We start from the raw sequence: 115,343 nt of genomic DNA, 5'->3' as shown, positions 1-115,343 counted from the left end.
CGTCGGGCCTCGCCGCGGGGAAAGGCGTCATCATTTGCGCGACGACCGACGAAGCCCAGCGCGCGGCCACCGCGATGATGAGCGACAACATCTTTGGCGACGCGGGTAATACCGTACTCATCGAAGAATTCATGGAAGGCGAAGAGCTTTCCATGTTCTTCATCACGGATGGCGAATTCACGGTCGCGCTCCCGCCGGCGCAGGACCACAAGCGACTGCTCGACGGCGACCGAGGCCCCAACACCGGCGGCATGGGCGCATACTCGCCGGTGTCGATGGTCCCGCAGAACGCAGCGCTGTTTTCCGACGTGCGGTCGCGTGTCGTCCAACCGACACTTCGAGCAATGCAAAGCCGTGGAACGCCCTTCACCGGTTTGTTGTACGTCGGACTGATGTTGACGGCGGACGGCCCCAGGGTTGTGGAATTCAACTGCCGCTTCGGCGACCCCGAGACACAAGTCGTCATGCCCGTGATTGCGGGTTCAGTCGGCGCGTTGATGCAGCGCGTTGCATGCGGTGAATCACTCGGGGCCGACAGCGTACTGGCGTGGCGCGGCGCCGCTGTGACGACGGTGCTCGCCGCGAGCGGATATCCCGAGAAGCCGCGGACGGGCGATGCGATCGAGATTCCTGACGCGCCGACCAACGTGCTCGTGTTCCACGCCGGCACAAAGCGCGGTCGCGACGGCCGTCTCGTTACGGCGGGCGGACGCGTCCTTGCCGTCACGGGGCTGGGCGACACGATCGAGGAAGCGCAGACCAGAAGTCAGCGCTTCGCGGATACCGTGCGCTTCGACGGCAAGCAGCATCGCAGCGACATCGCGTGGCGGGAACTGGCGCGCACGAGCAGCGCGATGAAGGGTGCCGGAGCTACCTGAGACCGAGACCATCGCGCGCGATCTCGATCGCGAGATCGCGGGGCGCCGCGTCAACACCGTCATCGTGACGCGCGGCGACGTCCTGCGCGAAGTCGGGCCGCTCGCATTTCAGCGTCGCGTGAGTGGAACGACGATTACGCGCGCGTGGCGGCGAGCCAAGCTCGTGATTCTGGATCTCTCGACGGGTGAGCGCATCGTGGTGCAGCCGCGCTTCACCGGCGCGTTGCTCATCGACGCCGGCGCCCTTCCTGATCAGGAGCGCCGCTATTCCACGCTCGAGCTCGTTCTCGACGACGGCCGCTCTCTCCACTACCGCGACATCCGACGACTCGGCACCGTCGCGCTGATGTCCCCGACACGATTCGCCGCCTACACCGCGCCGCTTGGCGTCGAGCCACTTGACCCCGCCTTTTCCGCAGAGCATCTATCGGTACTTCTTCGGGGCAGCCGGCAAGCCGTGAAGAAGGTGCTGATGGACCAGCGCGTCGTGGCCGGGATCGGCAACATCTACGCGAACGAATCACTCTGGCGGGCGGGGATCGACCCTTCGCGCGCCGCCAATCGCATCACTTCAACCGAAGCGCACGCCCTTCGCGACGCAATCGTCGGCGTGCTCGAGGAATCCATCGCGCTGCGCGGCACGAGCTTTCGCGACTATCGCGACGCCACCGGCCAACGCGGCGGATTCGTCGAAAAGCTCTCGGCGTACGGCCATGCGGACGACCCCTGCCCGCGCTGTGGACACCGACTCATCGGGACTCAAGCCATCGACGGACGAATGACCGTGTTATGCGCGCATTGTCAAAGGTAGCGCTGCTGCGTCCGCCGACGTCGGACGAGCAGCTCGCCGCCATGCGCACGCACGTGAAGTCGACGGCCGCGGACAAGCCGGGCGTCTACCGCATGATCGCCGCAGACGGCGAGATCGTGTACGTCGGCAAATCGAAACGCCTCCGCTCGCGACTGCTCAGCTACTTCCGCTGCGCGTTCCCCGAAGAGAAAGGCGCCCGCATTCTCCGCGACGCCGATCGCATCGAGTGGGAGTACACGCCGAGCGAGTTCGCCGCGCTGCTTGGCGAGTTGCGGCTGATCAAGAGGTACCGTCCGCGCTTCAACGTGGCGATGAAGCGCGATGGGCGGAACTACTGCTTCATCAAGCTCACGAAGGGGCCGGCGCCGAAGTTCGTCGTCGTACGCGGCCCGGGACACGATGACACGGCGATTTATTACGGGCCATTCCTGGGCGCGATGGGTGTGAACGAATCCGTCCGCGAGCTCAACGACGTGCTCGGCCTGCGCGATTGCGCCATCGACCAGCGCATGAACTTCGCCGATCAACCCGAGCTCTTCGACATCACGCCTCGCACGCCCGGCTGCATTCGCTTCGAGGTGAAAAAATGTCTGGGCCCGTGCGTCGGCGGTTGCACCGTGCAACAGTACGACGAACGCCTTGCGCTGGCGCGCGCCTTCCTCGACGGATCCAACGATGGTCCGATGGAGCATCTGCGCCGCGAGATGGAAGCAGCCAGCGACCGTCTCGAGTTCGAGCGCGCCGCGGCATTGCGCGACAAGTTGAAGCGTCTCGAGGCGCTCAAGCAGCAGTTCGGCCGTCTTCGCTTCGCGGTGGAAACGCTGTCGTTCGCGTACACCGTTCCCGGCGCCGAAGGCGACGATCGCGTCTATCTCATTCGCCGCGGCCGGGTGCGCGCCGAGGCGCCGCGTCCGACGACGCCTGACGATGCCGCGCGGCTGATGCAGATGATCGAGGATGTGTTCACACCCGTCGAGCGCGACACGGGCCAGATTCCAACGCACGAGATTGACGAGCTGCTGCTGTTGTCGTCGTGGTTCCGGCGTTTTCCGAACGAGCTCGAACGGACGAGCGCGGCTCGCGCTGTATCGCCGCTCGCCGTGGCATCTTGATGGCTCTGGCCGCCGCCGTTGGCGCGCCTCCTGCGATAGTGTCCAAATGCGCGGCGGGCGCGCGATGTTCCGGGGACACGTGGGGACGACAATGGCGACGACTTCCTGGCAGGCGACAACTCTGTTGAAATGCGTGAGCACGAAACCCTGGCTCGTCTATCCAGGATGCGACGAGCCCGGCGGCTGCCATGATCTCACGCTCGGTAAGATCTACGAATCGCTCGGGATCGAGGGCAGCGGGTCGTTCTACCGGATCATCGATGACTCGGGCGAGGATTATCTCTACCCGGTGTCGCATTTCAAGGAAGTGTAGTTGTCATCCTGAGGCGCAGCGACGGACAGGGGCCCTTCGCTTCGCTCAGGATGACACGCGGCCTTCGCTCAGGATGACAGCTCGATCAACGAGATAGACACCTCGCCTTGCACGATCGTCATCCGCGCCACACTCGGCAGCAAATTGAACCTCCGCGCGCCCGCGGCGCCCGGATTCACCACCCACCGCCCGCCTTCGTTCGTCACCAGCTGCTTGTGCGTGTGACCGTAGACGATCACATCGGCATCATAGCGCTCTAACAACTTCGCCGGCGTCGGACTTCCGACTTCGTGCCCATGACTCACGTGGACGCGCAGGCCGCCGATCTCCAGGTCGATCGCGGTCTCGAGGCGCGGTTGTCCCGGCGGATCCGTGTTGCCGTACACCGCGCGCACCGGCGCGATTGTCTCGAGCTCGTCGAGAATGTCGTCCCCGCCAACGTCGCCCGCGTGCAGAATCAGCTCGACCCCGGCGAGCGCCGCGTGCACATCCGGCCGCAACAGACCGTGCGTGTCGGAAATGAGCCCGATGACGTGCGTATGGGCGTCACTCACTCCAGCTCGGCCTCACCGCCCCAGCGCCGAGCAAGCTGGTTGGGCACGCCCAGGTGATCCATGACTCTGGCAACCATAAAGTTGACTAAGTCAACTATTTCTGCCGGGCGATGATAGAACCCGGGCGCCGCCGGCATCACGATGGCCCCCGCGCGCGTGACCGCGAGCATGTTCTCGAGATGTATCGCGCTCAGCGGCGTCTCGCGCGGCACCAGCACCAGCGGACGACGTTCCTTCAGCATGACGTCCGCGGCGCGCTCGATGAGCGATCGCGACGATCCCTGCGCGATCGCGGATAGCGTGCCCATCGAGCATGGACAGATCACCATGCCGGCGTTGAGCGCGGAACCGGACGCCGGCGCGGCGCCGCGATCGTCGTCCGAGAAGAGCCGCACATGCCGATCCCAGGCCGCCGCACCCACGCGCTCGCGCAATGCGTCGATCGAATCGATATCGGTTTCCGTGCGCAGCAGGCGGAATCCGTGACCGGATATGATGAGCTGCACCGACCGCTTCGCCTGGAGCAGGCCTTCGAGCAGGCGCACCGCGTATGGCGCGCCCGAGGCGCCCGTGATCGCGACGACGATCGGCCGGTCGCCCGCGCCGCGGTCACTCATCGAGCGAGGAGGTGCCCGGCGTAGAGCGCGGGCGTCGCGTTCACCAACCGCTCGACGAGCACGCACGCGAAGAAGACGATGCTGATCACGCCATTCATCGTGAAAAACGCCGCGTCGAGGCGCGAGAAGTCGTCGTGCTTCACGAGTGAGTGTTCGTAAACGAGCAGCGCCGCCGTGACGCCGACGCCGATCGCGTAATACGATCCGCCGGACGCCGACGCGAACGTCGCCGCGCCGACGAGTGCCAGGCACGTCACGGTGAGCAGATGCAGCGCGCGCGCGAACAGGAGCGCGCGCCGCTCGCCAAGAGTCGAGGGCAGCGAATAGAGGCCTTGCCCGCGATCGAATTCCACGTCCTGCAATGCGTACAGCACGTCGAAGCCGCCACCCCACGTCGCCACCGCGAGCGCCAGCGCGACGAGCATCCACCATGGCGTGCTCCACGCGCCAGTGATCGCCAGATAGCCGCCCACCGGCGCGATCGACATGCCGACGCCGAGCACGAGATGGCACCAGCGCGTGAAGCGCTTGGTGTAGCTGTAGAACATCACCCAGGCCAGCGCGAGCGGAGAGAGCATCGCGCAGAGCGGATTGAGACGCCACGCCGCGTAGACGAAGAGCAGCGACGCGACACTGACCGCCGCGATCGCCTCCGTGACGCGCAGCGCGCCACTCGGCAGCTCACGTTGGCGCGTGCGCGGATTGCGCGCGTCGATCTCGCGATCGACGATGCGGTTGAAGCCCATCGCGGCGAAGCGGGCGCACGTGAACGCGAGGACGATCCAGCCGATGCCGCTCCATGTCACCGGGGCGTGATAGGACGCGAGCACGACACCGACGAGCGCGAACGGCAGCGCGAACAGCGTGTGCGGCAGCTTCACGAAGTTGACGTACGTGACGAGTCGGGAGCCGCGGTGCGCGAAGGTCTGGCCTTCGCGCGATGGGCGGTGGGCGATGGGCGATGGGCGGTTAGTCATGGGATACCCAACGTGCTCCACATCGCGTCAACGCGTGCCTTCGTCTCCGCATCCATCTCGATCACGCCCGGCCACTCGCGCGTAAAGCCCTCTTCGGGAAGCTTCTTCGTCGCGTCCAATCCCATCTTCGAGCCATACGTGAACGCGCGGCTCGAATGATCGAGCACGTCCATCGGGCCCATCGTGAATCGCGCGTCGCGCTCGGGATCGATGTTGTTGAGCGCCACCCACCACGCTTCCTGCGGGTCGCGCACGTTCACCCACGCGTCGACGATGACGAGCACCTTGGCGAGCGACATCAACCCCTGCCCCCAGAGCGCGTTCATCACCTTGTACGCCTGACCCGGATACTCCTTTTTGATGGAGACGAATACGAGATTGTGAAAGATGCCTTCCGCCGGCATGTGATAGTCCACGATCTCGGGAATCGTGAGCTTGAGCAGCGGCAGGAAGATACGCTCAGTGGCGTGGCCGAGATAGAAGTCTTCCATCGGCGGCCGGCCGACGATCGTCGCGGGCATGATGGGATTTCGCCGCATCGTGATCGCCGTGACGTGCACCTGCGGATACAGATCCGCGAGCGAATAGAATCCCGTGTGATCGCCGAACGGTCCTTCGGTGACGAGCGCCTCCGCGGGATCGATATAACCCTCGAGCACGAAATCCGCCTCGGCAGGCACCTCGAGATCGCACGTGATCGCTTTCGTCAACGAAACCGGCTTGTTGCGTAGGAAGCCCGCGAATAGAAACTCATCGACTGTGGGCGGCAGCGGCGCGCTCGCCGTGTACATCGACGGCGGATCGGCGCCAAGCGCGATGCACACCGGCATCTTCTCACCACGCTCGGCCATCTCGCGCCAATGCGCGGCGCCCACCTTGTGGCGCTGCCAGTGCATCGCGAGCGTGGTCTTGCCCGTCTGCATGATGCGATACATGCCGACGTTTCGAATGCCGCGCTTGGGATCGCGCGTGATCACCATCGGGAAGGTGATGTACGCGCCGCCGTCCTCGGGCCAACACTTGATGAGCGGCAGCTTGTCGAGATTCACCTCGTCGCCGCGCCACACCACCTCCTGGCAGGGCGCATCGCCGCGCCGCATCCGCGGAGGAAACTTTCCCACCTCGAGCAGACGCGGCAGCATGGACAACTTCCCGATCAGCCCTTCGGGCACCTTCATCTCGAGCAGCTCGGTGATGCGCGCGCCGATGTCGTCCAGGTTGTCGACGCCCATCGACATGCTCATGCGGCGCATCGATCCGAACGTGTTGATGGCGACGGGAAACGCGGACCGTTCGCCGTTCATGAGCGTGACGTTCTCGAAGAGCAGCGCTTTGCCGCCGCTGGGTGACTTCATCACGCGGTCGGAGATCTCGCACAGCTCGAGCTCCGCGGACACGGGCCGAGTGATGCGGACGAGCTCACCGGCGGAGTCCAGCTGGTGGATGAACTCAGAAAGTGTGTCGGTCACGACGGGTGGCGAATAAAATCAAAAAATTCGCTCATTACAGAGTGGTCTCGCGTCGCTTGACGCCAACATGGATGGCCGCAATTCCAAAGGTCAGCCGCGACCATGTGACGTCCACGAATCCCGCATCCCGCATCCGACCCGCCAACTCTTCCTCGATGGGGAAATTCGCCACCGACCGCGGCAGATACTTGTACGCGGTTCCGTGACCGCTGATCAATCCGCCGATGAACGGCAGCACGTGATGGAAATACGCGTGATAGCCGGCGCGCACGACCGCCGATCGCGGCGTCGTGAATTCAAGAATCACGAAGCGTGAACCAGGTGCCAGCACGCGATGCACCTCGCGCAATCCCCGATCGAGCTCGGCGACGTTCCGAATTCCGAAGGCGACGATCGCGCCGGCTGCCGTATTATCGGGCAGCGGCAGATCGAGCGCGTCGGCAACGACCGGCGACACCACTGCCGGCGACGTCTTGCCCGCGCCCGCGCGCAACATCGGTTCGGCGAAGTCCGCACCGACAATCCGCCCGGCGAATCCCGGCTGCCCGGCCAACGCCGCCGAAACATCCAGCGTGCCGGCGCACAGGTCGACGTACGTCCCGCGCGGCGCCCGCTCCCAGCCCAGCGCCGCGATCGCCCGCCGACGCCAGCGCTTGTCGATGTTGAAGCTGAGCAGGTGATTGAGAAGGTCGTACCGGGGGGCGATCTCGGTGAAGATGCGCCGCACGTAGACGCGCTTCGCCTCGCCCCCGGCCGACGCTGCCTGCGCCGCTTCGGCCGCTTCGGCCGCTTCCGCTCTGTCCAACGCTCGTACTTCGCTGACGGGCATCGCCGAAAGTTGCCCGTGGCGTGACGGCCAAGCAAGGCAACGCGGCTGGTTTGTCACACCAGCGCCAAGTAGCTTGTGATCAACCGGCGATGCCTCCAGCCCTCGACCTCCTCAATCTTCCGGATGCCGACGTCGTCGCGCTGGCGCAGCAAGGCCGCGACGCCGCGTTTCGTGAGCTGATCCGCCGATACGAGCGGCCGGTTTTTTCGCTCATCTACCGCATGGTGCGCGATCGCGAGCTCGCCGAAGATCTCGCGCAGGACACGTTCATCAAGGTCCTGAACCACATCGATCGCTACCGGCCGGAGTTCAAGCTCTCGAGCTGGCTCTTCAAGATCGCCAACAACGTGGCGATCGATCACCTGCGGCGGCGGACGCTCGACACCGTGAGCATCGACGGGTCGCCGCACGCGCAAACAGCCGACGCGATCGAGGCGACGTCCATCGACGTCGTCGGCGACCGCGAGTCCGCGCTCGACGAGCTCGAGGCGCGCGAGATGGGTGCCTCCATCGAGCGCGCCATCGCCAGCCTTCGGCCCGAGTATCGATCGTGCATCATGCTGCGGCACGTCGAGGGGCGGTCGTACGAGGAAATCGCCGCGACCCTCGACCTGCCCCTCGGCACGGTCAAGACGTACATCCACCGCGCCCGGCACGAGCTCCGCCGGGCGCTCGAACATTTGCGAGCCGATTCAGGCTAAGCCGGAATTCCGAGCGAAGGTGCGAAGCGCCGAAGTGAGGAACCACCTACTAGTGCGACAGATCACACCGTTAAGAAAATCTCCCGTTTGTACTGAAACGAATTTGCTACTTGCTCCGTAAGCCATTCCGGAGACTCCATGAATCACAGGCACCTGCTTCCAGACGAGATCGACCTCCTCCTCGATGACGAGGTGGGCTTCGGGGTAAACCCCCTGAAAGCCCATATTCGCGATTGTGCCGAATGCCGCGCGAAGGTCGATGAAGCCCGCTTCGTCGTGGATGCGCTCGAAGATCTCCCCCATTTCGCGCCGGCGCACGACTTCTCCAACCGGGTCATGCTCCAGGTCCCGGTGTTCGTGCCCTGGCACGTCACCGCCCGCGACACGGTCGCCCAATACATCCCACGGTCCCGCTCGGCACGAATCGCCGTCGGGGCCTTGGCCGCGTCGTTCATGTCGGTCGTCACGCTGGCGATTCTCTGGATCGCCACCCAGACGGACGCGCTCGTGGTGGCGTCCAGCGCCGCCGGCGATCAGGTCAAGGGCGTCGTGTTCGACGCAGGCCAGGCGATTCTGACCACCGTGTTCGGTGATCAAATGTTTACGGTCATCCAGCGCACGGGCACCATCGGCATTTTCGTCGCCGTTCTCGGCCTCGTGGCCGCGACCGGCGCGTCGATCGCCGGACTCAGCGCTCTCGCGACCGCATCCAGCCGCCGCCGGGCGTAACCATGCGCGCCCTGCTCGCCTTCGCCGCACTGGCGCTCGGTAGTCTTCGGGCTCCGGCGCAGGCTCCTGCTCCAGCGCAGGCCACTCCCCCTGCTGCCCCGGCCGACACGGCCGCGTTGTCGAACGAGATCGCCAGGCAGCGCGCCGCCGGCGACACGCATCTTCCCGACGCCGATCACTTCACGTTTGGCGATCGCGTCATCAAGGCAGGCACCAGCGTCGACGGACCAATCGCCGTTGCCCGCGGAAACCTCGACGTCTATGGCACGGTCAACGGCGACGTCGCCGTACTGGACGGCGACATCCACGTGCATCGCGGCGCCCGCGTCATCGGCGATGCGTGGGCGGCTGATGGCCGAGTGATCATCGACGGCGGCGTGATCGACGGTCAGAAGCGCGCGATCAACGCCACGCCCGCGCTGCCGGCGCCAGCGAGTCCACCGCTCGGCACCTTGGGTTCGGTGAAACTGACCATCGGCTGGTTCGCGGTGCTGATCATCATCGGACTCGGCGTGATGATCTTCGCCGAAGCGAACCTCGACGGCGTGGTGATCGCACTCGAACGTGGATTCGGACGCGCCTTCTGGATTGGCGTCCTGGGGCAGCTCCTCGCGCTTCCGGGATTGCTCGTGCTGGTCGTCGCTCTGGCGATCACGGTGATCGGCGGTCTGTTGATTCCGTTCGCGATCGTGGCATACGTGATCGCCGCCGCGGGGCTCGTGACGCTCGGATTTCTCGCCGTCGCTCGACTCACGGGCGGAGCGTTTGCGTCGGATCGCGGAACGACCTCACCACGCGGCGTGCATCTTCGCGCGTTGTTCATCGGTCTCGTCGCATACTGCGCCGTGTGGCTGATTGCCGCGGCGTTTGCGTGGAATCCGGTGGTGTCGGGGATTCTTCGCCCAATCGCGATCGCGGTCACGTGGGTCGCGGCGACCGTTGGTCTCGGCGCCACGATCACCTCGCGCGGCGGCACCGTCCGCCCCGGCGCGGGATCGGCGAAGTCGTCGACCGACGAGTTTGCCTGGCAGACGCCGACGCCGGTCACTGGTGTCGCGGCGTCGACGCGGCGGGTCGCCAGCAGCAGATAGTCAGTCCGCGGCACATAGCGAGACGGCAAGGGACCGCACGGCGGAATATCCCTTGCCCGTCCCGTTGCCTATGACGCTCTGGGGATATCGCCTTGGCCCGTTGCTGAAGAAAACGGCGCGCGAAGTCGGCGACGACAACGTCACGACGCTCGCCGCGTCAGCCGCATACAACTTTTTCTTCTCGCTCTTCCCGCTGCTGCTCTTCCTGGCGCCGCTTCTGAGCCTCGCCGGGAACAAGCAGCAGATGGTCGGCTGGCTGATGGGTGAGCTCGTCTCGGTGCTTCCGCCCGACCAGATCGACGCGGTGCGCAAGATTCTCGAGCGCGTGGTCTTCGCGTCGAATGCGCCCGGCTTGATGTCGGTCGGCTTGCTGCTGGCGGCGTGGTCGGGCTCGAACATCTTCGGCACGCTCATGGGCGCGTTGAACACGGCGTACGACGTGCGCGAAACACGTTCGTGGATTCGCCAGCAGCTCATACGGCTCGCGGCCTTCGTGGCTGGTGGTGTGATCGTCGCCATTTCGACCGTCGTCTTTCTCGACGGCGAATCCGTCGCGAACTGGATTGGCGGCGCCATGCGACTCGGCCCGGTATTTCTGTGGACGTGGAAGGTGCTCCAATTCCCGCTCGCGTTCGTCGGCGTCACGGGCCTGGCGTTCATGACGTACTACTTATTGCCGAACGTGCGCCAGCACACGGGACAGCTGCTCGTGGCGGCGATTACGACGACCGTGTTGTGGGTGGTGGCGACGCTGCTCTTTCGGTTGTACGTGAATCACTTCCCGCCGAACGCGGCGTACGGATTGATCGGCGGCGTGATCATTCTGTTGACGTGGATGTACTACACGATGTTCGTGGTGCTGCTGGGCGGCGAGCTCGCGTCCGAGCTCCACCACGGAACCGGGGCGATCGATCCGGACAAGGGAGCTGTGTATCTCGGGCGGATTGTCACGTAACAGCATACCACGGACGAACGTCGGACCACTGCCGACAGGCACGGAGACGGCGTGAACTGCGGTTAACTGCCGTTGAAAGGCTCTCTTAGGAATTCCCTCAGGATGCTTGCATTCGTGAAGCTTAATGATGGTTTTCTAAAGAAGTTTTTTTTCAACGGCAAACGCCGTTCATCCGCTGTCTCCGTGCCTGTCCGTGGACGTCGGATGGTTGTCCGTGGTCAAAATGACCTTCGTCCCTCGTACAATGCCAAGCGATTCGGCAGCGCTTCCATCCCGAACAGCGACTTCGATGAACCCGGTGGATCCAACGACCGCGACCGGTTGACCTGGCGCCACCTCAGCGTATGTGTGGCGAACGGGAATCGCACGTCCATTCACGGTCACCATCCCACCCTTCAACGTGATCAGATTCGTGATCCCGTTCCCAAACCGGTCCACCACGATCACCTGCCCTTCGATCGCGCCATCCGCGATTCGGCGCGGTTCGGGCGTGCGATGAATGATGGGATCATCGACCACCCGTCCAAACTCGTCGATGGACTCGCCGAGCGCGATCGCGGCCGCCGCGGGAGCGAAGACGTCCCGCCCGTGGAACGTGAAGGAGGCCGACGGCGGCACGGGCAGCTCGATCACGCGTGCTCCGTGAACGACGAGCGCCGGCGACAACACGCCGTTGTCCGGCCCTATTAGAAAATGCTCATCGCTGGCGATCGCCAGCCCGCGTCGCGCCGAACCGACGCCCGGATCGACGACGACGATGTGGATCGTCCCCGCCGGGAAACGCCGCCAGACGCGCGCCAGCGTGAGCCGCGCGCGCTCCACGTCCTGCGGCGGAACGTCGTGCGTGATGTCCACGATCTCGATGTCTGCACCGCTCGACAGGAGAATGCCCTTCATCTCGCCGACGTAGCCGTCGACGGTTCCAAAGTCGGTGAGCAGTGTGATGACGCGACTCATATTTAGTAATCTGCGGAATTCCGAGCGAAGGTGACCAGCGCCGCAGCGAGGAACAATCTCACAACGCTTTGCGCTTCCAGCGTCCAATGCGCCAGAGCGACGCCATCGCCACGCCGCGGCCGACGGCCGTCAGCGAGATCACCCACCAGATTCCCGCGCTGCCCCATCGCGTCGCGGCCCAACCCGCGAGCGGAATGCGCGACGCGGTCAGCGCCGTCGACGCGAACATCGGCGGCACCGTCTCGCCGGCGCCGCCGAGCGCGCCCTCCAACACGATCTCCGAACACACCGCCAGCTGGGAGATCGACGCAATCCGCAGATACTTGACCGCTTCGGCGATGGTCGCGGGATCGCTCGTGAACAACGACGCGAACTGCCGTGGAATCGTCAGCTCGAGCACGAACGTGACGACGCCGAGCAGCGTGCAGAACCCGGTCGCCATCCATCCGGCGCGCGCGGCGCGATCAGGCCGATGCGCGCCGAGATTCTGGCCGACGATCGCCGCCGTCGCCGCGCCGAACCCGACGCCGATCATGAACAGCCAACTCTCGACGCGGTGGCCAATGCCGAGCGCGGCGAGTGCCGGTGTGCCGAACCGCGTCGTCGTTCGCGTCAGAAATACATAGATCAAACTGAAGGTCATCCCGGTGATCGCCGTCGGCAGCCCGACGCGACATACCGGCCAGATGCGACTCCAGTGCAGCCGGCCGACGCGCAGCACGCCGCGCCGTGTCGCGATGGCGGTGCCCATGACGAACGCCGCGCCGCGCGTGCTCAGCGTGGCGATCGCGGCGCCGGAGATGCCCAGCCGCGGAAACGGTCCCCAGCCGAGAATGAGCGCGGGATCGAGCACCAACGTCACCGCGACGGACGCGAGCAGCAACACGAACGGCGTCTTGGTATCTCCGGCCGCGCGGAAGCTCGCGTCGACGGCGAAGAATCCGTAGATGAGCGGCGTACCGATGAGATACGTGTGCAGATATGCGCGCCCGAGCGCGGTGACGTTGGGGGGCGTGTTCATCATCGCGAACAAGGAATTGAGCGCGAAGCTCCCGGCGACGCTCACCGCGGCGCCGAGGATGACCGCGAACACCATGGTGTCGCCGGCGAGCCGAGCTGCTTCGTCGCCGCGTCGTTCGCCGTACCGCCTCGCCGCCACCGCCGTGAGGCCGACACCGATCATCTCGGCCAGCGAGACGATCATCCAGATCCAGAACAACGACGTCGACACCGCGGCCAATCCCGACGGCCCGAGTCGCGTGCCGACCCAGAATGCGTCGACCGACGCGAACAACGTCATCAGGAGCGATGATGCGACGGCCGGTAGGGCGACACGCAGAATGGTGCCGCGCAGCGAATCGGTGACGAGATGCGCCGCCTCGCGATCGTCGCTGACCGCGACGGGCGCCAAGCCTTCGTGCGGCTCGACCGGAAGCGCGAGGGCCTTCGTCGGATCGAGCACGTGGGCGACTACCGGCTGGCGGCCGCTCCGAAGTGCTCCACCACGCGCCGCGCGATCGACGTCAGCGCTTTGGCCGCCGACGAATCGCGGTCCGATTCCACGATCGGCGTACCTGTATCACCGCCATGCATCACGCGCGGATATAGTGGAATCTGCCCCAGCAGTGGCAGCTTCAACTCGGTGGCCAGTCGCTCGCCGCCGCCCGATCCGAAGATCGGTGTCGGCTTGCCGCAGTGCGGGCACTCGAACCAGCTCATGTTCTCGACGACGCCGATCACGGGCACGTTCACGCGCTCGAACATTTTCGCGCCGCGCAACGCGTCGCCGACCGAGACTTCCTGCGGCGTGGTGACGATGATCGCGCCGTTCACCATCGTCGCTTGCACGAGCGTGAGCTGCGCGTCGCCCGTGCCGGGCGGCAGGTCGACGATGAAGTAGTCGAGCTGGCCCCAGGCGACATCGCGCAGAAACTGCGTGATGATCTTCATGATGATCGGCCCGCGCCAGATCGCCGGCTGATCCTTGTCGATCAGGAAGCCCAGGCTGATGAGCTTCACCCCGTGCGCCTCGAGCGGAACGATCTTCTCGTTGATCACCATCGGCGGCTCGTTCACACCCATCATCAGCGGAACGTTCGGCCCGTAAATGTCCGCATCCATGAGGCCGACGCGCGCGCCCGACTGGGCGAGCGCCACCGCGAGATTGACCGACACCGTCGACTTGCCGACGCCGCCCTTGCCGCTCGACACGGCGATGACGCGCCCGAGGTTGGGATACGCGACCGGCGTCGGCGCGGGCACGCGCGCCTGCTGCGCCGGGCGGTCGTCCATCACCGGCAGCGCGCGGCTCGCCGCCTTCCGGTTCGGCGCGAAGGCCGCGGCGTCGCCGACGTCGACCGTCACGTCCGTCACGCCTTCAACGTTCTCTAACGCCTGGCGGACGGCGCGCGCGAGTACCGGGTCGTCGCCGGGCTCCAGCAGCAGCGTCAATCGCACCTTTCCCGACGTCGTCGTGGCGACGTCGCGCACCGCGTCGCTTTCCAGCACATTCCGCCCGGTGCGCGGGTGTCGAACGCGCGCCAGGGCGTCCTGGACGCGGCCCTGCAATGGAGTAGCCATCTCAAGCCATCTCAATTCGTCTGTGAAAGAAACTGCCGCGCGGCCTGGACCACGCGCGTCCGTACGTCGTCGAGCGAGCCGGCGATGAGCGCGCCCGACGCCTTGGCGTGTCCGCCGCCGCCGAACTGCCGGGCAAATGCATTGACGTCGATAGATCCCGTGCTGCGAAACGAGATTTTGACCTTGCCGTAGCCGAGATCGCGAAAGAACAGCGCCATGCGCGTTCCCGCAATGGACCGTGCGTGCTCCACGATCCCGTCCAGGTCTTCCTGCCGGACATTATACTTCTCTAATGCCCCGGCGTTCATCGACAGCCACGTGAGACCCACCGAGTCGTCCACACCGAGCGAATCGAGTACCTCGCCGAGCAGGCGCACGCGGCCCGCCGGCGCCGAGGCGTAGATCCGGACGTAACTCTCCTCGGGATCGACGCCGGTCGCCAGCAAGTCGGCGGCGATGGCGTGGCAGCGCGGCGACGTATTGCTGAAGCGGAAGCTGCCGGTATCCGTCAGAATTGCCGCGTACAGCGACTGCGCGATCGCCGGCGTGAAATCGAAGCCCAGCACGCAGCCGAAGTCGTACACGAGCTCGCCCGTGGCGCACGCGGTGACGTCGGTGAGGATGATGTTGCCCGCCGGATCATCGGACGCGATGTGATGGTCGATCACCAGCTTCGGCACGTCGAGCTTGCGAACGGAATCGGCAAGATGGCCCAGGCGCTTCACGTCGCTGATGTCGAGCACGATCAACATGTCGATGCCGCGCAGCGCGTCCGTTCCCTTCGCCGTCATGTCCTTCACATCGTCGCCGAGCAGGTAGTCGAACAGCGTCGGCCACGGCGTGGGGTTGACGATGCGAACGTCGAGCCCGCGCTGTGCGAGCATGCGCGCGAGCGCCGTCTCGGAGCCGCAGCCGTCGCCGTCGGCGTTCATGTGCGTCGACAACGCGACGCGCCGCCCGGGCACCAGCTCCCGATCGAGCTGATGAATGGCGGCGCGGCGTGCTTCGGGGATCGTGAGGTATTCGCGGGCGATATGCGTCATGATGGAATTGAAAACGGCGTCCGGGAGAACCCCCGGACGCCGTCTCAAACATAACGCCCTGCGAACCGGCGCAGTCGGTGATCGCCGGGATCAGTCGGCGGCCACCGGCGTTGCGCCCGTGTACTCCGTACCGATGTGCGAATGTGTACGCCCGTACGTGAAGTAAATCACCAGGCCGATCACGAGCCACACGATGAGCCGCGCCCAGTTCGTCCATCCAAGGCCGTAGATCATCGCGCCGCACACCACGACGCCCAGCGTGGAGACCACCGGCACAGCCGGCGTCTTGAACGCGCGAGGCAAATCCGGCCGTTTGACGCGCATGATCCACACGCCGATGCAGACGAGGATGAACGCGAACAACGTTCCGATCGACGTCATCTCGCCGACGATGTCGCCGGGAATGAAGCCCGCGAAAATCGACGTGAGCACGAAGAAGAGCATGTTCGATTTCCACGGCGTGCGGAACTTCGGATGCACGTCCGAAAACACCTTCGGCACCAGGCCGTCGTGGCTCATCGTGTAGAACACACGCGACTGGCCAAGGAGCATGACCAGGATGACGGACGAGAACCCGGCGAGAATGGCGACCGTGACGGACTTGGCCAGCCAGCCGTAGCCGATCATGTATTTGGCGATCGCGAACGTCACCGACGCTTCCTTGCCCTGCGTGCGGAAGTCGTTCACCGTCGCGACGCCGCTCAGCACGTACGAGAAGAGCACGTAGAGCACCGTGCAGATGACGAGCGAGCCGAGAATGCCGATGGGCATGTCGCGTTTGGGATTCTTCGCTTCCTGCGCCGCGGTCGACACCGCGTCGAATCCGATGAACGCGAAGAACACCACCCCGGCGGCGCCCAGAATGCCCATCATGCCGCCGTACTTGAGCGTGATCCCTTCAGGCGTCGTATACGTCGTCGGCGCCGGAATGAACGGGGTGTGGTTGGCCGGATTGATGAATCCCCAGCCGATCACGATGACCGTGATGACGATCGCGACCTTCGTGATGACGATGATGTTGTTCACCCACGCCGATTCCTGCGTGCCGCGCACGAGCAACAGCGACAAGACGAGCAGAATGCCGATCGCGGGAATGTTCACGATTCCGTGAACGCCGGCCGCTCCTCCGACCGCCGCCGCCGACTCGAAGGGCGAGTGATACCACTGATACGGTACGTGAAGTCCGAAGTATTCCAGAACTTTGTTGAAATACTCGCTCCATGCGATGGCGACGGTGGCCGCGCCGACCGCGTACTCGAGCACGAGATCCCAGCCGATGATCCACGCGACCAACTCGCCCATCGTGACGTACGAATACGTGTACGCCGACCCCGCGATTGGAATCATCGACGCGAACTCGGCGTAGCACAGGCCGGCGAAGGCGCAGCCGATGCCCGCGACGACGAACGAGATCGTAACCGACGATCCCGCGCGTTCGGCGATTGCGGCCGCGGTTCGCACGAACAGCCCGGCGCCGATGATCGCGCCGATACCCAGGGCGATCAGTGCGCCCGGGCCGAGCGTTCGCTTGAGGCCCCTGCCGCTCTCACCTTCGGCGGCACTGTCGGCGATGAGCCGATCGATGGATTTGGTCCGAAAAAGTCCCTCAGCCACGCCCTTCCTCCTTGGGTAGTCGATAAGCCGGCAGGCGATTTGTATGCAATTTTGCGCGCGCGATGTCTCGTGTCAATGCGAGACTCCCGTTCAACGAAAAGCTTACGCGGAAACCGAACCCGGCGTTAGAGAGCGTTTAGAGCGCTCGGGAAGCGTTAGAGACTGTAGTTCGGTGCTTCTCGCGTGATCTGGACGTCGTGCGGGTGTGACTCGCGAAGACCCGCCGCGGTGATGCGAACGAATTCGGTCTCGGTTCGCAGCGCGTCGATCGTCGCGCACCCAACGTAGCCCATGCCGCTGCGAAGTCCACCGACCATCTGGAACAACACGTCGGACACCGGACCACGGTACGGCACCCTGCCCTCGATGCCTTCCGGTACCAGCTTCTTGGGGGACAGCTCGCCTTCCTGGAAGTACCGGTCGGCACTTCCGTCCTGCATGGCGGAGAGACTGCCCATGCCGCGCACCATTTTGAATCGCCGGCCTTCGAGGAGGAAGGTCTCGCCAGGGCTTTCTTCCGTCCCGGCGAGCATGGAGCCCATCATCACGCTCATCGCGCCCGCGGCGAGCGCCTTGACCGCGTCACCGGAGTATTTGATACCGCCGTCGGCGATGACGGGCACATCGCCCGCGCCTTCGACGGCGTCGAATACCGCGGTGAGCTGCGGAACGCCGACGCCAGTGACGACACGCGTCGTGCAGATCGAGCCTGGTCCGACGCCCACCTTCACCGCATCGACGCCGCGCTCGACGAGCGCTTCGGCCGCCGCGCGCGTCGCGATGTTGCCGACGACGAGCTGAATGTCGGGGTACGCGTTGCGCACCTGGGCGGTGGCGTTGAGCACGCCGTCGCTGTGACCGTGCGCGGTGTCGATGATGATCGCGTCGACGCCGGCATCGATCAGTGCGCGCGCGCGATTCATGTAATCGCCGGCCGCGCCGATCGCCGCCGCGACACGCAGCCGACCGAAACGATCCTTGTTCGCGTCCGGATACTGCCGGCGCTTGTGGATGTCCTTGATGGTGATGAGGCCTTTCAGCACGCCGCTCGAGTCGACGACGGGCAGCTTCTCGATGCGATGCTTCGCGAGAATCTGCTCCGCCTCGTCGAGCGTGGTGCCTTCGCGCGCGGTCACGAGGTTGGAGCTCGTCATCGCCTCGCGAAGCGGCCGGTCGAGATTCCGCTCGAACTGGAGGTCGCGGTTGGTGATGATGCCGACCAGGCGCTCATCCTCATCCACGATCGGCACGCCCGAGATGCGAAAACGGTGCATGAGCGCAGTGGCTTCACGCACCGTATCGGTGGGTCTCAGCGTGATCGGCTTGAGGATCATGCCGCTTTCGGATCGCTTCACGCGATCGACTTCGGCCGCCTGCCGATCGATCGACATGTTCTTGTGGAGCACGCCGATGCCGCCGGCGCGGGCCATCGCGATCGCCATCTCGGATTCGGTGACGGTGTCCATCGCCGCCGAAATGAGAGGAATACGAAGCTCGATGCCACGGGAGAATTTCGAGACGACGGAGACGTCGCGCGGGTGCGGCAGCGAATGTCGGGGAACGAGCAGGACGTCATCGAACGTCAGGGCGAGATCTTCGCGCACTCGCGAGGCGCCGCCGGTTCGGTCCTGAAGACGCGAAGGCCCGCTCGCCTGGACGGAGGCTGCGGGCCGAGATGGATGGTGAGTTCTGGTCGCCATGGCGAAAGGTAGGCGCGCGACCCGGGCAAGTCTAGGTGACGCCCACGAGGCTCACCGCCCGATCATCTTGAGGCGCCGGCGAATGCGCTTGGGCAAGAAGAACGCGGCCGCCGCGAGCACGCCGCGGAGATTCAGGTCGGCCAGATCCGACGCTTCGCCGGTCCAGTGATCCAACAGCACGGGTCGTCCGGCGTTCGCGATCAGGCGCTGCAGCGCGAGCACGAGAATGTACACGTCGTCGATCTCGCCGAAGAACGGAATGAAATCGGGAATGAGGTCGATCGGCATCACGATGTACGCGATCGCGCCAAGCACGATCATCTTGTCGACCATCGACACACGCGGATCGCGCGCGAGGCCCGCCAACAAGCGCACATACTGCGGGAGCTGCCGGATGTAATACATCACCGTGCGCTTGGCGCCCGTGCGCGGCGTGCCGACCGCCGGACTCTCGGCCGAACCGCGGCGAGCGCCGGATGCGCGTGTGCCAGCGCGTGCGGTGCCAGCGCGTGCGCGAGTGGCCATCAGAGCTTCTCTCCCGATCCGCCTGGATCCTTGGTTTCGTGTGCTGGCGATGACGCATTGTCCGGCGTCGAGGGCGGCGGTCCTGAGAACCGCTGCTCCGCCGTCGTACGCGCGGTGTTCACCAGATCGTTCGCCATGTTCTTGCCGGTTTCCACGGCGCTATTGAGCGCGGTGGCGGCGCGATTCAAAAATCCAACGGTCTCGGCGATCGCGCTGGCCGAGACTTTTCCGGCGCGCAGACGATCTTCGATCGTCTCGGTGAATCGCGTGAACGCGCTGGCGTTCGGCGCCGGGCGCTCGGCGTAGCGCGACTCGAGGAACTCCACGTAGTCGAGCACCTGGTATCCGCGCTCGTCCGACAATGTCTCCAGCTTTCTGAGAATGCGGTCGCGCAGATGGTCGTTCATTCGGTCAGTCGCCCGTTAATTGTTCCTCGCTTCGGCGCTTCGCACCTACGCTCGGAATGCCGCCGCGAAAATCATCCCGTCCAACGCGATCGCTTCCCGCGTGCATCGATGTGCACGTACGGCGTACGGTAGTGCCGGCTCGTGTACAACCCAAGCCCACCCACGAGATCGGGATGCTCGCGCTCCACCTGCTCGACGGCGCGCGCCACCAACACTTCGTCACGCAATGTCACGCGTCCATCACCATCGGCGTCGATCGCGACGTCAGCAGCATCGCCATACTGATGCCGGCTGTCGCGCGCCGCACGCCATACGCCGTGATTATGCGCGGGCGTACGGAAACCGCTGTGCACGTCAAATGCCACATCGTTCGGCAATGGGCCTTGGTCGTCGGGCGCGTCTGCCTCATCGACCGCCGTCATGGCGGCACGGCCACCCACCTTCGCCAGGACGAGCTCCAGCTTATCAAGCAGGCGCGGGCTCAGCGCGACGTACTTGGGCCACACGTTCGCCTGGTTGTCGTGCGTGACGAAGTCGCCAAGCCGCAAATGCGTGCTGACGCGGAGACTCAGATCCGACGGATTCACCTCGAGGAATCCCGCCGGATGCTCGTCGCGATGACCGAACCGCTCGGCCAGATACGTCCCGATGTGATAGCCGTTCAACACGCCGCCGACCTTTTCGCGAAACGGAACCATCACCGCGAGCGTGGGCTGCGAGATGATCTGCCGCTCGAGTCCGCGAACGATCGCCAGGCGATAGTACCCGGGCTGTGACGGCGTGACGAATGTCGAGCCGTTCACCGGCTGCGGAATGGTGGCGGTGGTCGTATCGCGGACTGGAACCCACTCGTACGTCAATGACGCCGGGTCGCCGCTCACCTCGAGCGGAAACTCGACGCTGGCGTCCGGCATCGCGAAACGAAAGCGCACGGCGCGGCTCGTTCCGAACGCATTGCCTGAAGGACCGGCGCTCAGTCGCGAGACCTCGTTCGCGACCGCCGCGAACGGTGCGGTCGGCGCTGCCTGACCAGGGCGAACGAACGGGCCAATGCCCAGCACCGCCGCGACCGCCGCCAGCAACGTCGTCCACGCCATGCGCTCCAGGCGGCTCATGAGGCGAGCACCGCGGTGTGCTCGGGCGAATGGCCGTTGAGTTGGCGGAGGGAGATGAACATCGCGGAAATGTGGGCGGCGGAGAGTAATTCAGAGTAATTCGGCGGGACGCGCGAGTGCACCAGTCATGTGCCTGCACATTTATTCGCGCGTGTGCTTGCGGTGTGCTTGCGAGACGACCCGTAAATCCAGTTCGCAACGGAATTTACGACCGGCCTGCCGAGGCTGCCACGGTTCGCCAGGCTCGGCTGCGACGGATGATGCACTCGAGGGCTGCCGAACATGTACATTTCCGCCTCCGGCGTGCGCAGCGATGTATCGCGGATCACGCCGGAATCGCGCTGCACCACCGACGTTGCCGCTCTCGACCAGCACATCACCACCATACCACCGACACGCCGCCCCGACACGTGCCCCAAAGTCCCGTAGTTCTGATCGTGCTGGATGGTTGGGGTTACCGCGCGGAACGCGACGGGAATGCGATCGCGCTGGCGAACACGCCGACATGGGACGCGCTCGTCGCGAATCATCCGCGGACGTTGCTCGAGGCATCGGGGCTCGCCGTCGGACTGCCCGCCGGACAGATGGGCAACAGCGAAGTCGGACACCTCAACCTCGGCGCCGGTCGCGTGGTGAGGCAGGACCTCGTACGGATCGGCGAGTCGATCAAGAACGGTGGATTCTTCGACAATCCGGTGTTCGTCAACGCGTGCGCGCATGCCACGAAGCACAACGGCACCGTGCACATCATGGGGCTCATCGGCTCGGGTGGCGTGCACGCGCTCGACCGGCATCTCTTCGCGCTCATCGATCTCTGCGCGAACCACGGCGTGCATCGCATCGCGATCCACGCGCTCATGGACGGCCGCGACACGATGCCGCGCTCCGGTCTCGGCTACATGCGCGAACTGCTCGCGTACGCCGAGAATCGCGCGGTCGTCGCGAGCCTTGGTGGGCGGTATTTCGGCATGGATCGCGACAAGCGGTGGGATCGCACCGAAAAGTGGTATCGCGCCGCGGTCGATGGCGTCGGGCCCGAAAGCACGGATCCGCTGGACGTGATCAGAGCGGCATACGAGCGCAACGAGACCGACGAGTTCATCACGCCAACCGTGATCGTGCGCGACGGAAAGCCGGTCGCGCCGATGCGCGACGGCGATTCGCTCATCTGCTTCAACTATCGCGCGGATCGCATGCGGCAGATCGTGCGGGCGCTCACGCAGCCGGACTTCGACGGCTTCGACGTGAGCAGCCGGCCGACGCTCGATGTGGTTACGATGACCACCTACGATCGGACGTTCGATCTGCCCGTCGCGTTTCCGCCGCAGTCGATGGTGAACATCGTCGGCGAGGTCGTGTCGAAGGCGGGCATGCGAAATCTGCGCACGGCGGAGACGGAGAAGTACGCGCACGTCACGTACTTCTTCAACGGAGGCATCGAGACGCCGTTCCCCTGCGAGGATCGCGAGCTGGTGCCGAGCCAGAAGGTCGCGACGTACGACCTGAAGCCGGAGATGAGCGCCGCGGGCATTACGGACGTCTTGTGCGGCGCCATCGAAAAGCGCGAGCACGACTTCATTCTGTGCAACTACGCCAACGCCGACATGGTCGGACACACGGGTGTGATGCCCGCCGTGATCACTGCCGTCGAGACGGTGGACCAATGTCTGGCGCGCGTGATGAAGTCCGCCGAACGAGTCGGCGCTCGTCTGCTCGTGACGGCGGACCACGGCAACTGCGAGATGATGATCGACCCGGAAACGGGTGGGCCGCACACCGCTCACACCAGCAATCCGGTGCCGTTCATCCTGATAGATTCGACGGAGTCGTCTGCACGGCCCCTTCGCTCGGGCGGTGCACTCTGCGACGTCGGCCCCACCATTCTGTCGATGCTCGGCCTCGAGCAACCTGCGGAGATGACCGGGGTAGACTTGCGAAACCTGGGACGGGGAGCACGCGCGTGAACAGACGCCTGGCGTCGATGGTCGTTGGACTCGTTGTCGGTGGATTCACGAACGCCGCCGCGCAGACAGGCGGTGGCCAGGTCGGCTATCCGCCGACGCGAAGCCCGTACGTGGACCTGGAGCAATCGCAGGAGCTCACGATCTTCGGCGGGCAGTATCACGCGCACCGTGATCCAGTCGGGGTCGGGCCGCAGAGTGGCCCGATCTTCGGCGTGCATTACGAGTGGCGCGCGGGTGGGCCGGCGCATCTGGTGGCCGAGGTGGCGCGGATCAACTCCGATCGCGACATGATCAATCCGTTCGCGCCGCCGGCCACACGATTCGTCGGCACGGCCAGCCGTCCCCTCTACAGCGCGGACTTCGATCTCGGACTGAGCCTCACGGGCAGCAAGAGCTGGCACAGCTTCGTTCCCGAGATCGCGAGCGGGATCGGTTTCATCAGCGACTTGCGGACAGCGTCGGATTCTGGCGGGTTCAGGTTCGGCACCCGCTTTGCATTCAACATGGCTGCCGGGCTCCGGTATGTGCCGGGCGGTGGACGACGCTGGCAGATTCGCGGCGACATCAAGGATCGGCTGTACACGCTCGCGTATCCGCAGACGTTTTTCACGGCGCCGGCGGGTGGCACGGCCGTGTTGACGACGGCGCAGGCGAAGTCGTTCTGGACGAACAATCCGACTTTCACACTCGGCTTGTCCTACTTGTTCTAGCTGCGCGGCGTAGCGCGAGCGGCGAGTCGGCGCGCCGGGTCAACCACGGGTGACTCATGGCACGCGACTTTGAGAACATCGACGACATCGACGATCTGAGCGACGACGAGCTGCGCGGGCTGGTCCGCGAGCGGCTCGCCGAGAACAACATGGTCGACATCGACGAGATCGTCGTCTCGGTGACGGACGGCGTCGTGTGTCTGGACGGGCGCGTCGGAACAGACGGTGAGCGGCTCGTCGCCGAGCACATCCTGACCGACCTGATTGGCGTGCGCGAGTTCGAGAACAATCTGTTCGTCGATCCGATCCGCCGCGCGCTGAGCCCTGAAGCGATCGATGAACACCTGGTCGACGACGATCGCCGCGAAGGGTTGCTCCTGGGCGACCGTCCGGTACCGATCAATCCCGAAGCCGAATCGCGCCAGGATGATCTCGATCACGAGCTCTACGGCACGACGGACGTCGGCCATGCGATTTCGGACGGAACGGCGTGGATTCCGCCGGAGAGTCCGACGCAGGAAGGGATCATGAACGATCGGGCCGAGACGGGGGAAGACCACTAGCGATGGGCGCTGGGAGTTGGGCGATGGGCGAAACGGCAAAAGGCGACGGAAACTCCCGTCGCCTTTTAGTTTTTACGCCCAACACCATCGCCCACCGCCCATCGCAAATGCCTTCATTGCTCACCCGCCGCATCACGTTCGCCGCTGCGCATCGGTATCGCCGGCCTGATTGGTCGGACCAGCAGAACGAACAGACCTTTGGTCTGTGCGCGCGCGAAAGTTTTCACGGACACAGCTATACGTGCGACGTCACGGTGAGCGGTCCGGTCGATCACAAAACTGGTATGATCGTCGATCTCGGGCTGCTCGACCGCGTGCTCGCGACCGAAGTGCGCGCGCGCTTCGATCATCGCAACATCAATCTCGACGTACCCGAGTTCGCCGACGGGAAACTCATTCCGACGGGCGAGGAGCTCGCGCGTTTCATTTTCGACCGTATACAAACGGCGCTGGGGAATGCGGCGCGCGTCGAAGAGGTCATTGTGGCCGAAGATGCGACATTGAGCGCATCGTACCGACGTGAATGAGCAACATCTGACCAACATCACAACGGAGTCGTGACCTCGACGGGGTTTCGTTCTTCCTTGCGGGAGAGGAGCCTGTCGTGTCGCCGCATACCACCACCCGTCGTCCCACCGCCGCAAGCAAGACGCTGGCGGAACAGTTTCAACCGATCGTCACGCTGCACACGTCGCTTCGTGCGCGCGGTGCGTCGCATCTCGACGTCGACGCCGCACGCGCGCGCATTCGCGCCGGCCGCGCGGCGTTCGACAGCGGCGACGTGTTGCGCGACGCGGGAGATCTGACTCGCGCGTTTCAACGCACGGCGAGCGCGCTCGAACACATCGGCGTCGCGTCGACGCCGCAAGCGAACGCGCTGCAAAAAGCGTCGGTCGATCCGACCGCGCACGTGCTGAGTTGGGCGAACGGCGACTCGATGCCCCGCTCTTCGCATCTCAAGCTCGCGAGACAAGTCGCGGCGATCGTCGGCAATGCGGTCCTCGCGCGCGCGTCCGACCAGATCGTCGACGGATTCTCCCTGGCGAACTGGAAGCGGGCGCAGTGTCCGTGCTGCGGTGCGTCGCCCGATCTCGCGCTGTCGACCGATCGCCGTCGTACGCTCGTCTGCTGGCGCTGCGACACGATGTGGCGCACCGACCGGCGCGGCTGCTTGAGCTGCGGCGCCGACAGCGCACCGACGCTTGCTCGCGTGCCGTCGCCGCAACTCGGCTACGAGCTCGCGATCTGTAACTCGTGCGGCCGCTATCTCAAGGAACGCCGCGGCGCTCCGGCGAACGCGCTGCTCGTGGAGCGCGCGCTCACCGCCGGCCTGGACGAAGCCGCGCAACAGCGAGGACTGCGCGCCTGATCGGCGCGATCGTCGCTGGTGGGGCAAACAGCCGCTTCGGCGGCGAACCGAAAGGACTGCGGACCGTCGGCGGCGTGCGCATCATCGATCGCGTCGCCGCAGCGCTCCATGCGGTAACCCCGTCGATCATCCTCAGCGCGAACGCGCCACACGCGGAGTCGTGGCTTCCCGGCGTGCGTGTGATTCGTGACAACGCCTCGGAGCGCGGCAGCCTCATCGGCATTCACAGTGCGCTTGCCGCGACGCACGACGACGTCCTCATCGTTGCGTGGGACATGCCGTTCGTCGACCCGGCATTGATGAAGTTGATCGTCGAGCGCTCCGAGGGCGCGACCGCCGTCGTACCAATGGGCCCGCGCGGTCCCGAGCCGATGTGCGCATGGTACGCTCGCGAGACTCGCTCCCTCGCGGCGGACGCACTTCAGCGCGGCGAGTATCGGCTCGGTGCGCTCCTCGAGCGATTGCCCCGCCTGGTGACGATCCCGCTGGCAGTCGTCGCGAAATACGGCGATCCCGCCCGCCTCTTCTTCAACGTCAATACGGCGGACGATCTCGCGGCCGCCGAGCGGATGGCTCGCGGCGAGTAAGGGCTTCGGCTTATCCTTCTCCGCGCACGATCACCGGAGAACGGATGTCCCGCGTACGCTCGTCTCGCTGGTTTCGCTCGTTCACGACACTGCTCGTCACGCTCGCCGCGGGCGTCGCGGGCGCCTGCACGCATGCGGCGGCGGCCCCGAGCCCGCGCATCAGCGCCGGCAGCCATGAAGCGCTTCGCGCGTTCATCGATTCCATGGCCGACGGGCCGGATTTCGCAAACGCTCATTTAGGAATACTCATCGTCGACCCAGAGCGCGGCGACACGCTGTACGCGCGCAACGCCGGCAAGCTGTTCATGCCGGCGTCGAACATGAAACTGCTGACGACGTCCACGATCCTCACGCAGCTCGGGCCCGACTATCGGTATCGCACCAGCTTCGCCGCGCGCGGCCCCGTCAACGGCGGCACGCTCGACGGGGATCTCCTCGTCGTTGGCCGCGGCGACCCCAGCGTCAGCGACCACATGATGGGCGACGCGATGAAACCACTGCGCCTCATCGCCGATTCACTCGCGGCGCGAGGTATCCGTCGCATCGCCGGCCACGTGCTCCCGTACGGCGACGCCTTTCCCGGCGAAGTCTTCGGGTACGGCTGGACCTACGACGATTTCGAGGATTCCTACTCGGCGCCGATCGACGAGCTGCTGTTCAACGAAGGCTTCAGCGAGATCCACGTCCGCGGCGCCGACCATGAGGGTGATCCGGCGCACGTCGAGATGCGTCCCGCGCGCAGTGTTCCGGCTTTGCGCGCGGATGTCCACACGGCCGCCGCGCCGGTTCGCGACAGCGCCCGGGCGCGCAGTCGCATGCTGTCGGCCCGCAAGGACAGCACGACCTGGGATGAGGTTCTCACAGGACAGATCCCCGCGCGAGACACCGCTGTTCTCGAGGTCACGCATCACGATCCCGGCCGGGCATACGTCGCGGCCTTCCGCGAAGCGCTGCGCGATCGAGGCATCACGATCGACGACGGCGCGACCGATACGCTCGCGCGCATCGAGACGCTCGCAACCCTCTCATCGCCGCCGTTGAGCGAGATTCTCGAGGCGTGCCTCAAACCGTCCCAGAATCAGATCGCCGAGATGCTGTTCCGGACGATCGCGCTCGAGCGGTTCGGCGCGGGGCGCACCGACAGCGCGGCCGCGGCCGTTCGTGCGCAGATCGGCGCGTGGGGCGCACCGGCATCGGAAGCGATCGTGCGCGACGGCAGCGGCCTCTCTCGTTACGACTACGTGACGCCGCGAACGCTCGTCCGCATCCTCGACGCGATGCGCCGCGCGCCGACGTTCAAAGTGTTCTATGATGCACTGCCGATCGCCGGCGTCGACGGCACCATCCGCAGCCGTATGAAAGGCACGCCCGCGGAAAACAATGTGCATGCGAAGACCGGCACCGTCGCCCAGTCGCGGTCACTCAGCGGATACGTCACGACGGCGGATGGGCATTTGCTCATCTTCAGCTTTCTCTCGAACAACTTCACCGTGCCGAACCGCACCATCGAACGCGTGCAGGATCTCGTCGCCGAACGTCTCGCCGGCATGCGTCTGCGCTAGTGGCGTACAGCGTCGAGGAAGCCAGCGCGCGAATTCTCGCGCCCATTCGGCCACTCGGCGCCGAACGCGTGCCGTTGCGCCAATCGCACCGTCGCGTGCTCGCCGAAGACGTGATCTCGCCGATCGAGCATCCGCCCTGGAACAATTCGTCGATGGACGGCTACGCGGTGCGCGCCGAAGACGTCGCGTCGGCCACGGGTTCGTCGCCGGTTCGGATGGAAGTGGTCGAGACGGTGCGCGCCGGCCAGCGACCAACGCGTTCCGTCGAACCGCGCACCGCAATTCGTGTGATGACGGGCGCGCCGGTTCCCGACGGAGCCGACACGGTCATACGTGTCGAAGACACAGATGGCGGCGACACATATGTCGAGATTCGCGACACGCGCGACTCGGGCCGCAACGTGCGTCCGCGCGGCGAGGATTTGCGCCCCGGCGTCGTCGCGGTGCCGAAGGGCACCATGATCGGCGCGGCGCAACTTGGCGTGCTGGCGTCGGTCGGGTGTGCGGCGCCGCTCGTGCATCGTGTCCCGCGCGTCGCGGTGCTCGCGTCGGGGGACGAGCTCGTGGACGTCGACGGATTCGGTGCCGTCCGCCGCGGAGAACGAATCGTCTCCTCGAACAGCTACACCATCTCGGCGGCCGTGCTCGAGGCCGGCGGCGAGGTCGTCGACCTCGGCATCGTGCCGGATGATCCTGAGGCGTACGTCGAACGCGTCACCGCCGCGCGCGGTTGCGATTTGCTCGTCACGACCGGCGGCGTGTCCGTCGGTGCATTTGACTTTACTAAAGACGTGCTCGCGTCGCTCGGCGCCGAGCTGCATTTGTGGCGCATTCGCATGCGGCCTGGCGCGCCCCTCGGGTTCGGGATGCTGCACGGCATGCCATGGCTCGGGCTGCCCGGCAATCCGGTCTCGTCGATGGTCACGTTCGAGCTGTTCGGTAATCCACTCGTTCGGAAGCAGCGCGGCGAAACGCTGATCTTCCGCCGGCCGATCGACGTCCGCGCCCGTGAAGACATCACCATCGCCGCGGCGCTCACGCACTTCATGCGGGGCATCGTGACGTGGGAGCCGGATGGCGCGTGGGCTTCGCTGACGGGACCGCAGGGCTCGGGCTTATTGACGTCGATGGCGCGTGCGAATGCGTTGCTCGTGGTGCCGCACGACCGGCCAATCGTACGCGCCGGTGAGACGCTCCACGCGCTGTCGCTCGCCGAGGCAGGATCGTCGGCTACGTTCGACATCTGAGTAGAGTGAGCGAGCGCCGCGCGCGCGCCGACGCCGAGCTCGAGGCGCTGGACGATTCGTTGCGTCGGCGATTTCGTGCCGTGCAGACGGCTGTCGACGTCGGTACGCGGACGTTGTCGATCCTGCATCCGGCCAGCGCGGAGGATCTGATCGATGAACGCGACTTCGAGCGGGACGAGCGTTTGCCGTATTGGGCGGAGCTGTGGCCGTCGGCGCGAATCCTGGCGGCGCTCGTGCTCGAGATGAGCGGCGACGGCCGATCGCTGCTCGAGCTGGGATGCGGCTCGGGGCTCGTCGCCACGTCGGCCGCATTAGCCGGATTCAACGTCGTCGCGTCGGACTACTACGAGGATGCGGCGCGCTTCGCCCGCGTGAATGCGTGGCGCAACGGCGGGCCATCCATACGCGGAATGATGCTCGACTGGCGCGCGCTGCCGCCGGATTTGCCGACGTTCGACGTGGTGATCGCGTCCGACGTGTTGTACGAGCGGCCGTACGGCGGATTGGTGGCGGCCGTCATCGCGAAGGCGCTCGCGCCGAACGGGATGGCGGTGCTGGCGGATCCGGGTCGCGTGGGACGCGAGGCGTTTCTAGACGCGTTGCCAACGAACGGACTCGTGTTGCGATCGCGGCGGACGGTGCCGTTCGTCGAGGGCACGATCCGGCAGCAGATCGTCGTGTTCGAGATCGTGCACCAATAGGGCTTGTCATCCTGAACGAAGGCGCGCAGCGCCGGGGTCGAAGGACCCCCTTCCGGACGGAGGAGTCACACACACCTCTGCTGAGACGGGGATCCCTCGACTCGCTCACGCTCGCTCGGGATGACTACCTTAGTTGCCCCGCCACCACCTCGGCAATATCGAGCACCGGCACGTCCGACTGCACCGCCTTCACGCCGTCGTTGATCATCGTCATGCAGAACGGACACGCCACGGCGATGGTGTCGGCGCCCGTCGCGAGCAGTTCCTCGGTGCGCTCGATGTTGATCCGCTTGCCCTGACGCTCTTCCATGAACATGCGCCCACCGCCCGCGCCGCAGCACAGGCCGCGATCCTTCGTCCGCTTCGGCTCGACGAGATTCACCACGGGCAGCGCGCGTTTGAGCGTCTCGCGCGGCGCATCGTACACGTCGTTGTAACGGCCGAGGTAGCAGGAATCGTGGTACGCCACGGTGAGGCGCTTCCCTTCGTCGCTCTCGAGCGGCACGCGCTGCTCCTGCAACAGGCGCTCGATGAACGTCGAGTGGTGAATGACCTCGTAGTTGCCGCCGAGCTGTGGGAACTCGTTGCCTATCTGATGGAAGCAGTGTGGACAGCTCGTGACGATCGTCTTCACCTCGTAACGGTCGAGCGTGCCGATGGTGTCCTTGGCGAGCATCTGATAGAGATACTCGTTGCCCATGCGTCGCGCGGGATCGCCGTGACAGTGTTCTTCCTGCCCGAGAATCGCGAAGTTGATGTTGCACGCCTTGAGGATGCGCGCGAAGGCCACGGTGATCTTCTTCGCGCGATCGTCGAACGATCCCATGCACCCGACCCAGAACAGAATGTCGGGCCGCTCGCCGCGCTCCACGACTTCGGCCATCGTCGGAATGTCCATTCCCTCGGCCCACTTGGCGCGGTCCGAAGGACTGAACGCCCACGGCGAGCCGTTCCGCTCGAGCGACTCGAATGCCGGCTGGACCTCTTCAGGGAAACGCGACTCCGACAACACCAGATAGCGGCGCATCTGGTTGATGATGTCGAGCTGATCGATCGACACTGGACATTCCTGTACGCACGCTCGGCAGCTGGTGCACTGCCACAGCTCCGTGTCGCTGATGTAGGTGTCGAGCAGGCGGTGCTCCGCGACCTGCTCGATAGTGACCGCGCCCGCATCGCCGCCTTCGCCGTGCAGGAGCGCCGGATGCAAGAATTCCATGCGATCGCCGGTGACGACCGGCGCCTTCTCCATCAACCGTTGCCGCGTGTTGATGACGATCTTTCGCGGACTCAGCTCCTTGCCGGTGATGTTCGCCGGACACGCGGCGGTGCAGCGGCCGCATTCGGTGCACGAATAGCCGTCGAGAAGATTCTTCCAGCTCAGGTGCTCGACATCCGATGCGCCGAACTGCTCCACTTCGGCCTCGAGGTCCATCGGGCGCATCACGCCCTTCTGACCCGGCCCGCTCGTATTCGACAGGTAGACGTTGATGAGCGACGTCACCACGTGCAGATGCTTCGAGTACGGGAGGTAGTTGAGGAAGATGAGAATCAGCAGCGCGTGCGCCCAGAAGAAGAGCTGGGCGATGGACGTTGGATGTTGGGCGATCGGCGTGACGGCATACGCGAGGGCACGAGAGACAAACTTCTCGGGGCCGACGGTCGCGGGATCGACGTGGTACTGGAACGCGTTCATCAGCAGCAGCGTCACCATCAAGCCGCCGATCATTCCGAGAATGATCAGGGCGTCGGTGTGCTCCAGCTTGTCCCCCTCCAGCCGGCGCGGGTGCACCACGAGGCGGCGATAATACGCGAAGCCGATGGCGCCGAGCACCAGCAGCGCGAACCCGTCCTGCGACAGCGCGTACAACTGATACAGCGGGTGCCACAGAAACAGATCATATGAGAACTGGGGGAATACTCCTTGAATGAGTATTTCTACGGTGCCGGCCGTCAGCACCATGAATCCCCAGAAGATCGTGGCGTGCATGGCGCCGGCGACGGGATCGCGAAAGATCTTCGTCTGCGCGATGCCGATCGACAGCACGTTTTTCGCCCGCACGAGCGGCGCGTTCGTCCGATCTTCGGCGAAGCCCAGCCGCATGTAGCGAATGAGCCGCTGCACGTTCAGCGCGAAGAAGCCCGCGCCGATCGTCAACACGAAGGCGAACACCGCGTTCGACGCGTGAACCGCTCCCATCAGTGGCTCGCCTTCGCCTCTTTCACCGCCTGCGTCAGCGCGGGCACCACCTCGAGCACGTCACCCACGATGCCGTAGTCCGCCACCTTGAAGATCGGCGCTTCCTTGTCCTTGTTGATCGCGACGATCGTCTTCGACGTGCGCATGCCGGCCAGATGCTGAATCGCGCCCGAGATGCCCACCGCGACGTAGAGCTGCGGGCTCACCTGACGGCCCGTCTGACCGATCTGATCGCTGTGCGGGCGCCAGCCGTCGTCAGTGACGGCGCGCGTCGCACCGACCGCGGCGTTTCCGAACGCCGCCGCGAGTTCCTCGACGAGCTTGAAGTTCTCCGCCGCCTTGAGCCCGCGGCCGCCGGAGATGATCACCGGCGCTTCGCCGAGGTCGATCTTCCCCTTCCCGCCTTCGACCATCTCTTTGACGACGATGCGCGACGACGCGGGGTCGGACGCCGGTTGCATCGTCTCCGTCTTCGCCGTCCGTGCCGCCGGCTGCGCGGTGATCGCGCTCGGGCGAATCGAAACGACCGCGAGCGGCGCGTTGACCTCCAAGGTCACAATAACCTTATTGGCGTACGCGGGGTGCTTGACGGTGAGCGCGTCGCCGTTCACTCCGATGCTCGTCACGTCGGAGACGATCGGTGCATCGAGCTTCGCGGCGACGCGCGGGCCGACGTCGCGTCCTTGCGCCGAGAAGCCAAGGAGGACGGCGCGATAGCTCCCCGCCTTCGCCCGGGCGGCGATCGTCGCCGCGACCGCCTCGCGGTCAAAGTTGGTGAAGCCTGCATGCTCGACGACCACGACGACATCGGCGCCGAATTGTCCCAGCTGCTCGGCGGCGCTGCCAACGCCCGGCGTTCCGGCAACGAGGGCGTGCACTTCGCCGCCGCCGGTCGCGTCAGCCAGCGCGCGCGCGGCCGTCACCGCCTCGAGCGCGAGCTTGCGGACGGCGTTGGCGCGAGTTTCAGCAAAAACGAGAATGTTTGACATTCGAGAGATCCTTCGCCTTCGCGTCGCTACGGCTCAGGATGACAGGTAAAAGTTAGAGAACCTTGGCTTCCGTCTGCAGCAAACGAATCAACTCGGGAACGGCGGCGACGCCTTCGCCGATGATGCGGCCCGGCGGCCGGTCGGGAGGCAGCTCCATCCCGGTGACCGTCACGCGGACGTCGCCGAGCTGCGCCGGCTTCGTCTCGAGCGGCTTTTTCTTCGCCGCCATGATGTTCTTGAGCGAGGGATAGCGCGGCCGCGCGATGCCCTCATCGATCGTCACCGCGGCCGGCAGCGGGAACTCGACCATTTCGGCCGCGCCTTCGAGCTCACGACGCGCCAGCCCGCGGCCATTCGAGATTTCTAATTTCGTCGCCGCGGTCACGCACGGCATGCCGAGCAGTTCCGCGGTCGCCGTGCCGACGACGCCGGCGCTCGTGTCGAACGCATGCTTGCCGAACAGCACGAGATCGTAGCCCCCGTCCTTCAACTCGGCGGCCAGCGCCTTGGCGACCGCCAATCCGTCGGACGGGATCTTGTCCGCCTTGAGCTGAATCGCGCGGTCGGCGCCCATGCTCATCGCCTTGCGCAGCGTCTCCTGCACGACGTCAGGCCCGACGGCGACGATGACCGTCTCGCCCGGGCCCTGTTTTTCGTTGAGCTGCAGCGCGACTTCGACGGCGTAGCTCGCGAAGTCGTCGATGTCGAATTTCAGCCCCGTTTCATCGATCGACGTCGACGACGGGGCGATTTTGAAGCGCGACTCCGAATCCGGCGTGCGCTTGATACAGACGGCGATTTTCACCGTCGAACCTCGCTCGGGTTGAATGCAGGCGGAAGTTAGCCGAGCGAGGTGACGGATGTCAGCCGCAACAGCCGTAACAGCCGTAACAGCGGATGACGATTACGGCTTCTTCGAGACGTCCGCGCACGTCGGCTCGCCTTCGGCCGCGTGCGTTTCGACGGAAACTTTCGGCTGGTACTTCTCGGGCAGATTGATGTAGATCCCGCAGACCACGTTCGGCAGCAGCGTGCTGCGTGCTTCCGCCGCCCACGCATTGTTCTGCGTCGCGGTGAGCGACACCGAGACGTTCGCGGTCGATTGGAACTTGAGCCCCTCCATTTGCGCGGCGTAGGCGCTGTGGTCGGCGAAGAACGCCTCCTGCGCAACGACGAGATTGCGGAGATCGGATTTCATCTGAATGAGCGCGGTACGAACGCTGTCCTGCTCCGCGGCCTGCGCACGCAGCACGGTCGGAGCGACGAGAAGCGCGGCGAAGGCGAGAGTTCTGGCGAGGCGCATAGCTGTCTCACTGTATCGGGTGACTAGTACAGTATCAGTCTACTCGATTCTCGGCAAGAGTGCGCATCCACTTGAGCCGGCGAGGCCCGTTGGAGCGGCCCGCGCCAGCCGACTCGAGTCTACTCGAGCCTACTTGAACGCGTTGAGCCCCGTGAGCGCCTGGCCGAGCACGAGCGAATGGACGTCGTGCGTGCCTTCGTAGGTATAGACGCTTTCCAGATTCGCCATGTGGCGCATGGACGCGTATTCGGCCAGGATGCCATTCGCGCCAAGCAGCCGGCGGGCCTCGCGGGCGATGTCAGTGGCCATGCTGACGTTGTTGCGCTTGGCCAGCGACACCTGCTGCGGTGACATCGTGCCGGCGTCCTTCAGGCGGCCGAGGTGGAGCGATACGAGCTGCGCCTTCACGATCTCGGTGAGCATGTCGGCAAGTCGCGTCTGTTGAATCTGGAATCCACCGATCGGCCGGTCGAACATCACGCGATTCTTCGAGTATTCGAGCGCTTCCTCGAAGCACGCCATCGCGGCGCCGATCGCGCCCCACGAGATGCCGTAGCGCGCTTGCGTCAGACACATCAACGGACTCTTGAGGCCGCCCGATTTCGGCAGTAATGCTTCCGGCGGCAATTCCACATCTTGAAAGACGAGCTCACTCGTGTCGCTGGCGCGGAGCGAGAGCTTTCCCTTCTGGTCCTTCGCCTGGAAGCCCTTGGCTGAAGTCGGCACGATGAACCCGCGAATCGACGTGTCGCTCGCGTCGCCGTTCGTCTTCGCCCACACCACCGCGATCTGCGCCGTCGAGCCGTTGGTGATCCACATCTTCGCGCCGTTGAGCAGCCACGTGCCGTCCTTCTGCTCGCGCGCCATGGTGATCATGCCCGACGGATTCGATCCGTAATCCGGCTCGGTCAACCCGAAGCAGCCGATCACTTCGCCGGCCGCCATGCGCGGCAGATAATTCTTCTTCTGATCTTCGCTGCCGAACGCGAAGATCGGATACATCGCGAGGGCGCCCTGCACCGACGCGAACGAGCGAATGCCGGAATCGCCGCGCTCGAGCTCCTGCATGATCAGTCCGTACGCGACGTTGTTCAGGCCCGCGCAGCCGTATTCCTCTGGCAGATTCGCGCCGAACACGCCGAGCGACGCCATCTCGGGCACGAGCTCTTTGGGCATGCGCCCGTCGACGTAGCATTTGCCGATGATCGGCAGGACGCGGTCGTCGACGAATCGGCGCACGCTGTCGCGCACGGCGCGCTCTTCTTCGGAGAGCTGTGAATCGATGTTATAGAAGTCGAGCATGAGTCGGCGTCAGGAAACCAGGAAACGGTGACGTTGAATCTAGTCGACTCCGCGAACGCTTCTCGTAACGCCGCGTTTTGCGGCCGGCGCGATGCCCACTTCACGTGCCTTGGCGCGAAACTTCGGACCGTGATCCAGCGGCAGGCCGGTTTCGTCCTGCCACTGATGCACCATCTCGTGCAGCAGCGTGGCGAGCGCCTCGTCCCATCCGTGCCGCCGCAGATGCCGGTAGCTGATCGCGATCTCGGCGCACGCGCTCGGCGTGGCCGCGGTGTAGTGGCCGAGCCGGCTCTTCATCCGGCGAGAGACGCGAACGGGCACGACCTTGAGCACGCCCGCGAAGTGGTCGGCGTTGTAGCGAGCGTGCCATTCGGCGAGTCTCGCCGCGAACGGCTCGTCTTCCGGCCGCGTGCGCTCACGGCGCGCCGGGCCGCGAGCGTCGGCAGGTGTCGCGATCTTGTGCGATACGATCGCGTTCTGCGCCGCGCGACGTTCGTCGCGTGTGCGCCCCTCGATGAATGCAACGATCGCCTGATGAATCTCGACCGGCGCGTCGAGATAGCCGACGTGGACGCGCAGCTGCGGACCGCGAAAGCTCACCATCACGTTGCGGTTGCGCGTCAGGCGGCAGTGCGTGATGCGTCTCAGACCGAGGGCACGCAAGCGCGCGAGCAGCTCGTCGCCGTCGCGCGGTGCGGGTGGCGGCGGCTCGAGCTCGAGCGAGAGCTGCGGCGACGGCACGCGGCCGCGCCCGAACCAAGCGGCCGCGCCCTTGAGACCTTTCGGAACCTGCAGTCCCTTCAGCGAGCGAAACATTTCGTTGGACCCGCCACGAAGTCACGCGCCTCGTCCGACCACACCAGCGTCGACACCTCGATGTCCGTCTCGGTGATGCGAATGCTGTTCACCGATCCCGGGCGTCCACCCCGCGACCGATTGCTGATCGTTCCCGAGGTGGAGATGATCGTGCCGCGCCGCGTGTGCTCGATGTAGTGTACCGCCTCCTGATGATCGTGCCCGCAGAGCACCAGGTCAACACCCATTTCGGCGAACGCGCCCAGCGTGCGTTGAGTATTCTTTAATCCGTGGCGCTGGGAAAGCTCGCCTTTCACCGGATTGTGGTGCATGACGATGATCCGCGCGTCACCCGTCCGCGAATGCTCGAACTCCGCCCGGGCCCGCTCGATCTGGGCGCGCGTCAGATGCCCGATGATGGAGATGTCGCGCACGTTCCACGTCAGCGTCTGGCGAATTACGCCCTGCGAGGTATTCAAGCCGACGAAGGTCGCGCCCGCGACGCGCAGCACCGGCTCAAGATCCTTGCTGATGTACGCGCGATATTTGGCGTACATCTTGTCCGCATCGCCGAAGCCCAGCGGGGCGTACCACCACGCCACGTCATGATTGCCGGGGACGATGATCGTGTGGCTGACCTTGTCCGCCTGCCGGATGAACTCGCGCGCGCGTTGGAACTCGCCCGCGCGCGCGCGCTGCGACACGTCGCCCGAGATGGCCACGACGTCGTAGTGTCGCGTCTGGATCAGCGCTTCGATCGCCTCGTACTGCTCGGGCACCGCGGGGTGGCCGAAGTGCAGATCGGAGCAGTGAAACAGCGTCGTCTGCGTCACGGTCTCGGCGCGTTCACAGCTTGGCGACGATCGCGTTCGTGAATTCGTCGGTCGACGCCGTGCCGCCGAGATCCCGCGTCACCGTCTTGCCGTCGCGGATGGTCGTCTCGAGCGCGGTGCGAATGCGCTTCGCGCGCTCCGACTGGCCGATGTGGTCGAGCATCATGCACGCGGCAAGAATGACGGCGCCCGGGTTGGCAATGCCTTTCCCCGCGATGTCCGGTGCCGTGCCGTGGACGGCCTCGAAGATCGCGCCGTTCGCGCCGATGTTCGCGCCCGGCGCCAGGCCGAGTCCGCCGACGAGCCCCGAGATCTGATCCGACAGGATGTCGCCGAACAGATTCGTCGTGACGATGACGTCGAAGCGCTCCGGATGCAGCACGAGGTTCATCGACATCGCGTCGACGATGCGCTCCTCGAACTCGATCGTGCCCTGATAATCGCGCGCGACCATGCGGCCCGTGTCCAGGAACAGGCCCTGTGAGTATTTGAGAATGTTCGCCTTGTGGACGAGCGTCACTTTTTTGCGATGGTGTTTCACCGCGTACTCGAACGCGTAGCGCACGATCCGCTCGGATCCCTGCCGCGTGATGATCGCGATGGACTCCGCCGCCGCGCGCGGGTCGTCTCCGACGCGGATGTAGTGCTCCACGCCGACGTACAAGCCTTCGGTGTTCTCGCGAATCATCACGAGATCGAGATCGGTGTATCGCCCGCCGGGGATGATGCTGTAGGCAGGCCGCACGTTGGCATAGAGATCGAACGTCTTCCGCAGCGCCACGTTGATCGAGCGGTAGCCTTCGCCCACCGGTGTCTCGAGCGGTCCCTTGAGCGCGAGCTTCGTCCGCTTGATCGAATCGAGGGTCGCGTCGGGAATCGGGTCGCCGTAGCGCGCGACGCCGGCCATGCCCGCGACCTGTGTGTCCCACTCGATGTCGGCGCCGGCCGCGTCGAGAATCCGCACGGTGGCGTTGCTGATCGACGGACCGATACCGTCGCCGGGAATCAGAGTGACTTGAGTTGCCATTGTTATGAGAGTGTTCCTCGCTGCGGCGCGTCGCACCTTCGCTCGGAATTTCGCATTTCTGGTTTTATTGAGGAGCGACGACGCCGGCGAGGCGCGCCGCGATGCTCGCGGTGACGGCGGGTCCAAACGTTGAGACCGTATCGCTCACCACGTCGCCATACCAGCGCACGTTCGACAGGCGCGCGTCGATGAGCACCAGGCGCAGGACGCCGCGTCCGCCGTTCCCCGCTTTCTCGAGGCGAAGCTCGACCGGCGCCAGCACGAGGCGAACATCCTGCTCGAACGCGACGAGCGTGCGCACCTGCGACGCGAGCGGTTCCGGGAGCCGCATGTCGACGGCAAGCCCGGGTGAGCGCAGAGGCTCTTCGGCAAACGCGTGCGGGTCGGTGGCGTAGGTCGTGTTGTGCTCGTAGCTCCGCTCGAGCTGCGCCGGAAAGACCCATGCTTTGCGCAGGCCGCGCTCGTCCATGGCCGCGAGAATGTCCGCGTCGAGCTGCATCAGGAGCTCCGGCGGCCGCGGGATGGACATGTTCCAGTCCGGCATGAGTCGCACGGTGTACGCGGGAAGCACCGCCACGTGCTGCGCGGCAATGCCCGCCAGCGAATGCTCGGCCGGTTGCGGGCCACCTGTGGCGCCGGGCCCGCCCCCGCCCTGGCAGGCGGCGGCGAAGACGGACAGAACGACGATCGTCGCGAGGCGCGGCATCGGAGGAAAATAATAGGGCGGCGCGCCTTAGGCGCGGCCCTTTCGCCCTCGCGCTCCACACTGCACTTTCTCCCCACCCGCCTCAACAACGGAGCGCACTACCCATGTCGAAGGTGTTCCGCGCTGGAATCTTCGTGCTGCTCGCGCTGCTCGGCGCCGCCGCGTTCGCGCGCATCGCGACGTCGCGCGGCGAGACGATCAACGCCGCCTGGTTGCTCACCGCCGCCGTCTGCACCTACGCGGTGGCATACCGGTTCTATAGCAAATTCATCGCGGCGAAAGTGTTCGCCCTGGACCCCAAGCGAACCACGCCCGCGACTCGGCTCAACGACGGCCGCGACTTCGTGCCGACGAATCGCTGGGTGCTGTTCGGCCATCACTTCGCCGCGATCGCTGGTCCCGGTCCGCTCGTCGGACCGACGCTCGCCGCGCAGTTCGGTTATCTCCCCGGTGTGATCTGGATCGTCGTCGGCGTTGCCCTCGGCGGCGCGGTACAGGACTTCGTGATTCTCTGCGCATCCGTGCGGCGCAACGGCAAATCGCTCGGCCAGATGGCGCGCGAGGAGATCGGTCCCGTCGCCGGATTTACGGCACTCGTCGCCGTGCTCGGCATCATGATCGTGCTGCTCGCCGTCCTGGCGCTCGTCGTGGTCAACGCGCTCAAGTCGAGTCCGTGGGGTCTCGTGACGATCGGGCTCACGATTCCGATCGCGATGTTCATGGGCGCATACATGCGCTGGATTCGCCCCGCGCGCGTGCTCGAGGCGAGCGCGATCGGCATCGTGCTGATCATCGCCGCGCTGTTCGCTGGACGCTGGGTCGCGGATCAGCCGGGACTCGCGTCGACGTTCGCGTTGAGCGGTACCGCGCTCGCATTCGTCATCATGGCCTACAGCTTCGCGGCGTCGGTCATGCCGGTGTGGCTGCTGCTCGCGCCGCGCGACTATCTCTCCGCGTTCGTGAAGCTCGGCGTCGTGCTGGCGCTCGCCGCCGGGATTCTCATCGCGCTGCCGCCGCTTCATATGCCCGCGCTGACGCAGTTCACCGACGGCACGGGGCCGGTGTTCGCCGGGAAAGTATTCCCCTTCGCGTTCATCACTATTGCGTGCGGAGCGATCTCCGGCTTCCACGCGCTCGTCTCATCCGGCACGACGCCGAAGATGCTCGAGAACGAGGCGGACGCGCGCATGATCGGCTACGGCAGCATGATCATGGAGTCCTTCGTCGCGGTGATGGCACTCATCGCCGCCTGCGCGCTCACACCGGGCGTCTACTTCGCGATCAACGCTCCGGCCAGCGCGATCGGCACGACGGCTGCCTCGGCCGCCGAGGCCGTCCGGCACTGGGGGTTCACGCTGAATCCCGCGGAGATGCAATCGCTCGCCGCGCAGGTCGGTGAGAAGACGCTGCTCTCGCGCACGGGCGGGGCGCCGAGTCTGGCGGTGGGAATGGCGCAGTTGTTCGCGAGCGCGTTCAGCAGTTCAGCGGCGCTCGCGATCTGGTATCACTTCGCGATCATGTTCGAGGCGCTCTTCATTCTGACGACACTCGACGCCGGCACGCGCGTCGGCCGGTTCATGCTGCAGGACCTGGGCAAGCACGTCTGGGAACCGTTTGGCCGCGTGTCGTGGTATCCCGCCGTCGTGATGTCGAGCGGGTTGATCGTCGCCATGTGGGGATACTTCCTGTATCAGGGCGTCGTCGATCCACTCGGCGGCATCAACTCGTTGTGGCCGCTATTTGGAATCTCTAATCAACTGTTGGCGGCGGTCGCGCTGTGTGTCGGCACCACCGTCATCATCAAGATGGGCAAGCCGCGCTATGCGTTCGTCACGATCCTGCCGCTGATATGGCTGACGATCGTGAACATGGCGGCCGGATGGGAGAAGCTGTTCTCGCCCGATCCGCGCCTCGGCTTCCTCTCGCATGCCCACGTCGTCGAAGGCCAGATCGCCTCGGGCTTGCTGCCGGCCGCGATCAAAACGGTGAGCGATGCGCGCCGCGTCGTGTTCAACGACTATCTCGACGCGGCGGTCGCCGCCTTCTTCATGCTCGCCGTCGTCGTGATTCTCGCCGACAGCATTCGCGAGTGGTATGCGTGTGTCGCCGGACGGAAGGCAATGGTATCGTCCGAGGTTCCGTTCGAAGCGGCCGCGATGGTCGCGGGCGATTGAGGGGACCGCGGCATGAGCACGCGCGAGCTGCTTCGAGCCACACACGCTCGCCTGGAACAGGCGGCGTGTGTCGTGCGGCGCGTGATTGGCGTGCCGGACTACGATCGGTACGTGGCGCACGTACGCACGCATCATCCGGATGAGAAGCCGATGCCTCGCGACGAATTCATGCAGCAGCGATTGATGGACCGGTATAGTCGTCCCGGCAACCGCTGCTGTTAGAAATCGAAGCTCGTCATCGCGAGGGGTGAAACGACGCTCGTCATCCCGAGGAGTGAAACGACGCTCGTCATCCCGAGGAGTGAAACGACGAGGGATCTCTCGTCCCGACAGAGGCCTCTCTATCGGGAAAAGAGATCCCTCGCTTCGCTCGGGATGACAACACCTTCGCTCAGGGATGACAACACCTTCGCGCGGGGTGACAACACCTTCGCTCAGGGTGACAACACCTTCGCTCGGGATGACAACACCTTCGCTCGGGGTGACAACATTCACGCGTGGCGTCCGCGACCGGCCGCGAGCAGCGCCAGGGCCGCGACGAGCGACAGCGACGCGCCCATCACGAAGGCGGCGCCGGATCCGAAGCGATCCCACACCGCGCCGAACATGAGCGATGCCGGCAGCGCCCCAATCCCAATCGCGAGGTAGTACCAGCCGTAGGCCGCGCCGCGTCGATCGGCCGGAACGACGTCGGCAACGAGCGCGAGCTCCGTCCCTTCCGTGAGCCCGAAGAAAATCCCGTAGGCCGCGAACAGCGCCCACGCTTCCCATGCATGCGTCGCGCGCGCAAATAGAAAGTAGACGAGCGCGTAGACGAGCCAGCCCGCGATCAACGTCGGCCGGCGCCCGATGCGATCGGAGAGCGAACCACCGGGAACGTTCGAGATGCTCTTGACGCCGTTGAGCAGCGCCCAGAGAATCGGCGCGAGCGCGACCGGAACGCCAAGGTCCTTCGCGCGAAGCAAAAGAAACGCGTCGGTCGAGTTGCCCAGCGTGAAGACGAAGATGATCGCGAGGAAGACCCAGAACCGCGCGCCCATGCCGGTGCGAAGCTCCGCTTTCTTGCTCGACGACGCCTCGCGCCGCGCGACCTCGCGCACCCCGATCATCGCAACGAGAACCGCGATCGCGCCCGGGATGGCCGACAACCAGAACACCGCGCGCAGCGTCAGGCCGAACGAACGAAGCAGGACGAAGGCGATCAACGGTCCGAGCAGCGCACCCGCGTTGTCGGCCGCGCTTCGCACGCCGAACGCCCGGCCGCGCATCGAGGGATGAATCGAGTCGGCGATCAAGGCATCGCGCGGTGAGTTGCGCAGTCCTTTGCCGACGCGATCGCTGACGCGGATCAACAGCACTTGTGTCGCCGACTGGGCGATCGCCACGAGCGGCCGCACGACCGACGCGAGCGTGTAGCCGACGACGACGAAGATCTTCCGCTTCTGAATGCGGTCCGACCACCAGCCGCTCGCGAGCTTGAGCAGCGCCGCGACCGACTCCGCCGCGCCCTCGATCGCGCCGATGAATCCGGCGCTCGCGCCGAGCACGGTCGTGAGAAACACCGGCAGCAACGGGTAGATCATTTCGCTGGAAACGTCCGTGAAGAAACTCACGGCGGCCAGCGCGTATACGTTCCGGCCGAGTTTGCGCGACTGGGGAGGGCTGGTCGTGTCTTGCGAGGGCTGGCTCATGTCCCACCGAATCTACCACTTGCGGTAACTCGTGAATCAGTGGCTATTGATAGACATGACAGCGCGCGCGCCCGGGCGGTCTCCGGACACGGCTTCGACCGCCACGACACATGTACATCGTGCGCTGGCGGCGGCGCGTGCGCGACTCGCCGCACACGACGACGCGATCATTCGCTCGCAGATCACCATCGCGCAGATCGGCGCACCGACTGGCGAGGAGTCAGAGCGCGCCGCATGGGTCGCGCGGCGCTATCGCGACTGCGGTCTCGCGGACATTCACACCGATGAGGCCGGCAACGTCATCGGCCAGCGTGCGGGAGAACGTGATCTCGCGCCGGTCGCGATTTGCGCGCATCTCGATACCGTGTTCCCACGCGGCACCGATTTATCCGTCCGGCGCGACGGCGAACGTCTCGTCGGCCCCGGCATCAATGACAACGGCCGCGGCCTCGCGGTCATGCTCGCACTCGCGGGCGAGATCGATGGCGCGCGAATCAAGCCGCGCCGTCCGATCGAGTTCGTCGCAACGACCGGCGAAGAAGGCATCGGCGATCTGCGAGGCGCCAAGCACTATTTCGCGGATCGCGGCCGCGACGCGCACGCGATGGTCGCACTCGATGGCGCCGGCGATGAACGCATCATCCATCGCGCGCTCGGCTCCCGGCGCTTTCGCGTGGCGTACGCCGGACCCGGCGGACATTCCTGGGCGGCGTTCGGTTCGCCGAACGCGGTGCACGCGGCGGCGGCCGCCGCCGCGCGACTGGCGTCGCTTCCGTTGTCGACCAATCCGCGCACGACGTTGTCCGTTGGACGAATCGGCGGCGGGTTGTCGGTGAATTCGATTCCCGACTCGGCGTGGCTCGAGATCGATCTGCGTTCGACGTCCGGCGCGCAACTCGACGAGATCGAGCGCGCGATTCGGCGCATCGCACAGGCCGCGATGGAAGACGAGAACGCCAAGCGCGCGCTCGGCACGCGGCCACTGCGCGTTGCAGTCGAGTTGATCGGCGCGCGTCCCTGCGGTGAAACTGCCGCCGAGCACGATCTCGTGCAATCGGCGATCGAGGCGACGCGCCTCGTGGGTCGCGAGCCGGAGCTCGCCCTGGCGTCGACGGATGCGAACGTGCCGATCAGCCAGGGGATTCCCGCGATCGCAATTGGCGCCGGCGGCCGCGGCGGCGATGCGCACACCCACTCGGAGTGGTACGACAACTTGCACGGCACCCTGGGCGTGGCGAGAGCGCTGACGATCGTGATGGCGGCGAGTCGTTAGGCTGTCATCCCGAGGAGCGCAGCGACGAGGGATCTCATTCGCGTGCACGCATCGGGGGCATCCAGCCGGAAGAGATCCCTCGCTACGCTCGGGATGACAGTCACCCGCTCTGCGCCGGCTCCGCTCTCGCCAACGCCGTCCCGAGCAATCGCATCGCACCATACGTCTCGGCGACCAACACCACCGCCGACAGCACGATGACGAGCGCAATCGCGACCGGCCGCTGCTGATGCATCCACACGACCGTGCCCCAGCTGATCAACAGCGGAACCACCAGCGCGACCCCAAGTGAAATCAGATTGGCCAGCGTCGCGAGTACGTTCTGCCCAAGTGCTTCGACGCCGGTGTTCACGGCAGGGCCGAGTCTGATCCATGCCGGAAAGAGCACCGCTGTCGCATTCTGAATGGTGAGCAGCGCGAGATTGAGCGCGATCACCGCGAACGGTGCGACGCACAACAGCGCGACATGAATGCTGGGGGAGAATGGTTGCACCGCTGACGCAAGCATCGCGGCGTAGGCGATCAGGATCAGCACCATTTGCACCGCCGACATCGGCAGCGCGGCCGACGCAACTTCGGCGAGCACGATGTCACCAGGCGCGATCGGCAACGATTTGAGCAGCGGCAGATTCAACATGTCGTGACGGAGATCGTTGCGGATCAACCGTCCGCCGAAGATCAACATCATCGCCGCGAGCACCAGCGCGGTGGTCGACAAAAACGCCGGAAAGTCGGCGCCCGCGCCGGACGTCGCCGCGCCGACGGCGATCGCCATGACGAGCGGGCCGATGAACAAGCGCAACTGCGCCGTGCGCCGCAGGCAGAGCGTATTCTTCCAGATGATCGCGATCGCGGGGTGTCCGTGCTCGGCAAGGCGAAGACTGGACGTCGCGGGCCGCGGTGCGCCGACCGCGGCAACCGAGCGGCGCGCGCGCATGGCGTCGAGCCGCTTCGCCCGCTCGGCAGACGCTTCGATCGCCGCATCCTCGAAGGCGGCGTCGGTGCGCAGCACCCACCACGCGTGCGCGGCGAGCACGAGCAGCGCCAGCGGGATCTCGCGCGACCATTCAGCGAGCGTATGGGCGAACGTCGGCGCGACGACGAGGTGGAACGGATACAGTCCGATGATCGCCGGCGGCGTCGCGAGTGTTCGGCCGAGTGCGTCAAAGAAGACGCCGATGCTCGGCGCGGCGAACAGTTCGGCGCGATGCATGAAGACGCCGCCGGCGATCGACGCGCCGATGGCGATGAATACCAGAACCGACCAGCGCGTGCGGCGCATTGCCGCGCCACCGTGCTCACGCCACGACGAACGAAGAATCGCCGCGCCCAGGCGATGGAGGTTGAGCGTTGAGAACAATGCCCAGATGCCGATCGCTCGCAGCGGCGACGGCAGCGCCGTACCGCCGCGGCGAAGCACGAACACCCAGATCACCGCGTTGAACAACACCGCGATTTGTGCGCGATAGAGCTTGTATCCGATCAGCTGCCGGCGCGACAAGGGCCCGGGAAACAGCAGCGACAGCTCGGCCTGCGTGAACGCGAGCGCCGTCGTATCCGAACCGAAGACCCACGTGCCCATCAGTGTGATGACGGCGAGCAGCGTGACGAGCATCTCGGTCGCCTGGCCAAGGAAGATCGATGAGCCCGGCCCGCGCGGCGTCGGCCTTAACAGGAATGACCAGATGTAGATCGCGCCGACGATCAGCGCCGCGGCGTAGCGCGGGCTGCGAACTCGGCGGAGCTGGAACCAGATGCGATTGCGCGCGCTCGTCCACGTGAGATAGAGAAACGCGTTCACGGCGCGGCCGGCGCCCCTGGCGCCGCCTGATCGCTCGTGAGCGCGAGGAACACGTCCTCGAGCGATTTGCCCGCGAGGTGCGGATGCGCCGCGATGATCTCGTCGATCGAGCCGAACGCGACGCACTCGCCGCGGCGCACGACCAGCAGGCGATCGCACAGCTCCTCGACGAGGTTGAGCAGATGCGAGCTCAGAATCACGGCGGCGCCATTCGACGCGCGCGTCTGGATCGTCTCGCGCATGCGTCGCATGCCGCCGGGATCGAGCCCGGTCAGCGGCTCGTCGAGAATGAGCGCGGATGGATCGTGCAACAGCCCGCAGGCGATCGCGAGCTTCTGCCGCATGCCGCGCGAGAGCTCGCCGGGGAGCGATCTGCGCTTCTCGGCCAGTTCCAATTCCTGCAACAATCCCGGCATGCGTGCGTCGACGTCGCTCACACCGTACAGGCGAGCGATGAAGCGCAGATGCTCCTCGACGGAGAGGTATTCAAAGAGATGCGGCTCGTCGGGAATGAACGCCAGGGCGCGCTTGGCGCCGATCGCGTCCGAACGCATGTCGTGGCCGTCGATTGTGATGCTGCCCGCGGTGGGCTGAATGATGCCGGCGAGACACCTGAGCGTGGTCGTCTTGCCGGCGCCGTTCGCGCCGACGAGGCCAAGCACTTCACCCGCCGCCACCTCGAACGACAGCGAGCGCACGGCGGTGAAGTCGCCGTACAGCTTCGTGAGCGATTGGACGGTGATCATGCCGTGCGGAGGCTGGCGGCCGTCGATCGTGTCGCGATGGCCGTTCAGCCCTCGTGCCGCACGACGGAGTGGTCGGCAACGTTCACTTGGCCACGCACTCCCGCTACGACGGCGGCGTCGCCGATCATCGAGCCACTGAGCGCGGCGTTCGAGATCTTCGTGCCGGCGCCGATCACGGTATCCCGCAGTGTCGAACCCTCGACGGTCGTGCCCGTCGCGATCGAGACGTTGGGACCGATGGTGGATGACGCGAGCGTGACGCCATCTTCGATATAGACGGGGTCGAGGATCGTAACGCCCGCCGGCACCGAGGCGGGCTTCCGCGCCCTGCCCTTTTCCAGGATGATGCGATTCGTCTGGAGCAGCGTGCCCTGTTCACCGGCATCGTACCAGCCCTGCACGTCGATCACGCGAATCTTGGCGCCGTGGTCGATCATGTACTGGAACGCATCGGTGAGGTAGTACTCGCCCTTGTTCTTGGGCTGCTCGAGCGTCCAGTCGATGCCCTCGAGCAGGAGTTTCCAGTTCTTTATATAGTAAAGTCCAATATTCGCCCGCTTCGAGATCGGCGTCGACGGCTTCTCGACGATCTTCGTCATGTTCCCGGCCTGGTCGGTCACGACCACGCCGAAGCGTTGATAATCCTCGACCTCCTTCACCCAGATGATGCCGTCGGCGTCGGTCGTCTTCACCACCGAGAGATCGGCGTCGAAGATCGTGTCGACGAAGATGATGAAGACCGGCTGGTCGATGTGCTCGCGCGCGAGTCCCACCGCGCCGGCCGTGCCGTCCTGCACCTTCTGCTCGATGAACACCGACGGAAACGGATACGTCTTCCGCGCGTAGTCCTCGACCTTCTCTTTCAGATGGCCGGTGATGTAGATGACCTGCTCGACGGTACCCAGCCGCTCCAGGTCCTCCATCACGTAGTCGATCACCGGTTTGCCGGCGATCTTGAGCATCGGCTTGGGCGTGATGTGCGTGTGCGGCCTGAGCCGGGTGCCCTTGCCCGCCAACGGGATGATGACCTTCATGGGGCGTTCGTTCCCTCGCGTCCGTATCGGTCCTCGAGCCGCACCACGTCGTCGAGATGCGGCGTCGAAACCTCGAGTATGTCGCAATCGGTGATGGCTTCCATCTGATGCACGGTGCCCGGCGTGATTCGGAACGCCTCGCCCAGCTTCAACTGGACATCCACCGGCTGATTGTTCTCCCAGACGCGGTAGATCAGTTGGCCCGACATCAGAAAGACGGTTTCGTCCTTGACGTTGTGATACTGCACGGACAGGGCCTCGCCGGCTTTGATGTGCAGCACCTTCCCGACGTACGCGTCGGTGTGCGCCCAGATCGTCTCGTGCCCCCAGGGCTTCGGCACATGCTTGATCGGCTGGCGGCCGCTCATGGAAATGTCGAGTTAGGCATTGAGCCAATATAGGGCGTCGGGGCGCATGGGCGTCGACGCCCAAACGCCCAGCCCGGCATACTCCGTGCTCTTCCTGCCCGGTCAATGATCCTCGCCCCTCGCTATCTCCCGCGACTCGCGTCCACCGTCGGGTTGTTCACCCGCTACGGCCTCGCTGACTTCGCGAAACAGCAGGGATTGCAGGGCATCGGACACGAGCCGGAACCGGGCGAGGATTTTGGCGGATCGCCCGACACAGCGCGCGCGTTTCGCAAACGCCTCGTCGAGCTCGGACCGGCGTACATCAAGCTCGGACAAGTCCTGTCCACCCGGCCGGATCTCTTGCCGCCGACGTACATCGAGGAGCTCGAGAAGCTGCAGGACGACGTCGATCCAATCCCCGTCGAAGACGTCGTGAACGGCATCGAACAGGAGCTTGGCGCGCGCCTGAGCAAGCTCTTCGCAACGTTCGACCTCGAGCCGCTCGGCACCGCGAGCCTCGGCCAGGTCCACGCCGCCGAGCTGCGCGATGGACGCCCCGTCGTCGTGAAGGTGCAGCGTCCGAACATTCGCAATCTGCTCGCCGACGACATCGAGTTCTTTCGCGAGCTCGCCGAGTTTCTCACCGATCACACCACGGCGGGCGCGCGCATCGACATGGTCGGGGTCGTCCAACAGCTCGAGCAAGCGCTCAGCGACGAGCTTGATTATCGCATCGAAGCGCGCAACGCGATGTCGTTCCGCCGTACGCTCGCCGAGTTTCCACGCATCCTCGTGCCGCGCGTGATCGAGGCATACACGACGGAGAAGGTGCTCACCACCGAGCGCATTCACGGCACGAAGATCGACAGCGTGTCGCCGCTCACGCGACTCGATTACGACTTCAGGCCCGTCGCCGACGAATTCACGCGCGCGTACCTCAAGCAGATCACCATCGACGGCCATTTTCACGCCGATCCGCATCCCGGCAACGTCTTCGTGGTGCTGCCGAGCGAGGCGAATCCGCCGACGCCGTCCGAGGTGAAAGCGTCCGACCGGCGCGCCGTACAGCGCGAAGCGATGACGCCGCTGGCACGCGTCGAAAACGAAGCGCAGCGCGCCGCCGCGCCGCAGCCAATCGAGATCGACGTCAAGGTCGCGTTGATCGACTTCGGCATGACGGCGCGCCTGTCCGCGACGCTGCGCGAGCACATCGTGCGGCTCTTGCTCGACCTCGCCGACAATCGCGGCGACGACGCGGCCGAATCGATGATCGAAGTCGGCGACGAGTTGCCGGGATTCGACCGCGAAGGCTACGTGCGCGAAGTCGCGAGCCTGATGGCGCGGAATTACAACCTGTCCATCGGCGAGCTCGATACGGGCAAGGTGTTATATGAGTTGATCAACATCTCGTATCAGCGCGGATTGCGACTCCCCGCCGAGCTCACGTTGCTCGCCAAGACCCTGTTCAATCTCGACGCGGTCACGAAGGCGCTCGATCCAACATACAGTCCCATCCCGACGATTCGCGAATACGGCAACAAGATCGCCGCCGATCGCGCGCGCCGCGAGCTCAATCCTCGGCGACTCTATCAGCTCGCGACCGAAGGCAGCGATCTCGTGATGGCGCTGCCCCACCGCCTCGACCTGATCACGCAGCGAATGGCGGCGAACGAATTCCAGACGCGCATCGACGTTCCGCAAATCACGCTGATGATGCAGGCGCTCCAGAAGGTCGCGAACCGCGTCTTCTCCGGACTCGTGCTCGCGGGCCTGCTCGTTGCCAGCGCCATGCTCATCCAGGTTCGCCGCGCACTCGGCACGGCCGGTTTCATTCTCGCCGGCGCGATCGGACTCTGGATGGTGTTGTCGATTCTGTGGTCCGATCGAGAACAGTCAAGAAAGTAGCGTCACCACAAATCGCCGACGGTAATCGTCCACCGCGGCGCGAGCGAACCGTTACCGCCCAATCCGCGGCCGCCCGCGAGATCGACGCGATTCACGAAGATCGGCGCGTCCAGCCGAACGTGCACATCGCGATCGTAGAGCTTCCCTTGCGCGACGAGACCGACGCCCGCGTCGGACAGGAAACGATCGCTGAGCGCGACGTACTTCGATGACCCCACGCCCGCGTCACCGAACACGCTGAACGACAGCGTCGCGCGCCCCCAGCCGCCTTTGCTCGTACCGAGGCGTTGCAGCAGCTCGCCATTCACCGCGGCGACTCGATCCAGCGGAGTGTCGATGCCGAACCCGCGCAGTCCCGCGCCGCCGAGTGGCAGATAGTTGATGCCGTCTTGCTTGAACAGTGCACCGCGCGGACGGAACAAATCGTTCGTGAACGTCTCGAACGGATCGCGCGTCGACGCGAAGATGGCGCGCTGCCGCGGCGCATTGCGCGCGATGCCACCGTACAAGCGTGCGTGCAGCTGCGTCGCCATACCGGCGAGCGGTTGCACCGCACCCACCGACGCCTCGGCGCGCAAATATCCGCGCGACGCTTCGCCGCTTCCCACGGGCCCGCTCGTCGTCGCACCGCCGCCGAGCGAAACGTTCGCCATGGCGTAGCCGCTGTCAGCGAGGACTGCGGTTCGATACGACCCCGATCCACCCAATTCCGCGACGCTCACGTTCGCCCACTGCTCGGGCAGCAGAAGCGAATCGGTCGGCGCGGCAACGGTGGCGTACACACGTGCTCCGATCGCCGGTCCCGGCGTGAAGATGAACGGACTCAGATCCCAATGCCGATAGAGATCTGCCTTGAACAATCCATCGAGGTAGTTCACGCCGCCGCCCACGCCCATGAGCGGACGTGAAAAACCGGGCAGATAGAGATTTTCGCCGCGCGCCCATGCCTGAATACGGCGCATGGTCGGTGCAAATCCGCTCGACCCTGCCGGGGCGCGCGAGGCGACGGCGAGGCCAGCGTCGTACTCGTCGACCATCGACAGATAGCTGCTCTTCGCGCGGATACCAGCGGCGACACCCTGCGGATTGCTGTACCACGCCGTGGGCGCGAGCGCGACGATCGTGTGCGTGCGGTCCGACTGATTGAACCACGGCCAATTGAAGGTGACCTTGGGCTCGGGGATCGCAGCGAGCAGCGTCGTCTGACCGACGTCGTTGCGGCGATCCCAATCGAACGTCGCGTGATATGGATCGAGCTGCACTTCGCGCGGTTGCTGTTTGGTGACGATGCGCACGACCTGGCCGTCGAGCGATGGATCCGCGCGGCCGATGGTCCACCCAGCGTCGGTGCGCACGCCAATCGGCATCGGATGCCGCAACGCTCCGCGCCGCTGCACCGTGACGAGCGTCTCGTAGTTGCTGCCGTCGGTGCGTACCGAGTACGGACCGAGCTCGTAGTCCATGAGTCCCGTGCGGTGCACCCATTCATCGAAGAACCAACCAAGCGGACGGCCATACGCCCGCTCGGCCGATGCTCGCATGGCGCGCTCGTCGACGTGCTTGAGCGCCCACCGGTCATAGTAGTCGTGCGTGAAGCGCAGGAAGACGCTATCGCCCATCAATTCGCGCAGCTGGCCGTACATCACCTTCGCGCGATTATAAATCATCTCATTATAGATTCCGAATTCGGTGAAATCGTAGGCCGGTGTGCCGATCGGCTGCGTCCGCCCGAGCAGCTCGAGACGATTCTCCGACAACCCCAAACTGTCGGTTTTCGGAATCGTGACGGCGTTGACGCGGTACCCTTCGGCAAGCCGCGGCGGCTCGATCACCCGATCGCGATCCTGTGGCGTGAGCTTCTGCGCCCAGTCGGTTTGATAATCGGTGAGCCCTTCGTCCATCCACCCCGAGCGCCATTCGTTGTTGCCGAGAATGCCGTAGGTGAACACGTGCCCGAACTCGTGCAGAATCAGCCCCTGACTCGCCGAGCCGTTCATGACCATCATCGGAAACTCGGTCCCGCCGGGATCGAGCCGATGCACATTCGTGATTTGCGGATAGGCGTACGGGCCCCACACGGACTCGAGCCATCGCGCCGCGAAGAGCGTACGCTCGAGCGCACGCCCACCGCCCCACGTCGTGTCGTCGTCGGCCTTGTACAGCACGTGGACGGCCACGGTGTCCCACGTCGGGAAGTGCGTTGCCGGCACGCGCCGCACATAGACGCCGCCCTCGTAGCGATAGTCCGGCGACGCACTCCACGCGAAATGGTGCACGTTTTCCGCGCGAAACGTGACGACACGATATCCATCCGGGGGTTGCACCCTGGCGAACGAACCGACGTTCCCGTAGGCGTTCGCGGCCAGATACGGCGCACCGTTGCGGGACACACGCGCCCAGCCTGGATCGCCGGCAACGGGAACGCCCGTCGACGCGATCACTTGATCATCGCGCACGATCATCGCCACTTCGTATGTCCCATATTCGCCGTACAGCTCGCCCGCCGGTACGAGCGGATTCGGTTCCCACCCACCTCGATCGTACACGGCGACCTTGGGATACCACTGCGCGAAATCGTACGTGCGGCCCTTTCGTCCCTGACGACGAGTCACCGTAGATGGCCGCGCATCCCACGCGAGCTGAATGACGAGCGAGTCGTGCGGCGCCAGCGGCCGCGGCAGTCTGAAATGCACGACCGTACTGTCCGGCGCGCCGGGATAGTCGACGATGACCGGCGTTCCGCCGACGACCGGCGCCTGCGTGAACCGTTCGTACCCGATGTCACGGTCGCCGAGATGCTGGAAGCGCTCGCGATTCTCGCGAATGTCCACCGCGCTCCACTTCGATCCCGGACGAAACGCGTTGAGATATTGATGAAAGAACATCTCGCGCAGCGTGTCCGGCGAGTTGTTCACATAGGTAAGCGTCGCGGTCGAGTGCAGGTTCGTCGCCGCTTCGTCCAGCGTCGCGACGATCTGGTAGTGCACCCGCTGCTGCCAGTAGCCGACGGTGTCGCCGGACGGCGGCGTCGTGGCGCCCTGGAAATTCGTTTGCGGAACGCCCTGCTGCGGTAACTGAAGCAAGGCGAACAGAGAAAAGGTCAGGAGCATGGTGGAAACGTATTACGCTTTGGCGCCCTTTTGGGCCGATGCTAACGGAATCCTAATCCTCGGGTGCTGGACCGGCCTTCGACTTGCGCGCAGTGTTTGAGCACGGTCACCGGCGCCCATGTACTCCACCTGTCTCGTCTGCAATCAATCGCTCGGCTCCAACGAGAGCATCGAGCATTTCCCGGTCGGCCGGCGGCTCGCGTTCGACGCCGCCAAGGGACGGCTGTGGGTTGTATGCACGAGGTGCGATCAGTGGAACCTGTCGCCGCTCGAAGAGCGATGGGAGGCGATCGAGGAATGCGAGCGCGCGTATCGCGCGACATTCGTTCGCGTCTCCACCGACAACGTCGGGCTAGCGAGGATCGGTGAAGGCATCGGTCTCATTCGAATCGGTGCACCGCTGCGTCCGGAGTTCGCCGCGTGGCGTTACGGTCGTCAGCTCGCGACGCGGCGCCGCAAAGCCCGGTACGTCGCCGGCGCCGGTCTCGCCGCCGCGGCGATCTCCGGTATCGCGATGGGGCCCGCGATTGCGCCCGCGCTGGCGTTGGGCACGATCTCGATCGTCGTCATTCCCGGCGTCACCACGATCATGGGTGTCGTGCCGATGCTCGGCATGCTGGCGGCGCGGGATTACATCGAACATGATCGCGTTATCGCGCGTCTGTCGCTTGAAGGTCGCGTGCTCAAGGTGCGCGCCAAACACGCCAACGACATCGAGCTCGGACTCCGCCGCCACGAGGATGATGCGGTGGTCACGGTACCGCATGACAGCGGCTGGGTGGAGTTCCGCGGCGGCGCGGCGATTCACGCCACCGCGCGCGTCGTTTCCGGCGCGAATCGATTCGGTGCATCGGACGCCCGCGTGCAGGATGCCGTCCAACAGATCGAGGATGCCGGAGACGCTGCCGGATTCCTCGCGACGGCAGGCCGCAAGAACTCGTGGCGGAGCGGGCGCTTCGTCTCGCTGCTCAATTCGTACCGGCGCATCGGCGCGCTCAAGCTGTCGAGCACCGAGCGCCTGGCGCTCGAGATGGCCGTCCATGAAGAGGGCGAGCGCCGCGTCATGGAGGGCGAGCTCGCGGCGCTCGAGGACGCGCGGCGCGACGCCGAGCAGATCGCCGCGATCTCCGATGTCGATCTGACGCCGCCCAGGCTGTACGAGTAATGCTGAACGCAAACAACGCGGCCCGTGAGATCTACCTCACGGGCCGCGTTGTTTGCAAACTCATACAGTTCGTGTCGTTCTAAAAGCTCACGGCACGAGATCGGTGGCCTGCTGCGGCTTCTTCGCCGGGTTCTTCACGTACACGTCGAACCACGCGATCCACCGCGCCCACTGATCGAGATCCGTCTCGCGCGTCGCCGGGCCGTGATCCTCGTACGGATACATGTACAACGCGGCATTCTTTCCGAGGCCCTGCAGCGCCTGCATCATGCGCACGGAGCTGGTCAGGTCGGTGCCGTTGTTCTGATCCTCGAGCGAGTGGTACATCAGCACCGCGCCGCTCAAGCGATCGGCCGCCAGGAACGGCGACATGTCGATGTACGTGTCGCGTCCCTCCCAGATCGTGCGCCGCTCGTTCTGGAACCCGTTGGGCGTCAACGTGCGGTTGTACATGCCGTCGCCCGCGATGCCCGCCTTGAAGTACGGGGTATGCGTCATCGCATTCATCGTGCTGAACGCGCCATAGCTGTGACCGCCGATTCCCAGGCGATCCTTATCGAGATAGCCGGCCTTGTCGACGGCCTCGATCGTCAGATCGAGATCCTCGCGCAGCTCGTCGACGTAGTGGTCGTTCATGCGGCCCTGCGGGCCCACGATCGGAATGTCCACCGGCTGAATCACGACGTAGCCCTGCGTGACCCAGATCTCCGGACTGCGCGCCGCCACGTTCGGGAACGCGTTGATGTTCTTCGTGCGCTGGCGCTGGTCGTACTCCTGCTGCGTCGTGAACTCCGTCGGGTAGAACCAGATGATGCCCGGGAGGCGCGTGCCTTCGCGATAATCCTTCGGCAGCGTCACGTCGATGAAGAACTTGTACCCGTCGCGCGGACGCGTGACGAGGATGCGCTTGCGAATCGCCTGCGACACTTCCGGCGCGAAGTCGACGTTCTTCGTCAGCTTCGTCTCGGTCCCCGTCTTGAGGTCGCGCAGGTACGAGTCCGGAACCATCGTCGGCGACTGCTTGCTGACGATGACCTTGTTGTAATCGTTGTCCACCGGCGACACGACGTCTTCCTGCACGTCGCCCTTGCCCTCGAAGATGCGCGTCTTGGCGCCCGTCTCGATATCGACGCGATCGACGAAGTTGTGCGGCGCCTGGCGGGTCCAGTCGCGGAAATACTGCGTGCCCTCGAGGAAGACGCTCTTGTCGTCGCTCGAGACGCGCACGACCGTCTGACCGTTCGCGCTGCGCGTGGTCTGCAACGCACCCGGGTTGTTAAAGAATGCTGAATCGCTCTGATTGCCGCCGCGACCGCCGCCGCCGGCGAATCCACCGCGACCACGACCGCCAGCCGCGATCGTCGCGCCGCGCGCGATCTCGTAGTGCTTCGACGGATCATCGAGCTTCACGGCGTACAGATTGTTCCCTTCGTTGACGAACAACATCTTGCCGTCGGGGCTGAACAGCGCCGACGTGATGCGGCCGTTCGCCTCGAACACCTGCTTCGCGTCGCTCGCGCCGAAGGGCGGCGTCCAGAGGTAGACGCGATCCTTGCCCAACGCCGCGCCACCCTGACCGCCCTGCCCACGTCCCCCTCGGCCACCACGTGCGCCGTTGGCACCGCCGCCGTTGCCCGCCGCACGCTCGCCCTCGAGATACACGAGGCCCGCGCCCATCGGATTCCACTGGATGTCACGCTTGCCCGTGTCGGCGGCAACGCCGCCACGCCCGCCACCCGCGGCGCGCGCCGAGTCGGTGATGTTGCGCTGACCGTCATTGAGCGCGCGCTTGGCGAGCGTCGCGATCACCTTGCCGTTCGCGTCCCACAGCTGTTCGACCGTGCCGAAGTTCGAGACCGGCACCAGGAATGAGTACGGCTTGGACTGCAGCGTGACGCGGAAGTACTGGCCGTCCGGCGACGCATTCACGTCCGTGATCAACGCGGGCGCGCCGATCTTCTTGATCGCCTTCGTCTTCACGTCGATCACGGCGAGCTGGCCGTTGGTGTAGTAGTCGACGAGGTCGAAGTCCGTCTGATCCTGCAGCAAACTCTGATAATTGCGATTCACCTTCGCCGTGTCCGCGGAACTGAAGCGAATGAGCGGACCGGTCGCGACCGGCGGCTCCTTCGGCTCGGGGCCGCGATTCTCTGGAATCAACACCGTCGCGATGCCTTTGCCGTTGTCAGTCCAGTCGATCGTCGTCACGCGCGTCGCGAGCAGCGGCTTGGTCGAGACCTGCACCGACTTGCCCGTCGCGACGTCCGCGACGTAGATCTGCGTCGAAGCGTCGAATGACGCGATGTACGCGATCGACTTGCCGTCGGGCGACCAGATCGCGCCGTTCACGATCGCGCCCTTGGGCGTTTCGATCGCGCGCGAGGCACCGGTGTTCGGATCGAGCAGCGTGAGGCCGACGCTGCCGCGGGTCGTCAACGCCCGCGCGCGATTGGCCTTGAAGTCCACCTCGAACCCCGTCGACAGCCGGTAGTGCGGCTTGCCGAACAGCTCGATCGTCGACAGACCCTCGCTTTCGGCCTTCAGGAAATAGCGATGATCCGGGCTGGGATTCGTGAACGACACCGCGTTCCGCGACGCCGTCACGATGCGCGTGACGACTTCGGGCGGCTTCACATACTTGTCGTTGGCGAGGATTTCCTTTGGATTCCAACCCTGCTGAACGACGTTCTGCGCCGCGAGGGTGACGGGAAGGGCGATGGCGAGCGCGCCGGCTCCGCCGAAAAACGCGCGCCGAAGCGTGGGGGAGAAGCGGGTCATGCGAGACTCCACTTTTTTGGGGGCTGCGAGGTACGGATTGGTGGGGATTGCTTCAATCTAGGTATACGGTATTGGTGGAACCGGCGTTGGCGCGCGCGGGATCGGTCAGCCTCGCACGAATTCGGTGATGGCCAGTCGGCGCCACGACCGCACTGTACCGTAGCACCTTGCGTCATATGCATCTTGCGTGCATATTCATATGCATGAGGACCACCATGATTCTAGACGATGAGCTGGTCGCGAAGGCGTCCACGCTGACCGGGATTACCGAGAAGACGGCGCTCGTACACGACGGGCTGCGCGCCCTCATCGCGCGCGAAAGCGCGCGGCGCCTGGCGGCGCTGGGCGGGTCCGACCCGGATCTCGAGGACATCCCGCGCCGCAGAGTGGCCGCGGTGGCCGAGCCGCGCAGGTGATCGTCGCCGACACGTCGGTCTGGATCGATCATCTGCGTCGCGGCTACGAGCCGTTCGGTCGGCGCCTCGACGACGGCGTGATCGCGGTCCACGACTGCGTCGTCGGCGAGCTCGCGTGCGGGGGGCTCAAACACCGCGCGCACGTCCTCAATCTGTTGGCGGCGCTGCCGCGTGTTCCGGTCGCGTCATTCGACGAGGTGATGCACCTCATCGATCGGAGAAAGCTCATGGGCCGCGGCATCGGCTGGACCGACGCGCAGATTCTCGCCGGCTGCCTGCTCGGCCGCGCGCGACTGTGGACGCTCGATCAGCGAATGGCGCGCGTGGCCGAAGGGTTTTCGATCTCCTACCGGGCGAGCTAGCGCGTCCCGAGCATTTTCGAACGAAGGGTCGACAACCGGCGACGCACGGAGCCGTCGAGCACCGTATCACCCACGCGGACCACGACGCCGCCGAGGATCGACGGATTCACGTGGAAGTGCGGCACGACATCCTTGCCCAGCGCGCGCGAGAGCTGCTGCGTGATGACGTGGCGGTCGTTGTCGTCCGCTTCACGCGCGACCGTGACGGACGCGTGCAGGCGGCCTTCGACCTGGTCGACGAGATCGTGATACTCGTGAGCAATCACCGGGATCAGCATCTGACGCCGGTTGTTCACGAGCGCTTGCAGGAAGCGCACGAAGTTTCGCGGCAGCGAGTTGCCGTACGCTTTCTGGAAGATCTCGTTCTTCTGCTGCGCGCTCACGCGCGGCGACTCGAGGAACACGCGCAGGCGGCGATCGGACTCGATGCCGTTCGCCACGCTGTCGATCATCTCGCCCCAGCCGCGCAGGTCGTTCGCGCTCCGGGCGAGCTCGAGGAGCGCCTCGGCGTAGTTCCGGGCGATCGTGGTTTCGCGCATTACTGGGTGACCTTGAGCGAGCCGATGGACGCGAGGTAGCCTTCGACGAGCTTGCGGTTGGCGTCGGACTGGAGGTTCTGCTCGATGACTTTGCTCGCGCCCGCGAGCGCCAGCTCGACCGCTTCGCGACGCAGCTGGGCGATCGCGCGATCCTTCTCGGTTTCGATTTCGCGGCGGGCGCGCTCGAGCATGTCCTGCTGCTCCTTGCGCGTCTGCTCTAGGAGGTCCGACCGCATCTTCTCGGCGGTGGCGCGGCCTTCGCCGATGAGGCGCTGGGCGTCGTTACGCGCGGCTTCGATCGCCGCTTGATGCTCGCGCACGAGTTGCGCCGCGGCTTCGCGATCCCGCTTCGCGCCTTCGATGAGCTCCTCGAGCGCTTTCTCGCGCGCGTCGACGGCCGCGGTGATCGGGCCGAACGCAAACTTCTTGAGGATGAAGTAGAGCAGCCCGAAGATCACCAGCGTCCAGAACATCAGGTTGAACTGGATGTTGATCAGGCCGGGCTGTGGCGCGGCCTGCCCTTCCTGGGCGAAGGCGAGAGCCGGAGCGAGCAGCAGGGCGGTCGACAGTGAAAGCGTGCGCATGAGAAATCTCGAAATCATGTGGGAGACGGTGAGACGGTCCCGGGACCGCCTCACCGTGCACGAACTAGAATTTGGTCCAGATCAGCAGACAGACGACGACGGCGAACAGCGCGACGCCTTCGATGAGCGCCGACAGAATCAGCGCGCCCGTCTGGATGGTGCCCGCGATCTCGGGCTGACGCGCCATGCCTTCAGTCGCGCCCGCCCCGATGCGGCCGATGCCGAGTCCGGCGCCGATCGACGCGAGACCGGCGCCAATGCCGGCACCCTGCATCGCCCACGCACCCGTGTACTCCTTGGTGTAGGCGGCAGCGGCCTGCAAGAGAGGAAGAATCGTCATGATGGTTCTCCAAAGAATTGCAACGTGAACTTCAGTGCTCCGCGCCGATCGACCTGCAAAGGACGCCGTTCGCCAACGAGCCCCGGGGCTCAGCGAACATCACCAGGCATTCGCCTGGTTACTGGGTCCGGCTCGCCTGGAGCGACGACGAGCCGGTCTTGCAAACCATCCACTCCTCTCGGAGTGTGCCGCGTGGGGCCGGGGCCCCGCGCGCTTCACATGAGACGCATCATTGATTCGCAAAGCGAATCAATGATGCGCCGTCCGAATCTGCCCGATGAACACCGCGGCCAGCAGCGAGAAAATGAACGCCTGAATGAACGCGACGAGGATCTCGAGCAGCATGATGCCGATCGCCATGCCGATCGGCGCAATGAAGCTCGTCTTCACGCCGAACATGAACACGAGGCCGATCAGCGCGAGAATGATGACGTGGCCCGAAATCATGTTCGCGAAGAGACGCACCGTGAGCGCGAACGGCTTCGTGATCTTTCCGACGATCTCGATCGGCGTCATGATCGGCGTCATCAGCGCCTTCATGATGAACGGCATGTCGTGCGGCCAGTAGATCAGCGTGCCGATGTAGCCCTTGCCGAGCGCACGCATACCGGCGATCTCGACGACGAAGAACGTGATCATGGCCAGCGTGACCGTGACGTTGGCGTTGCCCGTCGGCGTCGATCCCCACGGCATGAGGCCGAGCAGGTTGCACCACGCGATGAAGAAAAACAGCGTCAGGCAGAACGGCACGAACTTGGCGCCGCCGTGCCCGAGGACCGGCATGTAAATCTCATTTCTCAAATAGAGGATCACGGCTTCCATGCCGGCCGCGAACCCCTTCGGCCGTCCGGATTCCGACGAATGCCGGCGATGCGACGACGCCACACTCAGCAGCAACACGAGGCTGAACACGCCGGCGACGAACAGGAAGAAGACGTGCTTCGTGATGCTGAGATCGATCTGGTGCCCGGCCACGGTGAAGCGAATGGGCGGAAACTCGCCCTCGCACGCCCACTCGCGCAGTCCGCGCACGCACGGATAATCGATCTTCTTCGAGTCCGTGATGTGCGGCATGATGATCTGCGCGGGGCCCGGCACGCTTTCAGTTTTCTGAACCTGCGCGGCGGCATCCTGCGCGTGAGCGGCCGCCGGCGCGGCCATCAGGCCCGCGGCGACGAGCAAAGCAGCAATACGGGAACGGAAGATCATGATTTGATCAACAAAGGTTCGATCAACGTCGAGAAGAAAAAGAACGTCGCGAGACTGACGAGCGCCGGGACCGCCGGCAGCTTGAGCGCAAGCACGACGATCAGCGAATAGATCACCAGAGCGAACAGCCGAATCAGCGCGCCGCTGCCCAGGCGCGCCATCAGGTTTCCTCGGCCGGCGATGCCGCTCAGGCCAAAGGCGGCGAACTGCACGGCAACCGCGATCAGCCCGCTGAGCCAGATCGCGGCCGCGTCGCCGGGACTGCGGAACGCGAGCGACAGCAATGCTCCGACCACGAGCACCACTCCGATCGTCATTGCCGTTTGTCTCGCCAACACCCGCTGTGTCACGTGGCCATGCTCCGCTGATTGCACCTATCGATTCTCTTGACGGGCCGCGCGTGCTGCGTTGCGCGCCTCCGCGTCGCGGCGTTGTGCCGCGGTGATTTTGCGATACATCGAGTGAAAGCCGCCGCCGGCGCCGACCAACACACCGACGAGGAGAAGCCACGGTGAGGAGCCGAGCCGCCGGTCGAGCCAGGCGCCGAGTGCGGCGAAGAGGAGGATGGCCAGCGCGAACTGGAGCCCCAACCCCGCGAACTCGGCGCCGCCGAGTCCTTGAGCTGGTCCGGGCGCTCGAGGTCCTGCTCCGCCGAGGCGTTTTCCGTCCGGCATTTCATCCTCCGCTGGGGGAGAATTTAGGCGCTTGTGAAATTTTTCGCAAAGTCCTTGTGAAAAATTTCTCAAAGGTTTGGCGGGTGGGAAGAACGGCCCAGAACCGAAGACACGCCGAAGAAACCGGCTAGTGATCTAAGTCTCAGACGTGCCGATACTTTGGCTGTTACCCTTCACGTTGACTATTCGTCTCGGGGTTGATAAGTTGGCGTTTGCATGATTTGTGAGCGGCGCCGCGCTCACCATCGTGCCGCCCCGACCCGCCGAAATCGGGAAATGAACACACGACTCATCATCTCGCTGCTCTGTGCTGGTGCGCTCGCTTTCGCGTGCGGCCCGCGCTCGCACTCCGAAGCCCCTACGAGCCTCGCGAGTGCCCTCCCGCTCCATGTCGGGCCCGCTTCTCACGCCGCCGCGCAGACGGCCGCCGCTCCCGACGTTGCCGAGCGACCACACGGCAAGAAGGACAAGTCGAAGCTTCCACCTCCCAAAATCGATTCGCGCTTCAACATCGCCGTCTCGCACAATGTCGTGAAGCTCGCGCTGGATGTCCGCAACACGGGCGGCCGCCACGCTGAAATCGATTTCCCGAACGGTCAAGCGTACGACTTCGTCGTCGTTGATTCCGTCGGTCGCGAAGTCTGGCGCTGGTCGGCGCGGCGCATGTTCACGCAGGGCGTGCGCAACAAGCAGCTTGGCGCGGGCGAGAGCACGGAGTACTCGGAGACGTGGGGTGCGGCGAAGCCCGGCAAGTACACGGCGATCGCCACGTTGCGGAGCAGCAACTTCCCCGTCGAGCAGCGCGTCGACTTCGTGATGCAGTAAGTCGGTAACTCGATAATCGATTCGACGGCCGCTCAATGAGCGGCCGTTTTGTTTTGTGCGTCGTGCGTGTTTTACGCTGCGCAGACAGGTGAGACGCCCCCGCGGTCTTACGTCCATGTCGCTCGCCGCGTTAGGTTCCGGTTTCCAAGTGCACGGAACCATCGCAGGAACGCGGCGGAGGACGAGAGTGGCAACACGACAGCAGCCGGCCGATGATTCACAGGACGTCGAGCTTCTCGATCAGCTGGCGCGTGCGCGCACGGCGTTGATCGACCAGATCGGGCGGCGGATCGTCGGGCAGCACGACATCGTGGACAATCTCGTCGCGGCGCTGCTCGCCGGCGGCCACGTGCTGCTGGTCGGCGTGCCGGGGCTTGCCAAGACGCTGCTCGTGCAAACGGTGGCGCAGGCGCTCGATCTCAAATTCTCGCGCGTGCAGTTCACGCCGGACCTGATGCCGAGCGACATCACGGGCACCGAGCTGCTGGAAGAGGATCACACGACGGGCCGGCGCTTTTTCAAGTTTGCGAAAGGTCCGATCTTCGCCAACGTCGTGCTCGCCGACGAGATCAACCGCGCGCCGCCGAAGACGCAGGCGGCGCTGCTGCAGGCGATGCAGGAGCACGCCGTGACGGCGGCGGGGCAGACGCATCGCCTGCCCGAACCGTTCTTCGTGCTCGCGACGCAGAATCCGATCGAGCAGGAGGGCACGTATCCGCTGCCCGAAGCGCAGCTCGATCGCTTCATGATGCAGCTCACCGTCGGCTACCCGACGCGCGACGAGGAGGAGCGCATCGTCACGGCGACGACGGGCGATCGCGAGGTGGACATCGCGCCGATGCTCGATGCGACGCAGCTGCTCGCGCTGCAGCATCTCGTGCGGCGCCTCCCTGCTCCGCCGAGTGTGGTGAGCTACGCCGTGAAACTGGCGCGCTCAACGCGGCCGGGCGCGGAAGAAGCGACGCCGCTCGTGAAGAAGTACGTGAGTTGGGGTGCGGGGCCGCGGGCGTCGCAGTATCTCATTCTGGGCGCCAAGGCGAGGGCGGCGATGGATGGGCGGGCGGTGCCCGATTTAGAGGATGTGAATGCGATGGCGGTGCCGGTGTTGAGTCATCGGGTCGTGGTCAACTTCCAGGCGGAGGCGGAAGGGATGTCGCCGGAGCGGTTGGTGACGGTGCCTGGGCGGCCGTAGACCGGTCACGATTGGAGCCATGATTGAGGGGCGCGCATGACAGATCCGACGGGCAGGCGGGTTCGTACTCAGTGGAGAGATTTATCGGCGACGGAAAAGTGGGTCGCCATGGGGACGATCGTGGTTGTGGTGGCGGTGATCGTGTTCGTGATCATTCCGGTGCTGAAGCGGATCTTTGAGATGGGACAGGGAGCCGTGAGGTAGGAGGCCGCGAGCCGCGCCACCCATGGGGTCCACAGGGATTCTGGAGAGTCGGCGCCATCACGATTCATTGAAGCGCGGCCTGATCGCTCACGTCGTTAGCGCGACGTGAGCGATTTTGTTAGAGGGCTTTAATGGGCGCCGGCCCCGCCTCTGGCGCAGACGCGGTCGCGGTGACATCATCGCTCCGCGCGCCGAGTGCCTGGTCGGTGCAACGCTCGCCGAATGACTCGCGCGGAATACCAGACCCTACGCATGACGCGCACATGACGCCCCGGGCCAAGGTTGGTCGGGCGCGAACGACCGAGGCCGGCCTTTGGGGGGGGTACACGCGACAATGCTCTACTTGCGGACACTGGGAACAGCGCGAATCGAAGCGAGGGCGACACAATTCACGCCGACCTCTCTGCGCACGTTCGCGCTGCTGTTGTACTTGTCGGCTGAGCGGGGCCGGCGCGTATCGAAGGCGGCGTTGCACGACTTGATTTTCCCCGATCAGACGGAGCGCAATGCGCGGCATTCGTTGCGGGAGATCGTGTATCGGTGCCGGCAGGCGGGCATTCCGATCGGGTCGGATGCGAGCGGGATCGAGTTGGCGGCGGAAGCGGTGCGGAGCGATTACAGCGAAGTGATCGAGCGGGACCGGCCGGACGCGGCGCAAGTAGAGGCCGTGGCCGGCGGGTTTCTGCCCGGGTATGCGCCGGGGCATTCGGAGGCGTATGCGGAGTGGTATGAGGGGTATCGAGCGAAGGTGGTATTCGAAGTCTGTAAAGCGTTGTTGAGGGAGGTGCAGCGCACGAAGCGGGCGGGCGAGTGGCAAAAGACGGAGGCGGCGGCGAGGGCGTGTTTGGTGTTGGATCCGTTGAATGAAGAGGCGACGTTGGTGTTGGCGGAGATGTTGGCGATTGGTGGGGCGAAGGCTCAGGCCGTCGAACTGCTCGATGCCTATGCAGAGGAGGTCGGCGGCGGCGCTTCGGCACTCTCTCTTCCCGCGACTGTACTAAGTCGGCGCATTCGCGAGCGCGCTCAACATGAATACTGTCGCCCACCGCTAACTCCGTTCGTGGCGCGAACGGAGGAGATTCTCAAGCTCAGTCAGTGTGGGGAGCGCGCGCGCGACGGCGCAATACAATGCGTCGTGATCACCGGTGAGCCGGGGATTGGGAAGTCTCGACTTGCCCAGGAGTTTGAAGCGATTACCCGGCTGGGTGAATGGCGCACAGCCAAAGTGTCGGCGCGCGCTCACGATCGAATCCGGCCGATGTCGTTTTTCGCTGAACTTGTGCCTCAGCTGATCTCACTCCCTGGCGCATTGGGCGCATCACCGAGCGCGTTGAAGGCCGTCCGCAAACTGACCGAGTTCGATGTGGACAGCTCCGGTGAGTTGGTAGCAGAGGCGGAGTCAGAGCGCCGATCAGCCGCGATCACGAACGCAGTCGCAGACATTCTCGACGCCGTAGCAGATGAGCATCCCATCATAATTGTGGGTGAGGACCTGCATTGGACCGATGGCCGATCATTCAGCGTTCTGGTCGACCTCTTGGCGAATGCAAGACGTCGTCTACTCGTTGTTGTCACGTCTCGCGACGCTGCCGACTTTGGCCGCTTTGGGCAGCTATCATCCAGCGCGACACATATTGCGCTTGAACGGCTGAGCCCAAAGGAGGTTTACACATTCATTCGCGGATGCTCCTCCGAGCGAACGGTCGACGACAGTCTCGCATCGTGGATGGAAAAGACGTCTGACGGCAACCCGTTCGTGCTACAGTCGTTGGTCAGCCACTTCAGTTCGACCGGCGAACGGTTCGTTGTTCCGAGTTCTACTCAGGATCTAATTGAGCAACGGCTACAGCCGATACGCGGCGTGGCGCGTCGCTTCCTCGAGTGTTGCGTGTTCCTCGGGCGTTTCGCGACGCTCGATCGGCTATTGCGGCTTCTTGAATTGCCGCTATCCGATGTCTTACAGGCCCTCACCGAGCTCGAGGAACGGCGCATTCTTCGTGAGGATGCCGGCATTGTCGGGCCTTCGCACTGGCTGTTGGCGGAGACGGTGTTACGGACAGCTACCCCTGTCGCAAGGAAAGCCGCACACTTTGGGATAGCGCAAATGTTGGAGAACGAACTGCACACGACGCCGGACGCCACAACCTTGTGGGCTTGCGCGGACCACTGGCAGAGCGCCGGCGAGGACGTTCGAGCCGCTCGCACATTCGAAGCCTGCGCTCGGCATTCAATTGCCATCGGTCGACCTCGCGAAGCCGCTGAACTACTTCTCAAAGCCGCGTCGATCAGCAGTGGGCCACAGCGTAGCAGTCTCGCATCGCGAGGGGTAACGATCGCGCACGAGGCGTCTGAGCGAGACGTGGTTGTGAATGGTCTGACGTTGATGGACAACGGCGCTCTCGACAACGTCGGGTCGCAGCATGATGACGTCGAGATGGCGCAGCTGATGACGGCAGGCTTCCGGCTCCATCCTGACCATCGAGTTAAGACGCGACTTTGGCGCTGCCTGTCCGCTAACAACGCAACTGTTGCCCATCGTTTGGAAGCTGGGTTTGGGTTGCTCGTCCTGGCGGACTATTATCGGAACAGCAGCCTTGCACAAAAGGCTTTCGATGCTGTGCATCCGTTGCTGTTGATTGATTCCGGCGATTCTGAACGTCTCGCGCTGTGTTGTTGTTTGCTCTTTCATAGCACGTTCGGAGACCACGTGAGGGCGCTGTCGGCGGCCGATGGTCTGTCCGCGCTAGCCTCACACACGGAATCGCCTGACGCTCCGCAACTCAGATTCATAGCCGCGGGCGGATTCTGGCGCATTGGCCATGCAAGGCGTGCTGTCTCCGAGCTCGAAGCCGGATACGCTAGCGCCGAGCGCGCTGGTCTGATCCGAACCCAGTTTCGTTTGGCAATAAGCCTGTCTTGGTTCAATTTCGATCTTGAACGAGTGAGCGATGGCCACTCGTGGTTAACGCGCGCGGACGATCTAGTGCGAGGAAACGCGTCGGTCCCGGTAGGAATCGATTACCTCATTAATCGGGCCGAGCTCGCGCTGCTACTGGACGAGTACACCCGCCTTGAGGCGCTACTGCGGGCGGTTTCGGCGCAGGGCTTCGCGCCCAATATTCGTACGCGTGTATGGGAGTCGGCGATGAACGTCGCACTCCGAACACATCGCGGCGAGAACATTGCCGCAGAAGATGTCGCCTACCTCACGGCAAATCAGATTCCGAACTTTGAGTTCGGCGATTGTGCAGACAGCGCAACAAGTGTGGCGGCGATGGTCGTGAGGAAACAGGAAGGCAACCCTGCGGCCGCGCGCATAATTCACCGGTACCTGGCCAAATATCGCCGCCCATCGACTCCCATTTCAGCGCTCTTGAGGCGCGAAATGAATCGTGCCGGATTCGCCTATCCGCTAGTGCAGCAGGAGCATTATTCCGATTAACACGGGAGCCGTCACGCTCACGGCTACGCTCCGCGAACACCCGCCGGGTTGGCTCGTCGGCCGGATGACACTACGGCTAGCGACGCGCGCCTTGGAACGCTCACGGGTGCGCTTGGCGCAAATAGCGTCGACCACAGTGGGCTTGATAGCAACCGGTCCGTGATCATCGGATCGAACTGCGAACCTCGGCACTTGACTAATTCGGCACGAACGTCGTGCTCGGTCATGGGCGCACGATAGGGTCGTTGGCTGGTCATCGCGTCGATGGTGTCCGCGAAGCGAATGATCCTCGCCGCGAGTGGAATTAGCTCGCCGGCCACGCCATCGGGATAACCTGTTCCATCCCAGTTTTCGTGATGATGACGAACAGCCGGCACCATGTCTCGCAATCGCGACATGGTCGCGACGAGATTCGCGCCATCGACGGGATGGTCTTGGATAATGGCCCACTCCGCTTGCGTCAGCTTGTCTTCCTTCGCGAGTACCGGGGCATATTTCTCGTAGATCTTTCCAACGTCATGCAGCAAAGCAGCCCGACCGATTTGTTCAACTTGGCGGTCCCGAAGTCCGATTGCCCGCCCAATTATCATCGAGTAATGCTGCACGCGTCGCGAATGACCTGATGTGTATGGGTCTCGCGCTTCGAGAGACTTCACCATCAGCTCGAGCAATTCTTCGTTTGTATGTTCTAGCTCAAGATTAACTCGATACACCTGGCGAAGACCCAAAATCGGCACCCACATGGCCGCGGCGGCGAATGAACCGAATGCAGCGTAGACCCAGGCGAACACGAAAATCAACGGACTCGTGATTAGGTCGAAGACAACTGTCGCGCGCACCACCTCGATCCACGTTGATAGAACCTTCCGACCAGACGACAGTGCGATCGCGGTCACGATCGTCAAGTTGTTGACGAAAAGCGCGGCGACGAATGCGGTAAGGGCCGGAGTACCGAATTCTCGCGCAATTAATGCAAGCGATGAATGGGCTGGCGTCGCGGCCAGAGGTTTTCCGCCGAGGCCGAGATACACCAAAATCACGACTGACTGCATCATCGCATGCGACGCGATATTCAGCGTTCGCTTGATCCCTTCGCGTTGCGAGCCAGCCTCAAGCGTAGCACGAATGAGCGTTACGGTCGCTATGCTCAGCCAATTCGGCACCAAGATCGCGGCGGCGAAATACGGGATATACCCAATTGACCCAATAGCTCGGCGCGGAGCGGAATACGCGAGCAACTCGCCCGCGATAGCGAGAACACAAAGAATCACGGCATCGACTGCCTGCGATGTGGTGGCAGTCGAGGCGGTCCGAACGACAACCCCGCTCAGCAAGAGCGCGATTGCCACGACGGATCCGACGTATACCTTGACCTGTGTTCTCATCTGAAAATAGACCCCCTTCACTCGCTCAGCCCCAAATAAGAATACCAGTCCACCAGCGTGTCGTGGTCATCTCGCGTCACCCCCTTGGTACATCAGTCACACGTCGCCGTGTGCTCCAAAGTGAGCTCCGCTCAACTACTCGGACCGAAGTGTCCTCCGCTCGTCTTCGCTTCAGCGAGGGAGGGGGTCGTTTTTTAAGTTTTCTAAGTAATAAATTCGAATAGGTGGGAACTACACCTGCATCACCGTCATCGCGCCGCGGCACGTCCTCGCGCCAGCCAGCGATCACCAACCTGTTCGTGCGTCGAACCGGCGCACACTCAGCCGGCCACCGCACCGCAAGCGTCATCGCTCGCCCGCATCATTTCGATGCACCCACAACCCTACTAAACAACCGAACAGGCCGGCCCGCTAGGGTCCGACCCGTCACCTTTGCGCATCAATTCAATCAAACACAGCCTACCCGACGAGACGCCTCACACCCGATCCAACCACCGATTCGTCGCATCCAACACCGCCAACACACTCGCCGTCTCCGGACTCTCGCGAACCTCCGCGCTCCCCGTCATCAGCGACGTGTCCCGGCCCACCCGCGTCGTCACGCCGACAAACACGAACTCCTTGTCGAACGCATCGATCGTCCGGCAGCCCTCCAACCCCAACACCCGATCGTCACTCTCCGCCTGCTTGATCGCAGCCAGCGCCGCGCGCGCCGCCAGCTCGATGCGTAAACGTTCGTTTTCGAGCCCCTCGGCCTCGCCGATAAACGACTGATCTCCCTTCCTCAGCGTAACACGACACGCCACACCTTTACTCCGCGAACGACGAACCTCCACATCCTCGAAGTAAATGCGGCGGCGCTGCGCGTTCGTCGGCGCAGATGGGGCCGTCACGGACGACATCGATGACAGCGTCGAGCTGCTTTCGAGCTTCACCGGGCTACTCGATGAGCCCGACGAGCCTGATGAGCCTGATTTCGTCCCACCCGTCGCCGAGCCGGCGGCTGTCGCTCCCATCGCAGGGTTCGACGCGGACGGCGCGGAGGACGCACTCGACGACGCACTCGACGACGCACTCGCGGTCGGCAGCTGTAACGACGGCTGACTCGCGCGACCCGGACGGTTCGCATCATCACTCATCGCCACACTGATCTTCTTGTGGCTCACCCGCATGCCCAAATGCGCGATCAAAGCGCTCTCGACATTGCGGACGGTCTGCTTCGGCGTCACATCCGTCGTCGTCAGGATGTGAATCTCTTCGACCGAGCCATTCGCGCCGGCGACAATCCGCGCGGAAATGACCCCAGGCAGCGTCGCGAGTAAATCCTCGGCGCGCTGGATAGGAAGAACGCTTCCCGCGATCAAACTCGAATCGACGGGCGCGGAATTATTGGCTGGCAATGACAACGAAGGGCTCCAGCGGGAAGGCAGGAGAGTGTCCGCGGGATTGACGACAGCAAACGATTGTCGTCACGGTCGGCGTCGACCGGCTGGGAGCTTTTTGAGGGCTCGGGCAATATGGCCGGCGCGCAAGATTAAATCAAACTAATCAAGCTGATACTCCTCCTCGGGCATCCGGTATTCCTTGATCTTGCGATACAACGTTCGCTCACCAATCCCAAGCATCTCCGCGGCGCGACGGCGGTTGCCGCGCGTCTCCTTGAGCGCCGCCTCGATCGCCGCGCGCTCGATGTCCGCCATCGTCGTACCCGGCGTAATCGTGACGACGTTCGGCGGCGGCGCCTGATCGAGCGGATGAATCGCGCCGATGGTCGGACCGTTCCCGCCCGAGCTCGAACCATTCCCGGCGCCGACGGCGTGCCCCTCCGGAGCCGACGTCACTCGCGCCTCGCCGATCCATCCATCGCGCAACGGGCCGCGATCGTCATCCATGCGACGCCGCAACTCCTCCACCTGGAGCTTGAGCTCGAGCAAGCTCCGCAAGATGAACTCGAGCTCGCGACCCGCCGCACCTTCCTGCCCGCGCACGACCGGACCCACATGCACCGGCAGCAGCCGAGCGGTCCCGCCTTCCCGGATGTGTCGCGGAAGATCGCCGGGCTGAATCTCGTGATCGGGAGCGAGCACGACCATGCTCTCGATGAGATTGCGCAGCTCCCGCACATTGCCCGGCCACGGATAGCCGGCGAGCAGTTGCATCGCCTCCGCCGAAATTCCGCGGAACGCTCGATCGTGCTGCGTCGAATAATCCTGAATGAACCGTCGCACGAGAATCGGAATGTCCTCGGGGCGCTCGCGCAGCGGCGGCAGATAAATGCGAAGCACGTTCAACCGATAAAACAAATCCGCGCGGAAGCGGCCATCCTCCACGAGCTCGCGAAGCGGCTGATTCGTCGCCGCGATCACCCGCACATCCACGCGAATCGGCTGCGTGCCGCCGACGCGCATGAACTCGCGCTCCTCGAGCACGCGAAGGAGCTTCACCTGGGTCGCGCTCGGAATCTCGCCGATCTCGTCGAGAAACAACGTTCCGCTGTCCGCCAGCTCGAAGCGCCCCAATCGACGCTCCGCGGCGCCGGTGAACGCACCCTTCTCGTGACCGAACAACTCGCTCTCGAGCAAGGTCTCGGGCAGTGCGCCGACATTCACCGCGATGAACGGCTTGTTGCGGCGATTGCTCAGCACGCGAATCGCGCGCGCGACGAGCTCCTTGCCGGTACCGCTCTCGCCCTCGATCAACACGGTGCTCGAGACCGGCGCCATCTGCTCGACCTGCACCATGACTTCGCGCATGCGGTCGCTCTCGCCGATCAAGCCGGTGAGCTGCTGCAGCCGCCGGCGCTCGAGAATGCGCCGAAGCGCGCCAACGACTTCTTCAGGGTTCACCGGCTTCGCGAACAGATCGACGAAGCCGAGTGCGCGGAGCCGCTCGAGCTGCACGGGGTCGGCGACGTCGGCCAAACCAACCGCCGCCGCGCCATTCCACAATTGCTCGCGGAGGATCGCGAGCGTCGCGGGATCGCTCAGCTCACCGCTGAAGACGATGATGTCCGGCTTCTCGCGCCTGAGCGCCGCGCGAATGTCGTCGAGCGGCGACACGAGCGCGGTATCGACGCCCTCGCGCTCGAGCAGCGCGTTGACGCGAACGGCGGGTTCGACGTCCTGCAACGTGAGCAAAACTTTCATTGGCGGGGCGTCTGAACAGCGGGCGTACAGGCGTATGGGCGCATGGGCGTATGGGCGGCGTTAATGATCGAAACGCTCCGCGCGTAGCACGGCCACGGCGTGATCGATGATCGGCTCCAAGGCCGCGAGGCCGTCTTTCACACCCCCTGGCGAACCCGGCAGATTGATTATTAGAGTTTTCTTACGCGTGCCAGCGACGCCGCGCGACAGCGCGGCGCGCGGAAACGTCGTCAATGACAAAACTCTAATACGCTCCGCGATGCCCTCGGCCTCGCGCTCGAGCACGGCGCGCGTCGCCTCGGGCGTGGTGTCGCGCGGACCGAGTCCGGTGCCGCCGGTCGTGATGACGAGATCCGCGACATCCGCATCGCACCACTGCGTAAGTGCAGAGACGATCGGCACGGTGTCATCAGGCACGAGCGATCGCGCCGCCACGGCATACGTGCGCGCAGCCGCCCATTCAGCGACGGCGTCGCCAGAGGTGTCCGCGCGCTCGCCGCGCGCACCGGCGTCAGAGACGGTCAGTATCGCGATGCGCATTTCGCCCTATCGCCCCGTCGCCCCGACGCCCCTCACAGATGCGACGCCTCCTTATAGAACGGCGGTTTCACCACCGTCGCCGGCACCCGCTTGCCGCGAATCTCCACCTCGAAGGTGTTCCCTTCCTTCGCGAGCTCCGCCGGCAAATACGCCGTGCCGATCGGAATGCCCAATGTCGGACTCATCGTGCCGCTGCACACCACGCCGCTCGCCGCACCATTCGCAAACACGGGATATCCATGCCGCGCAATGCTGCGGTCGCCGAGGGTGAATCCGACGAGCTTCTTCTTGATGCCGTTGGCCTTCTGCTCGTTGAGCACGGAGCTGCCCACGAACTCGCCCTTCTTGAGCTTCACGAGCCACGCGAGATTCGCCTCGAGCGGCGTCACCGTGTCGTCGATGTCGTTTCCATACAGCGCCATCCCCATCTCCAAGCGCAACGTGTCGCGCGCGCCGAGGCCGGCGGGAGTGACGTCGCCGGCGGCCATCAGCGCGTCCCACAGCTTCGATGAATACCGCACGTCGTGATAGAGCTCGAATCCGTCTTCGCCGGTGTAGCCCGTGCGAGAGATGATCATCGGCATGCCGGCCACTTCGCCTTCCGTGAAGTGATAGTAGCCGATCGCTGAAAGGTCCGTTTTGGTCAGCGTCTGTAGAATGGATGCCGCACGCGGACCCTGGAGCGCGAGCAAGCCCATGTCGTCGCTCACGTTTTCGATCGTCACGCCGAAGCGCGCCGCGTGACGCGAGATGTGCGCGAGATCCTTCTCGAGATTCGAGGCGTTCACGACCATCATGAGCTTGTCGGCGAAGCGATAGACGAGGCAGTCGTCCTCGAATGTGCCGCGGTCGTTGAGAATGCCCGAGTAGTGCACCTGGCCAATCACCAGCGCGGCGACGTCGTTCGTCGTCACGTAGTTCACGAAATCGACGGCGCGATCGCCTCGAATGATGAACTCGCCCATGTGCGAGACGTCGAACACGCCACACCGCTCGCGCACCGCCTTGTGCTCGGCCATCAATCCGTCGGCGTATTGAACGGGCATCTCCCATCCGGCGAACGGGACGATCTTCGCGCCAAGGGCGACGTGCTTGTCGTAGAACGGCGTGCGCTTGAGAGCGGCGGCGCCTGTGGTAGGGACGGTGGTTGTCATGTCAGGAATATGCCAAAGCGACAGATCGAGGGGTAGATCGGTGACGCGTCAATGACATCGCCCGGACCCATCCGGCGGTGTCGCGTGCGGGTAGAGGTGCTGCTTGAAGGTACACGGGCACAGAACGTTGCGACTTCGCCGCCCGTCCAGGGGCCGCTGCGCGCGTTCGTGCCGTCGTTCAACATCTCTCATAACCACGCCCAGTGGTCACCGCGATCAGCGACACGGCTCCAGCTCTACGCGCGGCCGTTCCTTGCGTCGGGGGCGTATCGCGGTCCGGCGAGCGCCGCGTTCGGCGATCTCGAGCTTGGACGCGACCGATCGGCACTGCTCGCGGCGCGGCCGGACAACATCGTCCTCGTGACAGCGAGTTGGTGGGTGAACCGCTGAGCGAGTTGTAAAGCGAGTTGCGCGGGTTCGTGTGGAAAGCGAGGTTCAGATCCTACCCTTTCCTACACACTCATGAAAAACCGCATTGCAGCCCTGGCGACGACGGCGATGGTCGTCGCGGGCTGTACCACCCAGAAAGCCGCGACGGCGCCGCAGCCCGTCGCGCCGTCGCCGAGTGCCGGCCGTGGACCAGCTCCCGGAGCTCCAGTACCAGGCGGCACCGGCCAAGGACAGGACACCGCGGGGCGCGGCGGGCTCGCGCTCGGCGGCATTCCCGGGGCGCCGGCACAGCCGCGCCCTTATAACCGCGTCATTACACCCGGGTCGATGACGAAGCGCGGCCTGTTCGTGGTGCATCGCGTCGGCGACCGATTGTACTTCGAGATTCCGTCGAAGGAGTTGAACACGGACGAGCTGGTGGAAGGCCGCCTCGCGCGTGCGGCCGCCGGGAATCAGACGCCGGGGCCAGGCTCACCGGGCTTCGGCGAGTATGCCGGCGACCAGTTCGCGTCGCGGACGCTGCGCTGGGAGCGCAACGGCAATCGCGTCATCCTGCGGTCGCCGTCGTTCGCGATCACGGCGGACACCGGAACCTCGGTCTATCGTTCGGTAGAAAATTCTAATTATGGACCTATCATCGCCGTGTTCAACGTCGATGCGTACGGTCCGGACAGCGCCGCGGTCATCGACGTGACGCGGTTGTTCACGACGAACATTCCGGAGTTTGCGGCCATTCGCAATCCGGCGCCGAACGGCATCGATCCAACGCGGTCGTACGTCGAGCGCTTTGCCGCGTTCCCGGACAACGTCGAGGTCGAAGCGACGCAGACCGGAACGCCCGCCGGCGGCCCGGCGATTCCCGGCTTACCGATCACGCCTGGAGCGCAGCGGTCGCCGCAGAGCGTCGTCGCGCACTGGAGCATCGTGCGGCTGCCCGAACATCCGATGCGGCCCCGCTACGCGGACGAGCGCATCGGCTTCTTCAGCGTCGGCACCGTCGACTTCAGCACGAACGAGCAGGTGGCGAAACGCAAACGCTACATCGAACGCTGGCGTCTCGAGTGCTCGGATCGCAAGGACGGCAATCTCTGCTATCCGAAGCAGCCGATCGTGTACTATGTCGATCCGGACACGCCGGAGCAGTGGAAGCCATGGATTCGAAAGGCGATCCTCGACTGGCAGCCGGCCTTCGAGGCGGCCGGCTTCAAGGACGGCATCATTCCCGGCGAAGCGCCGAAGAACGATCCCGATTGGTCACCGGAGGACATTCGCCACACGATGGTCCGCTGGCTGCCGTCGACCGTCGAGAACTCCGTCGGTCCGAGCGTGCAGGACCCGCGCACGGGTGAGACGCTCAACGGCTCGTCGATGATCTTTCACAACCTGATCGAGCTCATGGAGTATTGGTACTTCACGCAGGCCTCGCCGCTCGACGTGCGCGCACGCACGATTCCCTTCCCTGATTCGTTGATGGGAAAGCTCGTGGAGTTTGGCGTCGCGCACGAGATCGGCCACACGCTTGGCCTGCAGCACGATCAGATCGGCAGCTCGCTCTATCCGATCGATTCGCTGCGCAGTCCGTCGTGGACGCATCGCATGGGGCACAGTCCGAGCATCATGGACTACTCGCGCATGAACTACGTGGCGCAGCCCGGCGACAACGTCGACTTGAACGACATCCTGCCGCGCGTCGGTCCGTGGGATAAATACTCGATCATGTGGGGCTACAAGCCCATTCCGCAGGCGCGCACGCCGGATGAAGAGCGTCCCACGCTCGAGTCATGGATTCGCCAGCAGGATACGATTCCGTGGCTCCGCTTTGCGGGCTTCAATCCGTTCGGCCAGTACGGCACGCTGAACGAGGCCGTCGGCGATGCGGATCCCGTGAAGGCAACGGGCCTTGGCTTCAGGAACATCGCGCGCGTCATGAATTACGTGCTGCCCGCGGGCACGCGGACCGATGAAGACAACTCGCTGCTCGAGGCGCTGTACGATCGCACCGTCGGCCAGTGGGCGACCGAAGCGGGCCACGTGGCGACGATGATCGGCGGCGGTACGGAAACGTTCAAGTCCGGATCGCAGCCCGGGCCGGTATACGTGGCGTTGTCCAAGGAGCGGCAGCGCGCCGCGATGCACTTCCTGAATGACAGTGTGTTCACCACGCCGACCTACTTGATTCGCCCGGACATCGCCTCGCGCATCGAAGCGAACGGCATGCTGACACGTATCGGGAACGCGCAGAATCGCGTGCTCCAGTCCGTGCTCCAGGATCAGCGGCTCAATCAGTTGATCGAGGAGAGCGCGACGGCGAAAAACCCGCGTGACGTGTACACGCTCGCGGAAATGCTCGACGAGCTCCAGCATGGCATCTGGTCGGAGATCTACACGGGGGCGCCGAAGGTCGACGCCTACCGCCGGTTGTTGCAAAACAACTATCTCACGCAGATGAACAACAAGCTGAACGCTCAGCTCAACCCGGCGCTGGCCGCGCAGGCGGCGGCGTTCGGCATTCCGGTCGTGACGCTGTCGGAAGATGCGCGGTCGGAGATTCGCGGCGAGCTGGTGTCGCTGCGCGAGCAGGTGCGCGCGGCCGAAGGCAAGGCGGCCGATCGCGAGACGCGGCTGCATCTGCTCGGCGTCGACCATCGGATTGGAGAGATTCTCGATCCGAAGAAATAACACCTGACAGGTTGTCATCCCGAGCGAAGCGAGGGATCTAGCATCACGGCTCGAGGGCGGTCCACTATACCGTTCTACCGTGACGTTAGATCCCTCGATCGCTTCGCTCTCTCGGGATGACGGTCAGCCTTCCATCGCGCGCTTCAGTTCTTCCTTCCGCAATTCGCGCAGGTCGGCGACTTTGGGCGGTTCTCCCGTCACCATCGCCTTCATGACCTGGAACAGGACGATCGGCATCGGACGGTTGTTCTTCGAGTAGGTGACGCTGTCCGCTTCGACGAGCACGAGCGCGATACGCGGATCATGCGGGCCGCCGTCGCGCTTGCCGTCGCCCATGTCGCCGAGCCACGCTTTCCAGTCCGGCTTGTAGAGGGAGTCGATCAAGTCGCGGTCCTTCGAGAGAATCGCGCGCCCGCTCACGCTCACCCATTCGCGCGTTCGATCGCGATAGTACGCGACGTTGACGTGCGGGTCCTTGGCGATCTCCTCGAACTTCTCGGACTCGGCGTTCGTCATGAACCACAGATCCGAGCCGGCGGTGCGCCGCTGCGTTTGCATCGCGCGCGAGACGAGCTGTCCGTCGTCGCGCCGCGTGGTGATCATCGCGGTCTCGATTCCGTCGATGAGCTCGTAGAGGTCGTCGAGCTTCTTCTCGAGCGGGACGTCGTTGTCGCGGTTCATGGGCGTATGGGCGTGTGGGCGAATAGGCGTATGGACGAAAGAGCGCATCGGCGTCAGCGGGTCATACGCTCAGGCGCCCGTGCCCCCATACGCCCGCTTCAGCGCAGTTTCAATGCCGCGACCGCCTCGGCGACTTCGACGGCGTGATTCTCGGGCTCGACATTCTCGAATACCTTCGCGACGCGACCCTCGCGGTCGATGACGAACGTCGTACGCGCGACGCCCCAGTACTTTCTGCCCCAGAATAATTTCTCGACCCACACACCGTAGCGTTCGGCGACCGCATGCTGATCGTCGGCGAGTAGCGTGTACGTGAGGTCGTACTTCTTCTTGAAGTTTCGGTGTTTGCGCCAGGTGTCGGGGCTGATGCCCAGCACCACCGCGTCGAGTCCCTCGAACCGAGGGAGGGTGTCCCGAAAGGAACACGCCTCGAGCGTTCAGCCGGGCGTGTCGTCCTTCGGGTAGAAGAACAATACGACGGGCCGGCCGCGAAAGCTCGAGAGCGACACCGGCTGGTTCTGGTCGTCGTGCAACTCGAAATGAGGAGCCGGATCGCCGGCCTTCACGCCTGTCACACGTGCCACGATTCCTCCGTCAGAGCTGTTCGCCGCCCATCAACGCCGCCATCACCGCCTTCTGTGCGTGCAGCCGATTCTCGGCTTCATCCCAGACGCGGCTTTGCGATCCGTCGATCACGTCGGCGGACACTTCTTCGCCGCGGTGCGCCGGGAGGCAGTGCAGGAAGATGGCGTTCTTGTCGGCTTCCTTCATCAACTTTGGACTCACGGTGAAGCCCGCGAACGCGCGTTCGCGCTCCTTCTGCTCCTGCTCCTGGCCCATCGACGCCCAGACGTCCGTGTTGATGACCTGCGCGCCGTGCGCCGCTTCCATTGGATCGCGCACCACGCGGACCTTTGCGACCTTCTGCGCGCGCTCGAGCAGGTGATCCGCCGGCTCGTAACCTTGCGGGCACGCGATGTCGAGATCGAATCCGAAGCGATACGCCGCGTTGATCCACGAGTTCGCCATGTTGTTGCCGTCACCGATCCATGCGTACTTCTTGTCGCTGATCCCACCCAAATGCTGGCGCACGGTGAGAAGATCGGCGAGCACCTGGCACGGATGGACAAGGTCGGTGAGACCGTTGATGACCGGTACGTCCGCGTATTGCGCGAGCTCCTCGATGTCCTGGTGCGCAAATGTGCGGATCATGATGCCGTCGACGTAGCGCGACAGCACCCGTGCCGTGTCGGCGATCGGTTCGCCGCGTCCGAGCTGCACGTCGCGCGGCGAGAGGAACAGCGCGTGTCCGCCGAGCTGGAAGGTGCCGACCTCGAATGAGACGCGGGTCCGGGTGCTGGCCTTCATGAAGATCATCGCCAGCGATTTGCCGGCGAGCGGCTTCTTGTCGTACTTGCCGGCGCGCATGCGTTCGGCGAGCGCGAAGAGATTCTCGAGCTCTTCACGGCTGAAATCGGGAATGGCGAGGAAGTCGCGGTGCATGGTGGGCGTCGGGGCGTCGGGGCGGATGGGCGTCGAGGCGAACGGGCGTCAACGCGCCAGGCTTGTCATACGCCCACGCGCCCATACGCCCACACGCCCGCTACAGAATATACTTCCTCAAATCCTCGTCCTCGACGATCGATTTCAATCGATCGCGCACGACGTCGGCATTCACGGAAATTTTCTCGCTGCCGCGATCGGGGAGGTCGAACAAGACGTCCTCGAGGAGCGTCGTCATGACGGTGTGCAGCCGGCGCGCGCCGATGTTTTCCATGCGCTCGTTGACCATCGCGGCGATGCGCGCAATCTCGGCGATCCCGTCCGCGCCGAACTCGAGCTTCGCGCCGTCCGCCTCGACGAGCGCGGCGTACTGCTTCGTCAGCGCGTTCTCCGGCTCGGTCATGATGCGAATGAAGTCCTGCTCGGTGAGCGCCTTGAGCTCGACGCGAATCGGAAAGCGGCCCTGCAGCTCGGGAATGAGATCGCTTGGCTTCGAGACGTGGAACGCGCCGGCGGCGATGAACAGCACGTGATCGGTCTTCACCATGCCGTACTTCGTCTGCACGTTCGAGCCTTCGACGATCGGCAGCAGGTCGCGCTGCACGCCTTCGCGGGACACGTCGGGACCGCCCATCTGTGAGCGCTCGCCGGCGATCTTGTCGATCTCGTCCAGGAAGATGATGCCGAGCTTCTCGACGCGTTCGAGTGCGTCGGCGGTGACGTCGTCGAGGTCGATCAACTTCTCGAGCTCTTGCTCGAAGAGGATACGGCGCGCCTCGGAGACCTTCACCGTGCGCTTCTTCTTGCGCTTGGGCAGCATCTCCTTGAGCATCTCGGAGATGTTGTCCATGCCTTCCTGGCCGCCCTGCGATGCGAGCACGTCGAGCATCGGGCCCGTTTGCGGCACTTCGACTTCGACTTCGCGATCCTCGAGCTTGCCGTCGAGCAGCAGTTGCTTGAGCTTGTCGCGCGTGCGCTTGTATCGCTCCTGCGCGGGGTCGGCCTGTTCCTTCACAACCGTGCCGGTGGGCGAGACGAGGAAGACGTTGAGGCCGTCGTCTTGCGTTGGGCGGTGGGCGTTGGGCGTTTCGTGCTGGGCGTTGGTCGCTGGGCGCTGGGCGTCTGCCGACACGGTCGCCGGCGGAGGGAGCAAGAGATCGAGCAAGCGCTCGTCGACGCGATCGTGCGCCAGCTCTTCCACTTCGGATTCGCGCTCGGAGCGGACCATGTCGATGGCGCTCTCGACCAGATCGCGGACCATCGACTCGACGTCGCGGCCGACGTAGCCGACTTCAGTAAACTTTGAAGCCTCGACCTTGATGAACGGCGCGCCCGCCAGCTTGGCCAGCCGGCGCGCGATCTCCGTCTTCCCGACGCCGGTGGGTCCGATCAGGATGATGTTGTTGGGCGAGATCTCTTCGCGAATCGACTCGGGCGCGCGCTGGCGCCGCCACCGGTTGCGCAGCGCGATGGCGACCGCCTTCTTCGCCTCGGCTTGCCCGACGATGTATCGATCGAGCTCCGCGGCGATCTGTCGCGGCGTGAGATCCGCGAGCCGCGCGAGCGCTTGTTGCGTGCGAGTTGACGACATGCGTGTCCAATTACCGCCGCATCAGACTGTTTCCAGAACTGATATATTAGTATTAGTATAAATGCAGATGTCGCCGGCGATCTTCATCGCGCGGCTGACGATGTCCGTGGCCTCGAGCTCCGTGTTGTCGACGAGGGCGCGGGCCGCGGCGAGCGCGTACGAGCCGCCGGAGCCGATGGCGAGAATGCCGTCGTCGGGCTCGATCAGCTCGCCGGTGCCGGACACGATGAACCCGTGCTCCTTGTCGGCGACGATCAAGAGCGCCTCGAGCCGCCGGAGGACGCGGTCGCTCCGCCAGTCCTTGGCCAGCTCCACCGCCGCGCGCGGCATGTTGCCCGGATACCGCTCGAGCTTCTCCTCGAACTTCTCGAACAGCGTCATCGCGTCGGCGGCCGCGCCGGCGAAGCCCGCGACGATCCTGCCGCCGCGAATCAGCCGGACCTTCTGCGCGTGCGACTTCATCACGGTTTCACCGACCGTGACCTGGCCGTCGCCGCCGATGGCGACGCGGCCGTTCCGGCGCACGGCGAGAATGGTCGTCGCGCGAATGCGCCGCGGCGTATCGGGGGTGGGGCTGAGCATGCTGAAAGGTAGCTGGGCGCTGGGCGGTGGGCGCTGGGCGATGGGCGGTGGGCGATGGGCGATGGGCGTAGAAGCAAAAGGGCGACGGAGAAGATCCCGTCGCCCTTTGCCGTTTCGCCCACCGCCCACCGCCCAGCGCCCACCGCCTACGGATTTTGATCCAGACACCCCGTAAACTGCGGATTGCTCTTCTCCACGTCCGGCACGGGGAAGAACATCTCTGCCCCGTACTTGCCATTCTTGAAGTAATTGCCGGTCGGATAGACCTGCTCCACGGCGCGCCCATACTGGCGAACCTGGCGACGAAGATCGCCCAGCCGCTGACCGCGGCCAAACGTCCAGAACGCCTTCTCGCGGAAGAACAGCGTCACTGCAGCGTCGTTCGACGCGGGCGTCGCGAGCGGGGCAAGCGTGCCAGCGGGCTTGAAGATGCCCTGCGTGGGGGGTGCCGCGCGCAATGCATTCAGCACCGTCGCCATGCCCGCGCGATCGCCGGCGTTGAGCTTGGCTTCCGCGCCTATCAATTGAGCGTCGAGCCCGTCGACGATCGCGACCGGATCGTCACGATTCCAAATACCTTGTTGGAAGAACGGCGTGATGCCGTCCTGTCCGTTCGCCGTTGGCGTCGGCCTCGTGGCCGGCACGCGCGGATCCTTCGCCGAGACGAACGGCAGCGCATTCTTGACCGTGCCCGTCGCGTCGACGCTATCGCCCACCGAGTAGCGTTTGCCGCTCGTGTTCATCACCCACCACGCATTGTCGATCGACGTCTGCGAATACTGCGCGGCGTACTGGAAGCCGACCGGCACCGAGGCGACCGTCGTCGCGGCCGCGGCAAACTGGCCGAGGTCGGTCTGAAGACGCCCCTTCGCGACGAGCAGCGCGTTGCGAACCTGATTCGACGCCGCATCCGACGCGGTACCGAGCAGCGTGAGGCCGCTGTCGGTGCGCGCGAGCGCCGCGGCGAACACGTCCGCCGTCGAGAGCGGCGCGGTGTACCGCGGAAGACCGTCGACGGTTTCACCCAGCGGAATCCCGTTACAGAAATCCTCGCCGAGCTGCATCTCGCTGAACGCGATGATGAAGTACATCTCCGCCTGATGCGCGCTCGAGCTTCCTGGCTCGTACTGGCGCAGGTACTGAAGCGCCGCGCGCGCAAAGCCGCGCGACTGCTGCAAGGTGTTGTACACTGGTCCCAGCACCGCGTCGTTCGTCTGCGTCACACGCTGATCGGCGTCGTTGCGCTGCGAGAACGTGTCCGACGAACGGAATTCGTCGGCGAACAGCCCTGAGAACTGCCAGATCGTCTCGGTGTTCGTGTTTCCGCCGAGCAGCGCGCGGTAGAAATTTCCGACGGCGCCGTTGTACAGGCCTTCGGCCCCCGTGGCGCTGCCGACGTCCGCCGGGCTGATCACGTTCGGCTGCTGCGGCGAGAGCAGCTCGTCTTTCGGGTTACAGGCCACCGTGGCCAGCAACCCCAGACCGGCGGCGACCCGCCAGCACCGTGTTGAGTATTTATACATTACACTATCCTCAATATCAGTAGTGGAGGTTCAGGCGAACCATGAAGTACGTCGGCGGTGCGGCCGTCTCGAAATCCGTCTGAATGTCGGAGGTCGAGTAGTTCGATTCGGGATCCACACCGGTGTACTTCGTCCACAGGTGGAGATTGCGGCCGGTGAACGCGAGGCTGGCATCGCGCGCACGAATGCGCGACACGGCCGCGGCCGGCAGGTTCACGACCGCCGACACTTCGCGGAGACGCCAGAACTGGCCGTTCTCGAGATAGCCCGCCGTGGTCTTGACCGGCGTCGTGTACCGCTGCGCGATGACGCGCGCCTGGCGCCACAGCGGCGCGCTCGCGTTCGTCTCCTCGTAGCAAGTCGGCTGGTTGGAGCAGTAGAACTGAATGGTGTTGTTGTACAGGCTGTAACCGCCCTTGTAGTCGACGAGCGCCGACAGGCGCAGCGTGTGGTTGAACAGGTCAAAGCCGTTCTGAATCGAGAAGATGTCGCGCGGCTGCGAGTAGCCCATGTACACGGCGCTCGACGCGACGCTCACTTCGCTGTCGTCGATCAGACCGTCATTGTTCTTATCCGCGAACGTGTATGGCACGAAGAACCAGGCGTTGGCCGGCAGACCGACGGAATCCTTCACGAGCGAGTTCACGAGAATCGTGGGATTCGCCTTGCCCGTCGCATCGTGCCCAAGCGAGAGGATCTTGTTCGAGTTGTGCGAGCCGTTCATCGTCACGTCCCAGCCGAAGCCGTGACGATCGACGAGCGTGAGGTTGACCATCGCCTCGACGCCCTGGTTCATGATCGAGCCGAGATTGCGCGTGACGCTCAACGCCGACGGCGCCGCGGAACCCGCGATCGGCTGCGAGATCAACGCGTCGTGCGTCTTCTTGTGGTAGTACGTGAAGTCGATCGTCGCGCGGCTATCGAACATCCGCGACTCGAATCCACCCTCGAACTCGGCAGACGTCTCCGGCTTGAGGTTCGGGTTGCCGATCAGATTGGGTTGCAGCGATGGCGTGTCGCACGTAGAGGTACCGCAGCTCGCGCTGCCTGGCGTCTTTGTGTCGATCGCGCGCGTGATCGCGGCGAACGTCTGCAATGCGGTCGTCGCTCCAGGCTGAACACCCGATGCGCCGTACGCGCTCCGCAGGCGCAGCTGATCGAGCCAGCGAACGCGCGGGAAGAAATCTTCGTCCGACACGATCCACGACGCGCTGAGCTTCGGATAGAACACGCGCTGGAACTGCGTGCCGAACGCGCTGTTCTGGTCCGTGCGCACCGCGGCCGTCACGAACAACCGATCACGTACGCTGGCCTGCTCCTGCGCGTATAGGCCGAGCGTCCTATTGACGGTCTCGAGCTGGTTGGAACCGGTCTTCACCGCGGCTTGGGCAACGTTCTGCGCGCCCGGCGGCAGGTTCGTGCCGCTCGACGCGACGAAATCGCTTTCGACGTTGTTGTAGTCGGCGCCGACGGTGCTCTTGAGATTCATCCACTGCTTTGCCTGCCACGTGTTGTTGCTGACGAGCTTCGCGGAGAAGTTGCGGTTGTTGCCGCGCTGGTCGGTCACGTACCCCTGTCGCGTGGTGCCCGAGTTGGGACACTGATTGAGACGGCACAGCTCCCAGTTCTCGCGATCCGCCATGTCGAGGCCCACCGAGCCTTCGTTCTGCATCCAGCTGAACGGACGCCAGTTCGCGTCGACGTCGCCGGTAAAGCGCTGCACGTTCTCCTGCATCTTGTCCTGAAACGTCTGCGCCGGGATGTACGACGAGTAGCCGCGCATCTCTTCGCCGAGGCTGCCGATGTCGCTGTATCCGAGGCACGAGACCGGTGTCTTGCTGCACAACGCATAGTTCGGCGTGAAACCCGGATTCTTCATCGCGGTCGCGAAGACCGAGATCGGATTGTTGTCTGTCTGCGGCAAACGCTGCGCGCGATTCGTCCAGCCCGAGTTGGCACTCAAGTCGAACTTGGGCGAAACGGCAGCGTTGATGTTCGCGCGCACCGTCTGCCGCTGGAACGCCTCGGGATAGATCTCTTCGTTGCGGGCCGGATCGCCGGCGGAGTCGAGATACGCCTGCGCGAACGCCGGCATCTTGATCGGGCCGATCTCGTTCTCGAGATCGCCGCTGACGAAGAAGCGAACGGCATCCGATCCGCCGCTCAAGTTCAAACCGTACTGATCGCGATGGCCCGCGTGAATCGGCGAAAGCGTCGGATCGGTGAGCATGTTCACTGAGGTCGTGCTGTCGGCAACGCACGTCTTGTTGGCGATCGTCTCGAGCACGCAGCGCGTCACGGCGCCTTTGGCATCGCGACCGAAAACGGCGTACGTCGACGCGTAGTCATTGCGATCGCGCACCGCGCCGCCTTCACCGTACCAGGTCCAACGCGTGGAACCCGCGCGGCCCTTCTTCGTGCTGATGACGATCACGCCGTTCGCGGCATCGGTGCCGTACAGCGTGGCCGCCGAGGGGCCCTTCACGATCTCGATGTCCTCGATGTCCTCGGGATTGAGATCGTTGAGGAAGCTCGTCGTCGTGCCGCCCGTCGGCACGCCGACCGACGTGGAAATCATGCGCACGCCGTCGATCACATAGATCGGCGCGTTGTTGAGCGAGAGCGAGTTCGTTCCACGAATGCGAACGACCGGACTCGAGCCCGTCTCATTGCCCGGCAGAACCGAGACACCGGCGGCTTTCGCCACGAGCAGATCAGCGACATTGCGCACCGGTTGCGTTTCCACCGTCTTTGCCACGTCGCCCATCGTCGTGATGGCATTGCCCAACTCGACTCGGCGCTGCTGACCGGTCGCCGTCGTGACGACGTCCTGCAGCTGCACGATCGCGACGTCCATCGCGAAATTCGCGGTGGTGGTCTGGCCCGCGGTCAGCGCGACCGTGGCCGTCTGTGCACGGTAGCCGACGCGCAACACTTCGAGCGTCTGCGTGCCGGCGGGTGCGTTGCGAATGACGTATTCGCCCGCGGCGTTCGTGATGGCGACGCGGCTCGTTCCGCGCACCAGCACGCGCGCGTCAACGAGCGGCTGTCCTTGCGCCGCGACCTTTCCGCTGACGACGGCCTGCGCGCGGAGCGCGGCCGGCAGAACGAACGCAGCGAGCACGGCAAACGTGGTGCGCAGCGAACGGCGCGCGGTCCACGATGGTGTTGCTGTCATAAAGAAGATCCTGTGATGGGAATTGTGCGGTAACGACAAACGCCGCGTTACGAGGAAGCCGCCGGATGTGCGCGAACCCCCGAACGCATTCGGATGGGTGGAACCACTGCTCTTTTCCGGCGGACCGCTGGTGGCTGGACTCGCAGGCGACGTCGGGCGGAGCGGGTGCTACTGCTCGACGCCGTCCTTGACGCTTGCCTGGCTCAACTGGCGGATGATCGGTCGTTCACCCGGTCACTCAACACACAGACGCAGCGTCGCGGACTGTTGGTTTCCATCGTCGGCACGAAGACCTTGGAACTCAAGCGCTTGATTTACCTTGCACGCAAAATCTCAAACTGTGTCTGGCGGCGTACGCTGCTGTGGGGCACCCGTCGGCGGACGCCGGCGGAGCGACCCGCGGTGCAAGATGGCCTCTGCCAGGTACCGGCGATTCGCGATCACGCCCAAGAGAAGCATGACGGTCCCCGCGATCACGGCGACGACGGAGTAGCGCCACGTGTCGCGCCCGGCAAATGCAGCCGCCATCGCCAGTACGCCAAGCCCAATCATCGTCTCGCCACCACGGCTGCGCTCGGCACGCGGACGCCGGCGGCGCTCGCGCTTTACGATGATCTCGTCGGGAGTCCATGCATCGAATATCAGCCCAAGGCCGAGCAGTCCGACGAGGACGCCGAGGACGAGCGGAATGGTCTCCAGCTGGAGCACGCTACCCATGCTACCGAGCTAGGCAGAATTCACGCCCGATCACGCTCGTGGATGAGCCTTCTGGTAAACCTGCTTCAGCCGCTCGATGCTGGTGTGTGTGTAGATCTGGGTCGTCGAGATCGATGCATGACCCAGCAATTCCTGCACGGCGCGCAAATCGGCCCCGGCGTCGAGGAGATGCGTGGCGAAGGTGTGGCGCAACGAGTGCACGCTGAGCCCGGCGTCCTCGTCAATCTGCTCGAGGAACGCACCGACGACCTTTTGCACCGCGCGGACGCCGATGCGCCGTCCGGTCCGGCCGAGAAAAATCGCCGATCGATCGGCCTTCGGCCCAAGCGACCGCAGCAGCTCGTCGCGCTTCGCTTCATAGTTTCGTAATGCGAGCACGGCGTGATCGCCGACGGGGATGATCCGTTCCTTTCTGCCCTTCCCTCGCACCTTCACCTGCTGCGTCACCATGTCGAGATCGCCGCGGCTCAGCGACTGCAGCTCCGACAGACGCATTCCCGTAGAGTAAAAGAGCTCGAGGATCGCAAGGTTGCGCACGTCGACGAACTTTCCTTCCCACGCGCGCGCTTCGGCCATCTGAAAGAGCAGATCGATCTGCGCGCGATCGAGATAGCCCGGGAGGTATTTCTCCAATTTGGGCGCACCGACGGCGCGCGCCGGATTGGTGTCCACGATCTCGTTACGATGAAGATATCTATAGAAGCTGCGCACGGCGGAGAGCGTGCGCGCCATCGATCGCTTGCCGAGGCCGCGGCGAGAGAGGTGGCCAAGGAACCCGCGCATCGCCAGGCGATCGACGCCCTGCCAGCTCCACTCGGCGCCGCCATAGTAGCGCGTCAGAAATTCGACGAAGTCCGCGAGGTCGCGCGTGTAGGCGCGAACGGTGTTCGGCGAGACGTCGCGCTCTTTCGCCAAGTGGTCGAGGTAGTCGCGAACGTCGCCGTTCACGCAACCTGACCCGCGAAGGACTGCATCTCGGCGAGCGCCCGCTCGGCGATTTTCTCGCGCTTTATCCGCTTGTCCTTCACCCGCTCGCCCAATTCTTCGACCAGCCCGAAGTTGGCGTTCATCGGCTGAAAGTGCTTGGGATCGGCCTCGCGCAAATAGCGGTAGAGGGCGCCGAGCATGGTGGTCGGCGGAGGGACGACGGGGTCTTGCCCTTCCAGCATGCGCGCCAGGTTGATGCCCGCGATGAGCCCCGTCGCGGTGCTTTCCGTGTACCCCTCGACGCCGGTGAGCTGGCCGGCGAACAGCGTCGTTGGCGCGTCGCGGAGCGCGAGATGCGATGACAGCGATGCCGGTGAGTTGATGTACGAGTTCCGGTGAATCGAGCCGAAGCGCAGGAATTCAGCGTTCTCTAAACCCGGAATCAGGCGGAACACGCGCTGCTGCTCGGGAATACGAAGCCGGGTTTGAAATCCGACGATGTTCCACATCTGCCCGGCGCGATCCTCCATGCGGAGCTGCACGATCGCGTGCGCGTCGCGGCCGGTGCGGGGATCGCGAAGGCCGACGGGTTTCATCGGCCCGAAACGCAGCGTCTCGCGTCCGCGCTTCGCCATCTCTTCCGCGGGCATGCAGCCCTCGAAGTATGGCACTTCGTCGAACTCGTGGCCGTGATGCTGGTCGGCCGCGATCAGTGCGTCAAGAAAGGCTTCGTACTGCTCGCGCGTGAAGGGGCAGTTGAGGTATGCGCCCTCTTCTCCGGCGTCGTCCATGGTTTCCTTGCCATATCGCGACGCTCGAAACACGATCGAGTCGTCGATCGACTCGCGCGACACGATCGGTGCGATGGCGTCATAGAACGCGAGCGACTCGAGCCCAAGTCGAGCGCGAATGGCCGCGGCGAGCGCGTCGGAGGTGAGCGGGCCGGTCGCGATGATGCCGGGATTTGGCAGTTCCGTCATTTCTTCGCGCGCGACCGTTACGCGCGGATGCGACGTCAATCGTGCGTGTACACCGGCCGAGAATACGTCGCGATCGACCGTCAGGGCGCTACCGCCGGGCACGCGTGCTTCGTCGGCCGCCGTCAGCACCACGGAGCCGAGCAGGCGCATTTCCGCCTTGAGGAGTCCGTGCGCGTTCGAGGTTTCGGTGCTCTTGAACGTGTTCGAGCACACGAGCTCCGCGAGGCGATCCGTCTTGTGCGCGGGCGTGCCGCGCACTCCGCGCATCTCGTGGATCACGACGTCGTAGCCGCGTTCGGCGAGCTGCCAGGCGGCTTCGCTGCCGGCGAGGCCGCCGCCGACGATGTGAATGGGGGAAGTCATCCGGCTACTTCGACAATGCGATCACATCGCCGTAGCTGGTGAGGTGGCCTTCAGTGAAGGCCTTGAGCAGGTCGTCGATCGAGCAGATCACCGAGGGCAGCCGGCCGCCCAGGCGCGCCTGCGGCGACGCGACCGGATAGTTGTATCCGCGAAAGCCGCCGCCGATCGAGCGAATGAAGGTGCTCGTCGAGTCGAGCGGCAGCGTCGCGACGTTGCGATAGAACCGCTGCGCGTCGTCGCGCTGCTGCCACAGATACTGCTCGACGTTCGAGGTATAGAACGCCGATGCGATCGCATGGTGGTCCTTGAGATACTGGCCCACCGAGCGGATGGCCTTGGGTCCGGCGAAATCGGCGACGATCGGGACGAGCAGATTCTTTGATTCAAAATCTTTTAACCACCGGAAATTGGCTTCGGTGGCGAGATACGCCCAATTCCTTCCAGCCGAATCGGTCGCCTGCTGCAGGGTGGCGTAGGTGGGCATGCCGCCCCGGCCGAAGCCGCCGCCGCCAAATCGATTCGGATAGTTGTAGCTGATCTCCGGGCCGCCGCCGAAAAACGCGCCGTAGGTGTAGTCCATCAATTTGCTGTCGCTGTCGTTCATCACGAAGCCGTGCGTCTTCGTGAGATACGATTTTATCTCGGCGAGCTGACGCCGAAAGAGCGCACTGTCGGGCGTCGCCGCGGCGTACGCGGCAAACAGCTGCGCGGGCGTCGAAGCCGTATCCAGCCCCGACGGCCGCGGACGCGAGAACAACTTCGACAGGAACTCCGCGCGATCCGCTGAGGTTTCAAACAGGGCCTTGTACATCAGGTGGGCGATCATGTTGCCGCGCCGGATGTCGAAGATGAACGCGATCTTCGGCTGCAACGCCACGATGTACGTGAAATTCTGCTCGGGCCCGACGCCGAGGTACACGCCGCCGGGCGGAATGCGCCGCTTCAACTCGGGAATCACCCACTGAAATCCCGTCTCATTTGAAAGGAAATTGTCGGAGCGGAAATACCCGTTCGGCTCCGAGAAGTCGGTGTTGAGCTGCCAGAGCTCCTTGTCGGAAAGACGCGGCGCAATGGTTTGCGCATGCGCCGCCCCGGCGAACACGGGCGCGAGAGCGGAGAGCAGCAGGACAAGAGCGTGTCGAAATCGCATGGCGATCGCTCACGAATAGGAACGAGACGAGGAACAGCTGGGAGCAGCATTCACTCTTGACCGACGGAACGCTACGCCATAGAAAAGTACGTGCTCCGGCACCCATTCCAAGGATCGTCATCGTGCGCAAGCTCCTTCCCGTCGCCCTGCTCGCCGTCGCCGCCTTGCTATCCGCCTGCGGAAGTGATTCGACCGCGCCCGGAGGCTTTCGCGGCGTCACCCCGACGACGGCGACTTCTCTCGCGGTCGGCTCGAGCTTCGTGTGCGTCGTCACGGCCACCGCCGTCCCGTTCTGCTGGGGCAACGACGCGCAGGGACAGCTCGGCGACTCATCGACCACGAACAAGAGCATCCCATCGCCGCTCGCGGGCGGCCATTCGTTCGTCGCGATCTCGGCGGGCAGCCTCACCGCGTGCGGCCTGAATCAGAACGGTGCCGTGTGGTGCTGGGGCGAGGATCCCAACCAGCCGGGCGTCACCGGCGCGATCGTCACGACACCGTCGCGTGTCGCGGTACCGGTTCCGCTCGTGTCGATCACGGTCGGCAGAAAGTTTGGCTGCGGACTCTCGAGCGCCGGAACGGCGTACTGCTGGGGCGAAAACGGCCGAGGACAGCTCGGCGCCGGCGACACACTGAAACGCACCGCACCGGTGGTCATTCCCGGAAACTTGCAGTTCCGCCAGATCTCCGCCGGCTTCTGGCACGCCTGCGGAATCCTCCTCTCGGGCGACACGTATTGCTGGGGCGACAATCAGTACGCCGAGTTGGCGACCGGCGAAACGAACACACAGCTCAGCGCGACGCCGCGGAGAATCTCGGGAAACGTTGCGTTCGCATCGCTCGCGTCGGGTTCCGTGCATACGTGTGGATTGGCGACCGACGGCACCGCCTATTGCTGGGGCAACAACTTCTCCGGGCAGCTCGGCGACGGTACGTCGTCGTTCCATCTGTCGCCCACGGCGGTCGTGACGAACCAGAAGTTCACGCTCCTCCGCGCCACCCGCGCGAACGACATCTTCTCGCACACGTGCGGCATCACGGGCCCCGGCGACGTCTATTGTTGGGGATTGAACAGCCACGGCGAGCTTGGTGCGGTCACTTCGACGGACGGATGCATCAACGCCTCCGGCACGACGCAGAGCGAGACGTGCGCGTACACGCCGGTCAAAGTACCGGGCATATCGAACGTGAAGATGCTCGACGTCGGCGACGCAAACACATGCGCCATCAACACAGCGTCTCAGCTCTTCTGCTGGGGCAACAACTTCTCCGGACAGCTGGGCAACGGCTCGTTCACGAACAGCACGACGCCGGTGCTCGTCAATGGTTCGCTGAAACTGCCGTAAATCCGATCGCCCGGCGCGGGCGTAACAGCAGCACTCGGCCGAGTGCCGGGTGCATGCGGATGCGGCCAACGAGGGCTCGTCGTGTGCTGACCTTTCAGTCACGAGAGCCCTTATGCGTTTCCGCACCCTCGTTACACCCCGGCGGACGATCGCTGCGTTGATCGTCGCGGGCGCGCTCGTCGCCACCGGCATCACCGGCATCGGTGTCGCGCGCGCATCCGATCACCAGGACAATCCGTTGGTCGAGCTCAATCCGTCGATGGACATGACGGACGTCTATGCGTTCCCCGGCGCGAGCACGAACAGCGTCGTCCTGGTCATGAACAGCTGGGCGTTTCTGACGCCGGCACAAACGCCGAATACAAGCTTCGATCCGAACCTGCTGTATCAGTTCAAGATCGACAACACCGGCGACGCGAAGGAAGATCGTGTCATTCAGGTGACGTTCAGCGGCACCGGCGCGAATCAAACCGTCGAAGTACGCGGTCCGGTTGCGCCGGACGTCGTTGGCTCGATGGGCAACACCATCTCGACGTCGACCCCGGTCGTCACCGGCAAGGTCAACACCGTGCTGACCGGGCCGAACGGCATGCAGGTGTTCGCCGGCGCACGCGAGGATCCGTTCTTCATCGATCTCGAGCAGTTTTTCCGCGTGCTGCCGGATCGCAAGCCATCGACCGGGCCGCTCTCGTCCATTCCAGACTCGCCGAGCGCCACGACGTTCCGTTCCGCCACGGCCGCGGTGGACTTCGTGAAGGGATTCAACGTGCTCTCGATCGTCATCGAGCTCCCGGCGTCGACGCTCACCGCCGGCGGCAACGCCAAGCTCGGCGTGTGGGGCACGATCAGCCGTTGACGCCACCGAACTCATTCCAGGGTACTCATTCATGTTTGTAAATATCGCCCGATTCGGCCGTCGCCTTGGCCTCATCTGCGCAGGCTTGGCGCTCGCCGGCGCCGCGTGCGGCGACGACAACGGTACGACCGCGCCGGCCAGCACGCCCGGCGTGCGGACGTTCGATCAAGTCCAGCGTCTCGGCAATCCGCTGGTCAGCGAAGTTCTGCTGACGAAACGAGATCACCCGCTCCATGGCGCGATCGGGCCATCCGACGATGTCGCGACGTTCGCGCCAAGCGTCAAAGGCTTCATCGCGCAGTTCCGCCCGCAGGCGACCACATTGCAGAACACGCTCGCCGCGGTGCTGCTGCCCGACATGCTCGTCATCCAGACGGACAAGGCCGCGTCGACCGCCGGTTGGTTGTCGTGGGCGCTCGCGAACGGATGGGGCGGTCGCAAGCTCACCGACGACGCCGTGGGTACCGCGTTGACGGCCGCGTTCAGCGATCTGCTCGATCCGACCCAGGCCGTGTGCAAACCCGGCGCGCTCCCGCTCTGCACCGACAACGTCGGCCCGCACAGCACGTTCTCCACGACATTCCCTTACCTGGCCTCGCCGAAATGATCATCGCCCTCGTGTCTCCGCGGCGTGACGGGAGGGCGCTTCTCGCGATGCTGACGCTGGCGGGAATCGCATGCGTCGCGGGCGCGAGCGGATGTTCGTCACGGCGTCAGGTTCGTCCGCCAACCATTCAGGCGGCCACGTCGAGTGAACGCGACGTGCTCGAAGCAGACATCCTGTTCTACCGCGAGCGCGCCGCGCGCGATCCCAGCGGCGCCGCCGATCTCGCGCATCTCTCCGCGCTGTACCTCGAGCGCGCGCGCCAGTCGGGCGATCAACGCGACGCCGTGCTCGCAGAACAGGCGGCACGCCACTCGTTGGCGAATCGGTCGACGCACAACGCGGCCGCGCGGCAGGTGCTGGCGTCGGCTTTGCTCGCGCAGCATCGTTTCGACGAAGCGCTCGTCGTCGCCAAGCGTGTCCGCGACTCCGAACCATCATCGCCCGCACTTCGCGCCATGGTCGCCGAGATCGAGATGGAATTGGGCGCGTATGACTCAGCGAAGGTGGGCTTCGCCTCGCTCGACAGCGCGAAGCACAGCCTCGCCGTCGCGCCACGCCTGGCGCGATGGGCGGAGATTCGTGGCCACACCGAGGCCGCGCGGCGATACATGCGCGATGCCCTCGCGACCGCACAGCGCACCCCTGGTATGCCGCGCGAGCAGGTCGCGTGGTTCTGGCTGCGCGCGGGCGACATCGAGCTGCGCGACGAGAAGTTCGCCGCCGCCGACAGCGCATATCAGGCCGGTTTGCGCGCAAACCCGAACGATTATCGTGTGCTCGCGGGCCTCGCTCGTCTTGCGGCGGCGCGGGGTAATTGGCGGGCTGCGGCGCACTTCGGCGAAGCCTCGATCGCGTCGAACCTGGATCCCGCCACACTCGGCATCGTCAGCGATGCATACGCCGCACTGGGCGATACGGCGAAGGCGGCCGAGTTCGCGCGCGCGCTCGACGTGGCGGTGTCACACCAGCCGGGCGCGTATCATCGCGCGTGGAGTTTGTTCCTCCTCGATCACGACCGGCGCGTCTCATTGGTATCGCGCAACATCCGCAAGGAGATGAAAAGCCGCCGCGACATTTACGCGTACGATCTGCTCGCGTGGTCCCTGCACAAACAGGGGCGCGATATCGAAGCATTGTCGGCGATTCACATGGCGCTCGGGCAAGGCACCAAGGACCCGTTGCTCGCGCGCCACGCCGCGGCGATCGAGGCAGCCGTCTCGAACACGACCGAGGCGGCGCGATGAGCACACTCGCCACATTCATGCAGCTCGGCTTCCGGCACATCGTCGACGTCGAGGCGATGGACCACATCCTGTTTCTCCTCGCGCTCGCGGCCATCTATCGATGGCGCGACGTCCGCGATGCACTGTGGGTCGTGACCGCATTCACGATCGGCCACTCGGTGACGCTCGCGTTGGCGGTGACCGGCGCGTTGACGCTTCCTTCGAACGTCGTCGAGTTCCTGATTCCACTCACGATCGTCGCGACGTGCGTCGAGAACATGCTGGTGAGCGATCGTGCGCGAGCGCCGTGGAGCGGGCGATATCGCCCGCTGTTCGCGGGCGTGTTCGGGCTGGTGCATGGCGCCGGGTTCGCCACCTATCTCCGCGCGATGTTCGTGGATCACGTCGCCCTGCCGTTGTTCGGCTTCAACGTCGGCATCGAGGCCGGACAGATCGTGGTGCTGCTCGCGGCGGCTGTGGCTCTGGCGATTTGCGACGCGGTGATCGAGCGATTGCGGGCGCATCGAGCGAGCTGGCCTGCGCTGAGATTACGCGTCGTCGGCGTTTCGCTCGCCGTATTCGTCATCGCGTCGCGGTGGGCGGTGGAGCGCGCGCCATGGTGATCGGCCTCGCGTTCGCCGCGATGCTCGTCGCGCGCATGCATCCCCTGCACACGACGATGACGGAGCTCACCGTGGACGAGGCGCGGCATTCGGTGCGCGCGGTCGTGCGCGCGTTCGCCGACGATGTGACGGCGGCGGCGAAGCGGCGCCTGTCACGTGGGGATTATGTCGCGGCGGGGCTCGCGATTACCGACGCCGCAGGCAGGCAGCTTGCGCTGCGCTCATGCGGCGTGCGCCACACCGGAGACGTGGTCTTTGTTTGCTTCGATGGAACGTTCGACGGTTCGCCGCGCGCGCTGCGACTCGCCGATTCTCTGCTCTGCGACCTGTTCGACGACCAGGTGAACGTAGTGCAGATCATCGACGGTGGAGAACGGCGCAGTATGCTGTTCGTGCGAGGCGATCGCGCGAAGCCGCTTCGGTGAAGCGTGTCATCCCGAGCGGAGCGCGGGATGACAGCGCTACCCCGCGAGCGCCTCGGCATCCTCGAGCGGCTCGTCGGTCTTCGGCGCGTCCCATTCGTTACCGCACTTGAGACACTTCCGGAAATCGCCGCGCGCTTTCGTAGACTTCATCTCGGCGCCGATGTATCCGCACTCAGGACACTTCTCGGCGACGGGCTTGTTCCACGCCACGAAATCGCAATCCTCATTCGAGCACGCGTAGAACGCGGTGCCGCGCTTGCGCGAGCGACGCTCCACCAGCTCGCCGCCGTCCTTCGGACAGAAGACGCCGGTCGGCATGGAGCGCGTGCCGCGACACTTCGGGAACGTGCTACAGCCCAGGAACTGGCCGCTTCGCCCCTGACGAATGACCATCGGTGCGCTGCACAGATGACATTTGTGCTCCGTCATCACCGGCTTGGCCTTCTCGCCCTTGATCGGCCGCGTGTACTTGCAGGTCTTCGGATGATTCTCGCAGGCGAGGAACGGTCCGAAGAAGCCGCCGCGCGGCTCGAGCTTGCCGCCGCAATCCGGACAGCGCGCATCCGCCACCGTCGAGAGGTCGTAGGCCTCGGCGATGAGGGAGGGGGCATCTACTTTGGCCAGCCGCAAGTTGAACGGCGACCAGAAGTTCTTGAGCACTTTCTGCCAGCCGAGGTCTCCGTCTTCGACCTTGTCGAGCTCCTGCTCCATCTCGGAGGTGAAGTCGACGTTGAAGATGTCGGGGAACTGCTTCACCATCACCTTCTCGACGGACTCGCCGAGCTCGGTGGGGAAGAAGCGGCGCTGGTTGAGCTCTACGTAGCGGCGGTCGGCGAGCACCGAGATGATCGACGCGTACGTCGACGGCCGGCCGATGCCCAGCCGTTCGAGTTCTTTAACGAGGCTCGCTTCGGAGAAGCGCGGCGGCGGCTCGGTGAAGTGCTGGCTCGGCGTGATACCCTTGCACGGCACCTTCTCACCGACGTCGACGACGGGCAGCGCCTGCTCGTCCTCGAGCGCCTTGGAGTCGCCTTCTTCGCGCGCTTCCTTATAGAGCGCCAGGAAGCCCTGGAACTTCACGATCGACCCGGTCGCCCGGAAGAGATAGCTGCGACGGCCGATATCCGGCTGCGACGCGGCGGGGATGTCGAAGTCGACGGTGGTCGTATCGAAGACCGCCGGCGCCATCTGGCTCGCCATGAACCGCTGCCACACGAGCTGATAGAGCTTGAACTGGTCGGGGCTCAGGAACTTCTTCACGGCGTCAGGGCGGCGCGTGGGATCGGTCGGACGAATCGCCTCGTGCGCGTCCTGCGTATTCTTCGACTTTTCGCTGCCGCCGTACAGCTGCGGCGTCTTGCAGACGAATTCCTCGCCGAACAGCGTACGCAGATAGTCGCGCGCCTGACTGGCAGCGCTTTCGGCCACGCGCGTCGAGTCGGTCCGCATGTAGGTGATGAGACCCACCGCGCCCTCGGCGCCGAGCTCGATGCCTTCGTACAGGTCCTGGGCGACGCGCATGGTGCGCTTCGAGCCGAACGACAGTTTCTTGGCGCCCTCCTGCTGCAGCGTCGAGGTCGTGAACGGCGCCGACGGATTCTTGCGGCGTTCGCGGCGTTTTACTTCTGTAACGTCAAAACTCTTACGCCCCTTGAGGTCGTCGAGAATGCGCTGCGCTTCGGCCTGATTCGCGATCTCGGCCTTCTTGCCGTCGATGTGATGAAGCTTTGCGGTGAACTGCTGGTTGTCCTTCTCCAGCTGCGCCTCGATCGTCCAGTACTCGACCGGCTTGAACGCGCGAATCTCACGCTCGCGTTCGACGATGAGCCGCAGCGCAACAGTCTGCACGCGGCCGGCCGACAGGCCCTTCTTCACCGTCTTCCACAACACCGGCGAGGCCTTGTACCCGACGAGACGGTCCAGCACACGACGGGCCTGCTGGGCTTCGACCTTCTTGCTGTCGATCTGCCCGGCATTCTGAATCGCGCGCTGCACGGCGTCCTTCGTGATCTCGTGAAACAGCACCCGCTTGATCGGCACGTTGAGCGCGCCGCGTTTCGGCGAGATCTGCGTCGCGACGTGCTGCGCGATCGCCTCACCTTCACGGTCCGGGTCGGTGGCGATGAAGACCTGGCTGCTTTCCTTCGCCACGCTCTTCAATTCGGCGATTGTTTTTTCTTTGCCCGGAATCGGCACCAGATCGGGCGCGAAACCGTTCTCCACGTCGATGCCGAGCTTCTTCTCGGGCAAGTCCATGATGTGCCCGACCGTCGCGCGAACGCGATAGCCGCGGCCCAGGTACTTCCCGATGGTCTTCGCCTTGGCGGGCGACTCGACGATGACGAGCGCGCTGCCGCCCGGCGTCGAGACCTCCTCGTCCTCCGGAACGTAGGCCGCGACCTTGGCGCGACCACGGCGAGCCGTCGCCTTGGTCACCGCCTTCTTTTTTGCCGCCGCGGCGCCTGCCTTCGCAGGCTTCTTCGCCGCGCTTTTCCGTGTTGCCATGCTCGGTTTACTCGGTGTACTCGGTGTACTCAGTGTACCGTCTGTGGTTGATCGGCGTCGCCCTGCTCACCATACCCGGCCCCTTCCATAAGAGAGCGCAGGTCGTCCAACGCAATGCGTCCGTCGATCTGAATGAGTGCTCGTTCTATGATGTGCTCGAGCTCCGCCGCATTCAGCGAGCCCGAACCGCTCAACGCCAGCAAATGTCCCCAGGCTTCCGGGGCGAAACGGCCGCGCTCGTGCGGGCCTAATACGCGAAACGTCATGAGTATCGTCGCTGCACCTTCGTGACTTCTGTGACTTCTGTGACTTGACGCCCGAGCCCAGTAAGAAGCAAGAAAGGGAGGAATAACGATGCATATCGCATCGATCCTCTCCCTGTCGAATCCTGCCATTGCCAGTCTGGCGTCGGCGGCCGATTCGCGCCCTTGGACCGAAGTCCGAGGCCGGAACGACCGTCTTGAACGCTAAGCTATGGATGCAAGCCCGCCGTAGCAAGCTCGGTGACTTTTTGTATAACCCTTTGCAGGTCAAAGAGTTCCGTGCTAACTACATGATCTGCCGACTCATACGCCGCTCGGCGAGCCTCAAACAGACGCTTGAGCTCGGTAAGCGGATCGGGCCGAGACAGCAGCGGGCGCATCGCACGCATTGGACCCAATCGTTTGAGGGCGCTCTCCGGCGTCACCCGAAGATAGACCAACTGGGCCGGCGGCCTCACGATCGAAACGACATCGGAGTTGGCAATCCAGCCCCCACCCGGCGACACGATCATGTTGCCGAAGTAGGTCAGCTCCTCGGTGATTTCGCGCTCTTTGCGGCGGAAGTAGGGCTCGCCCTTCTCGCCGAAGATCTGCCCGATCGACCGCCCTTCGCGGCGCTCGATCTCCTGGTCGATGTCCAGGAAGGTGCGACCGGTTGCGGCGGCTACCGCCTGCCCTACCGTCGTTTTTCCCGATCCGGGAAGGCCGACGAGAATGAGATGCGGTCTCGACGGATCAGCCGCCGAGTCGGGCTTCGAGGTGCGAAAGGTAGGCGTCATGATTGCGCTTGGTTTCGGAGACTGCGTCGCCACCGAACTTCTCGAGGAACGCATCGGCGAGCACGAACGCCAACATCGCCTCGGCAATGACTCCCATGGCCGGCACCGCCGTCACATCGCTGCGCTCGGCCACGGCTGACGCGGCCTCCCCGGTCGCGACATCGACTGTCGCGAGCGGGCGCATGAGGGTGCTGATCGGTTTCATCGCGACGCGCACGACGAGCGGCTCGCCGGTCGTCATCCCACCTTCGAGCCCTCCGGCGCGATTCGTCTTGCGGCGTACGTGACCGGTGCGCGTGTTGCCGTGCGCCATCTCGATTTCGTCATGCACGTCCGCGCCGGTGACGCGCGCGGCCTGAAAGCCCATGCCGATCTCGACGCCCTTCACCGCGGGGATCGACATGATCGCGGCGGCGATGCGGCCGTCGAGCTTGCGATCCCACGACACGTGCGACCCCAGGCCAACGGGGAGTCCATCGGCAACGACCTCGCAGACGCCGCCGAGGGTGTTGCCGGCGCGCTTGATCTCGTCGATGTGCGCGATCATGCGTTGCTCCGCGTCGCGATCGAGCGTACGCAGCGGCGACGCATCCGACGCGGCGTTGAGATCGTCGGGCATGGGATCGGGCCGCTGCGCATCGATGCCGCCCAGGTGCACGAGATGGCTGCCGATGCGCACGCCGAACTCGTTGAGAAATCTCTTACAGACCGCGGCGGCCGCGACGCGCGCGGTGGTTTCGCGCGCCGACGCACGCTCGAGAATGTCGCGCGCGTCGTCACGATCGTACTTGAGCAAGCCGGTGAGATCGGCGTGGCCGGGCCGCACGCGCGTGACGGCGCGTTTGCGCGGATCGGGATCGCCTTCGCGCGGCGCGGGGTCCATGATCTCCTGCCAGTTCTTCCAGTCGCGATTGTGAATGAGCATCGCGATCGGTGATCCGAGCGTCTGCCCGGCGCGGACGCCAGAGAGAAACTCGATGGCGTCTTTCTCGATCTGCATGCGACGTCCGCGGCCGTAGCCCTGCTGTCGCCGTGCGAGCTCGGTGTCGACGTGCGAGGACAGCAGGTGCAGGCCGGCCGGCATGCCCTCGAGGAGAGAGACCAACGCGGGGCCGTGCGATTCCCCTGCGGTCGAAAAGCGTAATGGCATTCGCAGAAGATAGCTGGCCGGCGCGGCCGAAGGCCGCGCCGTCCCCTGCGGCTGAAGAGCCGCGCCGCCTGGCCTTCTTACGGGCCCGGCTTGATATCGTTCGCCGTCAGATCGATCACGACCAAACCGGCCTGGCTCAGCGCGAACAACTTCATGATCACCGACGGCGGATCGCCCGGCATGGGCAGCGACGCGCGCAACGGGCCGTAGATCGCGTTCTTCAGCGGCAGCCGCGCGCGATTGATGTAATACGCCATGTCCATCACTTCGATCGAGCCACTCGCCGCCGCCGCAAACGCAATGCGCTTGCTCTGTGGCGTCAGCGTGCCGTCGGCATCCGGATGGAAGGCGATACCCGCACCGTCATCCGCCGAATCGTACTTGCCTTGCAAGCGCAAGTGGAACGGATCTTCGACGGCCGCGAAGTACGATTGCGCGCCGTGCGACGCGACCGTACCGCCGCTCTTGTCCAACGCGACACCGAACACCTTTTCCGACGCGTTGTCCGTGAGATCGCTGATCGTCACCACGGGCGAGAAGAACTGCGGCACCTTCCCCACGGAGTCGGCGACCATGATCACGCGGCCCGCGCCCGTGGTGTGGCCCTCACCGAACGCCACCCAGTTCCGGTTTCCGCTCGCCGCGGCAAAGGTCGTGTCGGTGAGATTCAAGCTCGTGACGTCGAGACGCAACACGGCTTCGGCATCACTGCCGCCCGCGACGGCTTGGGCGACCGCGTTGACCGGGATCGAGTCCTGAACGAAGATCGTTCCGCTGCGCTGGCCGTACGGGTGATCCCACATGAAGAGCGTATCGGAATTCGGCGACGTCGCGAGCGCGGCGCCGACCGCAACAGAGTCGACGTTGAACAGCGCGTAGATCTGCTGCGTGCCCTTGATGAGCGTTCCGTACTGCCAGATCTGTCGCGGATCCGGCACCGGTAGCGAGGGATCGAGCCAGCGAATCGTGCCGGCCGGCGCCGTGGGTGTCGGCCGCGTCGAGTAGAAGATGCGGCCGCCGCGCGACTGCGCGATGTATTGCGGACGGTCGGAGTAGCTGAACGGTCCGTCGACGGTCAGACGGATTTTGCCCGTGTTCTCGTCCTTGATGACCGTGACCGTGAACACGTAGGTGTTACGAGTCAGAATGCGGTTCGCGAGATCCTCGTGCAGCGCCGAGACGTTCGTGCCGCCGATGAACACGCGGCTGATGTTGGTGCCGCCCGAGTTGGCGACGAGCAGCGTGTCGGGATTGTTCGACACGAACAGTCCCCACGGCAGCGATCCAACCGGAATGCCCGTCGGCGAGAACGCCTTGTTGGGACTCTGCCAGACTTCGAGCAAGTTGAAGTCGGTGTTCGAGAGGAACACGTTGCCGCGCGCCTGATCGACCGCGACGTCGCCGATCGTGCCCTGGCGAGGCAGCGCGAACGTGCGGCCGTACACGACGAGCGTGGAATCGACGCGCGCGTTCGCGATGTTCCCTTCCGACGAGCCCTTGGTGACGGGGACCGCGAATCCGACGCGGCCGGCTTGATCGATCGCGAAGGCCGTGATGCCGAGCTTCTTGCCCTGCTGCGTGGGCGGCAGGTTGAGTGCCACCGTCTGCTTCACGTTGGCGTTGAACGGCGGCGGCAGATTCACCGTATCCGCCTGAATGACGGCGTTGGTGCTGTCGCGAATGATGATGCCGACCGCGGCGATGCCATCGCCGGTCGCCGTGACGGTCACCGAATCGGTGAATTCACTCTTGATCGGCACGACCTGCGTCACGCGCGGCACCGAAACGCCGGTGCTGCGTACGAACGCGACGACCGGCGACGAGCCGCCCTGCTGGCGATTCACGTCGACCGCCGTCGCGCTGACGGTGATGCGGCTTCGAATGGGCGCGTCCGCTGGAATGCGAACGACGCCCTGGAACGTGATGTCGCGCGGCGCGGCGGTGAAGACTTGCGTCAACGTCGTGTCGAGCTTCGTGGGCCACGTCGATTCGCCGCGCACGCGAATGTCGATGCGATTGATACCATCCGGATGCTGCGCACGCGCCGCAACGCTCAGCCCCGTACCGGCCGGAATGCTGTCGCCCGGCGTCGGCGAGACGATGTCGACCTTCGGGCCCGACACGAGATTCACACGCACCTGCGCGGTATCGGCCAGCGCCACGCTGTCCGTCGCCGTGACGATGATGACGAGGCTGTCGAGTGTCGTGTCCTTCTGATCGATCGGCTGGAGATAGCGCCGGATCGTCGTGTCTTTCAGTCCGGGACGGAAGGATCCTGCCGGAGGAATCTGGATCAACCGGTACCGCGGCGTCTGCGTGAACGTACCGAGATCGATGCTGCCCGCCTGCGTCACACCGATGATCGACGCGTTCCGCAGCGCGAGGTCGTCATGCAGCCGAACCGTGACGAGAATGGAATCGCCGATATTGACGAGCGTCCCGACGGTCGGCGAATCGATCGTGATCGTCGGCGCTTTCGAGTTCTTCGTATTCGTGCTCGGCGTCGTGCGCGTGCCGGTGCCGGGCGACGTCATCGAGCCCGCCGTCGGCAAGCTCGAGTCGCAGCTCGCGACGACCGCGATGGCGGCGCCGAGAAGGAAGAGGCGGGCGAATAGGACGTGGGAATGCTTCATGTCACAAGACTCCAGATGGTTCGCGTGCGGGCGTTACGGGTGCCCGGTATCGAACGCTTGGCCTTCGTCGATGATGTGCGGCGTGATCAAGATGAGCAGATCGCGCTTGGTCTCCGTGCGGTTGGTCACACCGAACAGATGTCCGATGATCGGCAGATCCACGAGAATCGGCAGACCGGTGCGCGTGACGTTGACGGTGGTCTGCGTGAGACCGCCGACCACCATCGTCTCGCCGTCGGCGACCAACATCTCGTTGTCGACTTTCTGCGTCGGGAAGACCGCGCCGACGTCGCTGGTCTGGAACTGCACGTCCGAGTTCTCGACGTGGACGCGCATCTGGATCTGGCGGTTGTTCGTGATCTGCGGCGTCACCGTGAGGATGATGCCGACCTGCTGCATCTGCACGGTGGCGCGCGGCGCGTTGCTCGTGTTGCCCGCCGCCGAACCGGCGTCGATGATGCGCACCGGCACCGTCGTACCGGCAACGAGGCTCGCCGTCCGATTGTTCAGGACCGTCGCGCTCGGCTCCGCCTGCACGTCGAGCAGCGTGTTCGTCTGCAGCGCTTCGAGGAACGTCGTGAAGTCGAAGTTGCCCATCGCCGTCGAGTACACGAGCTGCAGCGCGGCGCCCGGCACACGCGCCGTGGCGTTCGCGATCGCCGACACGGTGTTGCCACCCAGCAAGATCTGGCCGGCCGTGGTCAAGGGATTGCCCGCCGAGTCGAGGCGCGGCACGATGTCGTTGAAGAACTGCTGCTGTGAGCCCAAGTCGTAGCGAAGGCCCAGGCCTTCGAGCGTGCTGCGATCGACGAGAATGATCTTCGCCTTGATGTTCACCTGCGGCTGCCGCACATCGAGGCTGTGCGCGTACGCCTCGAGGTCATCGAGCGCGGACGGCACGTCGGTGATGCTGATGCTGTTCGTGATCGTGTCGGCCGTGACGGCGCCGCGCGTCGGGCATTGCAGGTTCATCATGACGCCGACTTGCGGCTGCTGCTGCACCTGCATGGCGGTCGGCTGGCCCGCCGTCGGCTGAATCGGCCCGTTGGGCAAATTCTGCGCGGTGAGCGGCGGTGCTTGCTGCGATACCGTCTGGACGGTCGGACACGTACGCGTGAGCCGCACGGTGACGGCCTGTGCGACCGAGTTCGCGCGTGCGTAGTTGAGGCGCACGTTGCGCGTGTTCAGCGGAATGAGCGCCTGGGTGGTCTGCTGCCGCGACGCGATGTTCTCGAACGTATCGACGATGATGATGCCCTGCGGATTGACGGTGACGTCATAGCCGTTGGCGTTCATGATCGCCTTGAGCGCGACGTCCCAGGGCTGGCAGATGATATTCGCGGTGATCGTTCCCGACACGTTCTTCGAGGGGAGGATCGTACGGCCCGTGAAGGCCGAGAACGCCGCGAGGACGTCGGCGATGGTGTTCGCCTCGAAGTTCGCGGTAATACACGGTTCCTGGCTGCGCTGCTGCGCAGTCTGCGTCGGGCGTGCGGCGAGGTCGTGCTCGGCGTCGGACGTTGAGCGTTGGGCGCTGGACGCTGGGTGCCGGGCAGCCACGTTCTCGAACGACGCCGCAGATTCGCGCGGCATCACGCGCGCGGCCTCGTGAGCATCGTGAGCATCGTGAACATCGCGCGCATCGGTCGCATCGCCGGCGGCGGCTGCACCGACAGTCCATGGCGCAAACTTTTCGGCCGCGCCGTCGACGCGCACGTGCACTTCGCCGTCTTCCTGGGTGACGTCGTAGGCGTGCGGCGCATCGAGCGTGAGAACGATGCGAACGACCGTCTTCGTGAATTGCGAGTAGCGCACCCGGGTGATACCGCCGCGCGCCACACCATCGTATGAATCGCCCGCGGGAAGGCCAAGCGTCGCCCCGGTGAGATCGACGACGATCTTGTCGGGCTTCGACAGCGTGAAGTGCTTGAGCGTGACCGAACCATCGACGCGCACGACGACGTCCGCGCGGCCGGCGGCCGGGACGACGCTCAGCGACACGACGGTCGCATCATTCGGCGTCGAGAGCGCAGCCGCCGCGGCGGGACGACCCGCGAGCGCGCCGAACGCGACCAGCAAAGCCGTTCGCACGGCGGGCGCCAGCGTCCGGAGTGAGTTCATCTTCCCCTCTTGGTAGTGTCGCGCAGAACCAGCGAGTCTAGACGCGAAGTGCCGAATTCTTCGATCGTGAAAACGACGGACAGCACGTGAATGGCGGTCACGCGCATGCGGCCGAGCGCGGACCCCGCCGTCACGCGATACTGAGTGTTGTTGGTGAGATCCCGCATGATGGCCACCGAGTGGCGGCCAGACGCGTCGTAAATGATGTTGCTGAGCTTGAGATCGCTGAGCGCGGGCCGAAGCTCGTTGGTCGTGAGCAGCGACACGAACGGATCTCGACGACCGTCGCGACTGTACTCGTACGCCTCGCGATAGAGGATCGTCGGGATGGTCATAGTATCGGCCTTGGCGACGTTGAGCTGAGCCCCGGGCTTGGTGCTCGACGGCGTCGCCTTCGGCCCAGGCGCGGCCGGCGGTGCGGCCTTTTGCGGTGCGGCCTTTTGCGGTGCAGCCTCTTGCGGCGCATTCTTCTGGGCCGCGCCCTTTTGCGGCGTCGTCGCTTCGGGATGCTGCTCCGCTTCGACGTGCGCGCTCGCGGCATTCGCCGCCTTCTGCGCCGCCTTTTTCGCGGCGGTGAAGGGGTCCTGCGCGTCGGCGCGGTGCGCCAACGCGATGAGCGCGAGCGCGACGACGGCGGAACGCATCGCAACGGACATGACGTGTCTCATGCAGCGCATCGTGGGACGCATCGTGGGACGCATCATGGCGCCCCCGGCTTTGCGGCGGTCGGTCCCGGCGGGGGCCCGTGCGCGACGTATGTCTCGATACCGAAACTGGCGTCGAGGAACGCTTCGTCCCGCTTCGGACGGAGCTCGCCGGTCCGCGAGGTGGGATTGAGCGAGAGATTGATCGGCGCGACAATGCGGGGCAGCGAACCGATGTTCGCGAGGAACGCGCCGACCTTATGGTACGGGCCGACGACGCCAATCTTGTATTTATACGTATCGAATTGATCGCCCTGGATCACACCGTCGGGCGCCACGGCCGAGAGCTCGAGGCCGGCGCTGCGCGCGGCGTTGGAGATCGACTCGAGCAGCGGCGGCACTTCGTTGGACGTCGGCACGAGATGGCGGAGCGTGTTCAGCTCGCGCGCATACGCGTCGGCTTCCTGCTTCATCTTGGTGGCCGTACCCTTCGCCACCTCGAGCTTCGCGACTTTATTGAGCGAGTCGAGTGTGTCGAGCCGCACTTCGATCAGATGCAGATCGTCGCGCTTGGGCGTCCAGTACAACTGCTGATACACGCCGGCCAGGCCGACGGCGAGAATGGCGACGATGACGAGGCGCTGATCGCGCGGGTTCTGCGGAAGCAACGCCATGATTACCGGCTCCCCGCCGCGGCCGTCAGCGCCAGCGGCACCCGATGAATGAAGGTCGTGTCGGGGCGCGTGTAGTTCAGCGTCAACTGAAACTCCGTGACTTCCTTGCCGTTGTCGAGCGCCGGCCCGGACTTGTCCAGCAGCACGTTCGCCAGGAACGGCGACGATTCGAGATCTTTCATGAAGCGCGTCAGCGCCTCGATGTCGACGGTCCGGCCGACGAGGCGCACCTGGATCTGATCCTTCGGGATCTCCGTATCCAGGCGCTTGGGCGGCCGATTGAGCTTCTTCGCCGCGGCAGATGTATCCTGCGGCGTCTTCGGCGTGATCACGACGTTCGACTGCCCCTGCGGCGTGCCCGCGAAGGACATCAACGTCAGCCACGTGTACTGCGGCAGCGCACGGCTGATTTCATCCATCACGTGCGGCCACACGTAGCGATCCTCGTCGAGGCCGCGGATGATGTTCACCTGGCGCAGGAGCGTGTCGCGAACCGCCTCGGACTTGTAGCGGTCCTTGAGGAAATTCGCATACCGCGTGGAGTCGCGAACCGCCTTCTCGTGCCGCGCGGTGAGCGTTTCCTCTTGCCTGGTCTGCGACCAGTAGAGATAACCGACCGCCGCGAGCGCGACGACGACCGCCGCGATCGTTCCGATGAGCACCTTGTCCTTGAGGCGGCCGGAGACGCCGGCGGCCAGCTCGCCGAAGTTGATCGGTTGCCGCGCCGCGGACTTCGAGCGCCGCGCGCCAGGCAGCAGATTGATTTCAATCATGCGACCTGCCGCAGCGCCAATCCGATTGGCAGCATGAGGAGCGGCGCGATCTCGTCCGTCACGAGCGAGTCCAGCGCGCCCTCGCGGATCTTGAGATTCGCGAGCGGGTTCGCCTGATGCACGGTGAGCTTGAGCCGCGCGGCGAGCATGTCGTTGAGGCCGGGAATGCGGGAACCGCCGCCACACGTATAGATCGAGCGGAGCGTGCCGCCACCACGCTGATTCTGCGCCAGGAACTGCGCGGCGCGTTCGACGCCGACCGCGATTTCCTCGCCGCGGCCCTCGAGCACCGACTCGAGATGCGGCGAGCGATCGTAGCCCTGGATCAGCTGCTGCGCCTCGTCCGCGCTCAGGCCGCGCTCGCGTTGCAAGTCCTCGCGAAAACGCCGCGTACCGACGGTCAGATCACGCGTCAACAGCGGCACGCCGTCTTCGAGAATGTTGATGTTGGTCACGTCGTGGCCGATATTGACCAAACCGACCAATCCGGACATCGCGTCGGGATGGTTCACCTCGAACGCGTTGTGCAGCGCGAACGCTTCGACGTCGACGATCGCCGGCTCGAGGCCCGCGTCCGTCAGTACACGAAGCTTGGACTCGACCAGCTCGCGCTTGGCCGCGACGAGCAGCACGCTCATCTCGAGGCCATCGCCGTCGGGATCGAGGATCTGGAAATCCAGCTCCACCGACTCCATGTCGAACGGCACGTGCTGTTCGGCTTCCCATCGCATCAGCTCGCGCGCCTGCGCTTCCTTGACGCGCTCGATCTGAATTTTCTTGATGATGACGTCGCGGCCGCCGACGGCGGTGACGACTTCCGTCGACTTGACGCCGGCGCTCGCGAGCGCAGCCTGAATCGCCTCGGCGACGATACCGGGGTCCATCACTTCGCCTTCGACGATGGCGTCGGCGAGCAGTGGAGTCACGGTGACGCGCACGAGCTCGGGCTCGCGCTTGGAATGGTCAACCACCGCGACTTTGATCAGGCCTGAACCGATGTCGAGACCGACGGTGGACTTCTTCCGACCAAACAGGGGCATGGATTACCGATAAACCGGTGTGCGGGGAAACGGGCGGGGACCAAAGCGGCGGCCACACCTACCCTATCCCACCGAACACGACCGACGATCCACTAGGTAACATGGGCCAACGGAAGTGATGGCCATCACACGGTTTAGAACAAATCCGCCCAGCTGCGCCGACGAATGGGGCGCGGCGGCAGAGCGCGGCGCAGCGCCTGTGCGACGGCGCACGGGTCGTACGTGATGGCGGACCCGGTCAATCGCACGGCGGGAACGTCCGCGGAGAACGACAATACCGCGCCACGCATCGAAAATCCGCGCGCGGCGGTGATCGGACCGCGCGCGACGATCAATCCATTGGCGCTCCACGTGCCGAGGACCGTCACCGCGCCGCCGACGATCAGGATGCCGGTGAAGCTTCCTCCGGCGATGATCGTGTCGCCGCGCACGTGGGTGACGGCGGACGCCGAATCAAGCACCGCCGACGGATGCGCGGTCAGGTAGTAGACCGCGGAATCCGAAAGCTGAGCGGTCAGCGGAGCATTGTGCGGCCGACAATCGGCGTCGCCGGTGGAATCGATCGCGACCAGCGAGCTGTCGCCCAGGTCGATCGTTCCGCGAGCCACGATGCCGGCGGACGGCAGTGGGCCGATCGCGCCGAATCGTGCGACGATGCCAATGCGGCGGTGGCCCTGTTCCGGTCCGGTGAGATCTGCATCGGACGTCAGCCACAGCAGCTGACCGGGCAGACGCGTCACGCCAACCGTCCCGCGAACGCGATCCGGCTGCGCTGTCGGCACCACGAACGAGGTCGAAATGCCGAGCGGCAGATCGGCAAGTCCGAATTCGGTGCTCGAGGTGAGTACCGTCGTGGCAGCGTAGTCGGCCGCGGCCCCAAGGAGCTCATCGGATTGAACGAGCCGCGCGGAGCGCTGCGACATCGCCGTGGTCGCGAAGGCGCCCGCGGTGAGCAGGCCGAGCAGGACGATCAGCGCCAGCGCGGCAACGAGCGCAACGCCTCGGCGGTTTGCGATCGCACCCATTAGCGATTTCTCATGAACACGAACGCCGTCGCGGAATCGCGCGCGCGCGCCGCGACGCCCGCTGCGCCGAGCGCGCGATGCACGTGCTGTGTTTCGCCGCGAACATCGACGCGGATGAGAGCGATCGCGCGCGAATCCGCCACCGGTGTCGAGAGCACTGTGCCGGTGGTATCCAGATACGTGAAGCGCAAACCTGACTGCGCTGCTGAAAGGAATGGCCCGGCGACCGGCTGGATGGTGTTCAGCCGCAGCGAGCTGTTGTTCCAGTCGCGCTGGCCGACGTACCAGTCGTTGTCCGATGCCTTGTACAAGCTGTAGCGCACCGGACGCGTGACGCGCACCGGCATGCCGAGCGGACTCGATGGGCGTGTGGACAACGTGAGGGACACGCGCGCGAGCGATCGTTGCGTCGCGTCGAGCGCGGGGGCGGGACTCGGACATGCGCCGGGTGCCGCGGTGCCGACGCCGGTGACGCGTGCGGGCATCCATGTGGGGCCGGAGTCGTCCAGCGACAGCACCCACGCCGTGTCGTTCGCTTCGATCGGCTGCGCGATGCTCGCCAGTGTCGTCACCGTCGTCGCGACGGGCGCAAGCACGAGCGACGACGCCGTCGTATCACAGACGACGGCATTCGCGATCACCGAACGGAATTCGACCGCCGTATCGCGAGCATCGCGTACGTCGCCGGCCGCGGTGGCGATCGCGCGAAGTTCAGCCGGCACGATCGCGCGTGCGTCCTGAAGCTGCGCACCGAGTGCGGCGTCGTCGGCGAGGTCGGCGAGAACACGCTGTTGCTTGACCGCGATCCCGGTGACGATCGCGAGCATGACTCCCGCGACCGTCATGGCTACGACGAGCTCGGACAGCGTGAAGCCTGTCCGGACGCGGATGCACACCGGTGCGCCGTGGCGCATCAACACGGCAGCCTCGTCGCGAGCACGACGGCGTGCGCGCTTCCGTACGCAACGAAAGTCACGCTGTCGCGCAGATCGCGCATGCCGGTTGGCGCATCGATCTCCGACCACTGTTCGGCGAACGGCGGCGCGGTACTGCCGGCACGCGCGCCGCAGGGCGAGGCGCCCAGATTTTGCAAACGGTTAGCGGCGGCATTGGTCGCCGTGTTGCGTGCGCGCGCTTCTGTTTGGCGCCGCACGGCGACGGCCGTCGCACCGGCAAGTGCGAGCAAGCCGACGTCGACGAGCACGACGGCGACGAGGAGCTCGACCAAAGTGAATCCGCGTCGAAGCGACATTGGCCGAACGTACCACGGCTCGCCGCGTTCACACGTACCTAATGTTTGCAAGGCGGCGCATTGGGATGCAACACGCACGGCCGCAGCACTTCCCGACGCAACTACTATTTGCTCATGGAGTTCGCTTCCTTGGAACCGACGCCCAGCGACGCGGACGGATTATCCGCCAACCGATCGACGATTTCACATCGGATCGACCGGGCGCATCGGCTCGTGCACATCACGTTGGCCGGCGACGTCGACAGCGACGCGCTCTATGCCGCGTGCGAGCGTCTCTTCGCGGATCCGGGCTTCACGCGCGGGATGGATGTGTGCATCGAGTGCCGCATCCTCACGTCGATCCCGGCGGACGAGCAGATTCGCGCCCTGGCGCTGAGCGCGCTGCTCCATCGGGCCCAGCAGCGCGTCGGGCGCGTGGCGATCGTGGCGACGACGGCGCGTGGACACGAAGCGGCGTCGGTCTTCGAGCTGTTCGCCGACGCGCCGGAGTTTCGGCTCGCCGTGTTCAGCGATGCGACTGCGGCGCGCGAGTGGCTCGGAATTACTTCTTCCTGACGTCGACCTCGACGTTGTTCAAACCCGAGCCGCTCAACTTGCCGAAAATCTTCGCCTCGCTCGACGACATCGTGCCGTCGTAGTTCGCATCCTCGAACCCGGCGACCTGCACCAGCAGGTGCAGCGTCGGATACTTGAACGTTCCGGACACGTTGCCCTGGAACGAACCGCCGACGCTGGCGAGGACCCCCGCGCCGCTGACGAGCGTATCCGCCTGAACGACGTTGAACGAGAACGAGTATCCGTTCTGAACGCCCGACCACTGGCCATCGACGGTCTGCACCGGGCCAAGTGTGTTGTCGGTGCAACTCAGAAGGGCGACCGCACCCGCCGCCCACAGAATTCGACGCATGAGTAAACGCATATCAGTAAGGAAACACCGGGTGAGTAAAAAAGGGGAGGCCTGACGGCCTCCCCTTTTTTGGTGACTAAACGAGAGCTTACGCCTTGCGATCCGTGCAGCCCGTGAAGTTCGGGTTGCCGTTCGACTCGCCCGTGGTGATGGGCAGGTTCACGTCCGTCGAGAAGGTCGTGCCGCGGTAGTGCGTACCCACGGGGAAGACTTGGTCCTGAGTGCGGCCGTACTGCCGAATGAGGCGGCGCATATCGTTGAGACGCTCGCCGCGGCCAAACGTCCAGAACGCCTTCTCACGGAACAGCAGGTTGATGCGGCCGTCCGCCGTGCCCGGATCGGTGAGCGCCGGTAACGCATTCGCGGTATACGTGATGCTGCTCAACGTCAGCGTGGTGGCGCGCAGCGCGTTGAGAATCGTGATCATCTGCGCCGGGTTGTTCGCCTGCAGCGCGGCCTCGGCTTCGATGAGACGGGCGTCGATGCCATTCACGACCGACACCGACGACACCTGCTGATAGATCGGTGTCGTGATCGAGTAGCTCAGCCCATCCTGCGCCTTGGTCGTATCGCCCTTCGAGCTGACACTGTAGTTCGACGGCACGCGCGGATCCTTGGCCGAGAAGAACGGAATGCTGTTCTTCACGAGGATGTTGCGTGCGTTGCCTTGGACGCTGTCGCCGACGCCATACCGACGCTGGCTCAGGCCCTGGTTCCAGATGCCGTTCGTTCCACCCGACAGCGACGAGGAAACGTCATAGCTGAAGGTGGTCGGAATGCCGTTCACCAGCGCGGCGGCCTTCGACGCATTGGCGAGGCTGATGCCGAGGAGCGCGCGCGCCTCGCCGATCTTTGCGGCGCGGTTGATGATTACCGTCGCGGCGTCGGTGGCGCTCGCGATCGTGATCGCCGAGTCGTACGAGGCCACCGCCGCCTGGAAGACGTCACTGATCGGGAGCGGTGTGCCGAGCTTGATGTCGGCGCCGGCCGCGTCGCTGAGCGGAATGCCGTTGCAGAAGTCCGACGCGAGCTGCGCGTAGGCGAATCCGCGAATGAAGTACATCTCGGCGATATCCGACGCGGGCGTCGGCTTGAACTTGTTGAGCAGGCCGATCGCGATGTTGGCCGAGGTCGGAACGCGATAGATGGCGCGCAGCGAACCGTCCACCGACGAGTTGCTCGTCGACGTCTGACGCTCGTCCACCTCGTCGTTCTGTACGAACGTCGACGTGGTCGTCCATTCGTCGCCCAGCAATCCGCCCATCAGCCAGGTGCCCTCGGTTCCGGCGTTGCCGGAACCGACGGTCATCAGGCGCAGGCGCGCGAGCGCGCCGTTTCGGACGGACGTCGCGCCCGCCGCAGACTGCACCGACGAGGGGTCGATGATGTCCGGATCGGGCGCCTCGAGCAAGTTGTCCTTGAAGTCGGAGCAGGCGGCCAGCCCGCTCACGACCACCAGGGCCGCGCAGAGCGCGCGGCCACTTTGCCAAATATGTCTCATGAGTTGAGTCGTGGTCGCTGGAGTTAGAAGCCGAGGTTCAGGCGGAAGATGAAGTACGTGGGCTGCGCGAACGTCTGGAACTCCGACGGCGAATCGCCGCCTTCGCCGACCGCGAAATCGCTCTCGGGATCGGTGCCGCGATACTTCGTCCAGGTGTGGAGGTTACGCGCCGAGAAGACGAGGGTGCCCGACCGCGCGCGGGTGCGCGAGACCAGCGCCTGCGGCAACTGGAGCGTCGCCGACATTTCGCGCCACTTCACGAACCCGCCCGGCTGGAAGAAGCCGTCGAGCGTCGGCTGCGGCGTCACGTTCTGCGCCGCCACGACCATCGCCTGTTCCTGCAGCGAAGCATTCGGGTTGTTCAATCCGTTGCAATTCTGGCGGCTCGCGCAGCGAATGCGCTCGGTATTGTTGTACCACAGGTTGCCACCACGCCAGTCGAGCAGGTTCTGAATGCGGAGCTTGCGGCCGAACAGATCGATGCCCGACGTCAGCGACGTCAGATAGCGGGGCTCGGCGTAACCACGGAAGATCGTATCGTTCGAGACGTAGACTTCCGTCAGCGCCGAATCCTTGTTCCAGGTCAGGATGCCATCCCCGTTGCGGTCCTTGTACCAGAGGATCGGACGAGCGAACAGACCGCGGATCGGATATCCGGCCTTCACCCAGTTCGTCGTGCCGACCTGCGTCTGGGTGTTGCCAAGGCTCACGACCTTATTGGCGATGAGCGACGACGTGAGGTTGAAGTCGAGACCGATGTTCCGGCGATCGAGCACCGAGCCGCCGAGCGTGATCTCCCAACCCGCGTTCTTGACCGCGCCGATGTTCTGCTGCTGCGACGTCGCCGTCACGCCCGTCGACGGTGCGACGATCGCACCAATGAGAGCGTCGTGCGTGAGACGCGAGAAGTAGGTCAGGTTGAACTCGAGGCGGCTGTTGAACAGACGCGAATCGAAGCCCGTCTCCCACTCCGTGGAACGTTCGGGTTTGAGGCTGTCGTTACCGATGGTCGCGAACGTCTCGATCGGGAGATCGGTGCCCTTGATGCTCGAGGAGCTCGCCGAGAACGTGCGGTTGGCGGTGTTCGAGCCGGGCTGCACGCCCGAGGCGCCGTACGCGAGACGCGTGCGGAAGCTGCTGACGTGGTCGAAGATGCTCGAGTGCGGGAACCACGACTCGTCCGACATCACCCACGACAAGCTCCCCTTCGGGTAGTACACGCGCTGGAACTTCGTACCGAAGGCGCTGTTCTGGTCCGTGCGCACCGCGCCGGTCAGGAACAGGCGATCGCGAATGGCGGCCGCTTCTTCGACGAACACGCCAAGGGTCTTGGTGATCGTCGTGCCTTCCGAAGCCCCGGACGTGGCGCCGCTGCTCGCCGTCTGTGCGCCCGGCGGCAACGTCGTGCCGTCTGCTTCGTTCTGGTCGAGCCGCGTGTTGACGTACTGCGTGCCCAGCGTCGTCTTGAAGTTCAGCCAATTGAAGCGCGACGGATTGTAGTTCGCCGTGGCGCCGAGATCGGCGGTGAGATTCGCGATGTTCGTGCGGCCGTTGCCGGCGAAGCCGTCACGATACGTTGCCGTAATCGGCGCCGCTTCGCCGTTCATGTGGAGATTGAAGTCCACACGATCCGCGAAGTCTTCACCGACGTTGGCGCGCGTCGACAACCACGACGTCGGGCGCCAATTGAGGTTCGAACTGATGATCGAGCGGTTGACGTTCTGCTGGAGCAGCTCTTCCCAGGTGTACGCCGGCGTCCACGCGCGATAGCCATGGAGCGGGGTGTTCACGATCGCGACGGTGCCGTTGTTGACGTACCCCGGACCACCGAACGCCTGCGAGCCGATGCCCACCGTGTTGTTCGATTCGTTCGACGTGCGTTGCGTGATCGTCGTGTAACCGAAGTTCACCTGCGCGTCGAACTTCTCGTTCACCTGACTGCTGATGTTGCCGCGGAAGCTGTTCATCAGACGCGCGTTCGGACGCGTGGTCCAGTCGTGCGCGGTGATGCCGAGCGAGTCGTAGCGCTGGCGCTCGAACGCCGGCAGATCGAACACGCCGATTTCATTGTCGCGGCCCGCGGAAACGAAGTAGCGCACCGCATCCGTGCCGGCCGACAACTGAATGCCGGCAGCGTCGCGATTGCCTTTGCCGAGCGGCGTGGCGTTCGGATCGGAGATCGGGCTGTACGTACGAAGGCTGTCCTTGATGCAGGTCCCGGCGGCGACCGCCGGCAGCGTGCACTGGCCCGCTTGAATGAGCAGCGCGCCCGAAGGGCTGTGGCCCGCGAGCGTGTAGTTCGTGAAGTAGTTGTGCATGTCATCGAGGACGCCGCCCTCGACGAAGCCATTCCAGCGCGCGGCGCCCGCGCGGCCCTTCTTCGTCGTGATGACCACGACGCCGTTGGCGGCGTCGGTGCCGTACAGCGTGGCCGCCGACGGACCCTTCACGATCTCGATGTTCTCGATCTGCTCGGGGTCGATGTCGCCGAGACGGCTGAAGTTCGAGCCGCCGTTGCCGAACGACGCCGAGCTGTTGTTGGCGCTCATGCGAATGCCGTCGATCACGTAGATCGGGTCATTCGAGAGCGACACCGAGCTCACACCGCGCACGCGAATGCGCTGGCCCGAACCCGTCTGCCCGCCGCCCTGCACCATCACGCCCGGCACGCGGGAGTTGAGCACGTCGGCAAGATTCCGGATGGGCGCCTCTTCGGTGAGCTTCGAGACCGAGACGTTTTCGACCGCGTTGCCGACTTCGACGCGGCGCTGCTCGCCGGTGGCCGTCGTCACGACTTCCTGCAGCTGCACGATCGTCTGAGCCATCACGAAGTCGAGCGTCGCCGTTTCGTTGTCGCTGACGCGGACCGACTTCTTCTGCTCCTGATACCCGACGCGAATGATTCGAATCTCGGCCGTGCCGGCCGGGACGCGGCGAATCGTGTACTTGCCATCCGGCCCGGTCAAACCAACCAGGCTGGTGCCGACTACGATCACGCGCGCTTCTTGGAGCGGCGCATTGGTGCCTTGCGCCGTCACCGTACCGGCGAGGGTCCCGCCTTGCGCGGCGGCGACCGTAGCAGTCGTCGTAAGTAGCGCTAGTGCAACAGCGCCGACGGCGAGGCTGCTCAGCCTCATCAATCTCATCGTACGTGCCTCCCTGAACTGTGGGACTTGGGGGGAAATGCCCCGGGCGCCGCGACGACAGTCGCAGCGGCCAGTGGGATGTGCGGTGTGGGACGGTTGAACGGTTGGAACGATCAAAATGCCGAGGAATGACCGAATTCTTTCCTGGTTACCGAGGAGTGTCGGCCATCACACCAACTGCACACTAACTGCGGCATGGACGCTTCGCGTCACGTTTCGCGGGCCGCGGACCGCCGGTGGGTGGAGGAGTCTCGTATACGGTATCCGCGATGTCAAGCTCATTCTCGTGTAAGGAGATAGCAAAAGAGCCCGGCGACTGTAAAGTCACCGGACTCCCATGCTTTTTCACGCCAGCAGGGCCGCGTGCGACCCGGCCCAAGCCGTGTTACTCGTTACTTACAAGCCGGCTCGCCTTCCGCGGCGGTCGGAACCGTCGGGTTCGACGTGTTGATGCCGATACCGCACGTCGTGCCGGCCAGCTGCGTGTGCGACGTCGTGGCCGACCAGTACCCAGCGCCCGTGGTGATCGTCGGCGAGTTCACGCCGGTCGAGCTCTGGTACTTGAGATCGGTGATCGTCGCCGTGTACTTCGACGAATCCGAGAAGAACGCCTCTTCGGCCGTCACGAGGTTACGCAGATCCGACTTCATGGCGGTGATGTACGCCTTCGACTTCGTGTTCGCGAACTTCGGGATCGCGATCGCGGCCAGAA

At 64.7% G+C, this 115,343-nt stretch carries 106 protein-coding genes and 1 pseudogene (1 of these 107 running past the window's edge); 38 read left to right on the top strand and 69 right to left on the bottom strand.

The genetic code is table 11. The annotated features are described in order from the left end of the window. From purD to VN706_23230, 4 genes are all read left to right on the top strand, one after another. Positions 1–878, top strand: the 3' portion of a protein-coding gene (gene purD, locus VN706_23245) for a phosphoribosylamine--glycine ligase (protein HXT18563.1). 439 nt of this gene lie to the left of the window's left edge; only the last 878 of its 1,317 coding nucleotides appear in the window; its start codon lies off the left edge, out of view; the stop codon is at positions 876–878. Continuing rightward, entirely contained in the window at positions 862–1,689 is an 828-nt protein-coding gene (mutM, locus tag VN706_23240) for a bifunctional DNA-formamidopyrimidine glycosylase/DNA-(apurinic or apyrimidinic site) lyase (protein HXT18562.1), read from the top strand. The genes purD and mutM overlap by 17 nt, the downstream gene beginning before the upstream one ends. Beyond that, the gene (locus VN706_23235; protein ID HXT18561.1) at positions 1,668–2,801 is read left to right on the top strand and encodes a UvrB/UvrC motif-containing protein; all 1,134 of its coding nucleotides are present in this window, start codon (positions 1,668–1,670) and stop codon (positions 2,799–2,801) included. The genes mutM and VN706_23235 overlap by 22 nt, the downstream gene beginning before the upstream one ends. A 133-nt stretch (positions 2,802–2,934) precedes the next feature. Then, a complete protein-coding gene (locus VN706_23230) occupies positions 2,935–3,114 on the top strand; it encodes a hypothetical protein (protein HXT18560.1) in 180 nt (59 codons plus the stop codon). Between the two features lie 68 nt (positions 3,115–3,182). On the opposite strand, the gene VN706_23225 is transcribed toward VN706_23230, so the two are convergent. Genes VN706_23225 through VN706_23205 form a run of 5 tightly spaced genes read right to left on the bottom strand, consistent with a single transcriptional unit; the run spans position 3,183 to position 7,560 of the window. Next, complete coding sequence (locus VN706_23225) at positions 3,183–3,668, bottom strand: metallophosphoesterase family protein (GenBank protein HXT18559.1); 486 nt, start codon at positions 3,666–3,668, stop codon at positions 3,183–3,185. Then, a complete protein-coding gene (locus VN706_23220) occupies positions 3,665–4,285 on the bottom strand; it encodes a flavin prenyltransferase UbiX (protein HXT18558.1) in 621 nt (206 codons plus the stop codon). The genes VN706_23225 and VN706_23220 overlap by 4 nt, the downstream gene beginning before the upstream one ends. Then, on the bottom strand, positions 4,282–5,262 hold the full coding sequence (locus VN706_23215; GenBank protein ID HXT18557.1) for a UbiA-like polyprenyltransferase: 981 nt from the start codon (positions 5,260–5,262) through the stop codon (positions 4,282–4,284). The genes VN706_23220 and VN706_23215 overlap by 4 nt, the downstream gene beginning before the upstream one ends. Then, positions 5,259–6,731, bottom strand: coding sequence for a menaquinone biosynthesis decarboxylase (locus VN706_23210; GenBank protein HXT18556.1), 1,473 nt, complete (start codon positions 6,729–6,731; stop codon positions 5,259–5,261). The genes VN706_23215 and VN706_23210 overlap by 4 nt, the downstream gene beginning before the upstream one ends. 34 nt (positions 6,732–6,765) lie before the next feature. Continuing rightward, positions 6,766–7,560, bottom strand: a complete 795-nt coding sequence (locus tag VN706_23205; GenBank protein ID HXT18555.1) for a ubiquinone/menaquinone biosynthesis methyltransferase — start codon at positions 7,558–7,560, stop codon at positions 6,766–6,768. Between the two features lie 89 nt (positions 7,561–7,649). Between VN706_23205 and VN706_23200 the strand changes: the two genes are divergently transcribed. From VN706_23200 to VN706_23185, 4 genes are all read left to right on the top strand, one after another. Continuing rightward, a complete protein-coding gene (locus VN706_23200) occupies positions 7,650–8,261 on the top strand; it encodes a sigma-70 family RNA polymerase sigma factor (protein HXT18554.1) in 612 nt (203 codons plus the stop codon). A 138-nt stretch (positions 8,262–8,399) separates the two neighbouring features. Continuing rightward, a complete protein-coding gene (locus tag VN706_23195; protein HXT18553.1) occupies positions 8,400–8,990 on the top strand; it encodes a hypothetical protein in 591 nt (196 codons plus the stop codon). A gap of 2 nt (positions 8,991–8,992) precedes the next feature. Continuing rightward, positions 8,993–10,081 (top strand): polymer-forming cytoskeletal protein, encoded by a 1,089-nt coding sequence (locus VN706_23190; protein ID HXT18552.1) that lies wholly within the window; start codon positions 8,993–8,995, stop codon positions 10,079–10,081. 70 nt (positions 10,082–10,151) lie between these two features. Then, positions 10,152–11,036 (top strand): YihY/virulence factor BrkB family protein, encoded by an 885-nt coding sequence (locus VN706_23185; GenBank protein ID HXT18551.1) that lies wholly within the window; start codon positions 10,152–10,154, stop codon positions 11,034–11,036. Positions 11,037–11,204: 168 nt separating this feature from the next. Here VN706_23185 and VN706_23180 read toward each other — a convergent pair whose 3' ends face one another. From VN706_23180 to VN706_23140, 9 genes are all read right to left on the bottom strand, one after another. Beyond that, a complete protein-coding gene (locus tag VN706_23180) occupies positions 11,205–11,993 on the bottom strand; it encodes an SAM-dependent chlorinase/fluorinase (GenBank protein HXT18550.1) in 789 nt (262 codons plus the stop codon). 58 nt (positions 11,994–12,051) lie between these two features. Next, positions 12,052–13,455, bottom strand: coding sequence for an MATE family efflux transporter (locus tag VN706_23175; GenBank protein ID HXT18549.1), 1,404 nt, complete (start codon positions 13,453–13,455; stop codon positions 12,052–12,054). A gap of 8 nt (positions 13,456–13,463) precedes the next feature. Next, complete coding sequence (locus VN706_23170) at positions 13,464–14,573, bottom strand: Mrp/NBP35 family ATP-binding protein (GenBank protein HXT18548.1); 1,110 nt, start codon at positions 14,571–14,573, stop codon at positions 13,464–13,466. Between the two features lie 11 nt (positions 14,574–14,584). Further along, positions 14,585–15,616, bottom strand: coding sequence for a bifunctional oligoribonuclease/PAP phosphatase NrnA (locus VN706_23165; GenBank protein ID HXT18547.1), 1,032 nt, complete (start codon positions 15,614–15,616; stop codon positions 14,585–14,587). Between the two features lie 90 nt (positions 15,617–15,706). Further along, positions 15,707–17,230 (bottom strand): amino acid permease, encoded by a 1,524-nt coding sequence (locus VN706_23160; GenBank protein HXT18546.1) that lies wholly within the window; start codon positions 17,228–17,230, stop codon positions 15,707–15,709. Positions 17,231–17,385: 155 nt separating this feature from the next. Continuing rightward, positions 17,386–18,834: an IMP dehydrogenase gene (gene guaB, locus VN706_23155; GenBank protein ID HXT18545.1), complete on the bottom strand. Its 1,449-nt coding sequence runs from the start codon at positions 18,832–18,834 to the stop codon at positions 17,386–17,388. A gap of 147 nt (positions 18,835–18,981) precedes the next feature. Next, positions 18,982–19,455: a YkvA family protein gene (locus tag VN706_23150; protein ID HXT18544.1), complete on the bottom strand. Its 474-nt coding sequence runs from the start codon at positions 19,453–19,455 to the stop codon at positions 18,982–18,984. Next, the gene (locus VN706_23145; protein HXT18543.1) at positions 19,455–19,862 is read right to left on the bottom strand and encodes a hypothetical protein; all 408 of its coding nucleotides are present in this window, start codon (positions 19,860–19,862) and stop codon (positions 19,455–19,457) included. Before VN706_23145 ends, VN706_23150 begins: the two co-directional genes overlap by 1 nt. A gap of 71 nt (positions 19,863–19,933) precedes the next feature. After that, entirely contained in the window at positions 19,934–20,977 is a 1,044-nt protein-coding gene (locus VN706_23140; protein HXT18542.1) for a hypothetical protein, read from the bottom strand. Positions 20,978–21,259: 282 nt separating this feature from the next. Here VN706_23140 and VN706_23135 point away from each other — a divergent pair, with 282 nt between their 5' ends. The 10 genes from VN706_23135 to VN706_23090 all read left to right on the top strand — a co-directional run bounded on the left by VN706_23135 (position 21,260) and on the right by VN706_23090 (position 29,680). Further along, positions 21,260–21,406 (top strand): hypothetical protein, encoded by a 147-nt coding sequence (locus VN706_23135; GenBank protein HXT18541.1) that lies wholly within the window; start codon positions 21,260–21,262, stop codon positions 21,404–21,406. Continuing rightward, complete coding sequence (gene gpmI / locus VN706_23130; GenBank protein HXT18540.1) at positions 21,388–22,941, top strand: 2,3-bisphosphoglycerate-independent phosphoglycerate mutase; 1,554 nt, start codon at positions 21,388–21,390, stop codon at positions 22,939–22,941. The genes VN706_23135 and gpmI overlap by 19 nt, the downstream gene beginning before the upstream one ends. Then, entirely contained in the window at positions 22,938–23,651 is a 714-nt protein-coding gene (locus VN706_23125; GenBank protein ID HXT18539.1) for a hypothetical protein, read from the top strand. Before gpmI ends, VN706_23125 begins: the two co-directional genes overlap by 4 nt. Before the next feature lie 56 nt (positions 23,652–23,707). Further along, the gene (locus VN706_23120) at positions 23,708–24,214 is read left to right on the top strand and encodes a BON domain-containing protein (GenBank protein ID HXT18538.1); all 507 of its coding nucleotides are present in this window, start codon (positions 23,708–23,710) and stop codon (positions 24,212–24,214) included. Between the two features lie 107 nt (positions 24,215–24,321). After that, complete coding sequence (locus VN706_23115; protein HXT18537.1) at positions 24,322–24,741, top strand: 6-carboxytetrahydropterin synthase; 420 nt, start codon at positions 24,322–24,324, stop codon at positions 24,739–24,741. 77 nt (positions 24,742–24,818) lie between these two features. After that, complete coding sequence (fdhE, locus tag VN706_23110; protein HXT18536.1) at positions 24,819–25,583, top strand: formate dehydrogenase accessory protein FdhE; 765 nt, start codon at positions 24,819–24,821, stop codon at positions 25,581–25,583. Then, complete coding sequence (locus VN706_23105) at positions 25,469–26,170, top strand: molybdenum cofactor guanylyltransferase (protein ID HXT18535.1); 702 nt, start codon at positions 25,469–25,471, stop codon at positions 26,168–26,170. The genes fdhE and VN706_23105 overlap by 115 nt, the downstream gene beginning before the upstream one ends. Positions 26,171–26,214: 44 nt before the next feature. After that, entirely contained in the window at positions 26,215–27,732 is a 1,518-nt protein-coding gene (dacB, locus tag VN706_23100) for a D-alanyl-D-alanine carboxypeptidase/D-alanyl-D-alanine-endopeptidase (protein ID HXT18534.1), read from the top strand. Beyond that, positions 27,732–28,979: a gephyrin-like molybdotransferase Glp gene (gene glp, locus VN706_23095; protein ID HXT18533.1), complete on the top strand. Its 1,248-nt coding sequence runs from the start codon at positions 27,732–27,734 to the stop codon at positions 28,977–28,979. Before dacB ends, glp begins: the two co-directional genes overlap by 1 nt. Positions 28,980–28,984: 5 nt before the next feature. Then, positions 28,985–29,680 carry a methyltransferase domain-containing protein gene (locus VN706_23090; protein ID HXT18532.1) on the top strand — a complete coding sequence of 232 codons (696 nt, stop codon included), beginning with the start codon at positions 28,985–28,987 and terminating at the stop codon, positions 29,678–29,680. Positions 29,681–29,804: 124 nt separating this feature from the next. On the opposite strand, the gene VN706_23085 is transcribed toward VN706_23090, so the two are convergent. From VN706_23085 to VN706_23045, 9 genes are all read right to left on the bottom strand, one after another. Beyond that, the gene (locus VN706_23085) at positions 29,805–31,880 is read right to left on the bottom strand and encodes a (Fe-S)-binding protein (protein HXT18531.1); all 2,076 of its coding nucleotides are present in this window, start codon (positions 31,878–31,880) and stop codon (positions 29,805–29,807) included. After that, entirely contained in the window at positions 31,880–32,869 is a 990-nt protein-coding gene (locus VN706_23080) for an electron transfer flavoprotein subunit alpha/FixB family protein (GenBank protein ID HXT18530.1), read from the bottom strand. The genes VN706_23085 and VN706_23080 overlap by 1 nt, the downstream gene beginning before the upstream one ends. Positions 32,870–32,921: 52 nt before the next feature. Beyond that, positions 32,922–33,674 carry an electron transfer flavoprotein subunit beta/FixA family protein gene (locus VN706_23075; GenBank protein ID HXT18529.1) on the bottom strand — a complete coding sequence of 251 codons (753 nt, stop codon included), beginning with the start codon at positions 33,672–33,674 and terminating at the stop codon, positions 32,922–32,924. A 99-nt stretch (positions 33,675–33,773) separates the two neighbouring features. Continuing rightward, positions 33,774–34,172 carry a hypothetical protein gene (locus VN706_23070; GenBank protein ID HXT18528.1) on the bottom strand — a complete coding sequence of 133 codons (399 nt, stop codon included), beginning with the start codon at positions 34,170–34,172 and terminating at the stop codon, positions 33,774–33,776. Positions 34,173–34,301: 129 nt separating this feature from the next. Further along, a complete protein-coding gene (locus VN706_23065) occupies positions 34,302–35,474 on the bottom strand; it encodes an acyl-CoA dehydrogenase family protein (GenBank protein ID HXT18527.1) in 1,173 nt (390 codons plus the stop codon). A gap of 39 nt (positions 35,475–35,513) precedes the next feature. Beyond that, positions 35,514–36,290 (bottom strand): SprT-like domain-containing protein, encoded by a 777-nt coding sequence (locus VN706_23060; protein HXT18526.1) that lies wholly within the window; start codon positions 36,288–36,290, stop codon positions 35,514–35,516. Next, positions 36,275–37,102 (bottom strand): metallophosphoesterase, encoded by an 828-nt coding sequence (locus VN706_23055; protein HXT18525.1) that lies wholly within the window; start codon positions 37,100–37,102, stop codon positions 36,275–36,277. The genes VN706_23060 and VN706_23055 overlap by 16 nt, the downstream gene beginning before the upstream one ends. 13 nt (positions 37,103–37,115) lie before the next feature. Beyond that, complete coding sequence (locus VN706_23050; GenBank protein HXT18524.1) at positions 37,116–38,129, bottom strand: isocitrate/isopropylmalate family dehydrogenase; 1,014 nt, start codon at positions 38,127–38,129, stop codon at positions 37,116–37,118. 64 nt (positions 38,130–38,193) lie between these two features. Next, the gene (locus tag VN706_23045) at positions 38,194–38,835 is read right to left on the bottom strand and encodes a hypothetical protein (GenBank protein HXT18523.1); all 642 of its coding nucleotides are present in this window, start codon (positions 38,833–38,835) and stop codon (positions 38,194–38,196) included. Positions 38,836–38,939: 104 nt separating this feature from the next. Here VN706_23045 and VN706_23040 point away from each other — a divergent pair, with 104 nt between their 5' ends. After that, the gene (locus VN706_23040; protein ID HXT18522.1) at positions 38,940–41,009 is read left to right on the top strand and encodes a carbon starvation CstA family protein; all 2,070 of its coding nucleotides are present in this window, start codon (positions 38,940–38,942) and stop codon (positions 41,007–41,009) included. Positions 41,010–41,021: 12 nt separating this feature from the next. Continuing rightward, the gene (locus VN706_23035; protein HXT18521.1) at positions 41,022–41,231 is read left to right on the top strand and encodes a YbdD/YjiX family protein; all 210 of its coding nucleotides are present in this window, start codon (positions 41,022–41,024) and stop codon (positions 41,229–41,231) included. Between the two features lie 269 nt (positions 41,232–41,500). Here VN706_23035 and VN706_23030 read toward each other — a convergent pair whose 3' ends face one another. Next, entirely contained in the window at positions 41,501–42,700 is a 1,200-nt protein-coding gene (locus VN706_23030; GenBank protein ID HXT18520.1) for an MFS transporter, read from the bottom strand. A 55-nt stretch (positions 42,701–42,755) separates the two neighbouring features. Between VN706_23030 and VN706_23025 the strand changes: the two genes are divergently transcribed. Beyond that, positions 42,756–43,973: a M20/M25/M40 family metallo-hydrolase gene (locus VN706_23025; GenBank protein ID HXT18519.1), complete on the top strand. Its 1,218-nt coding sequence runs from the start codon at positions 42,756–42,758 to the stop codon at positions 43,971–43,973. Between the two features lie 100 nt (positions 43,974–44,073). On the opposite strand, the gene VN706_23020 is transcribed toward VN706_23025, so the two are convergent. The 4 genes from VN706_23020 to VN706_23005 are packed head-to-tail and all read right to left on the bottom strand — an operon-like array spanning position 44,074 to position 47,922. Continuing rightward, the gene (locus VN706_23020) at positions 44,074–45,774 is read right to left on the bottom strand and encodes a putative ABC exporter domain-containing protein (protein HXT18518.1); all 1,701 of its coding nucleotides are present in this window, start codon (positions 45,772–45,774) and stop codon (positions 44,074–44,076) included. After that, positions 45,771–46,520, bottom strand: a complete 750-nt coding sequence (locus VN706_23015) for an ABC transporter ATP-binding protein (GenBank protein HXT18517.1) — start codon at positions 46,518–46,520, stop codon at positions 45,771–45,773. The genes VN706_23020 and VN706_23015 overlap by 4 nt, the downstream gene beginning before the upstream one ends. Before the next feature lie 44 nt (positions 46,521–46,564). After that, positions 46,565–47,554 (bottom strand): sugar phosphate nucleotidyltransferase, encoded by a 990-nt coding sequence (locus VN706_23010; GenBank protein HXT18516.1) that lies wholly within the window; start codon positions 47,552–47,554, stop codon positions 46,565–46,567. Continuing rightward, positions 47,551–47,922 (bottom strand): cupin domain-containing protein, encoded by a 372-nt coding sequence (locus tag VN706_23005; GenBank protein ID HXT18515.1) that lies wholly within the window; start codon positions 47,920–47,922, stop codon positions 47,551–47,553. Before VN706_23005 ends, VN706_23010 begins: the two co-directional genes overlap by 4 nt. 105 nt (positions 47,923–48,027) lie before the next feature. Here VN706_23005 and VN706_23000 point away from each other — a divergent pair, with 105 nt between their 5' ends. Further along, a complete protein-coding gene (locus tag VN706_23000) occupies positions 48,028–49,809 on the top strand; it encodes an AarF/UbiB family protein (GenBank protein ID HXT18514.1) in 1,782 nt (593 codons plus the stop codon). Between the two features lie 2 nt (positions 49,810–49,811). On the opposite strand, the gene VN706_22995 is transcribed toward VN706_23000, so the two are convergent. Further along, on the bottom strand, positions 49,812–52,919 hold the full coding sequence (locus VN706_22995; protein HXT18513.1) for a M1 family metallopeptidase: 3,108 nt from the start codon (positions 52,917–52,919) through the stop codon (positions 49,812–49,814). A gap of 118 nt (positions 52,920–53,037) precedes the next feature. On the opposite strand from VN706_22995, the gene VN706_22990 reads away from it, so the two are divergent. After that, a complete protein-coding gene (locus tag VN706_22990; GenBank protein ID HXT18512.1) occupies positions 53,038–54,084 on the top strand; it encodes a hypothetical protein in 1,047 nt (348 codons plus the stop codon). 87 nt (positions 54,085–54,171) lie between these two features. Here VN706_22990 and VN706_22985 read toward each other — a convergent pair whose 3' ends face one another. Continuing rightward, positions 54,172–56,862, bottom strand: coding sequence for a prolyl oligopeptidase family serine peptidase (locus VN706_22985; GenBank protein HXT18511.1), 2,691 nt, complete (start codon positions 56,860–56,862; stop codon positions 54,172–54,174). A gap of 215 nt (positions 56,863–57,077) precedes the next feature. Here VN706_22985 and VN706_22980 point away from each other — a divergent pair, with 215 nt between their 5' ends. Then, on the top strand, positions 57,078–57,278 hold the full coding sequence (locus VN706_22980) for a type II toxin-antitoxin system VapB family antitoxin (protein HXT18510.1): 201 nt from the start codon (positions 57,078–57,080) through the stop codon (positions 57,276–57,278). Next, positions 57,275–57,640 carry a type II toxin-antitoxin system VapC family toxin gene (locus tag VN706_22975; GenBank protein ID HXT18509.1) on the top strand — a complete coding sequence of 122 codons (366 nt, stop codon included), beginning with the start codon at positions 57,275–57,277 and terminating at the stop codon, positions 57,638–57,640. Before VN706_22980 ends, VN706_22975 begins: the two co-directional genes overlap by 4 nt. Here the strand turns inward: VN706_22975 and VN706_22970 are convergent. From VN706_22970 to VN706_22945, 6 genes are all read right to left on the bottom strand, one after another. Then, the gene (locus VN706_22970; GenBank protein HXT18508.1) at positions 57,637–58,179 is read right to left on the bottom strand and encodes a F0F1 ATP synthase subunit delta; all 543 of its coding nucleotides are present in this window, start codon (positions 58,177–58,179) and stop codon (positions 57,637–57,639) included. The two genes, VN706_22975 and VN706_22970, sit on opposite strands and share 4 nt — an antisense overlap. Then, complete coding sequence (gene atpF / locus VN706_22965) at positions 58,179–58,763, bottom strand: F0F1 ATP synthase subunit B (protein ID HXT18507.1); 585 nt, start codon at positions 58,761–58,763, stop codon at positions 58,179–58,181. The genes VN706_22970 and atpF overlap by 1 nt, the downstream gene beginning before the upstream one ends. A 64-nt stretch (positions 58,764–58,827) precedes the next feature. Beyond that, complete coding sequence (atpE, locus tag VN706_22960) at positions 58,828–59,103, bottom strand: ATP synthase F0 subunit C (GenBank protein ID HXT18506.1); 276 nt, start codon at positions 59,101–59,103, stop codon at positions 58,828–58,830. A gap of 249 nt (positions 59,104–59,352) precedes the next feature. Beyond that, a complete protein-coding gene (gene atpB, locus VN706_22955; GenBank protein HXT18505.1) occupies positions 59,353–60,312 on the bottom strand; it encodes a F0F1 ATP synthase subunit A in 960 nt (319 codons plus the stop codon). Further along, positions 60,309–60,629 carry a hypothetical protein gene (locus tag VN706_22950; protein HXT18504.1) on the bottom strand — a complete coding sequence of 107 codons (321 nt, stop codon included), beginning with the start codon at positions 60,627–60,629 and terminating at the stop codon, positions 60,309–60,311. The genes atpB and VN706_22950 overlap by 4 nt, the downstream gene beginning before the upstream one ends. A 57-nt stretch (positions 60,630–60,686) precedes the next feature. Next, positions 60,687–60,986, bottom strand: a complete 300-nt coding sequence (locus VN706_22945; GenBank protein ID HXT18503.1) for an AtpZ/AtpI family protein — start codon at positions 60,984–60,986, stop codon at positions 60,687–60,689. A gap of 276 nt (positions 60,987–61,262) precedes the next feature. On the opposite strand from VN706_22945, the gene VN706_22940 reads away from it, so the two are divergent. The 4 genes from VN706_22940 (at position 61,263) to VN706_22925 (ending at position 66,649) form a co-directional block, all read left to right on the top strand. Continuing rightward, the gene (locus tag VN706_22940) at positions 61,263–61,811 is read left to right on the top strand and encodes a BsuPI-related putative proteinase inhibitor (protein HXT18502.1); all 549 of its coding nucleotides are present in this window, start codon (positions 61,263–61,265) and stop codon (positions 61,809–61,811) included. Positions 61,812–61,998: 187 nt separating this feature from the next. Then, positions 61,999–63,003 (top strand): MoxR family ATPase, encoded by a 1,005-nt coding sequence (locus VN706_22935; protein HXT18501.1) that lies wholly within the window; start codon positions 61,999–62,001, stop codon positions 63,001–63,003. A 36-nt stretch (positions 63,004–63,039) separates the two neighbouring features. Next, complete coding sequence (locus VN706_22930; GenBank protein ID HXT18500.1) at positions 63,040–63,207, top strand: hypothetical protein; 168 nt, start codon at positions 63,040–63,042, stop codon at positions 63,205–63,207. A 334-nt stretch (positions 63,208–63,541) separates the two neighbouring features. Continuing rightward, positions 63,542–66,649 (top strand): AAA family ATPase, encoded by a 3,108-nt coding sequence (locus VN706_22925; protein ID HXT18499.1) that lies wholly within the window; start codon positions 63,542–63,544, stop codon positions 66,647–66,649. A gap of 23 nt (positions 66,650–66,672) precedes the next feature. Here VN706_22925 and VN706_22920 read toward each other — a convergent pair whose 3' ends face one another. From VN706_22920 to gcvT, 5 genes are all read right to left on the bottom strand, one after another. Continuing rightward, a complete protein-coding gene (locus VN706_22920; GenBank protein HXT18498.1) occupies positions 66,673–67,998 on the bottom strand; it encodes an HD-GYP domain-containing protein in 1,326 nt (441 codons plus the stop codon). A gap of 512 nt (positions 67,999–68,510) precedes the next feature. Further along, complete coding sequence (locus tag VN706_22915) at positions 68,511–69,440, bottom strand: hypothetical protein (GenBank protein HXT18497.1); 930 nt, start codon at positions 69,438–69,440, stop codon at positions 68,511–68,513. A 138-nt stretch (positions 69,441–69,578) separates the two neighbouring features. Next, positions 69,579–71,180: a sigma-54 dependent transcriptional regulator gene (locus VN706_22910; GenBank protein HXT18496.1), complete on the bottom strand. Its 1,602-nt coding sequence runs from the start codon at positions 71,178–71,180 to the stop codon at positions 69,579–69,581. Between the two features lie 60 nt (positions 71,181–71,240). Next, positions 71,241–71,720 (bottom strand): MogA/MoaB family molybdenum cofactor biosynthesis protein, encoded by a 480-nt coding sequence (locus tag VN706_22905; GenBank protein ID HXT18495.1) that lies wholly within the window; start codon positions 71,718–71,720, stop codon positions 71,241–71,243. A gap of 32 nt (positions 71,721–71,752) precedes the next feature. Then, a complete protein-coding gene (gene gcvT / locus VN706_22900) occupies positions 71,753–72,874 on the bottom strand; it encodes a glycine cleavage system aminomethyltransferase GcvT (GenBank protein HXT18494.1) in 1,122 nt (373 codons plus the stop codon). A gap of 51 nt (positions 72,875–72,925) precedes the next feature. On the opposite strand from gcvT, the gene VN706_22895 reads away from it, so the two are divergent. Then, complete coding sequence (locus tag VN706_22895; GenBank protein HXT18493.1) at positions 72,926–73,264, top strand: hypothetical protein; 339 nt, start codon at positions 72,926–72,928, stop codon at positions 73,262–73,264. 72 nt (positions 73,265–73,336) lie between these two features. Beyond that, positions 73,337–75,943 carry a zinc-dependent metalloprotease gene (locus tag VN706_22890; GenBank protein HXT18492.1) on the top strand — a complete coding sequence of 869 codons (2,607 nt, stop codon included), beginning with the start codon at positions 73,337–73,339 and terminating at the stop codon, positions 75,941–75,943. Positions 75,944–76,066: 123 nt separating this feature from the next. On the opposite strand, the gene VN706_22885 is transcribed toward VN706_22890, so the two are convergent. From VN706_22885 to VN706_22835, 11 genes and pseudogenes are all read right to left on the bottom strand, one after another. After that, the gene (locus VN706_22885; GenBank protein ID HXT18491.1) at positions 76,067–76,624 is read right to left on the bottom strand and encodes a pyridoxamine 5'-phosphate oxidase family protein; all 558 of its coding nucleotides are present in this window, start codon (positions 76,622–76,624) and stop codon (positions 76,067–76,069) included. A gap of 98 nt (positions 76,625–76,722) precedes the next feature. Continuing rightward, positions 76,723–77,190: a thioredoxin-dependent thiol peroxidase gene (bcp, locus tag VN706_22880; GenBank protein ID HXT18490.1), complete on the bottom strand. Its 468-nt coding sequence runs from the start codon at positions 77,188–77,190 to the stop codon at positions 76,723–76,725. A gap of 28 nt (positions 77,191–77,218) precedes the next feature. Continuing rightward, the gene (gene argF / locus VN706_22875) at positions 77,219–78,127 is read right to left on the bottom strand and encodes an ornithine carbamoyltransferase (GenBank protein HXT18489.1); all 909 of its coding nucleotides are present in this window, start codon (positions 78,125–78,127) and stop codon (positions 77,219–77,221) included. A gap of 100 nt (positions 78,128–78,227) precedes the next feature. Further along, the gene (gene hslU, locus VN706_22870) at positions 78,228–79,718 is read right to left on the bottom strand and encodes an ATP-dependent protease ATPase subunit HslU (protein HXT18488.1); all 1,491 of its coding nucleotides are present in this window, start codon (positions 79,716–79,718) and stop codon (positions 78,228–78,230) included. Positions 79,719–79,739: 21 nt separating this feature from the next. Beyond that, positions 79,740–80,300, bottom strand: coding sequence for an ATP-dependent protease subunit HslV (gene hslV, locus VN706_22865; protein ID HXT18487.1), 561 nt, complete (start codon positions 80,298–80,300; stop codon positions 79,740–79,742). A 146-nt stretch (positions 80,301–80,446) separates the two neighbouring features. Next, positions 80,447–81,823 carry a hypothetical protein gene (locus tag VN706_22860; GenBank protein HXT18486.1) on the bottom strand — a complete coding sequence of 459 codons (1,377 nt, stop codon included), beginning with the start codon at positions 81,821–81,823 and terminating at the stop codon, positions 80,447–80,449. A 16-nt stretch (positions 81,824–81,839) separates the two neighbouring features. Continuing rightward, positions 81,840–85,001 carry a SusC/RagA family TonB-linked outer membrane protein gene (locus VN706_22855; GenBank protein ID HXT18485.1) on the bottom strand — a complete coding sequence of 1,054 codons (3,162 nt, stop codon included), beginning with the start codon at positions 84,999–85,001 and terminating at the stop codon, positions 81,840–81,842. Positions 85,002–85,334: 333 nt separating this feature from the next. Further along, positions 85,335–85,718, bottom strand: coding sequence for a hypothetical protein (locus tag VN706_22850; GenBank protein ID HXT18484.1), 384 nt, complete (start codon positions 85,716–85,718; stop codon positions 85,335–85,337). A 30-nt stretch (positions 85,719–85,748) separates the two neighbouring features. Beyond that, positions 85,749–86,645: pseudogene (locus tag VN706_22845) on the bottom strand (tyrosine recombinase XerC). Positions 86,646–86,662: 17 nt separating this feature from the next. After that, positions 86,663–87,988 (bottom strand): methylenetetrahydrofolate--tRNA-(uracil(54)-C(5))-methyltransferase (FADH(2)-oxidizing) TrmFO, encoded by a 1,326-nt coding sequence (gene trmFO / locus VN706_22840; GenBank protein ID HXT18483.1) that lies wholly within the window; start codon positions 87,986–87,988, stop codon positions 86,663–86,665. Positions 87,989–87,992: 4 nt separating this feature from the next. Further along, positions 87,993–89,138 carry a hypothetical protein gene (locus VN706_22835; protein HXT18482.1) on the bottom strand — a complete coding sequence of 382 codons (1,146 nt, stop codon included), beginning with the start codon at positions 89,136–89,138 and terminating at the stop codon, positions 87,993–87,995. Positions 89,139–89,260: 122 nt separating this feature from the next. On the opposite strand from VN706_22835, the gene VN706_22830 reads away from it, so the two are divergent. From VN706_22830 to VN706_22805, 6 genes are all read left to right on the top strand, one after another. Beyond that, positions 89,261–90,484: a hypothetical protein gene (locus tag VN706_22830; protein ID HXT18481.1), complete on the top strand. Its 1,224-nt coding sequence runs from the start codon at positions 89,261–89,263 to the stop codon at positions 90,482–90,484. A gap of 112 nt (positions 90,485–90,596) precedes the next feature. Then, positions 90,597–91,340: a DUF4331 family protein gene (locus VN706_22825; protein ID HXT18480.1), complete on the top strand. Its 744-nt coding sequence runs from the start codon at positions 90,597–90,599 to the stop codon at positions 91,338–91,340. Between the two features lie 31 nt (positions 91,341–91,371). Then, complete coding sequence (locus VN706_22820) at positions 91,372–91,947, top strand: DUF4331 family protein (protein HXT18479.1); 576 nt, start codon at positions 91,372–91,374, stop codon at positions 91,945–91,947. Further along, positions 91,944–93,191, top strand: a complete 1,248-nt coding sequence (locus tag VN706_22815; GenBank protein HXT18478.1) for a tetratricopeptide repeat protein — start codon at positions 91,944–91,946, stop codon at positions 93,189–93,191. Before VN706_22820 ends, VN706_22815 begins: the two co-directional genes overlap by 4 nt. After that, positions 93,188–93,793 carry a HupE/UreJ family protein gene (locus VN706_22810; GenBank protein ID HXT18477.1) on the top strand — a complete coding sequence of 202 codons (606 nt, stop codon included), beginning with the start codon at positions 93,188–93,190 and terminating at the stop codon, positions 93,791–93,793. The genes VN706_22815 and VN706_22810 overlap by 4 nt, the downstream gene beginning before the upstream one ends. Beyond that, the gene (locus VN706_22805) at positions 93,787–94,218 is read left to right on the top strand and encodes a DUF6702 family protein (GenBank protein ID HXT18476.1); all 432 of its coding nucleotides are present in this window, start codon (positions 93,787–93,789) and stop codon (positions 94,216–94,218) included. Before VN706_22810 ends, VN706_22805 begins: the two co-directional genes overlap by 7 nt. A gap of 36 nt (positions 94,219–94,254) precedes the next feature. Here the strand turns inward: VN706_22805 and topA are convergent, their stop codons facing one another. The 13 genes from topA to VN706_22740 all read right to left on the bottom strand — a co-directional run bounded on the left by topA (position 94,255) and on the right by VN706_22740 (position 109,077). Further along, on the bottom strand, positions 94,255–96,723 hold the full coding sequence (gene topA, locus VN706_22800; GenBank protein ID HXT18475.1) for a type I DNA topoisomerase: 2,469 nt from the start codon (positions 96,721–96,723) through the stop codon (positions 94,255–94,257). Between the two features lie 29 nt (positions 96,724–96,752). After that, positions 96,753–97,124, bottom strand: coding sequence for a DUF494 family protein (locus VN706_22795; GenBank protein HXT18474.1), 372 nt, complete (start codon positions 97,122–97,124; stop codon positions 96,753–96,755). 71 nt (positions 97,125–97,195) lie between these two features. Next, positions 97,196–97,765 carry a shikimate kinase gene (locus VN706_22790; GenBank protein HXT18473.1) on the bottom strand — a complete coding sequence of 190 codons (570 nt, stop codon included), beginning with the start codon at positions 97,763–97,765 and terminating at the stop codon, positions 97,196–97,198. Further along, positions 97,722–98,915: a chorismate synthase gene (aroC, locus tag VN706_22785; protein HXT18472.1), complete on the bottom strand. Its 1,194-nt coding sequence runs from the start codon at positions 98,913–98,915 to the stop codon at positions 97,722–97,724. The genes VN706_22790 and aroC overlap by 44 nt, the downstream gene beginning before the upstream one ends. A gap of 77 nt (positions 98,916–98,992) precedes the next feature. After that, complete coding sequence (locus tag VN706_22780; GenBank protein HXT18471.1) at positions 98,993–101,548, bottom strand: hypothetical protein; 2,556 nt, start codon at positions 101,546–101,548, stop codon at positions 98,993–98,995. Positions 101,549–101,581: 33 nt separating this feature from the next. Next, positions 101,582–103,669 (bottom strand): AMIN domain-containing protein, encoded by a 2,088-nt coding sequence (locus VN706_22775; GenBank protein HXT18470.1) that lies wholly within the window; start codon positions 103,667–103,669, stop codon positions 101,582–101,584. After that, entirely contained in the window at positions 103,666–104,337 is a 672-nt protein-coding gene (locus tag VN706_22770) for a hypothetical protein (GenBank protein HXT18469.1), read from the bottom strand. The genes VN706_22775 and VN706_22770 overlap by 4 nt, the downstream gene beginning before the upstream one ends. Positions 104,338–104,369: 32 nt before the next feature. Further along, positions 104,370–104,987 (bottom strand): type 4a pilus biogenesis protein PilO, encoded by a 618-nt coding sequence (pilO, locus tag VN706_22765; GenBank protein ID HXT18468.1) that lies wholly within the window; start codon positions 104,985–104,987, stop codon positions 104,370–104,372. Positions 104,988–104,989: 2 nt separating this feature from the next. After that, positions 104,990–105,760: a PilN domain-containing protein gene (locus tag VN706_22760; protein ID HXT18467.1), complete on the bottom strand. Its 771-nt coding sequence runs from the start codon at positions 105,758–105,760 to the stop codon at positions 104,990–104,992. Further along, positions 105,757–106,800 carry a type IV pilus assembly protein PilM gene (gene pilM, locus VN706_22755; protein HXT18466.1) on the bottom strand — a complete coding sequence of 348 codons (1,044 nt, stop codon included), beginning with the start codon at positions 106,798–106,800 and terminating at the stop codon, positions 105,757–105,759. Before pilM ends, VN706_22760 begins: the two co-directional genes overlap by 4 nt. Before the next feature lie 134 nt (positions 106,801–106,934). Beyond that, positions 106,935–107,825 (bottom strand): hypothetical protein, encoded by an 891-nt coding sequence (locus VN706_22750; protein ID HXT18465.1) that lies wholly within the window; start codon positions 107,823–107,825, stop codon positions 106,935–106,937. Then, positions 107,825–108,739 carry a prepilin-type N-terminal cleavage/methylation domain-containing protein gene (locus VN706_22745; GenBank protein HXT18464.1) on the bottom strand — a complete coding sequence of 305 codons (915 nt, stop codon included), beginning with the start codon at positions 108,737–108,739 and terminating at the stop codon, positions 107,825–107,827. Before VN706_22745 ends, VN706_22750 begins: the two co-directional genes overlap by 1 nt. Next, the gene (locus VN706_22740) at positions 108,739–109,077 is read right to left on the bottom strand and encodes a prepilin-type N-terminal cleavage/methylation domain-containing protein (protein HXT18463.1); all 339 of its coding nucleotides are present in this window, start codon (positions 109,075–109,077) and stop codon (positions 108,739–108,741) included. Before VN706_22740 ends, VN706_22745 begins: the two co-directional genes overlap by 1 nt. Before the next feature lie 114 nt (positions 109,078–109,191). Here VN706_22740 and VN706_22735 point away from each other — a divergent pair, with 114 nt between their 5' ends. Further along, on the top strand, positions 109,192–109,632 hold the full coding sequence (locus tag VN706_22735; GenBank protein HXT18462.1) for a hypothetical protein: 441 nt from the start codon (positions 109,192–109,194) through the stop codon (positions 109,630–109,632). On the opposite strand, the gene VN706_22730 is transcribed toward VN706_22735, so the two are convergent. The 4 genes from VN706_22730 to VN706_22715 form a co-directional block, all read right to left on the bottom strand. After that, positions 109,619–109,984 carry a hypothetical protein gene (locus VN706_22730; GenBank protein HXT18461.1) on the bottom strand — a complete coding sequence of 122 codons (366 nt, stop codon included), beginning with the start codon at positions 109,982–109,984 and terminating at the stop codon, positions 109,619–109,621. The two genes, VN706_22735 and VN706_22730, sit on opposite strands and share 14 nt — an antisense overlap. A gap of 88 nt (positions 109,985–110,072) precedes the next feature. Beyond that, positions 110,073–111,485: a hypothetical protein gene (locus tag VN706_22725; protein HXT18460.1), complete on the bottom strand. Its 1,413-nt coding sequence runs from the start codon at positions 111,483–111,485 to the stop codon at positions 110,073–110,075. A gap of 23 nt (positions 111,486–111,508) precedes the next feature. Beyond that, a complete protein-coding gene (locus VN706_22720) occupies positions 111,509–114,631 on the bottom strand; it encodes a SusC/RagA family TonB-linked outer membrane protein (protein ID HXT18459.1) in 3,123 nt (1,040 codons plus the stop codon). 392 nt (positions 114,632–115,023) lie between these two features. After that, positions 115,024–115,343, bottom strand: a 320-nt coding sequence (locus VN706_22715) for a pilin (GenBank protein ID HXT18458.1), incomplete at its 5' end; no start/stop codon positions are given.

This window comes from Gemmatimonadaceae bacterium, from assembly GCA_035606695.1.
GTDB lineage: Bacteria > Gemmatimonadota > Gemmatimonadetes > Gemmatimonadales > Gemmatimonadaceae > JAQBQB01.
The sequence above is the reverse complement of the archived record's forward strand: the minus strand, read 5'-3'. Positions and strand labels throughout refer to the sequence as shown.

What these genes read in the sequence shown, in the direction of transcription:
- VN706_23235 (HXT18561.1), top strand. Translation starts at nt 1,668, where the DNA reads ATGCGCGCATTGTCAAAGGTAGCGCTGCTGCGTCCGCCGACGTCGGAC.
- VN706_23220 (HXT18558.1), bottom strand. Translation starts at nt 4,285, where the DNA reads ATGAGTGACCGCGGCGCGGGCGACCGGCCGATCGTCGTCGCGATCACG.
- VN706_23215 (HXT18557.1), bottom strand. Translation starts at nt 5,262, where the DNA reads ATGACTAACCGCCCATCGCCCATCGCCCACCGCCCATCGCGCGAAGGC.
- VN706_23205 (HXT18555.1), bottom strand. Translation starts at nt 7,560, where the DNA reads ATGCCCGTCAGCGAAGTACGAGCGTTGGACAGAGCGGAAGCGGCCGAA.
- VN706_23200 (HXT18554.1), top strand. Translation starts at nt 7,650, where the DNA reads ATGCCTCCAGCCCTCGACCTCCTCAATCTTCCGGATGCCGACGTCGTC.
- VN706_23195 (HXT18553.1), top strand. Translation starts at nt 8,400, where the DNA reads ATGAATCACAGGCACCTGCTTCCAGACGAGATCGACCTCCTCCTCGAT.
- VN706_23190 (HXT18552.1), top strand. Translation starts at nt 8,993, where the DNA reads ATGCGCGCCCTGCTCGCCTTCGCCGCACTGGCGCTCGGTAGTCTTCGG.
- VN706_23185 (HXT18551.1), top strand. Translation starts at nt 10,152, where the DNA reads ATGACGCTCTGGGGATATCGCCTTGGCCCGTTGCTGAAGAAAACGGCG.
- VN706_23180 (HXT18550.1), bottom strand. Translation starts at nt 11,993, where the DNA reads ATGAGTCGCGTCATCACACTGCTCACCGACTTTGGAACCGTCGACGGC.
- VN706_23170 (HXT18548.1), bottom strand. Translation starts at nt 14,573, where the DNA reads ATGGCTACTCCATTGCAGGGCCGCGTCCAGGACGCCCTGGCGCGCGTT.
- VN706_23165 (HXT18547.1), bottom strand. Translation starts at nt 15,616, where the DNA reads ATGACGCATATCGCCCGCGAATACCTCACGATCCCCGAAGCACGCCGC.
- VN706_23150 (HXT18544.1), bottom strand. Translation starts at nt 19,455, where the DNA reads ATGGCCACTCGCGCACGCGCTGGCACCGCACGCGCTGGCACACGCGCA.
- VN706_23145 (HXT18543.1), bottom strand. Translation starts at nt 19,862, where the DNA reads ATGAACGACCATCTGCGCGACCGCATTCTCAGAAAGCTGGAGACATTG.
- VN706_23140 (HXT18542.1), bottom strand. Translation starts at nt 20,977, where the DNA reads ATGAGCCGCCTGGAGCGCATGGCGTGGACGACGTTGCTGGCGGCGGTC.
- VN706_23135 (HXT18541.1), top strand. Translation starts at nt 21,260, where the DNA reads ATGTACATTTCCGCCTCCGGCGTGCGCAGCGATGTATCGCGGATCACG.
- VN706_23120 (HXT18538.1), top strand. Translation starts at nt 23,708, where the DNA reads ATGGCACGCGACTTTGAGAACATCGACGACATCGACGATCTGAGCGAC.
- VN706_23115 (HXT18537.1), top strand. Translation starts at nt 24,322, where the DNA reads ATGCCTTCATTGCTCACCCGCCGCATCACGTTCGCCGCTGCGCATCGG.
- dacB (HXT18534.1), top strand. Translation starts at nt 26,215, where the DNA reads ATGTCCCGCGTACGCTCGTCTCGCTGGTTTCGCTCGTTCACGACACTG.
- VN706_23085 (HXT18531.1), bottom strand. Translation starts at nt 31,880, where the DNA reads ATGGGAGCGGTTCACGCGTCGAACGCGGTGTTCGCCTTCGTGTTGACG.
- VN706_23080 (HXT18530.1), bottom strand. Translation starts at nt 32,869, where the DNA reads ATGTCAAACATTCTCGTTTTTGCTGAAACTCGCGCCAACGCCGTCCGC.
- VN706_23070 (HXT18528.1), bottom strand. Translation starts at nt 34,172, where the DNA reads ATGCGCCTCGCCAGAACTCTCGCCTTCGCCGCGCTTCTCGTCGCTCCG.
- VN706_23065 (HXT18527.1), bottom strand. Translation starts at nt 35,474, where the DNA reads ATGCTCGACTTCTATAACATCGATTCACAGCTCTCCGAAGAAGAGCGC.
- VN706_23060 (HXT18526.1), bottom strand. Translation starts at nt 36,290, where the DNA reads ATGTTTCGCTCGCTGAAGGGACTGCAGGTTCCGAAAGGTCTCAAGGGC.
- VN706_23050 (HXT18524.1), bottom strand. Translation starts at nt 38,129, where the DNA reads ATGGCAACTCAAGTCACTCTGATTCCCGGCGACGGTATCGGTCCGTCG.
- VN706_23045 (HXT18523.1), bottom strand. Translation starts at nt 38,835, where the DNA reads ATGCCGCGCCTCGCGACGATCGTCGTTCTGTCCGTCTTCGCCGCCGCC.
- VN706_23040 (HXT18522.1), top strand. Translation starts at nt 38,940, where the DNA reads ATGTCGAAGGTGTTCCGCGCTGGAATCTTCGTGCTGCTCGCGCTGCTC.
- VN706_23035 (HXT18521.1), top strand. Translation starts at nt 41,022, where the DNA reads ATGAGCACGCGCGAGCTGCTTCGAGCCACACACGCTCGCCTGGAACAG.
- VN706_23030 (HXT18520.1), bottom strand. Translation starts at nt 42,700, where the DNA reads ATGAGCCAGCCCTCGCAAGACACGACCAGCCCTCCCCAGTCGCGCAAA.
- VN706_23025 (HXT18519.1), top strand. Translation starts at nt 42,756, where the DNA reads ATGACAGCGCGCGCGCCCGGGCGGTCTCCGGACACGGCTTCGACCGCC.
- VN706_23015 (HXT18517.1), bottom strand. Translation starts at nt 46,520, where the DNA reads ATGATCACCGTCCAATCGCTCACGAAGCTGTACGGCGACTTCACCGCC.
- VN706_23010 (HXT18516.1), bottom strand. Translation starts at nt 47,554, where the DNA reads ATGAAGGTCATCATCCCGTTGGCGGGCAAGGGCACCCGGCTCAGGCCG.
- VN706_23005 (HXT18515.1), bottom strand. Translation starts at nt 47,922, where the DNA reads ATGAGCGGCCGCCAGCCGATCAAGCATGTGCCGAAGCCCTGGGGGCAC.
- VN706_23000 (HXT18514.1), top strand. Translation starts at nt 48,028, where the DNA reads ATGATCCTCGCCCCTCGCTATCTCCCGCGACTCGCGTCCACCGTCGGG.
- VN706_22995 (HXT18513.1), bottom strand. Translation starts at nt 52,919, where the DNA reads ATGCTCCTGACCTTTTCTCTGTTCGCCTTGCTTCAGTTACCGCAGCAG.
- VN706_22990 (HXT18512.1), top strand. Translation starts at nt 53,038, where the DNA reads ATGTACTCCACCTGTCTCGTCTGCAATCAATCGCTCGGCTCCAACGAG.
- VN706_22985 (HXT18511.1), bottom strand. Translation starts at nt 56,862, where the DNA reads ATGACCCGCTTCTCCCCCACGCTTCGGCGCGCGTTTTTCGGCGGAGCC.
- VN706_22980 (HXT18510.1), top strand. Translation starts at nt 57,078, where the DNA reads ATGATTCTAGACGATGAGCTGGTCGCGAAGGCGTCCACGCTGACCGGG.
- VN706_22970 (HXT18508.1), bottom strand. Translation starts at nt 58,179, where the DNA reads ATGCGCGAAACCACGATCGCCCGGAACTACGCCGAGGCGCTCCTCGAG.
- atpF (HXT18507.1), bottom strand. Translation starts at nt 58,763, where the DNA reads ATGCGCACGCTTTCACTGTCGACCGCCCTGCTGCTCGCTCCGGCTCTC.
- atpE (HXT18506.1), bottom strand. Translation starts at nt 59,103, where the DNA reads ATGACGATTCTTCCTCTCTTGCAGGCCGCTGCCGCCTACACCAAGGAG.
- atpB (HXT18505.1), bottom strand. Translation starts at nt 60,312, where the DNA reads ATGATCTTCCGTTCCCGTATTGCTGCTTTGCTCGTCGCCGCGGGCCTG.
- VN706_22950 (HXT18504.1), bottom strand. Translation starts at nt 60,629, where the DNA reads ATGACGATCGGAGTGGTGCTCGTGGTCGGAGCATTGCTGTCGCTCGCG.
- VN706_22945 (HXT18503.1), bottom strand. Translation starts at nt 60,986, where the DNA reads ATGCCGGACGGAAAACGCCTCGGCGGAGCAGGACCTCGAGCGCCCGGA.
- VN706_22940 (HXT18502.1), top strand. Translation starts at nt 61,263, where the DNA reads ATGAACACACGACTCATCATCTCGCTGCTCTGTGCTGGTGCGCTCGCT.
- VN706_22930 (HXT18500.1), top strand. Translation starts at nt 63,040, where the DNA reads ATGACAGATCCGACGGGCAGGCGGGTTCGTACTCAGTGGAGAGATTTA.
- VN706_22925 (HXT18499.1), top strand. Translation starts at nt 63,542, where the DNA reads ATGCTCTACTTGCGGACACTGGGAACAGCGCGAATCGAAGCGAGGGCG.
- VN706_22910 (HXT18496.1), bottom strand. Translation starts at nt 71,180, where the DNA reads ATGAAAGTTTTGCTCACGTTGCAGGACGTCGAACCCGCCGTTCGCGTC.
- VN706_22905 (HXT18495.1), bottom strand. Translation starts at nt 71,720, where the DNA reads ATGCGCATCGCGATACTGACCGTCTCTGACGCCGGTGCGCGCGGCGAG.
- gcvT (HXT18494.1), bottom strand. Translation starts at nt 72,874, where the DNA reads ATGACAACCACCGTCCCTACCACAGGCGCCGCCGCTCTCAAGCGCACG.
- VN706_22895 (HXT18493.1), top strand. Translation starts at nt 72,926, where the DNA reads ATGACATCGCCCGGACCCATCCGGCGGTGTCGCGTGCGGGTAGAGGTG.
- VN706_22890 (HXT18492.1), top strand. Translation starts at nt 73,337, where the DNA reads ATGAAAAACCGCATTGCAGCCCTGGCGACGACGGCGATGGTCGTCGCG.
- VN706_22885 (HXT18491.1), bottom strand. Translation starts at nt 76,624, where the DNA reads ATGAACCGCGACAACGACGTCCCGCTCGAGAAGAAGCTCGACGACCTC.
- argF (HXT18489.1), bottom strand. Translation starts at nt 78,127, where the DNA reads ATGCACCGCGACTTCCTCGCCATTCCCGATTTCAGCCGTGAAGAGCTC.
- hslU (HXT18488.1), bottom strand. Translation starts at nt 79,718, where the DNA reads ATGTCGTCAACTCGCACGCAACAAGCGCTCGCGCGGCTCGCGGATCTC.
- hslV (HXT18487.1), bottom strand. Translation starts at nt 80,300, where the DNA reads ATGCTCAGCCCCACCCCCGATACGCCGCGGCGCATTCGCGCGACGACC.
- VN706_22860 (HXT18486.1), bottom strand. Translation starts at nt 81,823, where the DNA reads ATGTATAAATACTCAACACGGTGCTGGCGGGTCGCCGCCGGTCTGGGG.
- VN706_22855 (HXT18485.1), bottom strand. Translation starts at nt 85,001, where the DNA reads ATGACAGCAACACCATCGTGGACCGCGCGCCGTTCGCTGCGCACCACG.
- VN706_22850 (HXT18484.1), bottom strand. Translation starts at nt 85,718, where the DNA reads ATGGGTAGCGTGCTCCAGCTGGAGACCATTCCGCTCGTCCTCGGCGTC.
- trmFO (HXT18483.1), bottom strand. Translation starts at nt 87,988, where the DNA reads ATGACTTCCCCCATTCACATCGTCGGCGGCGGCCTCGCCGGCAGCGAA.
- VN706_22835 (HXT18482.1), bottom strand. Translation starts at nt 89,138, where the DNA reads ATGCGATTTCGACACGCTCTTGTCCTGCTGCTCTCCGCTCTCGCGCCC.
- VN706_22825 (HXT18480.1), top strand. Translation starts at nt 90,597, where the DNA reads ATGCGTTTCCGCACCCTCGTTACACCCCGGCGGACGATCGCTGCGTTG.
- VN706_22820 (HXT18479.1), top strand. Translation starts at nt 91,372, where the DNA reads ATGTTTGTAAATATCGCCCGATTCGGCCGTCGCCTTGGCCTCATCTGC.
- VN706_22815 (HXT18478.1), top strand. Translation starts at nt 91,944, where the DNA reads ATGATCATCGCCCTCGTGTCTCCGCGGCGTGACGGGAGGGCGCTTCTC.
- VN706_22810 (HXT18477.1), top strand. Translation starts at nt 93,188, where the DNA reads ATGAGCACACTCGCCACATTCATGCAGCTCGGCTTCCGGCACATCGTC.
- VN706_22805 (HXT18476.1), top strand. Translation starts at nt 93,787, where the DNA reads ATGGTGATCGGCCTCGCGTTCGCCGCGATGCTCGTCGCGCGCATGCAT.
- topA (HXT18475.1), bottom strand. Translation starts at nt 96,723, where the DNA reads ATGGCAACACGGAAAAGCGCGGCGAAGAAGCCTGCGAAGGCAGGCGCC.
- VN706_22790 (HXT18473.1), bottom strand. Translation starts at nt 97,765, where the DNA reads ATGACGCCTACCTTTCGCACCTCGAAGCCCGACTCGGCGGCTGATCCG.
- aroC (HXT18472.1), bottom strand. Translation starts at nt 98,915, where the DNA reads ATGCCATTACGCTTTTCGACCGCAGGGGAATCGCACGGCCCCGCGTTG.
- VN706_22780 (HXT18471.1), bottom strand. Translation starts at nt 101,548, where the DNA reads ATGAAGCATTCCCACGTCCTATTCGCCCGCCTCTTCCTTCTCGGCGCC.
- VN706_22775 (HXT18470.1), bottom strand. Translation starts at nt 103,669, where the DNA reads ATGAACTCACTCCGGACGCTGGCGCCCGCCGTGCGAACGGCTTTGCTG.
- VN706_22770 (HXT18469.1), bottom strand. Translation starts at nt 104,337, where the DNA reads ATGAGACACGTCATGTCCGTTGCGATGCGTTCCGCCGTCGTCGCGCTC.
- pilO (HXT18468.1), bottom strand. Translation starts at nt 104,987, where the DNA reads ATGGCGTTGCTTCCGCAGAACCCGCGCGATCAGCGCCTCGTCATCGTC.
- VN706_22760 (HXT18467.1), bottom strand. Translation starts at nt 105,760, where the DNA reads ATGATTGAAATCAATCTGCTGCCTGGCGCGCGGCGCTCGAAGTCCGCG.
- pilM (HXT18466.1), bottom strand. Translation starts at nt 106,800, where the DNA reads ATGCCCCTGTTTGGTCGGAAGAAGTCCACCGTCGGTCTCGACATCGGT.
- VN706_22750 (HXT18465.1), bottom strand. Translation starts at nt 107,825, where the DNA reads ATGGGTGCGATCGCAAACCGCCGAGGCGTTGCGCTCGTTGCCGCGCTG.
- VN706_22745 (HXT18464.1), bottom strand. Translation starts at nt 108,739, where the DNA reads ATGCGCCACGGCGCACCGGTGTGCATCCGCGTCCGGACAGGCTTCACG.
- VN706_22740 (HXT18463.1), bottom strand. Translation starts at nt 109,077, where the DNA reads ATGTCGCTTCGACGCGGATTCACTTTGGTCGAGCTCCTCGTCGCCGTC.
- VN706_22735 (HXT18462.1), top strand. Translation starts at nt 109,192, where the DNA reads ATGGAGTTCGCTTCCTTGGAACCGACGCCCAGCGACGCGGACGGATTA.
- VN706_22730 (HXT18461.1), bottom strand. Translation starts at nt 109,984, where the DNA reads ATGCGTCGAATTCTGTGGGCGGCGGGTGCGGTCGCCCTTCTGAGTTGC.
- VN706_22725 (HXT18460.1), bottom strand. Translation starts at nt 111,485, where the DNA reads ATGAGACATATTTGGCAAAGTGGCCGCGCGCTCTGCGCGGCCCTGGTG.
- VN706_22720 (HXT18459.1), bottom strand. Translation starts at nt 114,631, where the DNA reads ATGAGATTGATGAGGCTGAGCAGCCTCGCCGTCGGCGCTGTTGCACTA.